Below are 111,446 nucleotides of genomic sequence, written 5' to 3'. Positions count from 1 at the left end.
TTGCCTTTTGACGGTAGCCCTCGTAGTTATATTCGGCAAGTCCAAAGGCTTCCGTTACTGCCTGCGCCAGACGGTCAGCACTCAGATGCTCTGTTGTTGGCAAATCAACAACCACTGTTTTGCCGTTGCCTTTTCCCACAACTGTTTTGGCTGCACGTCCCCATGCATTTCGGGCTGTGACGAAATCAAATTTGCCTGGTTCACCCATCCCGACGATCAACAGTTTTTTCGCAGCTACGCTGTTCATTCCGTGGACAACCGTAATTTCCTTCGCCTCACCCGTAATTTCCTTGTCCTGCTGCAAGCCACTCAGACTGCCTCCAAAAGCTTCGTCCAATTCCGGGTATACTTGAGAAATCTCCTCACCCTTCCATAGTGGGACAATCAGTTCATCACACGCGATATTCACAAGCTGTATGCGTTTTTCTACTGCTACTTTCATATACTCTTCCCTCTTTCTGTGTGGTAGGATACTATATGGGCACATTTGTTTAACATGATGTGTCGACATATAAGCGCAAGGGTGGAAACGTCATGGCTTTTGCCTCTGTATAAGAAATGACATCCTTTTCCGGCAACAATTTCTCGCATTCATCTATGTAACGAAGAACTCTTGTTACGTCCAGTCCCCAATGAACTGGCTGGTAACGGGTCAAATACTTTCGTGCATTGCCTAACATCCAGCGAGCACCTTTTATATTGCCGTACTCTTGGTGATACAGTCCGACTGACAATTGCAGCAATCCTTGCAAAAACTTGTCTGACTTATCTTCCATCCAGATGTCTTCCAACAGATCGTGGCATTCGTAGTATTCTCCATCATTGAATTTTTCAATGAACTGTAAATACTGCTCGGGATACCCCATGGATGCATGCCTCCGTTTCGAACCTTCCGTCTTCATGGTAACACAGATTGGCAGTGACTTTACATCCAAACAAAAACTTCACGGATTAAGACAACGCCCTTCTGTTACAATAATCCTAGAGATAAGCGCACAGTAGAAAGGAATGGATTTTCCGTGGCGGATTTTTTTGAAAACTTCCCCTTATGGGCAGCACTGCTAGCCATAGGGATCGCCCAATTTGTTAAAATTCCCCTCCATTTTTTTGCAACGAAAACGTGGCAATGGTCACTGCTCATGAGTACAGGCGGTATGCCCAGCTCTCACTCTTCTGCCGTGACAGCACTATCCACAGCCGTGGGACTGCGCGAGGGCTTTGGCAGCAACATGTTCGCTATTTCCGCCATTCTCGGTGTAATCGTGATGTTTGATGCCGCAGGTGTCCGCCGCCATGCCGGTATGCAAGCCGTTGTCTTAAATAAGCTGGTCGATGAATTCAACCACCTGCTAGAAGGAATGAAATCGTTAAAAGTACGCCCTAACCAGGAAAAAGCGAAAAAACTGAAAGAACTGCTCGGTCATCAACCCATCGAGGTATTGATCGGCGGTTGGTTAGGCGTGATGATTGCGTTATTGCTCCATCCGTTTTTTTAAAGGAGGGCTCCCATGCGCATTGTTTCCATCTGCCCCAGCAATACCGAAATCCTGTATTATTTAGGCTTGCATGAGCATGTCGTCGGTTTGGATGATCACTCTGACTGGCCGCTGGAGTGGCAGCATCTCCCCCGAGTTGGGCCCGATTTAACAATTGATATGGACCTGGTCGCTGCCCTCCAACCGGATCTGGTCGTAGCGTCGCTCTCTGTTCCTGGCATGGAGAAAAATATAGAAGCTCTGCGCGACAGAGACATTCCTCATATCGTCCTGAACCCTTCCCGAATCGGGGAAATTGCTCATGACATCCGACTCGTCGGTGAGGCGACAGGAACACAGAGGCAAGCCGAGCAGCTTGCGGTCCAATTTGACGAAACCATTGAAAGCATCCGACAAAAAGCAGCGAAGTACGTTCAACGCCCGAAGCTGTACTGGGAATGGTGGCCGAATCCCATCTACACACCTGGTCAGGAAAATTGGCTGACCGATGTAAGTGAGATTGCGGGTGCCACCAATATTTTTGCAGACTATCCTGTCGCGAACGTCAAGGCCACGCGGGAAATGGTCATGGAACGCAATCCGGATCATATTTTCATCGTCTGGTGCGGAATTGAACTGAAGCGAATCAAGCCTGACATGATTACAAGCCGACCAGAGTGGATGAACATGACCGCGATTCGAAACAATCAGGTCCACTTGTTGGAAGAAGGCCTCTATTGCCGCCCTTCTCCTCGCATTTTGGAAGGACTGGAGAAGCTGGTTGATTTGATTCATACAAAATGACACAAAAAACGTTCAAAGCCTGTGCCTTGAACGTTTTTTCTTTTTTTCTTTTTTTCTTTCATGCCACCGATGTGGCATCCATTCGTTTTCGTTAGTTGCTATTCAGTTTGTTGTTTGCCGCTGACGGGTTCCGCCATCGCTGCGATTCCTTTTTCGTTCAAGCTATTCAGAAAAGCTTCCGTTACTTTGCCTTCGCCTTTTTTTACGATATACACGTCCACTGATTTTTTCCCCCATTGCGAGAATACGTCCTGCTTAGTCTCGAAATACAGGTCAATCTTATGGCCGCGAATCGCTCCACCCTTGTCAGCTACGACGCCATATCCATAACCGGGAATGTACAAAATAGTCCCCAGCGGGAAAACGCGCAGATCAGCTGCAATCGTGGAATAGTCGTCTCTACGTACTTTTACCCCTGAATATGTAATGCCATAGGACGGGTGAGATGGATTTTTGCCCGTCGACTCGTATCCGGCATAGTAGCCTGTCGCTACTACACGTACTTTTGGATATTGATCGTGAAATACATCCGCTTTATCAATCACTTGAGTAAGAGAACTGGCAGATACCGTCCGTTTTTTGACGACATGTTGCCCCTCTTTCGTTTCCTTGATTCCAAAAGTGGATGAGACACCGTGGTCTCCCACAACATTATAGCTGTATCCATCGCTTGCGAAGGCCGTCAAGACCAGGATGAACAGCGCGACGATACTTACGAACTGCTTCCCATTCATTTCTTGTTAAACCTCCTCTCGTTTCTAGTCATGTCCCGACGAGGAGGAAAGTATACACAAATTTTGGTTGATTACAGAAATATTCAGTCAGTTGCACGTTTTTCCAATAAAATGCCAAAAGAAAAACAGGCCTGAAACAAAGGCCTGCTTGTACTTGTTGTTAAAACATCCGATATCCTTTTTTGCGAAGCGTTTGAATGGTCCAGCCACTCGCTACTGTACCTGCCATGCCGCAGCCCAGAATGAGCGCATCCCAAATTCCCGGAACGATTTGTTGATAGACAAGTGCACCTACAACTACACCGACGCCGATCACAACAGGAAACCATGTCGTTTTCAAAATCATGTTTAAAATAAACCCAATGCCAAACCCTAGCACGGAGAACAGAACAATGGATACCATAAATTGCATCAAGTTCATCGACGAAAAAGACCTCCTGCCACCTTGTCCACCTTTTGCCACTTCTTTATGCAAATACAGGAAAGACGGGCTATTTTCGGTATTAAGTGTAGCAAAAAGGCGAGGGATCGGTCAATAAGAGAAGCCTATTGTATGTGTATGCATGCATGCCTGACAGAAAAAACCGCCGATGCATTCGCTTCGACGGTTTTCTATGCGAGGTTCCCTAATCATTATTGATGAGAAGAAACAGCTTCCTTCTGAGCTTCCTGTGTACCTGCTCCATCACAGTTAGGGCAATTCTCCGAGCCCCCCAGGAGCAGTTGGAAATACCCTTGGCCATGGCAGTACGGGCACTGTTCTTGTTTTTGTCTCATGTTGAGCTCCCCTTTCGGCATACATGCGCGAGAATTAATTGCATGTATTTTCAGATTATTTTGATGTATCTAACTATATCAGAAACTTCCCTTGGTTCACAATGTATTTCATCGCGAAAAATCAATAAAAAAACCGCAATGTAAGCGGAGACATTGCAGTTTATCTAGCTTATTCGCAGGATTACTTAAAGATTTTATAGGAAGTGTATTGAAAAACGGGGTCGATATCAAACGATTGACCTGTCATTCCCTGCTCCCGCCTGATATAGTCCGGCAATATGATTTTCAAATATGTCGAAGACAACGGGTCATGAAGCAACTCTTGTATCGGCATAAATCTCGCCTCCGCGATCTCACCTTCCTGTGGACGCGGTTCTCCCCCTATGTAATCCATCCAAAAAACGACCATATTGTCGCTAATGGACTCTCGGATGACTCCTGAACGGATTCCCGCTACTTGTCGTACGACTGCCTCGACACCCGTTTCTTCCAGTACCTCACGCACTGCTGCTTCATCTACAGTCTCACCCTCCTGCACGAATCCCGCAGGAAACGACCATTGCCCTTTTAATCCGCTGTACGTTTTTTTGACAACCAATGCTTCTTGCCCGCGAATGACGATCCCGCAGGCGCCTAGCCAAACCTTCCCTTCGCGCATCCAGCTCGCTCCTTCCATGTCCTAGCTAAACGAAACCCCCGGCTCTTCTTCGCCGGGGGTACCTATCAATCATCCTCGTCATCCAGGAGCCCATTATCAATCATGTATCGCAGATTTTCCCGATCCCTTTCGCGGCCCTTTTCTTTGAGCCGTTCGATGGCAGGCAGGATGAGAATATCTACTTCACGCTGTACATGCCATGCCAAATCGTGTCGCCCCTGTTCCTCCAGGTAAAGGCCCACTTCCATCATAGCGTTGTACCGATCCATCTCTTCGCGGACCATGAGCCCCCGGACTTGAATGCTCGCGTGACGCATCGTTTTACAACTTTACTTTCTTCAAGGCGAGACCGACGCCGCCAATTTTGTACAAGTAGCGCAGGTCGCTCGCTTTTTTCATCATGGCTGCTGTGCTGCCGAACAGCTTTTTCGAACCAACTTGCCCGATCCCCTCGCCTTTTCCAAGAGAGGCCAGTGTTCCTTGCAGATGCGGGATGAATTTTTGAGGCAGATCGCCACGGATTAAGGCAGCCAGATTCTCCCCCAGCGTCTCGCCTTCCTGTACTGCGATTTGCGCAGTTGGCGGGTACGGACGCCCTTCTTCGTTGAAAATCAAGGCACAATCTCCTACGACAAAAACATTCTCATGACCAGGCGCGCGCAAGTATTCATCTACCTTGACCCGACCGCGCATGACTTCGAAGCCTGCTTTTTCCACGATGCTGTTGCCGCGGACACCTGCTGCCCAGATAACCGTCTTCGATTTGATTTCTTCCCCGGTAGCCAACAGCACGCCATCCGGGGTGCACTGCTTGATCGGTGTTCCAATCTTGAACTCGATGCCTTTTCTCTCCAATACATCGATTGCATATTGGATCAGTTCAGGATCAAAGCCAGGCAATGCAGTTGGTGCTGCCTCAATGCAGTAGACTTTCACCAGCTCTGGATCGACATCAAATTCTCGGCACAGCTCTGGCAGACGATCGCCGAGCTCTCCACAAAACTCAATGCCTGTAAAGCCAGCTCCACCCACAACAAATGTGAGGTAGTCCGTACGATCCGGCTCATTTTTAAATTTGGAGAACATGTACTCAATGTGCTCACGAATATTGCGGACCGCATTGATGCTGCGAATGCTAAAGGCATGCTCCTTGAGTCCCTCAATTCCGAACGTTTCTGGCTCGCTGCCCAATCCAATGACGAGATAGTCATACGACAGCACCTCGCCACTTTCGAGCGTGACGGTCTGCTCCTCTGGCTGAATGGCTTGCACCGTTCCTTTGACAAAGTTGACTTTGTCCTTGTTCAAAATGCCATCCAGACTAACGCGGGCGTGATCCGCTGGTGCTGTACCTGCAGCCGGCTCATGCAGCCAGGTCGTGATGTAGTGATAGTTGTGCTTGTTGACCAAGGTGATTTCTGCCTCATTGTAGTTGAGCTTTTTCTGAAGCTGCAACGTTGTGAGCAAACCACCGTATCCAGCGCCAAGAATCAGGATTTTGGGTGTACCCATCAGTATCCCTTCCAATCATATATGATGTCATTATTCATGGTAACGCAAGGAAGATTGTGCGATTTTTCACGTGGTCTGGTACAAATTAAGATGCCCCATTTCATGATCCGTGTAGTATCGGAATTATTGCCCTGTGATGCCATCCGAACCACTCTGTGAAAAAATGCACAAAGTCAGACAAAGAAAAATGTGACAATTTCTTTACAGTCATCCTCATCTTATCGGCTACCGATTGGATTTGCAAGGTTTTTTTGCCTATCATCTTTCGAATTTTCTCTCCTGTTTTTCCGCTTGTATGGGTTATAATGGTTGAGGAGTTCGCTTACGATTAATTCGGAGGTGCTTTGGATTGAATTTTCTGCAAAAGGACGAGCAAATCTACGACATTACGATCATTGGTGGAGGCCCTGCCGGGTTATTTACCGCTTTTTACGGCGGGATGAGGCAGGCCAGTGTAAAAATCATTGAGAGCATGCCCCAGCTAGGCGGGCAGTTATCCGCTCTTTATCCGGAGAAGTACATATATGATGTAGCCGGATTTCCAAAGGTTTTAGCACAAGATTTGATCAATAATCTGAAAGATCAGATTTCACGCTTTCAGCAAACCGTTTGCCTGGAAGAGAAAGTGGAAAATGTCGTAAAAAAAGTAGACGATGTGTTTGAAATCACAACGGACAAAGGCACTCACTACTCCAAATCCGTAATCATCACTGCTGGGGTAGGAGCGTTCGAACCTCGCAGGCTGGAACATCCAGATGCCGTCAAATATGAAAAATCCAATCTGCACTATTTTGTTACCGATCTGAACTCCTTCAAGGGACAGCGCGTAGCTGTTATTGGCGGCGGTGATTCCGCTCTGGACTGGTCCCTCATGCTAGAACCTATCGCAAAAGAAGTACACCTCATCCATCGCAGAGATAAGTTCCGCGCACATGAACACAGCGTAGAAATGCTCATGTCCTCCAAAGTAAACGTCACGACACCTTACGAAATTGCAGCTTTGCACGGCGAGGAACGCATCGAAAAACTCACGCTATCACATTGCACGACAAAAGAAGAAATCGATCTGGAAGTCGATGCAGTCATTGTCAACTTCGGCTTCATCTCCTCTCTCGGTCCGATCAAGAACTGGGGGCTGGAGCTCGAAAAAGGCTCCATCGTGGTCGATACCCGCATGGAATCAAACATTCCAGGCATTTTCGCAGCAGGCGATATCGCAACCTACCCCGGTAAGGTCAAGCTGATCGCTGTCGGATTTGGTGAGGCCCCTACCGCTGTAAACAACGCGGTTTCCTACTTTAATCCGGATGCCAAATTGCAGCCTGGTCATTCTTCCAGCATGGACAACTTCAAATCGTAAAAATGTTTCGTCCCTGTTGTTGCCTCCTATGGCTGCGACAGGGATTTTTTATTCCTTTGCATAACCGCTTTTGTTCGCGCGCAAAGTAGGAGGAGCGAGGAGGCGATACGCTTTGATTCATCTCTGTCCAGTTTGCAATGGCTTTACTGCCCTCCAACAAGCGTGTACAACGTGCGGTCAAGCTCTGCAAGACGCAGGCCGTCTATATGACTTTTATGGCGACTACAGTCCTTACCGGGAGATAGACGATTCCAAGATGGACAATGGTTACATGGATCGTACGCGCCACCAATGCATCCATACAGGCTGGTGTCCCTCCTGCCAAACCGAAGAGAGGGTCTTTCTGGATGAATGGACCCCTGCTATGCTTGTAACCGATATGGAAAAGGACGCGTACCAGTAATTCGGTCACGTCCTTTTTTTGTTCGAAGCGTTATTTTTTCTTCATAGCCAGCTTTTCCGCCATGCGAGAATTGTTTGCTTGCATTTGTTCCAGCATTTGTTGGAGTGACTCCTTAATCTTGGCAGTATCGCCAGATTCAATCGCAGAGTCAAAAGCTTCGTGTGTTTTTTTCATTTGCTCGATCCGAGCTTTTCGGACGTCACGATCTTCTTTTGGCCCCATGTTTTTGTCTTTCCATTCCTTGAGCTGCTTTTCCATCTGTTCGTTGGTTATTTGGCCCTTTTTAACTTGTTCATTCAGCTTGTTGATCAGTTGCTTTCGTTCTTCCCGCTTCGCCTGCCACTTCGGGTCGTCACTCAGCGCTTCGAACTCACTCATTAAACGATCGCGTTCTTTAAACGCTGCTTGCCATTTCTCTATGCTATCCGGTGCATATTTTTCCGCTAGCAAGAGCATGTACATTTTTTGATGAACGCCTCTGTTTGAGCTATGCCGCACCTTCACGAGCTTCTCTCCATGCTCATCATGGCTGTGAGTCGGCATGATCACCTGGGCAACTGTTGCAGATACATCTTGGGCCAACGCGACACCTGGCATGGCGAGCCCCATTACCAGCGCTGTTGTCATCATTCCTTGCTTCCACATCTTCATACTATTCACTCCTTCTGGTAGAAATCGTTTATGATTGATCCGTTAAAAAGGACGCAGCTCTTCTTTATCCAGCCCCAATAGCTTTACGAGACCCATTTGCTCCAGATCGCTTTTCGTCTTTTCGGTGCCATACTGATAAATAAGCTGGTAGATGGCTCGCAGGTTGTCATCGTATTCGTCGTTGTCCCGATCCGGCATGTCAGACCATAGCGTATGTCCATGCATCCACATCATGAAATCCCCATGGACACAGTTATTGAACAAATCTCGCATCATGCCTACTTGGACATCGGTCGCTTCGATCTCAAAATCGTACGTGGCCGAACCTTTTTCATCGCGGATTTCTGCCACTGTCGTTCCTGCTTGCAAGGTCACGTAGTAGTGTTTCTTATCCAGTGTCACTCATCTCCTTTTTGGATCGCATCACCGACTTGAAAACTTTTCCTCCTTACCATGTGCAAAAATCGCGAAAACATGTATATAACAAGCAAAAAAGCCCTCCATCATGGGAGGACTTATGCTTGGTGACTTCTCACCTGTATGTTACGATCGATCTTCTTTGAATCGAATTATTTCACGACTAATTTTGCTACCATTTTGGCATGATCTGGTCCACAAATCACGTTGCAAAAGATGGTGTACTCGCCAGCTGTATCGATTTTCATCGTTTTGCTGCCATCTTTTTGGAGGTCTACATCCAGTCCTTGGATGCCAATTCCGTGATAGCCTTCTGTCGACTTGAAGTTGATCGTGAATTCTTCGCCAGCTTTTACTTCATAGGTTTCTTGATTGAATTTCCAGTTGCTAGCTTCTATATTCACTTGTGTGCCAGTAGTCGCTGCCGGAGCCGCTGCATCCGTGCTAGCAGCTTGATCCTTGTCTCCGCCGCATGCTGTAATCAACATTGCAGACAATGCAACTGAAGAAACCAATAGACCCCACTTCTTGTTCACAATGACCCCTTCTTTCTTCTTTTTCTACACTTCCATCTTACTCGATGAAATCAATCCAAAATCTGGCATGCTGTGAACGAACAGTGACGAATTAGAGAACGATTATTGAACATGAGCGTTCATGATTGATTGATCGCATATACCGTGATCTCTGGAAAGCAATTCAACCGGATTGGCAGTCTGGAAGTACCTAGTCCGCGACTGATGCCAAATATGCCAACCGAGTGATCCTCTTTTTGCCCTACATGAAAATGCTTGTAGGCACCAACCGTCCGATTGAACAAGCGAACTTGTCCACCGTGGGTATGTCCGGTCAAGAGAAGGTCAGCTTTCAAACCCTCGTTGTGAATCAACGAGATAATGCTAGGAGAGTGAGCTAAAAAGATGGTCAAGCCCGCCTGCTGGATCTCTTGTTCCGGACGCCGTTCATTGCCGTATATCGAATTATCGAAGCCGTATATCCAAATGCGACTGGCGTCCTTTTTTATCACGGTACTCTCGTTTTCCAACACTGTCATCACCTGTTGCCAGGCCTTTTTTTGGGAACGGTAGACCGCATCGGAATAGACCTTTTTGTGAAATCTTCCTGCTTCTCTCTCGTAATTACCTGGAACGAAGAATATCCCATCCTCGCTCTTTATTTTCGCAAGCTCATTCAACACACGCGTCAACTGCCCGCTGTGCTGTGTCAAATCTCCCGTCACCATCACCAAATCCGGATCGTGAACATTCACCAGTTTGTGCAGCTCTCCATTCCAATACCGTTTTCGTCCATGAGGATCGGAAAGATGAACCAATGTAAGTGGGGGTACAGAAGGGATCGTCAGCTTCACTGTCGTTGTTTTGACATAAGTTGTATGGTAGGCGAGAAAGATTATTCCCACCAGGATACTTAAAATAATTGATGTCATCATTTTCGGAACAATCCTCCCTTTTCCCCGTCTTATGGTTTAGAGGAGTGGATCAGTGATGATTTTAAGGAACGCTCAAGGTAATCTTACATTTTTCTCGTTAGTCATTCTTTTTACCTTTCTCATCCTGCCTTTTCCTGCGTCGGCCTGTAGTTGTGCCAGACCTCCTGACCCTTTAACAGCAAAGGATCTGTCTGCTGCTGTATTTACAGGCAAGGTGCTGGGAGCTAAATGAGCTAGAAACCAACATCTGTACACGAACAGCCCTAAAAGCAGACGCAGGGGAAGACTTGCAAGCATTGGGTCTGGTACAGTGCCTGTCCGTTCAGCAAATCCCGATTGGAATGATTATTTTTCCACAGGGATTGTCATCATCATAGCAGGAGGAATCTTGTTCTATCTCTTTTTGCTCCAACCAAAACGGAGACGATAGATTACCTCGTCTCCGCCCTTACTATTTTCATGGAAAATAAGCTTTTGCCCGATACTCCGAGAGATTAAAAGACTGCCAGCTATCGTCCTCATACAAAATCTCTTTCCGCTCTTGCAGCAACTCCATATACTTATCTTCTACCTTTTTGTCCCGTATAAGCTCCATAACCACTGGTATCGCGTCATAAGACAGCTCGCTCAAATACTCGATGTCGATGTTTCCGGTCGAATGGTAGCGCTGTATATTGTTTTTGGCAATGATGACGTCCATATTGATGTAGTTCAGAAAGACGTAACTCACTAGTGTCACAATCGCATAATACTTGATCAAAGAGAAACCATCTCGCCAAATTTTCAAAAGAGCAATGATAAACAACACAAACAGGAATATCATGAAAGCGTGAGCTAACAGCCTCGTATGCGTATACCCGTAAGCATCCTCATACAGCGAGAGGCGAAAATAGGCGGACACGAGCATGAAACCCGTACAAATCGTCAGCATACTCAGCAAAACTTGAATAATCCGGTAGAGCATTGGTTTTGCCCGTGATGCAAAGTGCATCGTGCATAGGAGAATCAAGAAATTAATAACAGTGACCGTCACCAGCTCATTGAAGCCATTTCTAGCATATTCGGCGTACGTCAATTCATCTGGTAAAATCCGCTTCGTCCCGCTGAACAAATACGATATTTGAATATATGTAAATGCTGTGTACACGATGTTGATGATCGCCAAAATCGTTACAAGGATTACCCCGTCCCAGACGATCTTCTTGTCATCTTCGGGCACAGGCAATTCCGCTGCTTCTTCTCGTTTCCCGAAAAGAGAATACATGTAAGAAAACACAAGGATCGTAATGAGCCCGATTAGCATCATTCGGAAGATTGCTTCAAGGGAATCGACATCAATCACCCTTCGCGGTATTTGACCCAGAAAATGGCCAAACACACTATCCGCATTCGAGAGCAAGGAGAGTACAATCACTAGAAGAGGCACCGAGATGCCGATTCCGATGAAAACCTTCTTCATCACCCCATACTTCTCCTGGTCCAACCTGTCCTTAATCCGTTCCTTTGTCAGCCTAAATGGCAGGCGCGTATACTTCGGGGTGTAAAGGAGCAATGTCTCCATCATCTCCATGAAAAAGCCTGCTTCGTACCATTTCGCTTGATGACGCTTGGTGATCAGGATCGTTTGGATCACGAATAATAATGGAATTAGTAACAGGTTGAACAGATGAAAATGCGGGTTGGAAAATAGAAAAAAGGTAAAGGCCAATAGCAAAATCGGAAGCGTCCATATCCAGTCGAATACTTGCTTTCGAGAAAAGCGCAAATGAATGCGTTGCCTAGCCTGCCAAATAAAAAGACCGTACAAGCCGATTACGAACAACAGATAGGAGATGCCCAATCCTTTCCCGTAAAACATCAAGTCAAACAGTAAGCCGATCCCAAATGCCCCCAGTAATAGCCACTGTAAGCCTTTTTGTTCTTGCGCAACATCAGCCAATCTCTTCACTCCTTACTCATGCTTTTGCCCTAAAAAGTTAAGAGCAGACTCCAATAAGGAGCTGCTCTTGTAATTACGTACATATATGGGTAAATGTTACATTTTTGATTAGGTGTATCTACTTTAAATTTTCGGTAATCATCAGTAAATCTTTTTTCGTCAGAGCAGGATTCATGGCAACCACTTCGATGAGTCTATTCTTGTCCTCTTGATAAACCTGTACCTTTTTTTCTTCTTTTCCGTCCAATAACTTCTTGGCCACATACATTCCCTCGTATTTTTGCACTTTTACTTTTTCTACGATTCCATCCTGTCCTGCATCTTCCTCGATCCATTTCATACCTTCAAAGTTCGTGATGGCAATGTAGACGTCCCCTTCCGTCTCTGCCCCTTCACTCCCTTTGTACAACGTATATACTCTATCAAAATTTGGCTTAGGAGATACTTTTCGCACAACGATTTGCTTCTTCTCTTTCTCTGCCTCCTTGTACATTTCTTCGAATAACTCTGGTTGGCTATAATCAAATGTATAGTTTACATGCCCTTTTACAAATTTGTAGCCACCCGTGAGCTCATTTGGTACCTCATAAAAGCTCCCCACTTCTTTCTGAAGCGGTGGTGTGGATTCATGAATAACAGGATTATAGGTAAAGGAGACAAGTTTATCCGGATTGTCCGGTCCAGGCATATAGATTGCTGCGCCTTCTCCTGGCTTTAGCGAATTTCTTGCATCTTCAAAGGTTTTTATTTCCGCACTACTTTGCGGTTGTGGCATTTCAGTCTGCTGTACTTTTACAACTGCTTCCCCTTTCTCATTCTTCAATTCGTATACCTTCATGGCTGCATAAGCGGATGTTCCTCCAAACACAAGAATAGCCGCGACAAGTAATCCCAACCTTTTTTTCATCTGTTTTCCCTCCGACATATTTTTTCGTTCCCTGATTTTTTGAAGGACCTGATTCTTGACATCGAAATCATCGGCGGCTGCTAGTAACTGCTGTTTCCAATCATCGGGTTGCTGAGATCGAGTCATGTCTATCACCGCCTTCACTCACGAGCATGTAAGATTTACATTTTTTCAATGCTCGCTCATACTGTTTTCGCAGCGTAGCTGGCTTCGTATCAAACAACAAGGCCAGCTCGTCGTAGCTGCGTTCTTCCACCACACGCAAGATCAGGAGATTACGCTCCTTTACGGATAGCTTTGATATCGCTACATGAAGAGGGTTGTTCAAGTACTCGGTATCTTCAATCTTCTTTTCTCCCTCATGGCGACTGAAGGTCTGAATCCCCGCTCGCAAAAAAGTGACCACCCGATTCAGCTTCGCCCTGTTCAACAGATTCAGGCAATGATGATACGCGATCTTATACATCCATGCCGAAAAAGAAACGGTGTGACGATAGCTATCCAACTGCTCGAATGCTTTCAAGAAAACCTCCTGGACAGCATCCTCCGCTTCCTGTCGATGCCCCAGCATGTGGTAGCAGTATACGAACAACGGCTTTTGCATCGCATCGATGATCAAACCAAATTGGTCGATATCCCCCGCTCTGACCTCCTTTAGCACTTGCTCCATTTCGTTATGATCCAAGCCCTCTCACCTCCGATTCGCACGTATAACAAACAAAGGAGTCATTTTGTGACAGGTTGCCGCAAAAAAATCCATACCGAAGTATGGATTCCTTTTGTTATTTCCACTGAACCTTGTAAAGCTCATTGTTCGTTTTGGCATAGAGAATGAACTGTGCGGGTACGTTTATCTCTACAATCGTATCACTCTTCGAGTCCAGGATTTTCTCTGTTTTATCTGAAGCGAGCTGTGTCCGGTATAAAGCTTTGTCGCTGTCCAGATAGAAAATGTTGTCACCTACGACATCGACCGTTTGTATTTCTTTACCATAACAGTCCTGCCTCTCTCTTTTTATTTCACTTCCAATGATTCCTAACTATAAATGTCGGCCCATATTTTGTAAATTCCTTTCATTTCGCACAACAAAATACCCCTTCAACTCGTGGGCAATCATACACACAAGTCGAAGGGGTTCCATCATATTCGTTTTATTCGTCTTAGTCGTCACACTTCTCCGCTTTGCCTTCAGCGAGTGCCGTCTTAAAGGAAGATCCACAGCCGCAAGAAGCGACTGCATTGGGATTCTCGATGGAGAAGCCTCCGCCCATCATCGATTCCTTGAAATCGATCTCTGTACCTTTAATGTATGGATAGCTGTCCTTATCGACAACAATTTTCACACCGTTTTGCTCGAAGGTCTCGTCGCCTTCCTTCATCTCTTCGTCCCAGCCCATCCCGTAGGTAAAGCCGCTGCAACCACCTGTTCTGACACCTACCCGCAAAAACACATCGGGCTTGCCTTCTGCTGCCAGCATTTCTTTTACTTTCAGACTGGCGCGCTCTGTCAATGTAATCATGCTTCTTTCCCTCCTTCACAGGCTCATCATTCCTGCACTTGTTATAACCATTGTATTCAGTTTACTAAGAAACGCTTCTTCTCACAAGGTTCCCCTGCACTTTACGCGCTCATTCTCTCTTTCCAAATAAAAAAGAAGGGTTTCCCCTTCCTATGCAAAGTGTGCATTGTTTTCCATTAAATAAAATCTATACGCTTTCTTCCGGTTCTCTGCCTTAGACAGACTATGATCGATCTGGTTCAGTTCGTTGTGTAGTTGATCAATTTGTATACTGTATTCTAGGACATCTGGATGATCTAACCCAAACTCTAACCCCATATTTACCATACGCTGTCGAAGGAGTTCGATTTTCTCGAGCAAAACGTCCCGCATTTGAAGCTCCTCCTAGTGAATAGATCAGGCTTTCTTACTATATTTTACAAGAACAGCTAGAATTTCGCAAACAAAAATTCCTTTATTTCCGAAAATATACCAAAAATACGACGGTAATTGTTATGTTTTTACATTCATGACTTCCTACAAGAGAGTTGGTGAACTTATGATATTGTTCGTACTTACCAAGAGGTTTATAATATAGGTGCTCTTGTTGCCCGAGATTTACTCTATTCCTAAGAGCCTTTCCACTCCCATGGAACGAATATCGATTGGGTATGACTGGATTAAAGCTCTTTCATCTAAGAACCATTGACTTTGAAAGGACGTGTTTGGAATGGCGCTTGAAACGATTGCCATACAAGACAAATCTCTCGCCGGAATCGCAGAAAAAGTTATGCATGGCGAAAGACTTACCTTGGAAGACGGTGTCACCCTTTTTAATTCCAACGATCTTTTGACGATTGGACAATTGGCTAACGTTGTTAACTATCGCAAGAATCAGGATAACGTTTACTTTTTGCAAAATCTGTACATCAACCCAACGAACGTGTGTGAAGCTCATTGCAAATTCTGTGGCTTCCGCCGCGATGAAGGGGATGAGGGTGCCTACACGATGAGCATGGAAGAGTTGCTTCATTATGTAGAAACTCGCTTCCATCCGGGTATCCGTGAATTCCATATCGTTGGCGGACATAACCAGCACAAGCCATTTGAATACTACCTCGACACCCTTCGTACCTTGAGAAAAGCGTACCCGGATGTGACGATTAAATCGTACACAGGTGCAGAGATTGAGTTCTTCTCCCGCATTTCCGGTCTATCCATCCGCGAGGTTTTGCAAGAGCTGATGAAAGCTGGTCTCCAAAGCCTTACTGGTGGTGGCGCCGAGATTTTGACTGAGCGCTATCGTATGAAAATGAGCCCGGAAAAAGCAAGCACAGATATGTACCTGCAAGTACACCGCACCGCTCATGAGCTGGGCTTGAAAACACATACCACCATGCTGTACGGCTCCATCGAGACATTGGAAGAGCGCGTGATCCATATGCTCCGCCTGCGCGAGCTGCAAGATGACACAAACGGCTTCATGGTGTTCATTCCATTAGCTGTTCAACCGATCAAAGCAACAGCTGGCATCAAGCGCCGCAACTCTGCGATTGATGATTTGAAAACGATGGCGATCAGCCGTCTGATGCTCGATAACTTCCAGCATATCAAAGCATACTTCATCAACATCGGTACCCAGCTCACACAGCTTTCTCTGCAAATGGGAATTTCCGATGCTCACGGAACCTTGATCGAGGAGCGCATCAGCCACTCAGCCGGTGCACTCACCCAGCAAGCTCTGACTGTAGATGAGTTGGTTTGGTTGATCAAAGGCGCAGGAAAACGCGCACTGGAACGCGATACCTTCTACAACGTGATCAAAGAACATTAATCCATAAAAAAAGCTGATGCTCCCTATCACGTGGGCATCAGCTTTACTATTTTGGTACGTGCGCGGTTGATCATGCTCCCCAATGAACATCCTAAGAGAACAACTTACAGAGGAAAATCTGCATCCAGCAGCTCTTCTTCCTCCCGTAATTTATTCTTGATTTTCACCAGTAATTCATCGGCTGTTGGCGCTTGTACCAAAGTACCGTTTACGAGCGCGAATGGCTCCATGTAGCATTCACCGCAATACCCCAGACAGCCGTACTCGAGTACGTCCACATCCAGATCGGGATCATTTTCCAATGCATCCACGACGGATTGCGTATAAGAGGAAACATTGCTCGCGCAAAATTCTACTAGTGGTTTCATCTATTGTCACCTACCGATTATTTCGACATCATCACGTACTATATTGTACCGCGACTTTGATAAAAATCCAGCGAAGAAAACGGGAAAAAGATTCTGCTTGCATTTTTAGTGAAAGAGACTAAAAATAGAGTGGGTGCTGTAAAAAACGGACAGAAGAAAGGACTAGACCTTCTATGAAACGACTTGTGATCCTTGGAGGAGGATACGGGGGTCTTCGTATTATTGAGCGAGTCCTGTCCCCTGATTTACCAGATGACGTGTTTATAACCCTCGTAGACCGTATGCCGTTTCATGGCTTGAAAACAGAGTATTACGCTCTGGCGGCAGGTACTACACCGGAATCTCACCTGCGTGTTAATTTTCCAAACGATCCACGCCTGACCGTCAAATACGGTGAAATTGCTGGCGTGGAATTGGACGAGCAGGTCGTCAATTTTGCTAACGGGGACACCCTCTCCTACGATTGGCTTGTAATCGGATTGGGTTGTGAGGATCGTTACCATGATATCCCTGGTGCTGATCAATTTACATGTTCGATTCAAACCATGGGAGCTACTCGCAACACATACATGGCAATCAATAATGTGAACCCATACGGCACGGTTAGCGTTGTGGGCGGTGGTCTTTCCGGGGTGGAAATGGCTGCTGAGCTGCGCGAGAGCCGTCCCGACCTGAATGTACGCATCATCGACCGCGGTCAAAGCATTTTAAGCCCATTCCCGAAAAAACTTCAGGAATATGCATCTCAATGGTTCATTGAGCACGATGTACAGCTTGTTTCCATGGCAAATGTCACTGGCATCGAGCAAGGGATCGTGTACAACCACAACCAGCCTGTTGAAAGTGATGTTATCGTATGGACAGCAGGTATTCAAGCGAACAAAATCGTGCGCTCTCTGCCGATCGAAACAGACAACATCGGACGCGCCAAACTAAATCAGTATCATCAAATCCCATCCCATACGAACGTGTATGTCGTAGGTGACTGTGCAAGCACGATCATCGCGCCGAGCGCACAAACCGCTGAGATCCAAGGCGATCAAATTGCCCTGATGTTGAAAAAAGACATCAAAGGCGAGGAGTATCCAGCTTCATTGCCTGCTCTCAAGCACAAAGGCTTCCTCGGTTCCCTCGGCAAAAAGGAAGGCTTTGCCAGCATGGGAAAAATGTCTCTGGTCGGTCAGATGGCTCGTGTCATCAAGAGCGGTCAGCTATGGATGTACAAAAAGCATATGGGATAGTGCACAAGCCTGTTGACCGGATGGTCTAACAGGTTTTCTTTTTGTATAATCCAAGAATAGAAAGGGTGATTTTTCCAAATGAATGATTATATTCAAACGATGCGCCGCCTGATCGGGCAAGAACGGCTGATAACCGTAGGCTGCGGCGCGATCATCGAGGACGAGCTTGGACGTATTTTGCTACAGCGGCGTAAAGACCAGAACAACTGGTGTCTGCCTGGAGGTCTCATGGAAATCGGGGAAACCTTTATAGAAACTCTCTTTCGTGAAGTAGAAGAAGAAACCAATCTGATCATTGAAGCGCCAGAGCTGTTTGGAATATACTCCGGCCCATCGGGTTGCAGAGAATACCCGAACGGCGACAAGGTGTTCAGCGTGCAAATCATCTTTCGAGTAACCTCGTATCATGGGGATCTAAAGCAGGAAGGTCCTGAGAGCTCTGAACATGCGTTTTTTACAAGGGACAGCCTTCCACAAACTCTCAATCCCGGACAAGCGGCATTTATATTAGATTGGGCGGAAGGACTTGCGGGACCTATCGTCAAATAATTCGAAAAACATCAGGATGATAATCTCCAAGCTGAATCGGCATAATATCGTAGACCGAAAAAACCAGCTTGGAGGTTTTTTAGTGGAGACAAACACTTATGAGGATATGAAAGATACGCTAGCTGACAATTACATGCCGATGACGTCCTTTCGAAGTGGAGTCGAAGAGACAGTCAGACCAGATGTAGAGTGCTACACCGTTCAAATTGTGAACATCGCGCTGGTCGGGGATTCAAAATCATGGGTTCTGGTTGATGCAGGGATGCCACAATCGGCGGAACAAATCATCGAGATTGCCCGGGAGCGCTTTGGTGAGGAAGCCAAGCCGAGAGCCATCATGCTCACTCACGGTCATTTCGATCATGTCGGGGCAGTCGTCGAGCTCGTAAAAGCGTGGAAGGTTCCCGTCTATGCCCATGCGCTTGAAATCCCTTATTTGACCGGACAACAATACTATCCTGAACCAGATGCAACTGTTGAGGGCGGGCTGCTTGCGAAGCTGTCGCCGTTGTTTCCAAATGAACCAATCGATTTGGGCAGCCATGTTCATCCATTGCCCGAAGACGGGAGTGTTCCCGGAATGCCTGGATGGCGCTGGATACATACACCTGGACATTCGCCCGGGCACATTTCCTTCTTTCGTGATGAAGACAGGACTCTCCTCGCAGGGGACGCTTTTGTTACGGTGAAGCAGGACTCGTTGTACCAAGTCGTGACCCAGCAAAAACAATTGACCGGTCCTCCTGTTTATTTGACAACCGATTGGCAGGCAGCTCGGCAATCCGTCGAAAAGCTAGCAGCTCTCGCCCCTGCGTATGCAATCACTGGTCACGGTCCACCTATGTATGGTCAGGAGTTGGCCGATGGTTTAGTCCAATTGGCTGCGGAGTTTGATCGGGTAGCTGTCCCCAAGTATGGACGTTATGTGGAGATGGAGATGTAGACTGATAAAAAGCTGACGTCGGGATCGTATGACGTCAGTTTTTTTGGTTGGTGATGGTTATTTATCGAATTCTATGATTCACTGTCTTTTCTCAAGGTAAGACGATACCTCCCCTATTCAACCAACTCAGGCTGGAAGCGCTGGGCTAATATTCGCGTAGCTTTCACAGGATCAATCTCGTACACAAGCAGTTCCTCGCCCCCTGAAGCTGCCACACATAGCCGTTCTCCCGTAGGTGAGATCAGCGTCGTCGTCACTCGTTGATTCGGAATCGCGTAGTTCACGCTGGCGAAGTAGATGTTGTTTTCCAAGCTTCGGCAAACCATTGCCCCATTGTAAAAATCGGGATTGCTGACTTCCCCTGTAAACATCGGATGGAAAACAATGCTCGCTCCACGGCGTGCCGCCCACCGTACCGTCTCTGGATATCGCCATCCCTCATGGCAAATGACAATGCCAAACGACACACCCTCTATCGTAAACAATTGGCGCCCTTCGCCCGGGACATAGTCAAACTGATCCTCATCAGGATCGATCTGATTTTTGATTTGCAGCCCAAGATCTTCTCCCTGTTTCCCCACCACAAAGGCGACTAGATGATAGCCTCGCTCATCCTTCCATTCCATCGGTAAAATGACGGCGAGCTGGCGTTCCTTCGCCAGAGCACGGATCTCTTCCAAAGCTCTCCGTTGTACCTCATGATCGTATGCTTCTACTTCATAGCCTACACCGCGCAGCCCCGGAATCACCGATTCAGGAAAGCAAATTAGATCGCAATTGTTTTGCGCAGCGTTGATTATCTGCTGCTTGATGATTTCAAGCCCCTCCGACGCTGATTGGGGAAACCTCGTCTGAGCCAAGCCTATTTTCATGGGGAAATCCCTCTTTCTATGGAAGATTTCTTTTTAACCTCGTGAAAAATTCAAATCTATCAGCCTGTTCAGGCAGAGCAGACACCTGTGCATCCCCCAGCTCGAGGATAGTCCACGAGCTATTTTCCAGCTTGGCGATGTCCATAGTAAAAAAGCGGCTCTTGATTTTTTTCGCTACTTCTAAAAATGGCTGGAGGTCTGGCGGCGTATCGTCATATTGTCCTTCCTCCCAGTAATTCGCCATGTACATGGGGTCGCCATCCAAAAAGAAAACGCGATATTCCTGAGATAATGGCATTTTGCTCTGCGAGTGATGGGTCAAAAATTGAAGCTTCACAAATTCTCGAAAGACGATTCCCTCATTCAACTCATCCTGTTGCAGCTCCAAAAATCGACTGGTCACTTGCTGTACCTTTTCTTTATCGGAAGCATCGGGAATATAGCAAGCCTCATTCCAATCGTGCTTTCGAGATTTCACATAATCTTTGATCATGATCGGAGCCTGTCCAAATCTATTTACGATCCGATGCACGTTTTCAAATGACGCGTCTATCTCTTCTTTGTGCAGCCAGACTGACAGTGGTGTGAAATCTTTGATGACTTCATAAGATTCAGGCAGGTAATGGCAATGCACGTACTTTTCGGGTGTATTGATTAACGCTATATTTTTGGCTAGCAGGGCGTCGTACAATTTTTGGTACAGGAACGGTTTTAGCATCCATCCCCTGTAGATAGCCATTACTTTTTCAGGAGAGGGTTGGATTTGTTTCACAGCCGCCAACGGGTTGTCCTGGTATATCAGTTGTTCCAAGCTGATCAGATGAATGTCAAAACCGAGTTGTTTTGCGCACATATACTCATATTCGTAGGTTTCATCGACTTTGTTTTCTTGAAATGGCTGGCTGCAAAATAAGACTTTCATCTGCACGATCCTCCTCCAAATGCTAGAGAAAAACAAGGAGAAAACAGGAATTTTTAATATCATTCCATTATACAAAATAATTCTTCCCATGCAAAAAAACCGTCAAGACTATTCCTGACGGCTCTCTCATTTTGCTGGCTTATCGCTTTTGAACACGTAAAACAGGTACTTTTTTTGGTTCAAAGGTGTCTGCGAGTATCTTCTCTTGGATGACATTCAGCTTGAGCAAGCTCGAAATTTTCCCGGTATCCGCCTTCGACATGAGGCGCCAAAGCGAAGGATCTGGCAAGGCGTTGTAAAGGCGCTCATCGTTGTATTCTCGCCGCTCCTGATAGGAGATCAGCAGCTTGTAATCGCCTTCCTCTGCGCTGCCTGCTTCGCTGTAAGCTTCAATCAGTTTACTGCGCAGCTCGTTCAACTCTTCCTCTACCTGCTTTTGAATTTCCTTCAACTCGTAGTAGCGAGCAATCGGTTGGTCCATCCGCTCTTCCTCCTTTGGTTACCCCTGTACCCAAAATCCATATGAGAAAAAGTCGGTTGGTAGAACCATTCGCTGGCAACGAAAAACAGCCTCCTTTTTCATTTCCGTCATGAAAAGAAGGCTGTTTTATCAAGCTCTACAATTTTTTACTTTTCAATCATCGTGTTGATCGCTTCACCCGGGTGTTTTTTCAAGAAAGTAGAATACTCTACTTCCCATGGATTCCATTTGCCTTCCCCTTGGTAGCCCCATACGGAGTTGATGCGGGAAACGGTATCAGTGTTGTTCATACCTACAAGTCGTTGCTCCCCTACCAGCTCAAATGTACCGTTCGTATCCATATCGACTGGAGTCAAAGAACCGAATGGATAGGAGAATACAGAAACAGCATCTTCGGTTGGCTGTACTTTCCCTGCTTTGTCATACAGCTTGGCCGCTACGTATACATCCTGGTTGGCACTAACGTCAAGCGTCAGCGGCTTATCCAGGTGGGAGCCTTTGCCCTCTACTTTAAAGCCATCCACGAATTTCCCCTCGTAACGGATTCCTTCGTTTTCCTTTTCACCAAAAATCACGGCTGGCTTGTTGTTTTCAAAGGTAGCGATTACGTGGCTGTAAACACCACCGCTTCCGCCAGTCGCTGTTTTCACGAAGGCATCGGCAACATGATCACCTGTGAAATCTACGAGAGTCAGCTCCCCTTCATAACCGCCCAGCTCTTTGATAGCTGTTTGGCTATACGCGCCGGATTTTCCGTCTTTCACTACGATGTTCATATTGGAGGAATAGATGTCATCCGCTTTTTCTTTTTCGCCAATCAGGTATACGACGTCATCCTTCTTATCGCCATTCACATCAGCCGTTTTTTGATCGATCACATAGGTGTTTTTCGCGAGCTTCAATTCAGCTGCCGCAGAGAACAGCTTTCCTTTTTCAGAGTCTGCGTGTGCTACCTGTGTATTCATTGCAGAAAATCCAGCTACGCCTACAACTCCTGCAAGCAGCAAATATGTAACAGGCTTCATCCATTTTTTATTCATCGTTATGGCCTCCACTAGATGGTAAGTTATTGGTTACATTTACTACTATAGGACGAAGCCTGATCTATTTCGTTACAAAAGGTTTACGAATGATATACAAATAGTAAACAGCACGTTCCTTCACGTTATCCAGCACACTTTGAAGTGCTGATACATGAACGATGTGATTTCAACTGGATTTTAAAATATCAAAAAAACGACCAGACGTAAGCATCTGGTCGCTCCTTTTATTCGGCATCTGCTGTCGAAGCAATCGGCTGCACGCCCATGCTCTCCAGCTTTTCATAGATATCCTTTAATTTCGGATTTCCCTCACCGACAATTTCCCCGGAAATTACGACAAGCGGATACCATAAATCTTCCTCGATAATGCGATTCGCCCAGCTTTTGTCATCGTCTGTCTGCGGCTGTTGAAAGTCGCTATAAACGATGCGGATGCTGTCACTCCCATACTTGCGAGAGAGTGCGGCCTCCAGCCACTCGGCTGTTTCCTTTGCAGATGGCAAATTGACGCAGCTTGCGCACAATTGCTCTGTCCCAAAAACCTTGATATCGACAGTCACTATATCCGCCCTCCCCCGGGTCAGCTAGCTTAGGACAATGCTTGGTCCAGATCCTCGATCAAGTCCTGCACATCTTCAATACCAACAGAGATACGCACCAAGCCATCCGTAATGCCCAGCTCAGCACGGCGTTCTGCCGGGATAGAAGCATGTGTCATGCGTGCAGGTACGCTGATCAAGCTCTCCACTGCACCCAGCGATTCTGCCAGCGTGTAGTATTTTACCTTTGCCAACACTTCGTCAGCACGCTCTGCGCTGCCTACGTCGAAGGAAATCATACCGCCAAAGCCACGCGCTTGCTTTTGAATCAGCTCATGACCGGAATGGCTGGACAGACCAGGATAGATCACGCGCTTGATGTCGCTGCGCTCAGACAGCCATTTTGCTATCGTACGTGCATTGTGCTCATGCTCTTCCATTCGAATTCCCAGCGTCTTCATACCGCGGAGCAAGAGCCAAGAATCTTGTGGTCCAAGCACACCGCCAATTGCATTTTGCACAAAATGGAGGTCTTCGCCCACTTGGGCATCTTTTGCTACAACCAGACCTGCTACTACGTCGCTGTGTCCGCCCAAATATTTCGTTGCACTGTGGAACACGATGTCAGCCCCGAGATCCAGCGGATTTTGCCAGTATGGTGTCATGAACGTGTTGTCTACCACGAGCAGTACGCCTTTTGCTTTCGCGATGCCTGCCAACGCGCTGATGTCGCTTACTTTCAGCAGCGGGTTTGTCGGTGTTTCCATAATGATGGCTTTGGTTTCCGGGCGAATTGCCGCCTCAACTGCTGCCAGATCACTCGTATCTACATAGGTTGCTTCCAGACCCATACGGGAGAATACGCGCGTAACGACACGGTAAGTACCACCGTATACATCGTCACCTACCACGAGATGGTCGCCTTTGTTGAACAGCGAAAGGATCGTGGAGAGTGCAGCCATACCAGAACCAAATGCAAAGCCGCGTGCGCCGCCTTCGATTTCTGCGATGTATGTTTCCAATGCGTGACGGGTCGGGTTCCCGGTACGGGAGTATTCGAAGCCCTTGTGAACGCCAATTGCTTCCTGTTTATAAGTGCTTACCTGGTAAATTGGAACGGATACGGCTCCCGTATGTGGATCTCCATCGATTCCGCCGTGGATCAGACGAGTTTTGATACGCATCTTAAATTCCTCCCTGGTAAATTTTCTTGCTTAGATAACGTTCGCTGCCGTCAGCAAACAGTGTAACGATGTTTGTCCCTGGAGCTGCTTCTCTTGCTTCGCGCAGTGCCGCTGCCATGGCTGCACCTGAGGAGCTGCCTACGAGCAAGCCTTCCTTGGCAGCCAGCTGCTTGACCAGATCGAATGCTTCCACATCGAGAATCGTGTGAATGGCGTTGAAGTAGCTCGTATCCATGAACGGAGGCAAAAACTCCATGCCGATCCCTTCTGTTTTGTGCGGGCCGGATTCTCCCCCATTCAAGATGGAACCTTCTGGCTCGACAATGACCGTTTTTACGTTTGGATTTTGTTCCTTCAAGTAGCGAGCAGCACCCATGAAAGTACCGCCAGAGCCCGCGCCTGCCACAAATACGTGTACTTGGCCGTCCATTTGACTCCAAATTTCCGGACCTGTTGTTTTGTAGTGTGCGTCTGGATTCGCCGGGTTAGCAAATTGCTGTGGAACAAAAGCACCTGGAATCGATTCTGCGAGTTCTTTTGCCTTGGCGATTGCACCCTTAATCCCCAGCTCTGTCGGTGTATTGACGACTTCTGCTCCGAGGGCACGCATCAGCTCTTGCTTTTCCTCGGAAAACTTCGCTGGTACGCAGAAAATGACTTTATAACCGGTTCCTACAGCGGCCAGCGCTACACCAATGCCTGTATTTCCTGCTGTCGGTTCAATAATGGTACCACCTGGGGCCAATTGGCCGTTCTCTTCTGCGGCACGAATCAACTCCATGCCGAGTCTGTCTTTTACGCTGCCGCCTGGGTTAAAATATTCCAGTTTGGCGAACAAGCGGACACCCTCTGGGAGCTCAAATTGTGTAATTTCGACGATCGGCGTATTACCAATCAGTTCCTTCACATTGCGAAATACGTTCACGAAGATCTGACTCCTTATATTGAAGTACTTGCTTCTTTCTTTTTTATTATAACATGCAAAGATTACAAAAAGTCCATGCTACTAAACTTCGGTGTGTCAGCGGAACTTCAAAGTGTCAACAGGGCATGTAAGCCATGGATTTCTCACCATAGTATGATTATAATAAAGGAGAGGTTGGAAAGGAGTGAATGTAACATGGATATCATGGATCAAGTACAAGAAGTTCTCGATAAACTGCGTCCTTACCTGCAACGTGACGGCGGAGACGTACAACTCGTTGATGTAGAAGATGGCATCGTGAAGCTGCGCCTGATGGGTGCTTGCGGTAGCTGCCCTTCCTCTACCATCACCCTGAAAGCAGGAATCGAGCGTGCACTGGTGGAAGAAATCCCAGGCATCAAAGAAGTTCAACAAGTATTCTAATCCAGTCACATCGACATGAAAGCAGCTACAGCAACCGCGTAGCTGCTTTTTTCATTTCCCCTTTCCCCTTCCTTTTTCCAAAAAGGCAATGACACGCTTCCCGTATTCGTCAGGAACTAACGCATAGCTGCGGACGTGACCCGCTCGCGGTACGATCCAAATCTCGGAATCTTCGTCTTGGGTCAGCTCAAAGAGTCGTTCGCTGTTTACCATGGGGATCGTTGTATCGCCTGTCCCGTGTATAAAAAGAATCGGTTTGTTCGCTTGCTTGACTGCCTGATACGGATTGACGTCTCGCGGGTTGGCTCCAAGCAAAACAGGACATAAGGTAAGGATGAGCCAGTTGAATGGAAAGCGGGGCAGGCCCGTCCACTGCGGCAAGTTCTCAGCCAAGTATTCACGCAAGGAATAGAACGGTGAATCTGCCACAATCGCAGTGATGCGCTCATCCACTCCGCCAACCATCAAAGAGGTTGCCGCCCCCATGGAAAAGCCGACAAGACCAAGTCTGTGCTCTGGCTTCTTCGCTGCTGCAAAATCGATGGCCCCAAGCAGGTCTTGCTGTTCACGTAGACCAATTGTAGTCAGTGCTTCGCTGGACTCCCCTGCGTTCCGAAAGTCGAACAGCAATACATCAAAGCCAGCCTCGACAAGTCTTGCAGCCAGAGACAACGCTGGCAAATGTGGCTCTAATCTGTTTTGACTGTACCCGTGAGCAAAGATCAGCGTATTCCCATTCGAAACTCGCCCATTTTTTTCTGCCGACAAGTACCATCCAGCCAACGAGATCGTCGTTTCCCTGCTCGAAAAAACAACGGGCTCGACCTGTTCAATTCCAAAATCTCGGGGTTCCATGTGAATCGGCTTTCGTACAGGATGCGTCAAGCGCCAGGTTACGTGAAACGAAACGGCTACTGCTGCAATCAAGAGAAGCACGAAGAGGCCTGTAATGAAAACAAAGAACGTGTTCATACGGCAGTCAGTGGTCCCCTTCCACTTAGCACCTCTACGATGTTAGCAGCAGCCAGCCTCGCCATCTCCGCCCTCGTTTGCACAGTTGCACTACCGATATGCGGCAATGCTACTACATTCGGCAGTTGCAAGAGCGGGTTATCCATCGGGACAGGCTCGACCGCAAAAACATCCAGGCCTGCCGCCCAAATCTTTTTGTCTACCAACGCTTGATACAGTGCGGCCTCATCTACTGTCCCACCACGAGAAACATTGATAAACACTGCGGTTTCTTTCATGAGCGAAAATTGTTTTTCCCCCATCAACATGCGTGTGTCCGCTGTCAGCGGTGTAAGCAGAACGACGTAATCGGACTCTTGCAGTAGCTCCGCCAAATCGGCATATCGTGCTCCTGTCTCTTGCTCTGCCTGCGGTTTGCGATTCCGGTTGTGATACAAAATTCGCATGCCAAATCCTTTGGCGCGTCTCGCCACAGCCTCTCCAATCCGCCCCATGCCAATAATCCCCAGAGTCGAACCATGTACATTTTGTCCAGCCATGAGGGTCGGACTCCACGATGTCCACTCCCCCTGCAATAAAAATCGATTGGCTTCCGTCAATCGGCGGCCTGTTGCCATCAATAAAGCGAAAGCCAAATCGGCTGTAGACTCCGTCAGCACATCGGGCGTGTTGGTTACGATGACCTCGTGTCGTCTGCACGCTTCCAAATCAATATTGTCGTAACCGACCGCCATGTTCGCCACGATTCGGAGTCGTTTTGTACTCGCCAAAAATTCTTCGTCCACTCGTTCTGTCAGCATGGTCAAGACGGCATCTACATGTTCAATCTTTTCCAGCAACAATTCGCGCGGGATCGGAGCATTTTTTGTCCATTGCTCGACCACTGCTACTTTTTCAAGCATCGCGATCACTTCAGGATTGAGTTTCCTCGTAACGAAAACTTGTTGCTTGATCATCTTTTTTCCTCCACAACCAATCAATTTGTGGAATGGATACGTCATAACGCTGTGCAATGAATAGTGGGAACTTTCGAAGTCCGTCTTCCATTTTGGTTAGCTCGTCTTCCAGCTGCGTTTGCCATGCCTGGATGTTGACTTCTTGGCGCTCTTCTACCGGCAACTCCATGTAAGTCTCGACGAGCTTCAAAAACCTGCCTGGGTAGAGCATGAGTGCATAAATCACGGCATATTCAGCTGGCAGCAGAGCAGAGACGCTGTTGTAGCCGTCGAGAAAGCTGGACACAGCCTCTTCATTCCAGCCGTTTCTCTTTGTCTCGGCTTTAATCCACTGCCCCACATCGCGAGTACGCATATCAAGAACCCAGTTCCATTCACCTGCCATTAGACGTACATCCTTCTCTTTCCATAGCATATACCCTTGATCAAAATTTTGGTAGGCTACTTTCCCGAGACTCGCTGTTTCCTTCACGACTTTATCGTATCCGGCATCCAACAAATATTGAACGGACAATTCACCGAGCTGAGTAATGTACGTGAAGCAGGTCAACAAATATTCATCCATTGGCGCCAGCTCTACATTTTCCTCATCCATTTCATCCCGGTATTCATTAAAATTCCGCAGCTTTTTGCGCCACATGCTCGGCCAGTTGCCAAGAGAGCTGTAGGGGATAAACATCTTGTCAGATGAAAAATCACTCGTGGCCTGATGGAACTTTGCGAGTGACTGACCACTGGCATAATATGGATTCTCGGGCACTGCCTCTCGCACGCCTCTGTATAAATAGTAAAGCTGCTCATCATCGACGATGTGAGCCTGCCCGCTTGTTGTGTTCACCAGCTTTAACAAGCGAATGTTTTGCTGTTGACTCAAATGTTTTTTTACTTTCTCAATAAACTTGCTTTTGTATTTATATCCGGCTGGCGCCTCGAACATGTAGTAAAGGCCTCGATCCGTTTCCAGTACCTTGCTTGCCCCCGTCGTCCGATATCCCTGGAGTTCAAAACCATACTTCTCCTGAAGAAGCTCTTTTTCTTCCATACAGTTGTTCACCCTCCTTGCATACTGCTCTTCTGGCATTGTATGTCGTTAGATCGGGATAGGTGCCTATCTGTATGCAGATACTAGATGCATTCATGCCGACTTTCTGGGTGCTGAAAAGTCGACTTTTTGAACACGCACGTGAAAAAGGAGGAACCACAAGCATGAGTGAGCATCCACTAAATAGCGAGAGTTGTCTGGACTTCGTTATTGAGCTTTTGGAAAAACGAGGAGTCAGTCTGAACGACATTGCTGAAATTGTCATGTTCCTGCAGTCGAAATACATCCCGGACATCTCCTTGGACCTGTGTCTCGACAGTGTGGCGTCCGTCTTGAAAAAACGCGAGGTCCAAAATGCGTTGCTGACCGGGATTCAGCTCGACATCCTCGCAGAACAAAAGCAGCTGCTGCCCCCGCTCCAGGCGATTATTGAAACAGACGAGCCGCTATACGGCATAGACGAGGTACTCGCCCTCGCCATCGTCAACCTGTACGGGAGCATCGGATTCACCAACTTCGGTTATGTAGACAAGCTGAAGCACGGCAAACTCGCCGAACTCAACGACAAGCGTTTTGGTGTCCATACTTTTTTGGACGATCTCGTCGGAGCGGTCGCAGCCGCCGCCTCCAGCCGCATTGCCCACCGCCAGAAGCAGCAGGAAGAATGCGCAGAATCATAGTGAGATTCGTCGCTGCCATTCAGGCAAGTCTACCGCAATATGGGTAGGCGCAGCATGATGCTTGTCTGCTTCTTCGCGTGTGGAATAGCCGGTCAAAACGAGCAAGCTGTCCAAGCCGCTGTTGGCACCTGCCTCAATGTCCGTATACAAATTGTCCCCGACGATCAGCGTGTCAGCCGCTGCAGTACCAAGCTGATTCAGAGCGTAACGGACGATGATGGACTCCGGTTTGCCAATCACTATAGGTTTGGTCGCGGAGGCAACAGAGACGGCTGCCACCAGTGAACCATTGCCGGGGAACAGACCAGCATCTGTCGGCAGGGCAGCATCTGCATTTGTAGCGATAAAAGTTGCTCCTGCACGGATAGCACGTGCAGCGATCGCCAGTTTTTCATACGTAAACGCACGATCGATCCCGACAATGACATAAGCCGGATCTTCTTCTGTCATCACATAGCCTGCATCCGTCAGCTGATCATGCAAGCCTGCCTCTCCAATCACGTAGACGCGTGTACCCGCTGGTGCCTGCTCTCGTAAATAGGTAGCGGTCGCCATGCTCGTGGTATACACGTCCCGAGCTTGTGCTTCTATGCCCATTGCTACCAGCCGTTCTGCGACGTGCTGTGCAGAGGCTGAAGAATTGTTGGTCAGGAACAAATACGGAATCTGATGAGTTTTTAAGTGGGTGATGAATGCTGCTGCTCCCGGAATCGCTTCTTTTCCCCGATAAATTGTTCCATCCAGATCAAGCAAGTAGCCTTTATATTGTTTCACGTTGTTCCATCTCCCATCTGTTGTAGTAAGCCGGTTGTACAAGCTCTCCCCTCTTAGTGTAAACCTTCGTCCTACCTATCGCAAAAAAACAGGAAACGGCCTTCAGCCGCTTCCTGCTTTTTGTCTAGTCTCTTCCACTTAAAGCCACGATTTCAATGGTTTAAGACCTTGTTATTTCTTGAATTTGACCATCATTGGCGTGCCGTCTTCCAGGTTCATTTCCCCTTTATGACGGACATACACGACCTGGTTTCCTGGAAATGTCGGAGGATTTTCGGGATCAAAATCCCGCCAGTTTTTTTGCTTGCCAACTGCGTACTCCATGTATTGCGTCGCGTTGACAAGCACATTATCATCATCATCTGCCTGTACATCCGGCGCCAACTGCTCGATTTTTCCATTACGGATGCCGAGCTTCTTAATTACTTTGTCGTGTTGATAGTCATACGCTTGGATGACGACATCATCACCGTACACTTGCAAGCGCAGCCCTTGCTTGAAAGCCCCTCCATCCGGCGTGACTTTTTCGCCGCCGTCTGGACCAGCTGACATCCATCCCGTTTCAATGCCGCCCGTGTTTACGACGGTAAAACCGCGTTTGTCTCCGCCTTTGACTTTCTTTTTGCCTGCCCAGTCCGGAAGGTTCAGATCCCAATGGGTGTGACTCGTGAAGAAAACGACTTGCGGGTAGTCTTTCAAGATGTCAAGGAGCTCGTCCACATTCAGGTAATCGTTCAAGTATGGATTTTGTCTGGAGCCGGAGACACTGTCCGGAAGCACATGGTGGGAGAATACGAAAATGGGCTTATTCTTGTCCTGCTTGCTGTAATGCTTCAGATTTTCTTTCAGCCAATCCAGTTGCTCGTCGCTCATGTATACTTCATCCCACAATTTTGGATCGTGGTATTTCATGTATTTTTCTGTGCCGAGGAAGAGAAAGGGATATCCATTGATTTCTTTTTGGTGATAAACCTTGTCTTCTCCGCTGAATTGGTAGAAGTTATCGAACAACTCTTCTTCCGTTGTGCCGTTTGGCCAGGTACTTTGTGCAAGCGTTTGGGGATTCTTCCACTTCGGCACATAAAACTCATGATTACCGATGCTGTACCACACGTTGTCAGGGTGAGGATTTTTATCGAGCACATCTTGCACGGCTTGATATTCAAAATCGTAGCCGCGAGGAGTAATATCACCGTTAATGATCAGCGCTTCGGACTTTGGATTTTCCTCATTGATGTCTCGCAAAACGTGACCAAAATCTCGGAGGTCACCTTGGATGTCACTGATCACGTCAAATGTCATCGTCATCTTTTTCTCAGAAAATTTGTCATTTGCATGAGCGGAATCAACGACTGGCAGGATTCCACCCAACAAGATGGCAGAAGCGGCTATACTTGATACCATTTTTTTCATTACGGATCTCTCCTCATCTGTTTTTCGTCACGACGGCTATCCGGTTAACCAGTATTATCCTGATATCATTCCGCCTTTCTGTTGTTTTTCTGTGTTTTTTGTTGTTTTTTACACCATAAATAGTAAATGTCCAACATAAAGAAAACGTTAAAACAACATTAAGATTGCTAGAATGGAGCAAAAAGGTACTTAATGCCTGCTTGATTATAGAAAAAAAGGCACAGGGCCTTAACCGAATCCTGTACCTGCGCATCAGGAAATTCTTGTAAACAAAAGAAAAAAATCCACCCGATTCGAGTGGACTTTCGTTATGGACCGTTTATTTCGCTTCCTTGATGTGAAACACGCATTTGTCTCCGCCTTTTGCCATGCACGTGGTTTGCTCGACATTGGCTTTCAAAACCCGACGGAACAAGGACAGCTCACAGCTACACGCTTGGTTGAATTCACGAGCTACTTGCGAGATTGGGCAATTGAACTCCTGGATCCGATAGCCGTCTCCATTTTCGTCCTTTTCCCATTCCACCATATAGCCTTTATCGTTTTGCAGCTCGGCCAGCTTTGCTACACGATTTTCCAAGTCGCCTTGCATGTGGGAGCGATAAGTCTCCTCCAAGCGATTCTCGCGGCGTCTAAATAGCATCTCTATTTTGGACAAACCGTCGATTTCCTTTATGTCTTGTAAAAAATCTAATGTCAAATGAGAATAATTGCGCGGGAACAGTTCGTCTGCTTCCTGCGACAATGAATAAACATTCGTTGGGCGTCCCATCGCTTGGCGAACAAGCGTAGACTTGATCAAATTATCTCTCTCCAGGGTGTTCAAATGACGGCGTACCGCCATTTCCGTAATCCCTAGCTCGACGGCCATGTCGCTGACAGGGAGTGAACCTTTGACTTTGAGCATGTGCAGGATTTGATCACGAGTGGACGTTCCTTCGTTTGTCATACGTATCACCGTCCTTTCTCCCTATTGTAGTGGATGAAGACGTTTTAGTAAACAAACGAAAGTCTTTTGTATAAAATATCCGCTACGATTGGTGATGGATTGAAAACACTTTTTAAAACAGTTCTTTTTTCAGGAAGGCTCTCACCTGTGGCTCAAACTGACGAATGGTACCGGCAGCTTCTTCTACCAGGCTGTACATCTCATTGACCGGCACGCTTGTATAATCATTAACCAGATGCTTGCGGAAATCAGTTACACGCGTCAGGATCAAAGCCTGTTCATCCGTGATAACTTGCTCATCCCGCAAAATTTCCACGATGTCGCTGTAGCTTCCTGGATCTCGCATAATGAATCCGTCGATCAGCGCGTTTCCGACATCCACTATTCCTTCGATAGACAAGTGCAGGGCTCGCTCCATCGCTGCAACAGCTACTTCATCTGCCAAAACCGCTTTGGCTCCTCGTTCGCTGAGCTTGTCCAACAGATCAAGCATACGAGACATATGTTCCAATACTTGGTCGATTCGTTTTGTATTCACGTCGTACATATATTTCTCCTTACTTTCGCTTTTTTGCTTTGCGTTTTGAGTAGTAAACGGTAAACACAAATGTTAGCACCAGGACGAGAAGCACCAATTCCCCTTCCTGCAAATAGGAATTGCTCACCGGTTTCACCTCTTTTCATCCCTCAGTATACCAAATTTGTACGACCTGTCACGAATCACGTTCGTCTTTTGATCACGTAGTTGTACCGGGGGATTATTCGACATCGAAAGTGGCGTTCACCTTTCAAAGTCCGGTGCTCATGTAGATCCCCTACACTCCGCTCCTCCATTTCAGGTTCTCGCCACTTTCTCGGTGCTGAAAAGACGAATCGGTGATAACTTTATGTTACAATGATGGGGTGAATTTTTGCCGGCAAGCATAAGGGGAGGAACACACTGTGGAACGCGAATTGGCTCTGGAAATTGTGCGGGTAACGGAAATGGCTGCACTCGCCTCTTCTCATTGGATGGGACGCGGGAAAAAGAATGAAGCAGATGGAGCAGCGACCAGCGCCATGCGCGCCATGTTTGATACGATCAACATGAGGGGTACCGTCGTCATTGGCGAAGGTGAACTGGATGAAGCCCCCATGCTCTATATCGGTGAAAAGCTCGGTAACCCGGAAGCAGGCGGGCCTGAGGTAGATGTGGCGGTTGATCCGCTAGAAGGAACGACGATTGTCGCCAAAGGTCACAATAATGCCATGTCTGTTATCGCGATCGGCGACCGTGGAACACTCTTGCATGCACCAGACATGTACATGATGAAAATGGCCGTCGGCAAACGTGCTGCCGGACAAATCAACCTTTACGATCCCGTGGATAAAATGATAGAGGTTGTAGCAAAAGCAAACAACAAGCGCGTACAAGATGTGACTGTCATTATTCAGGAACGCGACCGCCACCAGGCGATTATTGACGCCATTCGTGAAAAGGGTGCGCGAGTGAAGCTTTTTGGAGATGGCGATGTAGGTGCTGCGATTGCTGCTTGTCTGCCGCATACAGGGATTGACCTGTTCTTGGGTATCGGTGGTGCGCCAGAGGGCGTGATCAGTGCCGCGGCGATCAAGTGCCTGGGTGGCGACATGCAAGCCCAGCTCAAGCCGCAAAACGACACCGAGCGCGAGCGCTGCATCAAAATGGGGCTCGATAATCCGGAGCAGCTCTTGACGCTGAACGATCTGGTCAAAGGGGACGACGCCATTTTTGCGGCAACAGGTGTCTCTGATGGAGAGCTGTTGCAAGGCGTGCGCTATCTCGGTGATGATATGGTGGAAACGCATTCGATCGTCATGCGTGCCAAAACCAAAACCATTCGCTTTGTCCGCGCTGTACACAATACCGAACACAAACCAAATCTTTTATGGAAGTAGAGGGATACCTATATGGCAAATGATTTGTTCTACTTGTACGACGAAGCTGAGGATACTCGAACGCGCTTTGTCAGCTTCACGGGCGAAGCTACGCGTTTTGACCTCGCGATTACGACGACCAACCGTTTTTATGGGAAGGCGATTGTCATCAACATTCAAAATGGGCGCTCCGCTATTATCGGACATGATGATCTGGAAGAAGAAGGCTATCTGGAATTCGCGTTCAACTTGAACGAGCGTGAAGCAGAAGAATTGAAAGCATTTTTGGAAGCAGCCATTTAATTCACCAAAGGAAGAGCGATTGCGGGCTCTTCCTTTTTTTATTTGTAGGCTCCGCCCATTTCCTGTTGGACAATGCTCCTTACAGGCGAATGCCTCGTATACTGCTACTGCACAGATGCACAGACAGATAACGAGAGGAGTGCCAATCGCAACATGCAACCTTATCCATATGACCAAAACCAATACGATCAAACTCAATACGATTCAAACGAATACGATCAAAGCCAATTTGTTCCTGCACAATATGACCAGTCACCTTATTACTCAGCAGAACAGGATTTCCAATACATTCCAGAAGATCAGGCTCATCCAGTTTTTTTCCGGAGAAGACGGGGTCCTGAAGTCGTTGTCGTCCCACAGCCATATCCTTGGTGGGGATGCAATACATGCTGGCCTGGTTATTGGCCCACATGGGGAGGCTGGCCTGGTTACCCTGGATGGGGCGGATCTCCAGGTGGCTGGGGTGGAACACCCGGTGGCTGGGGTGGATCTCCTGGTGGTTGGGGCGGATCCCCTGGTGGTTGGGGCGGCGGTTATTAGATCGAAAAACGAAAAGAGCCCTAACATACAGGGCTCTTTTTTATGCTTCTGTTATTCTGATTCGTTTTTAGGAATCGCGCTTCGGCGTATTTGGTCCTGTTGGGACTTTATCGCGTTCACGATTGGGTTTCAATTGATTGGGACGGCGCTCTCGTGAGTTGGAATCCTTGCCGTTTTTATCGGGGCGATCCTTTTGAAACTTTGGCTTCTCCCCGCGTTCGTTTCTCCCCGCCCCATTGCGTTCAGCACCAGCATTATTCTGGCGATCCTGCTTATTTTGACGCGGGTGATAGCGTCTGCGTTCTTTTCGTTCTACATAGGGCGAAGAGCCACCCTCTTCACGCGGAATATCCTGACGAATATCAATGATGACATCAAAGGTAGCTTCGTCTTGTCCGCTTTGGTCGTCACTGTTGCCAACGTTTGCTTTTACCTTGCGCAAAACGAAGTACGGACAACCAAAATTGCAAAACTCATGTAGGTACTCATCCAAAGCGGCGATCCGCTGCTCGAACGGTACTTTGCGATTGGCGTCAGTATAAAACCCACGAAGACGCAGCTGACCATAGCCCCAGTCCCCTACAATATAATCGTACTTGTCGAGGATATCGCTATAGCGCTCCTTGAACGCTTCAAGGTTCCAGCCGTCTCGATTTACTTCCATGACTTCATAAGTACCGGCTTGCGTGCGAATCAAACTCGCTTCCTCCTTACGCATGTATACTATGTCCATCTTATCATATTTCACGCAACATGAGCTAAATTTCCCACGATAACTGCCATGTGCCTTTGGACATTCTATCGTGTAGGGGGTGTTACCATTGAAAAAGACATGGTTGTATTCTGCAATTGCAGGTATTGTGCTCTTGGCTTCTGGTTGTAACAACAACGCTGCGCCTAATTACACACAACCAAACAGGGCAATGACAAATCAAGCCGCGCCTTACACCAGAAACGTTGATGGAATGCACGTCCGTAACTACGACGGTATGGGTTTGAACAACTTTGACTGGTTCAACGGTGACAACAACAACAACAACGGAGTACGTTCCAACAATTTTGGCGGTGGTCACGTCCGTAATGGAATGGGGCTCACCAACAACAACAATGGAACCAACAACGGCATGTTCCCAAATGGTACCTATCCACGGGCAAATGTCAACAACTACAACGCTTTCACGAGCGGTATGAGACCGTATAATGCCTTTACGGATCATAATGCAGGGATGGGTACGACAGGAATGGGTACGATGGGTATTAACAACGGGCCAGCCGGTATGAACCAGTCTATTTATCAAAATCGTGCCTGGAACCGTGGCGGTGCAGGTGTCATGCAAACCGGAATGCCACGAATGGGCTATGCACAGACTGACCGTCAGCATATGCGTACCGCTGGCGTAACCAACGTCTATGTAGATCGTAACACATTGGCACAGGCTGTTGGGAATGTTACTGCGAGCTGTCCTGGCGTTCAACGATCTACCGTCTTGGTAACGGATCGAGAAATTTTTGTGGGGCTGAACACACAAGGAGCAGATGCACGTACAGCGAAAAAACAGGCCAAAATGAATGCAGAATCGGTATCACCACGCTATTACAGAGTGTATGTAACCGATAATCCAAATGATATCCAGGAAATCGCTCGTGTCGCCAGCCGCTCCAGTAATGTGAGTACAGCGCGTACAGAAGATGCGAATAGCATTGATACGCTAGTCAAGCGTATGGGTGGAACACCCCAGCCTACGAAGACTACTCACAAAGCTCATACAGGTACAACCAGTCGCTAAAGTACTTTTCTCCCCCATGAATTGAAAAACCCCCTCTTTTCCGCTCGTATAGAGCGGCTGAGGGGGTTGCTTATTATTGTGCTTTCGGCATGGATTCTTTCGCAATCGTTTCCTTCGCTGCGCTTGCCTGTTCGTGAGCGTGATACGAGCTGCGCACTAATGGCCCTGACTCTACGTGACTAAAGCCACGCTCCATGCCTTCTTCCTTCAAGCGAGCGAATTCATCTGGATGGTAAAACTTTTCTACCTTCAAATGCTTCTTGGTCGGTTGCAAATACTGACCAATCGTCATGATGTTGACGTCGACAGAACGCAGGTCATCCATCGTTTCGATAATTTCCTCCATCGTCTCGCCTACACCAATCATCAGACTGGACTTCGTTGGAATGCTCGGCTGGAATTCCTTCGCCTTTTTCAACAGTTCCAGCGTCCGATCGTACTTGGCTCTTGCCCGTACGCGATCTGACATCCGGCGAACCGCCTCAATATTGTGGTTTAGTACGTCAGGCTTTGCGTCCATGACCACTTTTAACGCATCCCAGTTCCCCATAAAATCGGGAATCAATACTTCTACGGAGGCAAACGGCAGTCGACGACGAATCGCACGAATCGTATCGGCAAAAATTTGTGCGCCTCCATCTGCCAAATCATCACGAGCAACGGAAGTAACAACGACGTGCTTCAAACGCATTTGTTCGGCTGCTTCTGCTACACGTTCTGGTTCGGCCGTATCCAGCTCTGTTGGCAGTCCAGTTTTTACTGCACAAAACCGACAGGCTCGGGTACATATATCACCCAAAATCATGAAAGTTGCTGTACCGCTTGCCCAGCATTCATGAATGTTGGGGCATTTCGCTTCTTCACAAACGGTATGTAGCGTCTTCGTGCGCATGGTTTGCTTAAGCTCTTTAAAGCTGGCTAGTTCTGATCCTGAAACAAGGTTGATCTTGAGCCACTCCGGCTTGCGTTGCGTCATAGGGCTCACTCCTCATGTGACATCATGATACAAGACAATAACAATCTCCATTATAGAGGTTGGATTTCGGAGGGGCAACCTCTTTCCTGCCCCGGAAACAATTACCCGATCCGATGCACAGCATGGCGGTTCTCTTGACGAAGCAATGGCGCAAACATACGCAGCTCTCGCTCATGACAGGTGAAAAGAAACACTTGATGCTCTTGTGCCAGCATCGCTACATAGTCAAGCGTTCGGCGCAAACGCTCTTCATCATAATGGACAAAATGATCATCGAAAAAGAGTGGCAATGACTCCGACTGCTTGGCATGATGAACCAATGCCAAACGCTGGGCAAGGTACAGCTGATCGATGGTCCCAGTGGAACATTGATCCTGTTCGAGCACCATTTGTTTGGTCGGCGCAAGCAAACGGACGGCAAATCCGTCACGGGGATCGAGTCTGACATCTCGATACACTCCCCCTGTAATATGCTCGATGATCTCCGAAGCCTGCTGATTCACAGCGGGTGTGCTATCCCGTCGCCATTCCCCTACTGCCTCCTGCAGCATTTCCCGAGCCAACTGAAGGGCATCCCGCTTTTTTTGCAGCTGACGAAGTACTGCCTGCGCTTCCTCAAGCTCATCCGTCGCGCGAGATAATGACAGGCTCTCATGAACCGCCATCTCACCATTTCCTCTGGCCATTTGTTCCCGCAGCTCCTGCAGTCTCTCCTCAATCTCCACCATCTCGACGCGCAATTTGCCTTGCTCGGTCTCAATCGCATTTTTTTCCTGATCAAGCAGGGTCCGTAGTGCCTCACCCCAGCTTGCAGACAGATTAGCCTCCTGCTTTGTTTTCGCCATTTCCGATAGAAGCTGCTCAGATTGTTGCTTGCTTGTGCTTTTCAGTAGCTCTTCCCGTCTTTCCAAAAATGTATCCCAATTACTCGCACCCCATCTCTGAACGAGTGTGGCAAGTTCAGCATCGAGTGAAGCGATTTCTTCTTGTACTCTTTGACTTTCCTGTACCGCGTCATTTTCTGCAGTCTGTTTGGGTCCGCCTGTACCCCCTTTTAGCCGCAGCAAGAAAACTCCAAAACCGAACAGCAACAAAGCGGCAGTCGCAGAAATTCCTCCCAGAACGGGATGTCCACTCACGAAGCCGATTAACCCGAGAACAGACAATATCCCTGCACCGCCCCACATAAGTGCAGCTCCCCGCCTCCTTTTTGCCTGATTGCCTTGTCGGGTACTGCGTGATGTTGTACTTCGCGGACTTGAAGCAAGGGTTGACACAGCCAATGTCGCCAAACGAATATGCAATGTTTCTCGTTGTTTGAGCAATTGTGCCCCTTTTTCGTAATCGTGCTGTAAGGGTATGAGCTGGTCATCAACCTGTTGTACGGCAACCGTCGGCATATTTACCTGAGTGAGACCACGTCTTGCCTCTTCGTGTATCGCCAACTCGACCTCAGAACGAGCTGTTTGCTCCCACCACGCCCAGTCTTGTTGACTGATGGGAGCATGGCTTCGTTGCCAGCGTTCCTGCAATGCTTTCGCTTGTCCGGTTGAGCGATCCAGACGCTGCTGCAATCGGCTACGCCGCAGTTCTAATTGCTGACATTCTTCTGTGGCTTCCGCTATTTGCAGCGTCAGTTGGCTGATCGTTCGCCACGCTGCTTTTGCGCTTTCCTTCTCCTGCTCTTTTTGCACCACCTTCGTAGCAGCTTTTCCCAAAAGTGTATTTTCGGCTCGTTCTTTTTTGCCGATGACCGCAACCTCCCGATCCAGCTCCGCCAAAATTTGTTGGACAGCCGGATTGGCTTCTTCCGCAGTCGTAAAAGTCGGAATCAAATGCTCAGCTGCTTGAAGCGGTTCCCTCCTGATCCACGTCAAATCCATAAATAGACTGCGTGTAAGGCCCGTATGCTTTTCGATAAAATTCCGTTCCTTGCGCCTGTCTTCCAAATAAAGCTCAGTCAGCTCTGTCCATTCCGGGTCCAAAAAGAGGCGAGCCTCCTCCCGTTCCTTGGTCAACTGACGATGCAGGCGATAGGTTTTGCCCGCTAATTTGTACGTAATGATCGTTTCATACGAGCCACTCTGCCACGGACGGTACTTTTCATATTCAGGCAAGTATCGCGCCGATTTGACGTAATCGCGCTTCATTCCATACAAGGCAGCGAATATACCTTGAAGGATGGTTGATTTTCCTGACTCATTGGGGGCATAAAACAGATTCAGGCCTGGAGCAAAACGGAAGGTAGCATCCTGCCATTTTCCGAAGCCCCCAAGCACCAGCTCCTCTATTTTCATCGAATGGTCCCTCCAATCCGCGCCAAAGCCTCTTGCTTGGCTAACCTGACGATTTCTCGCTCGTCCTCAGTTTGCGCACGGGACTCCGCCTCAGCCAGCTTGGAAAGCCATCTCCCCCAGACGCCACCATCTGCGATCAGCTTTTCCTCATCCACATCAGGCCAGGTCCGGTCTGTCAGCTGCAGCACAAAAAAACGGGAAAATCGCTGTTGAAGCACGGACAATGGAGGCTGAAAATGCGCAGCACGTTCCCCTGTCAGCGTGATGTACAGCATATCGGAATCCTTTTCCTCCGCGAGTTGCTGCTCCATCTGATCAATGAGCTGCTCAGTCGTTTCGACTCCATTCCCTTCGATTGTAAGCTTTCGAATTTTGCGTGACTGGACAGGAATCGCCGTGAGCTTCAGTCTGCCATCATGATCCAGCTCTCCATACAAAACATTTCGTTCCCCCGCTTCCTTGCTCGTCAATCCTTCTGGAGAGCCTGGGTAAGCTGCAAACGGTTGTTTTTTGACGGGATGCATGAATTGCTCCGGCTTGTGAATATGTCCCAGCGCAACATAGTCCATGCCAGTTTGTACGAGCTGCTGAAAGGTGACAGGTGCATACGGATGATGCTCTTCGTCTCCTGAATTAGAAAGCACACTGGCATGCAAAACCATCAGATGATGGGCATACCCCTCTAATTTGCCTGGGAACGTATCGAGTGGCGACTCGTACACATGTGGCTGCCCGAAGCCCCAGCCGTATATTACGCATGACTTTTCGGGAAATTCATACACGCCCCACTCAGGTGTAAACCAGTAAACGTTCCCTGGCCATTCCAATGTTTGATAAAACGAATCCGCTCGCCACGGATCGTGATTGCCAGGTGCGATCACGACAGGGATTGGTGCGATGCTGGCAAAAAGATCACGTAAAAACATCGCAGTGGATCTTCTTCCCCCGTGGTATTCCAGCAAATCTCCGGCAATGAGCCAGAAGTCTGCTCCCTTGTCGCGGACGAGGTCACAGATTCTTTTCATCGTCTGACGAAAATCATCCTGACGCAGCTCGTAACGCTCCCCCAGCATTTGAAGCGGCGCATCCAGATGGACATCCGCTGTATGAATAAATGACAGCACGATCAATTTCACTCCTCACATGAAACAGACGAACATACTTTCCCTTAATGATACAGAGGAAAAGGCTGGATGAAAAGCATCTGTCAGTACGAAAAAACTTCCGCCAGCAGTGACGGAAGTTTGGAGGACTAGTTGTTTACTTGAGCAAATGGAGGAATTCACGCATGAAGCCTGGCAAGTCTGGCCATGCATGTCCGGAAACAAGATTGCGATCGACATGGAGTGTTTCCGTTTGGTAGATCGCACCGCACGCTTCTACATCCGGTCTGCAAGCCTGGTAAGCTGTGATTTCACGCCCTGCCAAGTGCTCGCGAACGATAGTCAATACTTGGGAGCCGTGGCAGATGGCTGCAACCGGCTTGTTCGTCTCGAAAAAGTGCGCCACAATTGGCTTCAGATGCTCATTGAGCCTGATATGCTCAGGTGCTCGTCCACCCGGAATAATCAAGGCATCAAACGCCTCAGGGTTAATGTCTGAAAATGCAACATGGGCGGGAAGCTGATAAGCTGGCTTTTCTGTGTACGTCGCACTGTGCGCTTCGAAATCATGGCAAACGGTGTGCAGGGTTTTCACGCTGGGTGCTGCAATGACCGTTTCATACCCTTCTTCCAGGCAGCGGTAATACGGATAGAAAACCTCCAGTGCCTCCACGGCATCCCCTGTTACAATCAACACTTTTTTGCTCATCACACAGCCTCCTCATGACGATTTTTAAGGAATACACTCCTCCTGATTTCAATTCTTTGACCATATGGTGTGCTCCTGCCTCTTTTCCCGCAAATTTACAAAACTTTCCTCGATAACAGCCAAAAGCTCTTCCAAAAGTATCTTGGATAATCCACTCCAACTGGCAGAAACTACAACAAAAGACTACAAGGCTGGAGGGAGACGGCATGCGAGTTTTCCGCCTAATCATTCAGATCAGCTTGTGTGTGGTTGCAGCTATTTCGCCACTAGAATCCGTCGCCGGAATCGCTCCGTCCGCCAAAGAGCAAGACCCAGTTCTTCAAGAGCGCTTGCAGCTTTTTTTGCGCTTGGAATCGATGCACGGCATTCCGTGGAATTATCTGGCAGCCATTGATCAATACGAGCGAACCATGAAAATACGCAGAAAGAAGCAGGAGCAAGAAAATCTCTCGCGGCTAACAGCCGTGGACATTCCAAGCGATCGTTGGGCAGGTACGTTCAATCCTGATACGGAGGATACTAATCCGGTATCCATTCAGTTTTTTGACGGGATCGGAATGGACGGGGATGGCGATGGGCTTGCGGATCGTCATAACGATCTCGATGCACTCACTACTTTCATTCGCTACCTATCCCAATACGGCTTCTCTCATGAAGATTGGCAAATTGGTCTTTGGTCGTACTACCAGCGCGATCGGTCCGTGAAGACGATTAGGCAGTTCGCACAGGTGTATGCCAAGTATCAACATTTGGACCTGGATGAGCGGCATTTTCCTATCCCCGCCCGGTACGATTACAGCTACCGCAGTACTTGGGGGGCGCCGCGCGGCTGGGGTGGACGGCGTATCCATGAGGGGACTGATATTTTTGCGAGTCACGGCACCCCTGTCCTCAGCACAGCATACGGAGTCATTGAGGTACTCGGCTGGAACAGGTATGGCGGATGGCGAATCGGGATGCGTGACATGGGCAATGTATACCATTACTTTGCACATCTGTCCTCGTTTAAAAAGGGCTTGAAGCCGGGTGACATCGTGGAGCCAGGAGAAGTGATCGGATATGTCGGCAGCTCAGGATACGGGAAGCCCGGCACCTCAGGCAAATTCCCTCCTCATCTGCACTACGGTATGTACCGGGAAACAGGTGACGCAGATTGGTCATTTGATCCTTATCCGTATTTACGACGTTGGGAGCGGCAAAAGAAGCGGCATTGAAGCCGCTTCTTTTTTATGGGCAGCTCTTTTCATTGACAACTATCATCCGTAAAAATACAATAAAAGCAGAAAAACTGGACAGTCGTCCAAAAAAGAGGTGAAAAAGTGACTACCCAGAAAAAAGCCGAAGCAAAACGTGCTTTTTTGATTGAGCAAGCGACTGCTTGTCTGGCTGAAAAAGGGTATGCATATGTTTCCTTGCGCGACATTGCCAAGGAATCTGGCGTCTCACTCGGCATTCTGCATTATTACTTTGCAAGCAAAGAAGAGCTTTTGCTCGCTGTAATCTCTAGTTACAAGGGACGTTTCATGGAGGAGTTGGAACGCGAAGTAATCGCAGCTCCATCTGGCGAATGGTCAGCGGCTCTCGCTCGTGTCTTGTGCCGGAGTCTGCAAGAGGATCGGAAGCTGCATCGGCTCTGGTATGACTTGCAGGTACAGGCCATGTACGTTCCTGCGTTTGGTGAACAGGTAAAAGACATTCGGTCCCGTCTGCATCAGCTCATCTCCCGTATGCTCGTACGATTGCAGCGCGAAGAACAAACCTCATTGACCATCGACGAAGACTCCGCCATCTCACTCATTTACTCTGCAATCGACGGATTCCTTTTTCAATTTTTGCTCGACGAGTTACAGAGACCGGAAGAAACGATTGCCCGTTTTGAACAGGCCTTTGCCCATTTAATGCATACACTCTTCTCTTCTGAATCTTTATCTCCTGAATCGAGGTGAATCATGATGGCAGTCATGTCCATGCAAAATCCCGCTACTGGAGAGCTGCTTGGCTCTTTACAGGAAGCGACTCCAGAACAAGTTGAAGACGCGATGGCACGTGCGCGTCTTGCCTTTCCAGCTTGGTCCGCTACATCGTTAGCCGAGCGCCTGGACTATTTGACGCGGTTGCGGCACTATTTAGTCGATCACGGCGCAGAAATCGCCCGAAAAATTAGTGAGGCTACCGGAAAAGTTACATTGGAAGCGTACATGACCGAAATTTTCGTCACTGTCGACACCATCCGTTTTTATGAAAAACATGCCTATCAGATGCTGGCCGATCAGCCAGTACCAACCTCCCTCGTGCTGTGGCCGAAGAAATCGTATATCCACTACAAGCCGATGGGTGTCGTCGCGGTCATCTCTCCGTGGAATTATCCGTTTCAGCTTGCCGTCATTCCCGTATTATCTGCCCTCGTAGCAGGCAATACCGTTATTTTAAAACCTTCCGAGGTGACTGCTTCTACCGGCCTGCTCATTGAAGAGGTGTTTTCCGCTGTTTCTATGCCGGATGGAGTCGTGACCGTCCTGCATGGGGGACGAGAAGCTGGACAGGCGCTGGTAGCTGCTCGCCCAGATAAAATATTTTTCACAGGCTCTGTCGCGACAGGCAAAAAAATTATGGCGGCAGCGTCGGAGCATTTGATCCCAGTAGAACTGGAGCTTGGCGGCAAAGACCCGATGATCGTGTTTGAAGACGCTCATCTGGAACGGGCAGCAAATGGCGCGGTGTGGGGGGCTTTTACGAACTCCGGACAGGTATGTATGTCTGTCGAACGGCTTTTTGTCCATGAAAAGGTATACCCTGAATTTCTCAAGCTGGTCACCGAAAAGACAAAAGCATTGCGCCAAAGCTATCCGGATCAGGCCGAGGTTGGGTCGATGACGTCTTCTCAACAAATCGAAATTGTCCGTGAGCATGTGCACGAAGCACTGACTGCGGGCGCGACCGCTGTCACCGGAGGACTTCCTTCCTCTGACAGTATGTATATCGCCCCGACCATTCTCACAAACGTGACATCAGACATGAAAATCATGCGGGAAGAAACCTTTGGTCCGGTGTTGCCCATTATGACTTTTGCCACCGAAGAGGAGGCTGTCCGCCTGGCTAACAGCTCACCGTACGGGCTGAATGCCTCGGTATGGTCAGCCGATAAAACAAAAGCGGATCGCGTAGCTCGTCAGCTCGACAGCGGAAATGTGTGCATCAATGACGTCATTATCAGCTACGCCAATCCCCATCTTCCTTTTGGCGGGGTCAAACAGAGCGGTATCGGCCGCTATCGCGGGCCTTCAGGACTACAAGCCTTTACACACAGCATCTCTGTCATCCATGATCCGGGCAAACGCAAGCGTGAGTTCAATTGGTATCCGTATACGAGGGATCAGGAGCTCACCTTCATCGGTTTGACGAACCTGTTGTACGGCAAGCTCCAAAATGTAAATCGTCGGACTTTGGGTGCGATCTGGCGCGAATTCAAGCGCCTGTTCTAATTACGCCGGAATGCTATCGCTCCTTATTTCAGTGTGCCAAAACCGACTATATCCACATGAACCTTGACGTTGAATCTAGCTTTTTTATAAAGGGCGAGACCCGTTTCCCGTGTCCATTTCCCATAGTATTTTTGGCGAATGCTCTCCTCTAGCTGCGCCGGGTCAACCCCTTGCTTTTGAAAACGTACCAGCATATCCATGCTCTCCTTTTTGATCCGTGTCTCAAGCTCTCGAACCAAGGCCCGATATTGAGGCCGCTTCTCCAAATCCTTGTTGCCTGAATAGCCTACCAGCATCCCTCTTACCCGAAGATCGATGTCGATGACAGGCTTTTTCAGGCTGCCTTTGCTTCTTACCTTTGTTTTTGCTCGCACAAAATCGAAGACGACCCTTTCCGTTTGTTTTTTACCTGTCTTCGTCACGTGTTGGAACTCGAAGCTCATACGTGGCAAACGTTCTCTTCCCAGAAACCCCTGAACCATCTTCCCCTCTCGCTGTGAATAAAATCCTATCATCCTGTCTACTCGAAAAAGGGCCGCCTTGATGATCTGAATCTCTCCATTAATGTGGATGAGATAAGGAAGATTGGGGTCCATTGTGTTGCTGGTCATCATAAAAACAAAATCGTGAATGGTCGCAAAAGACGAAAAGGCCGTCTCCACTCGCGGACGGAGCAAGTTGTTCAAATACGTGTTGATTTCCGGCCTGTGGTTATAGGTTCCTTTGATGACATCTTTCGCTTTTCCTTGTACGACAGCAATGTATACATTTTCTCCTACAATCGGATTGCGATAGAGATCGAGGATGACTTTTCCGATCCCTACTTTGCGGGCGTATTCTTCACTGAACAAAATCACACGCAATTGCGAGAGGGACATGGTTCTCTCTGCTTTTGTCGCGAGATTCAGCATGGCCTCACTGGTCATCGAGGCATGAGTCGAGTACACCTGTGTCGTTTCTTTATTCTTGGATGGTACCGGTACCGACACGGTTACATCTATCTTTTCACGATCCACATAATCAAAACCCATAACCCCAATCATAGCCATGTCTTCCAGTGCCGGCCGTTCGAGTTCGCGCCCACAACCGCAAAGGCTGAGCAAGAGGATAACTGTAGCGATGAACCAGCTCGCCCTCTTCATGATACCCGCTCTCCTCTACCGAACCTCAAGGAATGAATCAATAACAAAAAAATCGGCCACAAGATCAATCCATAGGCTATATATACCGTCACCTTGTCATAAATGTAGCGTTGTTTTTCTACAGATAATGGCCCCACAATGAATAAAAACGAAATGATTGTCGGTAAAAGCAGATGCCACAGTCGAGTCTTTTCTGCCATTTCTTCAAGACCTTTACGCGCAACCCACAAATATCCTGTACTCGTGCTGAGAATGAGGAAGACCCAGAGACCAATCCCGAGATTTTCGATCCGCTCCAAAAAAGACAGCTCTACAGCCTTAAATAAATTCAAAATGGGATAAATGAGATTGTCCATTTGCCATTCGGAAAAATAAGATACGCTCGTGATCAGGATCATGACGTACAACAAAACAACGATCCATATCCCAATCAGCACATGCTTGTGTGCCTTGTTCTTCTCCTGGATATATGGGTAGAAAAACAGGACCAATTCATACCCAAGCATACTCGCGTACGAATTGTGCACGGTTTCGGCCATACTGCGCCAATCTGTATGAAAAAGAGGAAAAATATGCGTGATTCCTCCCTTTTGAAATCCGTACTGCAAAAGAAAAACCATCCAGCCCGTAAAAAAGAAGGTCAGCAGGCAAAAGCGCGCGATCAATTTGATGCCGCCATTTGTAATGTAGACCATGACCAATGTCAATCCGAGCAATGGCAACGTGGCTGTCTGATTGCTTAGCATGGAGGTTTGAACCAGCCTGATGTATCCTTCATTGGCGGTAGATACATTCAGAATGGCGTAGACGATAATCAGGATATTGAAACATCGTCCCAGCCATTTTCCCAACAGCTTTTCGTGAATCCGAAAAAGATTATCCTCTGGATAGCGTCGGCACAAGGCCATCATCGGAATTAGCGTTAAGCTGACAATGCACCCCAGCAAAATCGGAGACCACCACAGGTTGTAGCCCATTTTGCTTGCATGATGAGCCAGTCCAAGTAAATTAACCCCCACCATCGTATTCATAATCAATCCGATTACCAGGATCGGATTCAGGCTGTGAATTCTCCCTCTATCCATCTCCCTAGTCCTCCCCAACTGGCCGGACATGCTTTTGCTTTGCCCGGGACATGCGGTTGCGATTGACGATAAACTTCAATGGTGCACGTACAAGACTATTCATCAAATCGGTCCATTGACGCGGAACCCCCGGAGCCATATACGGCGTCCCGAGTGAAGTCAAATTGAGCAAGTGCGCGAATAAAAACGCCAGTGCCAGTATCTGGCCGTACATGCCCAATACGCCTGCCATCAAGATGAAGCCATAGCGAACGAGCCGAATCGCATTACTCATCAAAAAATTGGGTGGCACAAAAGAAAGCAGTGCCGATACCGAAACAAGGACGATCAGGATATTACTGGCTAACCCCGCTTGTACAGAGGCAGTCCCGATCACGATACCGCCAACGATACCGATTGTCTGGCCAATTTTAGTCGGCATGCGTATCCCCGCTTCCCGCAGGATCTCGATGACAAGCTCAATAATGAGTACCTCGATCACGGGCGGAAAAGGCACCCGACTGCGTGATTCAGACAAAATCGTCAGCAAAGCGGGGGGAAGCATTTCCGGATGATACGTCAAGACAGAGACGTAGCTGGAGGTGAGCATAATGGTGATAAACAATCCGAAAAAGCGAATCATCCGCAGCAGGCTCGCCGTTGACCATCGGTTGTAGAAGTCTTCGGGGCTGCTAAACATCTCCAGAAAGGAAGTCGGACAGATGGCGGCATCCGGACTGCCATTCAGCATGATTACGATCCTGCCGTCCAACAAGGCCGCTGTCGCATTGTCAGGCCGACCCGTCAACCCAAACTGCGGGAACGGAGAGTACGGCTTGTCCTCCAGCATTTGCTTTAAGACTGGCATCCCGACAAATCCAGGGTAAATGACATTGTCGATCCTTTTTTTCACGCGCTCCACATTTTCCGCGTTCGCGATATTGTCCAAATAAATCACGGCTACCTTGTTCTGCGCCTCGGTGCCAATCGTGTAGCTCGATATTTTCAGATGAGGCGTAGCCAGTCTTCTCCGAATCAAGGACAAATTGATCTCCAGCATTTCAACAAAGGAGTCTTGCGGTCCAAGGACGGTCGCCTCCGTCTCGGATTTCGTAATGGAACGATGCGGGACCTGAAATGTATTCACATGCAGAATGAGATTCCTATCCAGGAAAAACAGGATGGTATGACCACGTAGCAAGTTGCTCATCAACGTCTCCATATCGTCAAGAAGACATTCCTGTGAGAAAGGGAGCGCCTGCATCGGGTCTCTGCCATCGGAACGCTGCAATGGAAGAAAGACATCCTCATAAATCTGGGACACATCTACCAGCGTATCGAGAAAAAAAACGTGTACCTCTTCGTCATTCATCTTCAATGACAAGCTACTGAGGTCATCCACGTTTTGCATGCATTGTTTGACCATCTCCGGTGTAATTTGTTCGCTGCGCCGTGCATGAACTGAACCACTGCGCCGCTTTGCTTGTATGGCCTCTACTTGCGCTTTCCACCAATCGGTCGGCTTCAGGCTAGATCCCCCCTTTTTTCAGGAAAATCTTTCTTACTTTGACCTGTCCGTGGTGATTTTATCCAAAAAAATAGAAAACGGGAGCAGAAGCCCCCGTTTAACTATCTCGTTATCTATATGAAATGATTAGGCGAACTGCCTGGACAAATTGGCCATTTCGATCGCTGCCGCTGCTGCTTCCCAGCCTTTGTTGCCTGCTTTTGTTCCCGCTCGCTCGATGGCTTGCTCAATATTGTCTGTCGTCAAAACACCAAAAATAACGGGTATCCCAGTCGATAGCGATAGGGACGCCACTCCTTTTGCCGTCTCATTGCATACGTAATCGAAGTGCGGAGTGGAGCCACGAATGACAGCTCCCAATGTAACAACCGCGTCATAGCGACCGGATTCCGCCATTTTTTTGGCAATCAACGGAATTTCAAATGCCCCCGGTACCCAAGCCACGTCGACGTGCTCATCTTCTACGCCATGGCGCTTCAGGGCATCGAGAGCCCCTCCGACCAGCTTGCTCACAATCAATTCGTTAAAGCGTCCTGCCACAATCCCTACACGCAAACCTGTTCCAACCAAATGTCCTTCGAATGTTCTCATCGCTTATTCCCTCTCCTTATCCGTGCAGATGAAGCAGGTGCCCCAGCTTCTCTTGTTTTGTTGATAGATACTGTTTGTTGTGCAGATGCTCCGGCATTTGAAGCGGCACCCGTTCTTCTACTGTTAATCCGTAACCGGTAAGCCCGCGGATTTTTCGTGGGTTGTTGGTCAACAGCCGCATGCGCTGCACTCCTAAATCTCGCAAAATTTGTGCCCCGATACCGTAATCCCGCAGATCAGCGGCGAACCCTAGCTTTTCATTGGCCTCAACCGTATCCAAGCCTTCCTCCTGCAGCTTGTAGGCACGCAGCTTATTGATCAAACCAATGCCTCTGCCCTCCTGGCGCATGTACAGTAAAATGCCGCGTCCGTTCGCTTCGATCTGTTCCAATGCAGCGTGCAGCTGTGGACCGCAGTCGCAGCGATGAGAGCCGAAAATATCGCCTGTCAAGCACTCCGAGTGCACGCGGACGAGAATGGGCTCATCCGGTCCGATCTCTCCCTTGATGAGAGCTACATGCTCTTTGCCATCCAGCTCGTTCGTGTAGGCCGCTATCCGAAAATCACCGTAGGCGGTCGGAAGCTGCACTTCGATTTCCCTTTTCACCATGGATTCCGTCCGCATCCGATACGCGATCAAGTCAGCAATCGTAATCAGCTTGAGATCAAAGCGGCGTGCGATTTCCACCAATTGCGGCAGACGCGCCATGGAGCCATCCCCGTTCATAATTTCGCAAATGACTCCTGCCGGAATCCCCCCCGCCAAGCGAGCCAAATCAACTGCCGCCTCCGTATGTCCCGCTCTGCGCAATACACCGCCAGACTTCGCGATTAACGGAAAAATGTGGCCCGGTCTGCGGAAGTCTTCTGCGGTCTTCTGATCATCGAGCATGGCCAAGACAGTCTGAGAGCGCTCATGAGCGGATATCCCTGTGTGTGTACTTCCTTCATCGATGGACACGGTAAAAGCCGTTCCTTGCTTGTCTGTATTGGCATTCACCATCGGATGAAGCTGCAAGCGCGTCGCGTGCTCTTCTGTCACCGGTACGCAAACGAGTCCTCTCCCATGAGTAACCATGAAGTTGATCATTTCAGGAGTAGCCGCTTCGGCCATGCAGACAAAATCTCCTTCGTTTTCCCGATCCTCATCATCTACCACGATGACCGCCTTGCCCTGACGCAAATCTTCCAATGCTTCTTCTATGCGATGAAACATGCTTTCTCCCTCCTACTCACGCGAAGCCGTTTTCCTGCAAAAAGGCTAGACTGAGCCCGCCAGATTTTTCTGTACCGCCATGGTTTTGATAACCTAACAAACGCTCCACATATTTACCGATGACATCTGTTTCGAGATTCACCAAGTCCCCAGATCGTCTGTCTGCAAGGCTCGTATTCGCCAGCGTATGCGGAATGATCGAAACGGTAAAACCGCTATCGTTTACGTCCACCACGGTGAGACTGATGCCATCTATACAAATCGATCCACGGGTAATAACGTACTTCAACAGCAGCGGTTTGGCCTCAATCCGAAACACGACAGCATTCGCATTTACCTCTCGTGAAACAACCGTTCCGGTCCCATCCACATGTCCGGAGACGATATGCCCGCCAAAACGATCCCCCAGCCGCATCGCTCTCTCCAAATTGACCCGTTGTCCGCTGCGTAATTGGCTCAAGCTAGTCTTGTTCATCGTCTCCGGCATCACATCGACGCTAAACTGACGATTGGTATAAGAAGTAACCGTAAGGCAAATGCCATTGACCGAAATACTGTCGCCGAGCTTCACCCCTTCGAGTACCTGCTGTGCGCGGATAACCAGTCGACTCGCCTGTTCGTTCCCTTGAATCGATTCCAACACGCCCACTTCTTCGACCAGTCCCGTGAACATGCTCTCTCCTCCTCACTTGCTACGTCTGATCCTCCCATTGTGGGTACCCGATAATCTGTACATCGTCTTTCCCGATCGATGTGATCGTGACATTCGTCAGTTGTACTGCTTCTCCCATCGTCGCAAAGCCTTGACCACCGAATGGCGAGGGCGCGCCGCTTCCCCCGATCAGCTTTAGCGCGATATGGCTCACGACCTTTTGAATCGCTCTCGCCTGCAAAAAGGAGCCGTTTATTTCCTGCCCGCCTTCCACAAGCAACGAGGTGATCCCCAGCTCTCCCAACGTATCCAGTACCTTTTCCACGCGAATTGGCCCCGCCGTTGTGATGACATTTACTCCGTTTGCCGTGAGCAGCTCCTGTTTTTCCCTTGGGGCGGCACCTGTCGTAAAGATCCATGTCTTCGCATCTGCATTCTGGACGACACGGGCATCCAGCGGCGTCCGTAAATAGCTGTCCAAAATCACGCGAATTGGCTGGCTTCCAAAACGCTGCTCTTCCTTGCGCGCCGTCAACAGTGGGTCGTCAGCGAGAATCGTTCCTACCCCAACCAGGATTGCATCGTGCTGCCTGCGCAGTTCATGCACCTCTGCCCGAGCCTCTGCTCCAGTAATCCACCGACTGTGTCCGGTGAACGAAGCGATTTTCCCGTCCAATGTACTGGCCGTCTTTACCGTCACAAATGGACGTCTGGTTTGGATGTAATGAAAAAAGACTTCATTGAGCGCCTTCGCTTCCTCTTCTCTCACGCCCACCGCCACTTCCAGCCCTGCTGCCCGCAGCATCTCGATTCCTCGTCCCGCCACTAGTGGATTCGGGTCGAGCGTCGCTACAACGACACGACGTACATCAGCTGCGATCAATGCCTCTGCACACGGCGGCGTTTTCCCGTAGTGACTGCAAGGCTCAAGCGTCACGTACGCCGTCGCGCCTTGCGCTTTTTCCCCAGCCATCCGCAGAGCATGCACCTCGGCATGCGGTTCGCCAGCGCGCAGATGCGCTCCCATCCCTACGATGGTTCCATCCTTCACAATCACAGCTCCGACCATGGGATTCGGGCTGGTTTGGCCTCGTGCCGATCGTGCCAGCTCCAGCGCCAGATCCATGTACCTGCTGTCCTGTTCCATACCGCACTCCTTTCTGTTCCATCATTCCAGCCAACCACAACGCAAAAAGCCCTGGAAACCTCAAAGCGTTTCAGGGCATAGGGAAAGAAGCCTTACCTCATCCGTTTTTTGAAAAAAACAAATGAAGAAAGCACAAAAATCTTCTTCCATCCGGACTGTACCGTCGGCTCTGGTTTTTCACCAGATCAGTCGCTGCAAGCGTGGTCAGCGAGTCGCGGGCTCAGACGTCCGTACGTCATTACCGCCGGTCAGGAATTTCACCTTGCCCTGAAGATTGTCGCTATGAAGTTTTTACGAAAAACAAAAACACCCGTGATTAGTATGCTCAGGGCGTTGAGAAAGAAGCCTGACTTCAACCGTTTTTTGAAAAAAACAGCGAAATAGGCCATTCCAAATACCTTCTCCCATCCGGACTGTACCGTCGGCCTTGGATTTGCACCAAGTCAGTCGCTATCAACTGCTTACGATAGCGAGTCGCGGGCTCAGACGTGCGTTCGTCATTACCGCCGGTCGGGAATTGCACCCTACCCTGAAGGCTGGTATTCAGTTATGCAAAGTATAGCACACTTTTATCTATTGTCTTTCTTTTTTCGACTAAAATGTGCTTAACAGTTCAAATTACTTTTCAAAAACTGTTTAGCAGATATAGATGTTCCCCTGAAGCAATTTGTTTTCCTCACTTTCTTAGCTTCTGTGTTAATCTATCACCTTACTTTCCACTATATGACACCAAGAATCATTAATATATTACAAAATAAGTTAAAATATTACAAAAACATTGATTTCCCATTAATTGTATTATATTCTCATTTTGTACCATCACTACTAATAATCGGAGGAATATCGATGAAAAAGGTAGTTGCTGGTTTTCTTTCTCTCACTCTATTAGCTAGTCTCTCAATTTCTGCTACTACTACAGAAGTAGAAGCAAAATCTTCAGAGATCAAGAAAACTGCGGGATCCATATATTACGACTATGAGCCCAACAACAGTAGAGAAGCGGCTAATCCGTATTCAATCGGTGGGCAAATTAATGGTAATATAGAAGATAGCAAATTTGATTACTATAAGTTCACTGCTGAAAAATCTGGTACCATTCGAGTACAATTTGCCTATGCACGTGGAGATATAAATTCTTCCAAGTATCAGGATTTTTGGCTTGAAATAGTGCAAAATACTGGCCCTTCCGGTGTCCGAGCAGACTACTATCATCATTCATTTGATAAGCAAGTCGTTGCAGGCGAGACATACTATTTAAGAGCAGCAAGAGCTTCTTACGACTCGTCTATGAGTAACGCTTACTCAATCTATACCTATTACGTAAATTAATTTGACTACATGCGTCCAATCAGTAGAGTGCGAGTGGCCTATGCCTGATTGTATTAACACTTTTAGAATCGTGTCCTCTCGCTACAACTGGTAGAGAAATCGTCCGATTGATGGACGGCTCAGGCTGTCGAGAACTTTCGACAGCCTTTGTACATGTAATCATTTTATAAACCATACACTTCTGTATCATATCTGTCTTTTTTTGGATCGAATGTGCACAGCGACTCAGATTACGCCTCTAATACTCTTAGCAGCTCTAGCAAATCTGTGATGTACACCACTGGTGTCACCTCATGGCGCTCCATATCCAGCTGGTTCCCTTGATACGCAATAAATGCTACTTGTCCATCGGTGGCCGCCCTTCCATCAATCCACGAATCGCCAATCATCGTCCATGCAGAGACAGGCCAATCAGGATGCAGATTTCGAATATAGTGGATGCCGGATGGAGAAGGCTTCAAGGTCGTCATTTGTTCACGGGCCACGATTTCGTCAAAATAGGACGCGATACCCGTCTCGTACAGTGCTTCTACTGCAGCAGCATAGGCATTGTTGGTCAATATATACAAATGGTAGTTCTCTTTTAACTTATCCAGTACTTCCACCGCATGCTTCTCCAGGACAGCTCCATGCATCCCTTCCTTCTCGATCGCGGTAACTGCTTCCCACATAGCTTGTTCCAGCTCACTTGTCATTCGCTCTGATTGTCTCCCAATCTCTATCAATTGAGAGGCGGTATGCTTCTCCCACTCTAGAGTTGGCTCACAGATGCCATGGTCCACCCATTGCTGAAATATGGCCTGCTTCATTGCTGGAAAGTTGATTCTGGATTGCAATAATGTATTGTCCATATCGAAAATAATGCCCTTATGCAAGCTCCTGTTCATTGGAACCCTCCTATTTGAGTAATCCGATGATGTTACCTACTTTCTGCCTCAAAAAGCTTCTCGTTCAATTGTACAGCAAGTTTCGCCCAATCCGTTAAGAAAACCTCTATCGAGGCCTATTCACGGAGGAACGACCACGTTTTAGCAGAAAATTTTCATTCGCTCCGGAAAGTTTATGCTTGTTTGCTTTCGCACTGCAAAGCAATTAAACTTTCCAATACGTTCAAAAAAACGTCACCTGCATGCAGGTGACGTTTTTTTGAACAAGTGCCGCGTTCCTATTGCTTCTTCTTGGCGCTGTCTACTTCATACGGCACGTCCTTTGGAACTCCTCCAGCTGGCCAGTCTTGTGCCTTTTTGGCAAAGTCTGGACGCGGCTTGGACAAAATATAGGCAGCTAGGTCCGCTGCTTCTTGATCCGTTAGCGACCCTTGCTTGATACCGCCCATTTCCCCTAGAGGCATGTTGCGCTGAATGTAGCCAGCAGCTTTGGAAATTCGGGCCATACCTGCACCAATATTGAAGGAGTTATCCCCCCATAGAGCTGGTCCAGAGTTTGGGCCTGTTCCTGAACCATCAGCTGCATGGCATTGTATACACGATTTTTGAAAGAGGGCTTCTCCATTTGCCACATTCGGTTGAGGTACGCTCTTCATATCATTTTTCTCTATCCACGGGCGCTCTTTAATTCCTACTGGTACATCTGTTGAGATATACGTCAGATAGGCAACCATCGCTCTCATTTCATCGCTGTTGTAAGGCAATGGCTTTCCGTTCATACTTCGTTGAAAACAACCATTGATGCGATCCTCAATGGTAAGCACTTTGCCAGACCTTGGAATGTACTGGGGATAGACTGCGGTGACACCCGTTAAAGGAGAGGTCGCATCCATTCCGGCATTGCCGTGACAGCTGGAGCAGGAGAGCTTATTCCCTGTGTACTCAGGGATCGCTGTGCTCGTTTCATTCATTAACTTATGTCCATACTTAATCGATTCTCCCAATGGCCCTTCTGGCACCTTGTCCAAACTAGGCGGGGTGTACGTATCTAGACTGATCGCTCCGGTTGCCCCACTCGCTGTTTTATCTTTGGACTCACTCGCTGTTGAGGTGGGTTGAGCGGTCGGCTGTGTAGCGCAGCCTGCAAAGACCAGCAGCGCCACTACTACCATGGACAGCTTCTTCCAGCCTGTCTTCTCTTTTTTGATCATAGGTCTCACTCCTCCATGTTGATCGTGCATTCACTTCATGAGAGTAGCAAGAGACATGCCAAACCATAGAAGCAGGAAACCGAACGACTCGGCGCTTCCGAACAGCAAGAAAAAGAAAAGACCATGCCAAAATGTCATGGTCAGTACGCGACAAAATGTCACGGTCGCAGCTCGTACTCTTCGATTTTTCGATACAGATTACGTACGCTGATCCCCAGCTTCTCAGCTGTCTTGGTCTTGTTCCATTGTAGAACGTGCAGCACATGCTTGATATGTTCTCGCTCTACATTTTTCAGTAAAAATACCTCTTCCTCCCCAGTATCTGCTGATGAAATGAGCTTCCGATCTGACCGGTTGTGAGGTACTGACTGCTCGTGAGGAAAGAGATCCTTAGCGTCAATTTCCTCTCCTTTTGCCAAAACGACAGCACGTTCGATCATATGAGCCAACTCCCGAACATTCCCTGGGAATGAGTAGGCTAAAAGAGCTGTCTGCGCGTTCTCAGAAAGCGGTTTGACTGGATACTTACGCTTGAGTCGATTCAAAAAGAACGCCGACAGTGGCAAAATGTCCTCTCTTCTCTGGCTGAGAGGCGGAATCGTTATATCCATGACATGCAGCCGGAAATAAAGATCGGATCGAAACGTTCCTTCTTCCACTTTCTTCTCCAGATCGGCATTGGTAGCAGCAATGATACGAACATCCACCTTGTGCAGAACCGGGCTCCCTATTCGGCGAAATTCGCCGGTTTCCAGAAAACGGAGCAGCTTGACCTGCAAAGGAAATGGCAAGTCCCCCACTTCATCCAAAAAGAGCGTCCCCAGGTGGGCAATCTCTACCAGTCCTTTTTTCTGAGCAGTTGCGCCTGTAAAAGCTCCCTTTTCGTGCCCAAACAGTTCACTTTCCAGCATCGTTTCAGGTATTGCTCCCAAATTGATCGGTACGAATGCCTCGGATGCTCTCTCACTACATTCATATATGAGTCTCGCGATGACATCCTTCCCTGTCCCACTTTCCCCTTTTAAGAGAACGAGAAAATCCGTACTGGCTACTCGCTTGGCAGTTGCTAGGACCTCTTTTAGCTTCGGGCTTTCCGCAACGATTTGAAACGTCGTTTTCCCGTTTATCGATAGAGCTTCTCTCAACTGTTGGTTTTCCTCGGTCAACAGCTGTTTTTCGACGGCCTTGGAAATCAAAACCTCCAATTCATTGAGGTTGTAAGGTTTTGTCAAATAGTCATAAGCGCCGCGTTTCATCGCTTCGATAGCTGTCTCAATTGTTCCGTGTCCGGTCACAACGATGATTTGAATGGCAGGAGAGCTTTCCTTGCACCATTGCAGGAAGGAGAGACCGTCCATCCCGGGCATTTTCAAATCAAGCAAAATGACGTGAATCGTTTCGCTGGTTACTAGCTGCTGTGCGCTGATTCCGTCAGATGCTTCCAGTGTGGTATATCCCTTCCTCTTTAATCGACTGGTTAATAGATGGCGGAAATCTGCTTCGTCATCAACGATGAGTATACGAGTGTCAGTGTGCATCTTTTGTTCATTCCCCCTTTGCCGACGGCAGGATGACCGTAACAGTCGTGCCTTTGTTTGGCGTACTTTCGATCTCGATTTCTCCGCCTAAATTCGTCACAATCCCGTAGCAGACCGATAACCCGAGACCAGTCCCTTTTCCAGGAGGCTTGGTTGTATAAAAGGGCTCCAAAACATGTGGCAAATCTGCTGCAGGTATACCGCATCCATCATCTCTGATCCATAGACGGATTCGATCATTCGAAGGAGAATCCGTTGCTATCTCAATATTTCCTCGCTCCTGGGTCGCGTACAGCGCATTGGTTAACAGATTAAGCAAGATTTGCTGAAGCTGTCCAGGCGTAGCGAGAAGAAACGGAGCAGAGGCCAACAGAGACTGGTTAACCGTTACCTGTTTGACACGTATTTCATGGGACAGAAGAATGAGAATGTCTGATAGGACTTGATGAATATCTACTTTTTCTACGGTAACTGGTGATTTTCCCGAAAAATGCAGCAATCGGGTCGTGATTTCCTTGCAACGGTTAATTTGTTTGTCCATCGTGTCCAAGTATTGGGTAAGCTCTCCTGTGTCCTGTAAATCTCGAATATCCTCGTCCACTAAACGGTCTCGCAAGTCTTGTCCATACAACGACAGAATGCCTAATGGATTATTGATTTCATGGGCGATGCCCGACGCCAAAAGTCCAATAGCAGCGAGCTTGTCTGCTTGTGCGATAGCGGCTTCCAGCTCTCGTTTCTCCGTGATGTCCTCGATGACCTCCAGAAAAGCAGACGACTCTTTCTCCGGATGCAGAGGGAAAACCTGATGTCGATAAAATCGGGCACGCCCATTCTGATCAACTCTGGAGGAAATAAGGTCGGTCTGCTTTTGGTTTACCATTTGTCGCGTTCGGAGCATGCAACTACTGCATGAACTGAATTGCTGACCAATCGTCTGATGGCAGTCTTTTCCCAGGAGATTAGCCGCATCCTGGAACCACGCCGACGCTGTTTGGTTAATCCAGCGAATGCGAAAAGATTCATCTACGAGAATCAACCCCATCCCCATGCCACTGACGACGAGATCAAGCCGTTTTTTTTCTTCGAGAAGCTGATTGGTCTTCATCTCCAGACTTTGAGCCATTTCATTGCAGGACGCTGCTAGCCTGCCAATTTCGTCTGAAGTCGTCACAGGAATACGTACGGATAAGTCACCACCTGCGATTTTTTGCACAGCGGATTCGATCTTTTCCATTAATCGGCTAAACGAGACAGAAAACACAATGCTAATCCCCAGAACGATGAGTGCGATGAATAAGGTCGTAAAGAGCAGAGATTGTTCCAATTTTGAAAAGGCAGCAAACGCCGTTTGACTCGACTGTTCCAGCATAATGACCCAATGTGTGACAGAAGAGCGCATGGCATAGTTGACCATGCTATCTCCATTGGAAGCCTGATACGTACGGATAACAGGCTTATCCGTTCGATTTGGTAGTGTCCAGGCGGGAGGAACCGCTTGTTCATAATAGGTCAAAGAGCCATCAGAAGGCTTGCCCAGCATAAACGGATCTGCAAACATGCCGCTTTTCCCATCTGTGACAAACAAATAGGCCTCATTTTCATATCGAGCTCGCAGTGTGACTTGTTCGAGCAACTGTTTTACATTGAGCTTTGCGTACATGCCGCCTTTTACACCTTTGGCAGATACATGAGGGATTGCGACCGTCACCAGCAGCTTCCCTTCCGCTGATCGGACAATGCTTCCGATGTATGGTTTCCCCGACTGAATGGTGGGGAGAAGTTGGTTGTCCTGCTCCCTGGGTATGTCCAGCCTTTGGTGTTTCCAGCGATTCAGCAAATACTCCGACTCTCCATCCTGATTAAAAAGCGCGACCTCCTCCATATAAGGGGAGGTTTTCAATAACGTATTCAACAAAAAATAAGCATCATCATCGCTAGGGCGCTCATTGAGAAAACGCTGCTGAACCACCTGCATGGATTGGGAAGTATGTAAAAAAAGCATATCTAATTGCGCCAACGTATTTTCCACGTAGATCTGATTAGCTCTGTCTACCTCTTCTCGAACCTTTTCTTTACTGGTATGCAAATTGATATAACCGAGAATCAGAAAAGGGATGATGGACATGCATAGCCCAAACAGGAGCATCTTTGTCTTCAGTCGATTGATGCGCGGTAGTATGCTCCTCCTCATTTATTCTTCACTCCATACCATTCTTGTGCCAGTGACCACTGTTGATCTGTTACGGTAATCGGAAGCTTGGACAGGGAAGTGGCATTGACAGCTAAACGCACGTCATCGGGCCATTCGATTGACAGAGCGGTGGGAGGAACTCCATCCAACACCCGAGCCACCATATGAGCAGCCTGCATGCCTTGTGCATGAAAGGAAACGCCGTAAGCGGCATACAAGCCAGCCTTCACCTGCTCTGGGTAAGAGCCCATGACAAACAATTGCTTATCGATCAAAAGAGGCAAGCAATCGGTAATCGCGTCTTCCAGAACATAGCTAGGTAAAGGAAGCATGGCGTCGTATTCTCCTGGAGAGAGCCTACTGAGCAATTGTTCTAGGTCTTTTGAGGAAGCAACCTGCTTCACCTGCAAGCGAACGCCAAGCAAGGAAGCAGCTGACCCTGCTTCTACGATAGCTTGCTCTGTCGTAGGAGCATGAGAATCGGCAATGATCAGAATGCGCTTGGCATCGGGCAACAAACGAGTTGTCAGCTCCAATCTTTTCCCAATGACATTCATTTGGCCATTGCTGATTCCACACGTAACCGTTCCCTCGGTCTCAACAAGAGGCAGCTCTACCGATGAGGCGACACCAATAAAAACAATGGGAACCGTCGTTGTCTCCTGTTGAATCAAAAAGGTCTCGTGCGCCCCTGTCGTTACGATTACATCAGGCTTTTTTGAAATCAAGTCCTGGACAAGGGAGCGCTCCTCTTCAAGAGTCGGAACCGTATTCAAATACACAGGCACATACTGAACACGTGCTCCTTCACCGAGACCTAGCGATTGCAATCCTGCCTTCAATCCCGCTACTTTATCTTTTCTATCCTCATTGGCAATCACAATTCCTATCGTGTACGGATCTACGTCCTGTTTCTGCTGACTACTGGACCAATCGAGCAGAGTTCCTGCCACTAACAAGCTGAGAAAGAGGATTTTCTTTTGTTTCTTCATAGGTATCACATCCAACTCTCATCATAGCGGCAAATGATTGCAGAAAATGTGAATAATTAACAAACCTTGGTCTCTAACGAAAAAACAAAAAAGCACCAGCAACAGACTGGCGCTTTTTCCTGGTTATCCTTTAGGGAGTGCTGGTCGATGTATCCCCAGGGGCACGCGGCACATCCGGCTTGCCTTCCGGGTTGTTGTACAAATACGTCGGTACATCGCCAATGATCAAGGAGTGCGTGATCGGGATTTTTGTCGTGACCGTCTGCTCCTCAGTCGCAAAAGGGATAACAATGCGCAGATCGACCTCCACAAAAATATATACCGTCGCCAGCACCATATTGATGCCTGCTTCCTTCAGCTCTGTCTCCAGCTTGGTCTTAACCGAGCCAATGGGCACGAAAGTCACTGGCAAATTCGGCCCCATTGATGCCAAAAAGGAGTTCCCCGTAGCCAAACCAAGCGGGATCGTGCGGTCTACTTTTTCTTGCTCGAACTCTTGGAGCTTGTTTTGGACTCTCGCTGTTGTTTCGCCCACGATTCTCGCATATTCCTTGAAGTTGAACTGGTACGCTTGAATCTGCCCCTCGTTGTTCTTTTCAATTTTGACAATCTGATTGAAGTCGACGCCTTGCTGCGAAATCCGCTTGGTTACGGCATCTGTTATCGCTTCTTTCGCCAATTGCTCGGCTTTTTGTGTCGCCAGGATCAAGAGAGTAGGCTCCAATCGATTTTGCAAAAACACAAGTGTCTGTATCGTCAAAACAAAAAAGATAACCAATGCGATCAAAAACGCTTTCGTACGTGAAAGCGGGTTTCTCCAACGCCGACGGGGTCGAAATACGGCCAATCCCGACACCTCCCAACTGGTACATCCTATGGTTAGAAGGTGGAAAAAAGACTACGTGTATCAAGTAGCCAGATTTCTATTTTTTTGGGGAAAAAACAAGATACAAACTAAATCCGATCAGCCCTGCGACAAACATCAATTGGGCAAAGACCAGCATCCCAAATAAAGTGAAGGCACCCGTCATGAATGGAGCGATGAGAAAACCAGCGAAGTACCCGCTTCGACTCAAGAGCCCCTGCACCCCCATCACCTTGCCGCGCAGCTCATTTTGGGCTTGTTGCAAGAGTGTGCTCTCATAAACCTGTGCTGCGCCGGAAAACAGACCCGCGAAAATCAAGAGCAATAGCACAGACACAGCATGGTTTGCCGCGAATGCCCCTGCAATCCCCACGGAAAAAACAGCATAACCGACGAGCATCCCATTCACCAGCTTCACCCGCAAGCGAGCTGCCACATAGGAGCCAATCAAGCCTCCGACGCTCATCGCCGTCCACATCAATCCGTGCAAGGTAGCATCACTGCCACGCAACTGATCCGCCAAAAAAGGCAACCCGAAATTATACGCAGACGTGCTGAGCGATACGAGAAAAGCTAACAGGCTAATCGTCAGAAGCACAGGTGTTTCCCGCAAGTAACGAAGGGTGACACGAAAGCCGCTCGCTGCTTTTCCTCTGATACCCGCATCAGATGACGTAGCCAGTGCAGTCATTCCCTTCTCCTCCCAACGAAGTCTCGTCAGAATCCATGCAGAGAAAAGAAAGCTGGCGGCATCCAGAGCGATCACAATCGTATAACCGTAGTGATCTGTCAGCCATCCTCCCAGCATGAAGCCCATGATCCCTACCAATGACTCCAGCCTGACCTTTAATCCATTGACCTGAACCAGTTGCTCACTCCCAAAAATTTGTGGCAAAGATGCCTGAAAGCTAATATGAAACAGCGTATACAGCATTCCATTGAGAAAAGCCGCTGCGATTAAAACATACGGCGTTGGATAAATAGCGATGGCCAAAATAGCAAGACCGGCCCCCAAGTCGCTTGCGATCATGGTACGCCTTCTGTCCATTCGATCAGCCAATATGCCTGCCAGGGGACTAAACAGCATCCCCCCTAGCTGTCTTGCAACGAAAAAAGCGGTCATCCAATAAGCACTATGTTCAAATGTAAAAATCAACGCGCTACACGCGATCAAATTCATCCGTGATCCCAAGGATGACAACGCATTGACATACAAATACCATTTCTTATTCATCTGCATCCAAACCTCCCCGATCATGACAGGTGGTTTGAATCAACGCCCCCCTCTAGTGGGTGCGTACACTGATTATGGCAGTTGACATGCGCATGCCTCCTCTTGAATGAAAATCAGAAAAAGCTTATGTTTCTCGAAATATTTTGATGGGGGACGTTTCCCCAAATCTTCCTGTACGGCATTTGTTGCCGTACCTCCATAATAGGTGGTGAGTGAGCTGATTGTCGATAGCACAAAAAAGACGCTTTTTCTTTAAAAGCGCCCTAAACTCAAGTAATCCTGTTGATTTACAATACAATAATAATAGTAAATAATTTCCTTTTGGACAAGCTCAGGCTATCACTACTCTTGAAATTTGATCATATGGTGTAGGAAGTATGACTTTCGTTTGGGAGGTTATTTATGAATCTGGCACGTCTGGAACAAGCATTTGGCTCCCTCGTTTCGCCTACTCCTGCCCAGCTTAGACACGCTCTCATTTCCCTGTCTCCTTGCATGGAACAACTCCGTCCATACATCCCGGAGCCGCTAAACCTACCCTATGGACGCAAAGTATTATTCTCCACGCCACATGTAGAGGTTGTCTTGATCCATCTGCCGACAGATCAGGAATCCATCCCCCATAATCACGGTGACTCTTTTGGATGGGAATTGGTAGTTTCAGGCACGCTAACGAATATGATTTATGTCCAAACGAATAATGAAAATGAAGTACAACGAGCACAAACAACACATGTCAGCACGGGTGAATACTATTTTGTAGAGCCTGGGGAAATTCACGCCATTCGCAACAATGGGCAAAGTCCTGTTATTTCCGTAAACGTTTACAGTCCTCCATTGCGTAATTGCCGCCAATATTGTCCCTTTGAACCGACAACTTAATACTGATTTTTGTTTTTTACAGGTTTTCTGTTATTTCCGATAGCTCATCCGCAGAGCTGGCTACCTGTGCCACCGCTTGGTTCATATCCTCCATGACTTTGAAGAAGTTTTCCAGCTCACGCTGAATTCGTGAGCTCTGTTCTTTACTGTCAGAGACAGCGCTCATGATTCCTTCAAAAAAGGCATTCGTCTCGTTTACTACCGCCGTGCTTGATTGGACCAGCGCCTGAATTTCTACAACGACAGACGAGAGGACCACTGTCTGTTGGTTCGTCTTCTCGATCAGCTCACGCACACCGAAAACTGACTTTTTGGTCTGTTCTGCCAGCTTGCGTACCTCATCGGCTACGACAGCAAATCCGCGTCCCTGTTCGCCAGCACGTGCTGCTTCAATCGCAGCATTTAACGCCAAGAGATTTGTCTGCTCAGCAATTGCCGTCACGACCTCTACAATGCCTTGGATCTTTTCTGCGTTTTCCTCCATCGCGTTCATTTCTTCCGAGATTTGCTTGACGCTGCTCTGAATCAAACACATTTGTTCCTGTTGTTTTTCCAGCTTTTCTTTGCCTTCACGGGACAGGTCTTGTGCTTTCGTGGAAAAGCCCGTGCCATTTTCAGCAAAACGAAGCACTTCTCTCGACTGTTCTGTCAATTGCACAACAGACGCGCTGTTTTCTTCTGAGACCGCTGCCAGCTCATGCGCAGAATTGGTCAGGAGGATTCGCAGCTCGTCCTTTTTGTCTTGTTCCGCTCGCCGCGCCTTTTCATGCTCGTTTTCGTATTCCTCCAGCACAATTTGCTGTTCGATGTTGAGAATCTTCGTGACAACCGTGAGGGCTTGTACGAATTCGTCCTTGTCCGCGATGTTTTTATGCAAGAGATCTATCAAGGAAACCTGTATGTTTTGGAACGCACTCAAGTACCATTTTGGTTCCAAGCCAATTCTCATATGAATAACCGCAATTCTACTGCGCTGTTCTATGTAAGCACTGTCGATGCGTCCGCAAAACATTTCGGAGATATGGCGGTTCAGCGTTAATTTCAACCGTTCAATCGTGCTGTTTTGGTTGACAATCTTCATTAAAAGCGGTTCTTTCTCAATACTGGCATAAAAATAGTCGACAATAGCGTCAATATTTTGAATGATAAGTGGCTGAAGTGCTTTCACAATGGTCAGGTCTTCTTCGGTCAGGTTGATCATTGCTAGTTGCTTCGTGAGGGTGTTTTTCCCTACAATTTGCACTTCCCCCTTTTCCTTCACCCCCTGAAAAAAAGATTCACTTTTTCCTTTCCCTTTCAAACCAAAAAAGGTGGAAAACGGACATGTGCTCATAGCCTGAACTCCTTTTATCCGAGTACATATATATCTGGAATATCCTTTCAATTATATACCCCTTTACAAACGGGTGTAAACCGCCCACCTTGACCATGGGCGGTCGTATGAGCCTAGCTACGCCTACATTTCCGCTTTCCTCACGACTGCCCGTTGCAGCTTCCAGCTTGTCTTGTCCCACTTCCAGTACGACTCCACATACGCGATCGTATCGGCGTTGGCAACACCGCTGACCCTCTGTGCCCCTTTTAATTCACAGATGCCATCGCGGTTCTCATCGATGGGCTTGAGCACGCTGAACGTGTTAGGCATGACCTCTACGGGAGAAACCAGCTTCCCGTTCTTGTAGACACCATTTTCTTCATAGATTTTTTTGCGATCAGACAAATCGAGAACAACAGTCTCCCCCGTCTCCTTGATCGTCATTGGCACTTTGTAATGATCCTGATAGGAGCCCGAAATCGTCAAGGGCTGCGGAACAGGCAGAATCGCCGGCTTGTTGTCCTTGTCTGCGAACAAATAAAACTCAGACGTCCCTGCACTGCCCCCAGTCGGCGCCTGAAGCAAAATTTGTTGCACACCCCCTCCGGTAAAATCACAAAAGAACATCTCCGGCTGATAAGCGCCATACGGTGTGGTAAAAAAGGTTGTTTTTTTCGCAACGGGGTCTTGAACCATGATTTTTACACGTTCGAAGTAAGGACTGTCTGCCGCAAATCTCTTTCCTAGCAACGTAACGAGATCCGGCCGGCCATCGCCTGTCACATCCTGCCGTTTGATCTGAATTTCCTCGAACACAGTCGGAGGAGGCTGTACGTCTCTTGCCTCCAAGGCAAAAGCTGTTTGTCCCCACCCGGCACCTGTCAACATCCATACGATGCAGCCAATCATACCTGCCCTCTTGTTTGTCCACATGTCGATACATCCACCTTTTCATCTGTTCAGCTTATCTGTAGTATGCAAAAAATGGCTTTGGTCAAACCGTCCGAAACGGTAAAATAAGAGGGAGGGATCGTAGAAAGTGAGGAACACTATGGCAATGAACGTGCGGTATTATTTGGAGCGACTGGACTCGTCGGGCGTGCATTGCTGCAGCTCCTCTTGAAAGATGACGTATATGGAAAAGTCATCGCTGTCATCCGCAGCGGGAAAAAGGACGAGTTAACGTTCATACGTATAGGGTGAAGACTTTCATCGAGGAGGCGAACTTGCATGACGACTCCCAAGCAACAGCGTGCATCACAGGCTCCGCCCAGCCGCCGAGCGCTTCGCTCTGCTTATGAACTGATCCTCACACAGATCTGGCCCCGTCTACCCGCCGCAACCGAAACCACTTGCAGGAGAAACGATCATGAAGATCAGACTGGTACAAAACGGAATCATCACTGAGATAGAAGACATCGAAGAGGCTGCTACTCCACCTGTGAACGGGTTTTACTGGATTCATGCCGCGCCATTCGATTTGGATATTTTACAGCCGCTGTTCGGACTGCATCATCTGGCTATCGAGGACTGTATCGACGAGGAAGAACAGCGGCCCAAGCTGCAAAATTACGATGATCATTACTTTATGGTCATCAATGGCATTACCTTCCACAATCATGATATCTTCTTGCGCGAAATCAATATTTTTTTGGGCAGCAGCACCATCATCACTGTAACAAAGCAGGAGGCCCCCGAATTCGCTACCATGCTGTCGATCATCCGGGAAAAAGAGGTCAATCGCCCCGACGCGTTTCTGTACTACTTGGTAGATCAAATTGTTGATCGTTATTTTGATGTGACCGAAAAAATTGAAGACCTGCTCGAAGATCTGGAAGAACAAATTTTGATGCACACGAAAAAATCCCATCTGGATCAAATTATCGGGCTGCGCAGTGAAATCTTGTACGCCCGTAAAATGCTTGTTCCCCAGCGGGATTTGATTGACGCCCTACATAAAAAAGAACTCCCGCTCATTCAGCCTTATCTGCGGAAGTACTTTGGCGATATTGTAGAGGATGCCAGCAAAATTGTAGAGAGCTTTGAAGCGTTTCGCGACCTCATCGGAAACTTGCGCGAAGCGTATCAAGCGGCGCTTGCCGGCAGAGCCAACGATATTATGCGTGTCTTTACCGCCTTGACGACGATTTTTATGCCGTTGACGATTGTGACCGGCATTTACGGGATGAACTTTGATGTGATGCCTGAGCTGCGTTCACCCTACGGCTACTACATCGTGCTGGGATGTATGGCGGCTATCGGCACGACGATGTTTTTCATTTTCAAAAAGAAGGACTGGCTCTGATTATACCAAATCACCACAGGCGATGATCATAAGCGTCAGCATTTTGGACAAGTCACACTCATAAGGATGCTCGATATCCCTACCTTCTTCATCCACCAGAACTCTGACGATCGGGCGGCTCGGCATTCCTTTGTTCGAGTCGACCACGACACCAGACAGCCCATTGTTCAGAGTGACGGTCAGACCAACAGGGTAGAGTGCAATCGTATTTCGCAAAGCCTCTACATACACATGGTCAAACAGTTTGCCTGAACCGGAGTAGAGCACCTCCATCGCTTCGTGAGGAAGCATTCCGCGACGGTATACCCGATGCGATGTCAGGGCATCGAATACATCAGCCACTGCCATCAAGCGACCAAACGGATGAATCTCTTCTTTTTTCAGGTGCCGAGGATATCCGGAGCCATCCCAGCGCTCGTGATGCTGGAAAGCGCAATGGGCTGCAAGCAACGGGATGTCGTCTTGTCGACGAAGCATTTCAAAACCGATCTCCGTATGTCTTTTCATGATTTCAAATTCTTCTTGCGTAAGACGGCCTGGCTTTTTCAAAATGTTGTCTGGGATATGCACTTTTCCGATGTCGTGGAGCATACCGCCAATACTAATCTCCAACACATCTTTTTCCGAACAGCCGGTATTTATGGCGAGAGCTGTGCTATACAAGGCAACGTTAAATGAGTGCGTGAATATGTAATTGTCGAAGGCACAAGCATCTGCCAATAAATTCATGGCTGAATCACTGTTGTTCAGTTCATCCGCAACGATCTGCATGACATCTCGCAGCTTACGTCCCAAACCCTTGTCCGAAAAAAGCTGCTGCCATTTGTCCGGGACTTGATGAACGGTTCGGAATGTATCATGAATCATGGACATTGCTTGTCTGCGAGTATTTTCGGAAATGACTGTCTCCACGATGATATCATCGGTACGCTTGTCTTGGATGTAGAGACTGTTCACGTTTTTGATTTTGAGTCGATCTATCATTCGTTGGGTTAGTTCTACTCCGGCCCCAACGAGAATCGTTCCATTCTCTGTATAGATGGAACGAGCCAGTTTATCACCCGGCTGGCATTTTTGAATGGATTTCAGTCGCATTTCCTTTCCTTCGCCTTTCCTCAGGGTATCCCTATTATAGCGTGATTCGACTTGATTCTACATGAAATTTTTTCTAGATTTTCTTTTCATGTCTACCGAGGAAAGACACTGGTGACGAGTTTGTCTGGAAGAATCCTTGTTTGCAAGGGAGATGGTCGTATGCCGCTTATCGAAAAAGAATTAACGCAGCCTCTTTCATTATGTGACCAAGATGGCCGCTTGCTTCCAGAATCAATTGGCTGGTCCCGCTACCCACTGCATGACTGCCAATTTAGCGGACATTGGCTTCGCCGGAAAAAATGGAATTTTTGGTTTATCACCGCGCCTGAATGTGCGATGTCGATTGCGATGGTCAATCTGGATTACGCTGGCATTGTCTTTGTCCATTTTATTGATCTGACGACAGGGGAGACCGCGGACAGTGCCGTTACGGTTCCTTTTGGTGCAGGGATTCGGCTTGGTGCCACCGTAGATGAACCTTGCCATTTTGCGAGTCGCAAGCTCTCGGTCTCCTTTCAGCCAGAAGCCAGTGGAACAAGTGTAGAAGCGACTGCCATTTGTCCCGGCGATAAGCCTCTCTCGCTCGAAATCGTGATTGATCCGCCATTCGAGTCCTTAAATGTCGTGATTCCGTGGAGTGCGCAGCGATTTCAGTTCACCTCGAAGCAAACGGCCCGACCTGTGCACGGCACCATTGCCTATAACGGGAAAACCTATTTGCTCGATCGGCAGAATGCCTTTGCCAGTCTGGATTTTGGTCGTGGCGTTTGGCCGTATCACACGCGCTGGAACTGGACGACCTGCTCTTTCCGTCACGCGGATGGGGTCGCAGGCTTTAACTTTGGCAGAGGCTGGACGGACGGAACGGGTATGACGGAAAATGGCTTCATGATCGATGGTGTCCTCTACAAGCTGAGTGAACAAATTCGTTTTTCCTACGATCCTGACAACCGGATGCTCCCGTGGACGCTTGCGAGTGAAGAATCGTCTGCCGTACGTCTTACCTTTACACCGCTCTTTGCTCGAACCGAGCACAAAAATTTTGCGTTGGTGCGGACCACTCTCCATCAAGTAATCGGCCGATATGACGGGACACTCTCAACACCTGATGGAAAAACGATTGCGGTGCAAAGCAAGATCGGAATCTGTGAAGAACAAAATGCCCGCTGGTAAACAAGGCCCGAGAAAACTAAAAAACCTTTGTCATGGAACAAAGGTTTTTTTCTATAGGCAACCATTTGTTGTTTAGAGCATTTTCACGACCGCATCCCGACCAATCATGCCAGCCGTAATCCCCTTCTTCTCCGCCGTTGTCGTCACGGACTCCAGCGGCGCATCCAGCAATTCCTGTATGGTCTTGACCCCTACCGCACGACCAGCAAGAATTTCCCTCGCTGCTAACCGTTCGTTCAAGAGCCCCACATCCAGCGCTCCACACATGATGTAGCCATGATCGGTCGTTACAGCCAATAGCGTCGTCTTAGGCAAACGAACGGTGACAGCAATAGCCGTCCCCTCTGGAAAGTGGATTGGCACTACCTCTACCATCAAGATCCCTCCTTTTCTCCCCTGTCTGTTGGCGTTACCATCCTATGACATTCAGAAGAGAAATGTGAGGTTAATGCATCATGGTTGTGGGGGATTGTTCATCATCCATTGCAACCTTTCGTTTCATGACTTCAATCATATATGTCGCGAGCATGTGAAACAGCTCTTCCTCGTCCATTTCCTTGACCAAGTCCAGCAAATCATCCCGAGACTGTTCCGCGAGAATGCCGACGACAATCGCTGTAATGTCCTCCTCATCGCCATTAAAATGTCCTTTGTACAGCTTGTATACCTCATCAATGAAGCGCATCGCTCGTCTCCTCCCGTTTTCGATAGCATTCCCGAAAACCCGGTCTCTACGATTGGTTTTTTGACGTGGACGATATCTTTTCCCAACGTGGACGAAACGCATTTTGCAGCATGTGCTGGTCCTTTATCGTAGTGGCGAGTACTTCACGCAGCATCTCGGGCAAGAAAAACGTAACCTCACTGCCGAGCAGCAAATCGGGAAACATCCGATTGTACATGAACATGTCGATCGTCCCGACTCGATACAGACGCTCCCGATCCAGCGGTTGCCCGTTGACTTCAATCTGGATAATTTGCGGTTGGTCATCCTCACTGTAGCGGATGTGCAATCCGTCCACACACATCCAGCCTTCTATTTTGCCGCGAAAACCGTACCCACGCAGCTCCCGATAAACCATTTCCGGTTGAATAGCTTGCTCCAGAACAGTGGTGAGCTGTGCACCTGTAATCGTGACCGCGCAGGCATTGATCGGGTGAGGCATACTGTGGAGCAAGTCGGCAAAAGACAAGCTGCCCCGCGGCAAATCTGCAAGCAACAGCCCTCCATTTGCCATGCCGATCTCAGCCCCCGTCCATTTGCGAATACTTGCTGCGATGAAGGAACCATAGGGGGTCTCCTCCGTCCATCCGATGTGCATGTCTTGTTCCAATTGAACAATCGGCTGAAACAAACGATTCTCTGCCCATACTTTCTCACTCTCAATGAACTGGCTCAATGCTTCGTCTACCTGATACTGTTCTGTCTGGAAAAGCTCTGCTTGCACATCTGTAATCGCTTTACGCTTCTGGTCCCAGACGAGCTTTACATGGCCGACATACTCGCCAAATCGCCCCGCTTGTGTGATCAAGGTGCCTCCCAAACGTTCTCCATGAGGCAGCGTCCGGTGAGAGTGTCCGCCCAAAATGATATCCAGCCCATCGATTTCATTTGCCAGCACACAATCTGTCTGATAGCCGAGGTGCGAAAGCAAAATGACAACATCCACAGACGAGCGCAGCGCCGCAATCTGCTCACGCAGAATCGGGATCGGTTCCTTGATCTCCCATCCCATACTTTGATAGGAGGGGCCAAAGGGAATCGTCATTCCCAAGATGGCCAAACGCAGCTCGCCTACGGTATGAATGGCGTATGGTACTGCCCAAGACGGGGCAGAATTTGTTGTCGGTTCAAACAGATTGCCCGTAATGATCGTGAATCGAGCATCTGTGTACAGTTCATTCAGCTTGTCTTTTGGGAGTGTGATGCCTTCATTGTTTCCGATCGTCGCGTATTGAATCCCGCTTCTGTTCATGATCTCGACGTTTGTTTTCCCAAAGCTCGCCTCCGATCGGATATCCATTCGATCCATATGGTCTCCAATGTCGACCGTCAGCACATGCTCGCTCCTGCCCTCCCACTCTTCTCGGTGCATGCTCAGGCAGGTTGCAATTCGCGGCATCGTATCAAAATGGCTGTGCAAGTCATTCGTATGCAAAATGTGTAAGGTACAGGTGTCAGCCACGACTTTCCCCTCCCTCTCGTCTCATTATCCAAAAATCGCTTCTCCGATCATTTGTATGGCAATTCCCAATATCAGAACACGCAAAAACAGCACGATGGTGCGACCCTTCATTTTACTGGCGGCAATCGCTCCGAGCTTTCCGCCCACCCATGCTCCTGGCGCGAGCATCACTGCATACAACCAGTGTACGTTGTCGTGGAAGATATTCGTGATTGATCCAACCACCGCTGATAAAAAGATGACCACCATGGACGTAGCCGTGGCGATGTGTGGCGGGAAGCGAAACAAAATCATCATGGCTGGAACCATCAGGATGCCGCCACCGACGCCAAATAGCGACGAGGTAATCCCGACAAAGAAGGCAATCGTAATCACGGACCATTTGCTATACCCGTACACATATTCATTTCCTTCGTTGTCGACGAAGTGGCGCTGGACTTCCCACTCGATGCTGCGTGGTTTGATTTTGTCTTTGACCATCAATACGATGAACATGCAGAGCTGAAACAAGCCAAACAGCAGCGAAAAGCCCTCCACTGCTAGTAATGTATTAAGATATACGCCCACAATAGCACCTGGTGCACTCCCGATAAAAAAGAGCAGGGCACTCTCTTTGTCTACTTTTTTTTGCTTGAGATAAGAAAGGGAGGAAGATAGGGCGGTTACCGCGATTACGATCAGCGAAGTCGCCGCTGCTACTTGCGGGTTCATCGATCCAGGCATGTACCAGTTCGCAAAATACAGCAGAGCAGGCACGAAAAAAATCCCACCACCCAGACCCGCGATACTGCCAATGACGCCAGCCACGACTCCGATGATGACAAACAAGATGGCAATTGCTACAAGCATGAACTCCCCTTCTTTCTTGCTACGTAGAGAACAGGTCCATCTGACGAGGATTCAGACCAGTAGGCGCAAGGCCAAGCATCTCCGAAAACTGCTTCGCATTCGCTGCTGCATCTCCTCCAGAGTTATTGTTGAACAAAATGCAGACTTCATCCGCTTCCCGTTCGAGCAGTCTGATGTGTTCAACCCACTCTGCAAGCTCTGTCTCACTGTATCGATATAAATAACGGACATCCCGCCAATTTTGTCCCTCTCCGGGATCACGCCAGCCCGCTTTGTTGCGCCCATGAAAGCGGACCAACGCCAAAGATGACTTCGTCACGGCAGGAACAATCGGGACTGAGCCTTTTCCCACTTGGGGTTCATCACATACGACATGTGTCGCTTCGATCTTGCGCAAGAAATCCAGCGTTCGCTCCGAATATCGCGATTCAAACCAGCTTTGATGGCGAAACTCCACCGCAAACGGATACGCCTGCATGGCTTGGCGGCAAGCAGTCACATACTGGACATGCTCTCGGGTACAATCAAACCACGGCGGATACTGAAACAGCAATGCTTTGAGCTTGCCAGCCTCCACGACCGGCTGAATGCTCTCTTCGAACTGACGAAACAATTCCCGTCTGCTTCCCGAAGCGTCCCCCCGTTGATGTCCCGTCATCCCTTGATGAGGCTTGACGATAAAGCCAAATCGTTCAGGTGTATCCTTCACCCACGATTCGTAATTTCGCTGTGGTAAAATAGCGTAAAAAGAACTATCCACCTCTACAATTGGAAAGTGGCTGGCATATACGGACAGCTTGTCTCGATTGCGTACACCTTGTACGTACAATTCATGCTGATCGCCCCAGCCGCAAACTCCCACTTGTATCGTAGTCATCGATTGCTAACCTCCAAATCATGGCCGAATAGAGAAGAAGGACGGAAGCCGAATGAAAATTCCCGCTTGGTTGGGCGAACCCTTTGCGATTAAGAATAACAAAATATTCCTGACGAAAAAAGTAGCGAAACGCCTCCTGGCCGAAGCACAAGAGGCGTTTCCTTATGAGTATTCTGCTTTGCTCGCAGGTCGTGGAGCAACGATTACGGCCTGTGTACCGATGCCCATCTCACCCGACAAGCACGTGTTCGCTTGGGATGGGGCAACATTTCTTCAAGCCTTGCAGCACATCCGCAAGCACAATCTTCAATGGTTGGGGGTCTTGCATACACACCCCCACACGCCTCCAATCCCTTCTGCACGAGACATAGCTGGCTGGCATTATCCCACACTCAGCTATTGGATTGTGGGACTCGCAACCGCACAGCCAGAATGGCGTGTCTATCAATGGGTACAGGATGGAAATAGCGGCTCATTTGAAGCACGCCACTACACACTGACAGAAGCGGCTTGTGAGGATGAGGAAGCCATTGGTTCTTCTGCTCCAAAAAACTCTTGATACAAAGCAATCACAGCACGATCTGCCTCTTCGGCTTTTACCCCGAACATCATGCTTACTTCCGATGACCCCTGATTGATCATTTCCAGATTGATTTTCGCAGCAGCCAACGCAGTAGTGGCTCTCGCAGTTGTCCCCACAGATTGACGCATGCCCTCCCCGACAATCATGACGAGTGCAAGACTGTGCTGAACAGCGACATCATCAGCGAACAGCTCACGGCGGATGCGCTCTACAATCCGCTGCTCCTTTTCTTCCGTGAGATCGCGCTCTCGCAAAATAACGGAAATGTTATCAATTCCAGATGGAGTATGCTCGTACGAAAGCTCTTCTTCCTCCAGAATTTGCAGCAGCTTGCGACCAAAGCCAATTTCGCGGTTCATCAAATACTTGCTGACGTAAATGCTGCAAAAGCCGCCGTCACTTGCAATACCCGACACTCTGTTTGTAGCAGAGCCTCTCTCGGCCACAATCATCGTACCAGGCGCAGACGGATTGTTCGTATTCTTGATACATACGGGTATATCTGCTTGATACGCGGGAATCAACGCTTCCTCGTGGAACACACTAAAACCGGAATAGGACAGCTCCCTCATCTCTCGATACGTAATCTCTGTCACCTTTTTCGGATCGGCAATCAGGTTCGGATTGACCACATACACAGAATCGACATCGGTAAAATTCTCGTAGACCTCTGCCTGAACCGCCGCAGCCAGAATCGATCCCGTAATATCCGAGCCACCTCGTGAAAAAGTAACCAGATCACCGGCACGCGAATAGCCGAAGAAGCCAGGGAAAATGACGATTCCCTCTCGCTCTCGCAATGTCGCCAATTTGGCATACGCTTCGGGGAGGATATGGGCATTGCTTGCTTCATCCGTAACCAGCATTCCTGCATCCTTTGGATTGATGTAGGTCGCTACCTCGCCCAAGCTCTGCAGATAATGAGCGACAACTTTGGCGCACGTATCCTCTCCCGCAGCTTTGACCGCATCCATGAATCTTTCCGCGGACAAGCCCGGCTTGTTTGCGAGAACCTCCCCGAGCTCCCTTTCGATCGCTTGACCAATCTCAGCAGAAAGCCCGAGACCTGCCACGATCTCCCGATAGCGCAAGAAAATGGCTTGTTTCGCTTCTTCTGTAGGCTCCCCAGCCAAGAATCGCTCAGCATATGCGATTAACAAATCAGTAACCTTCGTGTCTTCCTTGTGCCGTTTTCCAGGTGCTGATACAACAATGAATCGTCTGTCCCGATCTGCCATAACAATTTGGCATACTTTTTTTATTTGCTCGGCATTCGCCAGTGATGTTCCCCCAAATTTTGCTACCTTCATGATCGATTCCTCCATCTAACTCTCACGTCTTATGCTGTTACTAGCTTAATTTATCCACACAAAAAGAACAAGTGTCTTTTCCACAAGGACGAAAAAGGATATTCATCAAGATTTGTCGCATAGTAACGGTGAGTACATCATCATGAACAGCTACCTAGCACGAAAGTCTCTGGCAACGAGGTGAACGAATAAAAAAGCATATCCTCTTTTTCCCCCTTTTGCTAGCTGTCATTCTTGCTCCTTCCTTCAACGAAACAGCCAGTGCCATTCGGGGAAAAAATCGCGAGTATTACGAAACAAGAGGAGAAATCGTTTGGGAAGTGCCGACTGAGAGCAAGGTAATTGCCCTTACCTTTGACGATGGTCCTGATCAGGTATACACACCTCAAATCGCAGCACTGCTGAAGCAGTATCAAGCGACTTCTACCTTTTTTGTCGTTGGCAATCGTGTGAGCCAGTACCCGGAAATCGTCAAATCTCTCGGGGATATTATGACGAGACCGTTGTCGATACAGCCAAGCAAGCCGGTTTTCTTATGATCATGTGGTCCTGGCATCAAGACACGCGTGATTGGACCGATCCCGGTGTTTCAAAGATCGTCAACAAGGTTTTGAACAACGCTCGGAATGGAGACATCGTGCTATTTCACGATTACGGAGGCAATCGAAAACAGACTTTACAAGCTCTCGAGCAAATATTGCCTGAGCTGAAAAATAGAGGATATCAATTCGTAACGGTCAGCGAATTGTTGAGAGGATATAGACGTGCGAAGCAGGTAGACTATCCTTGATTTTCTTCCCACGAAAAAGTGCCCCTCGCTTAAAAGGGGCACTTCTCCTCTGATCGATTTCGTTATTGCTTTTCGTCCTCCAAAATAGCATCCGTCTCTACCTGAACTTTTACGGGTACAGGCTGTTGCTGTGTGGGCGCGGTACCACCCTTTTGCATAAAGTCTGAGATCATTTTGTTCATATCCAAACCGGATACGTCTTTCAGCATCTCTGGCAGCTGGGCCATCAGCTTCGTAACATTCCCGCTGAGACGATTGACGCCATCTCCCTGACCGCCTCCTGCATCCACGATCGTTACCTTGTCGATCGCCTTCATTGGCTCTGCAATTTTCTCAGCCAGCTCAGGGAGCATTTTCGCAATAATATCGAGTACAGCCGCATGACCGAATTTTTCAAATGCTTCAGCCAGCTTCTCTTTCCCTTCTGCTTCGGCTTCGAGCTTGAGGCGCGTGACTTCTGCCTCAGCGCTACCGCGTGCTTTTTCAGCCTCGGCAATCGCCAAGCCTTCCAGACGCTTCTGCTCAGCATTTGCTTTTGCTTCCGCTTCAATACGGTACTTGATCGCGTCTGCTTCTCTCAGCTTCTTCGCTTTTTCCGCTTCTGCGGCCTGTTCCACAGAGTAACGGTCGGCGTCGGCCTTTTTCTTCACTTCCGCATCATATTGCTTTTCGCGGCGAAGAATTTCTTTTTCCTCCAGCTCAATTTCCTTCTGCTTGCGGACGAGATCGATCTTCATCTCTTCTTCCGTAACCTGCTGCTTGGCGACAGCTTCTTGCAGCTTGTAGGCTTGGTCCGCGCTCGCCTTTGCTTTGTCCTGCTCTTGCTTGAACGCCGCTACCTTCAGCTCTTTTTCCTTTTCTGCTTCGGCAATATTCGTTTCCTTCAGCAGCTCTGCCTTGCGTGCCTCTTCCTCTGCCTGAGCCTGCTTGATCCGTGCTTCTTTGTCCGCATCAGCCTGCGAGATGGTCGCATCGCGCTTCACTGCAGCGATTTGCGGAATTCCAAGGGCAGCTAAATAGCCGTTTTTGTCCCGGACATCCTTGATCGTGAAGCTGACAACGGACAGCCCCATTTTCTTCAAATCCTTTGTCGCTACAGCTTGCACCTCTTGTGCGAATCGCTCACGGTTCTTGTAAATTTCCTCTACCGTCATACTGCCGAGGATTGCCCGCAAATAGCCTTCGAGTACTTCCTGGGCTTCTCCGCGCAGTGCCTCGTCACTCTTGCCCATAAATTGCTCGGATGCGGTCGCGATATCTTCAATCGAGCCGCCTACCTTGATGATCGCTACGCCATCTGCCATGACAGGAACGCCCTGTTCGGTATACACCTCAGGAGTCGATACATCGAGCTTATGAGACAGAAGACTCAGAAAGTTTGCTTGTTGAAAAATAGGGAGGATAAATGCGCCGCCTCCGCGGACGATCTTCATCTTGCGTCCAGATTCGTCACTGAGTACGTTTTTCGAGCCGAGATAACTACCCGTCACGATCATGGCTTCATCTGCACCCACTGTTTTGTAACGGGCCCAAAAGGCAATACCCAAAACGAGAAAGACTGTGACGACAACACCTACTATCGTCAAAATGCCTGGATCTAACATCATTTCTCATCTCCTCCGCCAGATTCAGTGTAAAAGGGGATTACATACAAGACATGGTCACGCACCTCGACTACGACGACACGGGTTCCTTGCGGGATAATCTCGCCATCAAGACTCGCCGCCATATGGTAAGTGGTTCCACTAATCATCGGCAGCAGCACTTCTCCCAGCCCTTCCGCAGGGATCGTCGTCCCGACTTCCCCCAGCTTTCCTCCTAGTTGACTCATGGAATAGCTCGTGGAATTTTCCGCATGGCTCATCGGCTTTACCCACAGGAAGTACGAGACAAGAGCCAAAGCGCTGCCAATGACAGCAGCCAGCATCAATACGACAAGCGCACCGAGAGAAGTGTAACGAGATAACAAATACCCCGCTCCCCCAAAGGCAGTCATACCGCTGACCAACAAAATGGGCTGTGCAAAAGGCAGATGCAGATGTCCCAGCCAATCTGAGAGCGTATCGCCAAACAACAGCGAGATGACCGTGTAGATTAGACCAAGTACAAGGCAGACCATGTAGACGGTTTCAAGAACGCCCACGACTGTCCCCCCTTTCTAAAATTGCCTCTATAGTGCATACGAGTCAGATGGAAATTAGTTTCATAAATAAGGAAATAATCCCTTTTCTTATCGCTTTTTCTGCTGAAGGACTCTTTGGATGCGTCGAATCCCTTCTTCGATATTCGCGGGGCACTCCCACGAATAGGTCAGTCGCAGCCAGCCCGCTTCGGCTCCATAGACGCTGCCAGGTGTAAAGACGACGCCCTCTCTGATCGCATCATCCAGCAATTCCTTTTCCTCCCTAGGAGCAAGCAACCGACACCAAATATGATAGCTGCCACTCGGCTCATTCCATACGGCGTAATCAGAGAGATTATTGTGCATAGCGCGTACCATCGTTTGTTGCTGCTCCAACAAGTAACGAGACATTCGCTCCTGCTGATTGTTCCAGCTCTCTCGCTCAACAAATTGCCGGGCGAATTGCTGGGAGACGCTACTCGTACCAAAGTCCATTTGCTGCTTGGCATCGGCTAATCGTTCTACGACAGATCTAGGTCCCACCAGCCAGCCAATCCGCAAGCCTGGCGCAATCGTTTTCGAAAGACTCCCGACATACAGAACAGCTCCTGTCTTGTCGATGGCTTTGATCGGCTTGGGCGGTCTAGGCCTTCCAGCCAGTGTAAGTGCGCCGTAAGCGTCGTCCTCCACAAGTGGCAGGCGCAGCTCCTGACAAATATCGAGCAGCTGAGATCGACGTGCCTCGCTTAAAATCGTCCCGGTTGGATTATGATAGGTCGGGTTCGCGAAAACCATGCGAATGCGATGCTCGCGCTGCAAATCGTAGACAGCCCCGGGTACAATACCGTCCTCATCCATCGGCAAGCGAAATAAACGCAGGCCAGCTGAACTGAATAAGGGCAAGGAATACGAATAAGAGGGTCCCTCCATTGCGATTGCATCTCCAGGATTCAACAGACATAGTGTAATGAGATGCAATGCCTGCTGTGCTCCTGACGTCACCAAAATTTCGTCTGGAGAAGCGTGAATGCCGTAGTTTTCTTGCAGATGCACAGCCAGTGCCTCACGCAGAAACGGCTCCCCCTTTGGATGCGCGTAGCCCAGCTCCAGCTTGAATTCTTTTTCTTCCTCCTGCGTCGTTGGCATCAATGACGGGATCATCGTCGTTGCCAATTCGGCCTTTGCCAGATTGATGATCGAGGAATCGAAGCATGCATCCTGAATTCGTTTCGCAAGTGGATAGGCTGGCAAGAAGGCCCCGCCATTCGTGTAGGTATACCAGTTTGGCATTTGTTTGACGCCCCACAGATCACGACTGACCCAAGTACCGCTCCCTTGCCACGATTGTAAAATACCTTTTGCCCGCAATTCTTCATACGCTGCCGATACAGTCCCACGATTGACGCCATAGCGCCGTGCCAACACTCTTTCCGGCGGCAGAGATGTACCAGGGGACAACACGCCCAGCACAATCTGGCGTTCCAGCTCTTTGGCGATTTGCATATAGATCGGAACTCCCGCTTCTTTGTCCGGCTTCCATTCCATCCGTATCCGTCCTCCACACTTGCTGTTTTCCTCCCTTTCGACAAATTGGCTTACTGCTCCTGCTGCCAATTGGCTCTACCTTTCATAATCGTTCGCCTCTAAGATGGAACAACAGAAACTTTTATTCGATAAAGGATGGGATTCGGATGAGCGCACAGCTTCCTATCGAGAAGCAACACGTAAAAAAAGAGCAGCCAACTACTCCTGACCGGCTGCATGCAGAGAAAATGGGCTTGCTGTATGGCTTCATCGGGGTGCTTAGCTTCAGCTTGACCTTGCCCGCAACGAAGGTAGTTGTTACCGTGCTCTCTCCCCTCTCAGCAGGGCTGGGACGAGCGTTGATCGCGGCTGTACTGGCTGCTTTGGTGCTCCTAATCAAACGAGTACCGTTTCCTACCTGGCAAGAGACCAAGAAACTGTTGCTCGTATCCGCTGGCGTAGTAGCGGGCTTCCCGTTTTTCTCGTCGTGGGCAATGGAGAGAGTGCCTGCTACCCACGGCGCAGTCATCATCGCACTATTGCCATTGGCTACAGCAGGTGCAGCGATATTTTTTTCAGGAGAACGCCCTACCCGCAAGTATTGGATTTCTAGCGCGATCGCCTGCGTGACGATTATCGCCTACGCGATCAGTTCTGGCTTCGGTGCCCTTCAATGGGCGGATCTCGCCTTGCTCGGGGCGGTCATCAGTGCTGCGATCGGATACGCAGTCGGCGGTGAGCTCTCCAAGACGATGGGCGGCTGGCAGGTCATTAGTTGGTCGTTGATCTTTGCCTTTCCTTTTCTCGTCGTTCCGCTCGCAGGTCCACTATTCGCTGAATTAAAACAAGCCACTTGGCCTGTCTGGATCGGTTTTGGCTATATTAGCGTGGTCAGTATGTTTCTCGGATTTTTCGCCTGGTATCACGGACTGGCACTCGGCGGCGTCTCCAAAGTCAGTCAAATTCAATACCTTCAGCCCTTTTTATCAATCATCGCAGCCTCGTTCCTCCTGTCCGAGCCATTGACACTCGGTGCTGTTCTCTCGGCTGTCATTGTCGTGTTGGCTGTCGCAAAAGGAAGAAAAGCTTCCATTCAGCAAAAAGCGTAATCAAAAAACACCGCTCCTCTTCACTAGGAAAAGGGCGGTGTCTCTTGTTTTTATTCTGCTTGGCTCAGCATATTTCCCAAGTACATCGGCTGATAAGTGGGATCTGACAGGACTTGCTTGACTTGATCCGGGCGTGTTTTGTGGTCGTTCGGCAGTTGCTTCCACTCTTCTAGCGTGACCCAGCCAGCCCATTCGATTTCTTCATCGACGATACCACCTGGCGTAGGGTTTGTCTCTTCACCGACGAGCTTCGCCAGAACTCCCACTCCGACAGTATGCTTGCCATTTCCTTCCTGATCGATCCGATCGTCTATCCAGATCAATCGCTCCATTTCCACGAGAAGTCCGGTCTCTTCCATCACTTCTCTTTTCGCCGCGTCTGGAATCGCTTCCAAATATTCTACGATTCCCCCTGGCAGGTTGTAAAAGATGCCTCGTTGTGTCTGCTCACGGATGAGCAGGACTTTCCCTTCGTGCTCCACTACTACGGTGACTCTCAAGCGAATCGCTGACATTTCGCTCGCTCCCTTCTCAGATGGCAGGCGTACGCGTAACATTCAGGGAATCGACACCGGAGTGCGCTAACCATTCCTGTAATGCCATAAGTCCATATTGTTCCAAAAACTTTGCTTCAGAATCCGCGATTGCATGAAGCATCATGAACCTGATTACGTCCTTGCCGTTTGTATAATATTCAAGTCCAGCCTCTTCATAATAGGCAGGGGTCAGTACCAAATGATTCAAAACCGATTTTTCCACGATTGTATCTCCTAGCGAAAAGATGCTCCCAGACTCCATACGGGTGGATTGACTCTCCCACTGATGAATCACCTGGGCCGCTACCCTTGCCAAATGCGTGATCATTCTCTGCTCAAACTGATAGGAATAGACGAGGAGCTCCGTTGCTCCCATCTTGTGCAGCTCAAGCGTGGCATACGTCCACCATCCTCGCTTGCGCGTAGCCGGATAGACGGCAATCAGGATATCCGCATCTTCGGATTGATAAAGCTCTCCTCGACTCCCAAAAAAGCGGTGGCAATGATCCATTAATTGCTTTACCACTATCATATGTGCAACCCCGCTCCAAAAAGTATGAAAACCTCTACGGCTGCCTGCTTATAGAAGGGCAACTGCGCATTTGTGAAAAGGTTTGTGCTCGCCCGAAAAAAGCATGCCTGAATACGTAGGCATACTTCGTTGATGTGGGGCAGCGTCATCTTGTATACACGAACATTTTATCATTGTGTGGAGTGAATGTACATGTTTCAACACGCACAAAAAAGTCCCCGGTTTCCTAGTAACCATTTTATGTAATTTTTCGTAATGCTTGTTAGATAATCATTTCTATTCTCCAAACCAATGGCTAGGGAGAGATTCTGAAATGAAGAAAATGCTGCGTCACCTAAACCAGTAGTTGAAGAAAGTGTGAATGCACATGTAACCGTAGCAAAGTTTGATATAAAAGCAGATATTCCAAGAGTTTTTTATCCTGGTAATACTGCTCCAGTTTTGGTAACCGCTCATTTTTCAGATGGAACATCTAAATTCGTTTCAAATGACGCTAAAGTAATACAACACTCAGCAGGCTTTTACATCAGTCGACCTGAATATAAATACGGTATTCTTGATGCTGCGAGACCAGGTGAACGCTGGATTACTTTTGAATACGGTGGAGTTCAAAAGTCATTGTATTTTACCGTCGCCAATAAATAATGAATGTTGACGAGTCCTCCCTAATTGGGGAGGGCTCTAATTTAAATCGTTTTGTAAAATCGACCGGGTAACCAATTTTCTCCATTTACGTAATAAAACGTGAAGGAGTGAATTCCGCATGATCGACTTCGTATCAATCATTTTGATAACACTCACTCTACTTAGTTGGGGTTGTATCGTAAATTCCCAGTCGCTTCGTAAAAGATGGATATATGTGTTGATCACCTTCATCATTTTTTGGGGGATTGTCGAATTCGTATATTACTTTGACCCTCCATCCCCTCACTATGAGTAACTACTTAACTACATGCAATTTTTCCACAATTACCGTTCATTTCGTGTCTCACTTATCAACTTGAATACAGGGAGATCATTTATCCATGAAATTATTTTTAAAGCTCACAGTGGGCACATTAGCAACTGGCTGGTTCTTTCTTCTTTGGTGCATGCAAATGATTCTTGCAAGTGACATTCCGGTAACAATTTCATTCGATGAAATGCAAGGATTCCTTCAGACTTTTGCCATTACTACTATCCTTGCTCTTGTCTATATCAGGTTTGTAGATGATACGAAATTGCATTATTTTCTTTTATTCCCCATTCTATTATGGGGTATGAACACCATTCAGGATTTGGAGTACAATTACCATCCATACGATACATTAATAAGCTGTGTAAGTCTTATTGGGTGTCTGCTCATCTTTCTATACTCACTATTAAAACAGCGCCGTAAGTTAAACTGACTGGATCATTCCGACTTTGACATAGTACGATTTAGGAAACGCTTTTGGAGGTGTTCTCGTGCTTAAAAAGTTCCAGGAATACACTTACATCGTAGTTATGTCCATTGCGTTTGTCATCGATTGGTTAGCTTCATAGAAGAATTTCTTTTGCCCGATCCAATGGTCGGGTTTTCATTTTCCCGCTCCACTCTTCTCGCTCTCCATGTATTCTAGTTACAATCGATAGCGATTAACAATGCCCCTTTTAAGTGCTGTATTTACCTTTTCCCTCCACTCTCTTCATACACATTTTGATAATTTGCTCTTTAATAAAGTCCAAATACTTGAGATTTCAAAGCACAAAATGGTAATATTTTCACTAATCAACATTTAGGGGTGTCTCAAATGAAGTTATACCCTCAGACATCCCTATCAAGGAGAACATGTAATGAAAAATGAACCTGACAAATTATTGTTATTAATCTGTTATGGAATCCTATTTTTTATTGGATTTCTTATTATCGTCGGCATCATAAACTTTATAATTTCTGCATGAGGCGCTTCACTCTTTATTGCTTTTCAGATTGTGACGTTTGACATTTTCTTTGCTTTACTGATGTTGCATGTCTCATTTGGCAGAATGGCAACTTTTGAATCTCTCCATCAACGATAATGTAGTAATCTGGAGGGAATTTACCGACTTCGTAGCTAAACGCCTCATCAACTTTCACATCCAACTCACGTCCTGCTTTCATCCCGTTCCCCTCTTGATCAATGTTAATCCACCTGAAAGCTTGTTCAACATAGGAAATTCATTTCGCTTTTTCATCACCACTTGCAGCTTTCCTTGAATTTCGAGAACCATCAGAATAGCATTCAACCAATTCCAATTATCCCGTTATTCGAGTCTTCTCTTTCACCGTACTCTTTATGGGAAATTAATTTATATCCACTCTACACACCGGGAAATGCAGGTTCAATCGGATGCTGCACCCCTCCCCCTGGGTACACACGTCATGTTTTGTTTATTGAATAGCACATAAAATCATTTTTTTGGAAACGAGGAGATATAATGTGGACACCATATGAAGAACGATTAAATCATCCAGCCGATTTCCGGGTAAAATATACTTTTTTTCCTGAAGATGCTGGTGGAAGAAAGCCACCGTTCCAAGGATACCGTAGTGATTTTTCTTATGAAGGCGATGACATAAAAGTAACCGGAAAATATGCAATCCATCCAGAATTTGAAGATGAGTATGGGAACGTCGTTTTGGACAATACAAAATCTGTTTCCAGAGTAGGAACAGCTAGAATGTGGATTGTTTTCCCGCATATGCGAGAACTAGTTCATTCAAACAGGATTAAGATAGGTGTTACTGGTTATTTCATGGAAGGTTCTAGAAAGGTAGCCTCTGCCGAGGTCATCGAAGTAATAGGTCTACATTCTAATCCAACATCCCTAACATTGGAGTAACACATTCGTGTGTTGTGTGCAGCACTATACCATTTGTTGTACGATATTTAATGGTGATAAAAATGATCTTTCAATCAGATGTATGTTCTAGGTGCAATTAAAATTGAATTACCGTTGTGTTAAGCCAAGCCTTAAATGCCTTCTCTCCCTGAGCAAAAAGTAAAATCAGACGCAATTGAGCTTTTGATAACTTAAAAATTACCTAGTGTGTTAGATAACAACTTTGTTGGGGAAGATATTTATCGTTACTCTTGAAAACTCTTCAAGGAGGGAACGAATTGGGGAAATATCGCTGTTATTACTGTGAACGTGAAACCGACAGCGTCCGCCAAATCACGTTTTTCCAAGGTAAGCAGGATCGCGATGAACTATTGTGCGATACCTGTCATGCTGATTGGATTGAATCCCTAAAGAGTGAGCCATAGGTAGGGTAACGAACCACACTCCCACCCTTAGTGAAATTGCTACAGGGTGGGTTCTTTTTTTGCCCCATCCTATCCGAAAGAAATAAGGATAGAAAACCATGTACAGCACTTCACGAAAGAACAGCTTACCCTAATTCTCAATTCCCTCAAAAGAACGCAAAATATCAGCATTCGAAGCAGTTAAAAACGGGCGCAAAAATAAAATACGTGTCTGAGCGACAAGGACACACGAGTGTCAAAGTCGCAGCAGACACGTATTTACACGTTACATAGGAAGTTTGAGGACGACGCTTTATCCCTCTACTCCAAATACCTTTGAGAAAAATCTGGGCAAGCCCTATTTGGAAGACCGAAAACCCTTGTGGCGCAAGGATTAACCGATACTTCCCTCCATTTCGAACTTGATTGTTTTTACGTCAAATGCCCGTAAATGCACATTAAAAACCCTTGATAAATCAAGCTTTTCTCTTCCTAAGCATCAATTACCGTTAATATCTCGTAGTAAGAATGTGGGCAAAAAATGGGCAAGCTATGGGCACATACACGGACGTAAAAATGCCTGGCTTCTGTTGCGCTTCATGGTGATTCGATAGATACGTCGCCAATACCTTCTATTAGCTCCGGCATTTATGTGTCGGGGCTTTTTACATTGTCCAGAAGTCATTCTCTTTTACATTCGGATCAAGCAGCCGAAGTGCCCTCAATACCTTCCTTCCGACTGAGGGAGGAGGATAATAGTCCTCGTCTCTACAAAGTTTAGTTCCTGTATCTTTATTGATTGGTGCAGCAGCACATAGCCATTGCTGATTCTTCCCGTGCCGTTTCAAAAACTGTTTCACTCTTGTTTCTGGTTTCCCTAATCCAAACATTCTGATCACCTCATCCACATCTTGGACAAGATCGAACAAATTTAGTCTTTTTTTTTCCGGTGCAAATCGGAATATTGGACAAACTGTTGTGCATCACTTAGTAGCACAGCAGCACACAACGCTGCATAACACAACGGGAGGGATTAGGCATGGCAACCGAACGAAAGCCAGTCTGCTTTAACCTTAACGATCCGCTCGAAAAAGAAATGTGGGAGCTCACAAAAAAGATGAATTTCAGCGGCTGGGCCAAAGAACATTTGAAGCCTTTGGCTTTAGCTCGAATTGCAGAGCGCGACACCTCCACGAAAAAGATGGGCATTCCTGTTCCAGTGCGAAGGGTGGTCGGTTCTAATGTCTCGAAAGCGTAGATATTACCGTGAGGATCGGAGACGGCCTGAGTACCTGGAGGAAGAAGACTGGGAAGATGACGCGGATGATCATGCAGACGTCGAGAGATCGGTCAGGAAAACGTCCTGGGGGCTGCTGGCCGTATTAAGTTTTGGCGTACTCCTCTCGATTGCTCAAGCCCTCTACGTTCCCTCTGGACCATTGCCAGCAGGTGACGCCTATCGAGTCGTTTCAGTCAGCCGTGGACGTTTGCAGGCCGAAGAGATAGGCACAGGGCGGGTGGTAAGCTTAGACGATCAGAAACTTGTCAGAGCAGCTCTTGATGGATCGATCAAGCGCGGCGACGTCATCCATCGGTAATGGCGTTATGCAACGCTACATATCCTCCGTTGCTTGCATGGGGGGCTCTCAGTGTGCAGTGTGCTGAATGATGTTTAATTTTCGGGCGATTTTGAATTAAGAACTGGAGGGAAATGCGTGGATATCGGGGAAACGCATGTGGAGCTGCCGCGAGTGTCATCGACTCATTCACGAGTGATGTATGGAAACCTGATTCAGATTGCTGACAACCTGGACTTCCGGAATCCCATATTCAATGGTCGGGCGAAACGGAATCGGTCGTTGGGGAGTGCCCAGGCGTTTGTGGTTGAGCTGGCACTCGCAGACCAGTTGTTTCGGGAGAAACTGAAACGATATATGATCGCACAAGGTAAACATTTCATTTACACCTCTGATTACTTGGACAGGTATTAATTTCTGAAAATTACCAAACCATTTGTTGCTCTGCGTATAAGTAGGTTACAATATACACAATTAGTAAATTAAGGGAGATAGAATGATGTTTAAAAAATTGGAGGAAATGACAAGGGACTTAGAAAAAGAGAATCGCTACCTCCGAAAAATTTTCGATCAGGTTGATGAACGTGAAAACACTTACCGGAGGACTGTTGCCATCATAAGCTATGACAAACTTATCATGTGCCAGAGCCACTATGTAAAGGACGATCATATAGAGACTTTCGACAAGGTTCATTTAGATATCGCGGAATTTAAAAGTATTATTGCGAAGTTGATAAACTAGTGAGTAATAAAAACAACCCTCCCTAGATTGCTGTCCGGCGTAGTGCCAACCATTTACAATACCCCTACCTCTTTGAATGCAAAAAGCTCCTCGAATCTGAGGAGCTTTTTTGTATTTGTTTTTATACTTTGTAACGGAGACCTATATCAATGGGTTTGCGTGCGTAATATTCCCACTCTGAACTACCCGTGTATGAAACCTCAAAACCTGCTGCAGTTAGTGCTGATACGCTGAAAGCCCCCGATGCACTTGCGGAACTAGTGCTCTTATACGTAATTGTTGCACTTCCGCTGATTTCAACTTCTTGAGTTGGAAATTTATCAGAAGTTGAAATTGCCACTATATCTTTATCTTCTAACGTAGCAGAGTTGGAATTAGTGATTTTCATAGTTTTACTTTCAATAGAATTAATTTGTCTAAAAGAACTATTACTGTAGATTTTCAACTTCGCGGCCAGTTCTGTAGTTACTGGGCCATCTTTTTTATTATTTTTTACAGTCACTGTAGTGTAATTTCCACTGGCAGCATTAATACCTTTCCCTTGCACAGATTTAACAGATTCGATTGTCTCCGAATATGTCTCCGTTGTTTCACCAGTTTTTCTGTCAATTAATTTAACTGTTGCGGTATCTCCGGTTTCAGTACGAACCATTTCGAGATTAGGCTTCAGTTGAATCTCAACAGAAGTTAACTTCAATTGTACTTCTTGTACACTTTTTGCTGCATGAGCAGTACTAGATAGTCCAGAAGCAGATAAAACTAACGCTCCGCAAAGCAAACTTGCGAAAAGCGACTTAAAATTAAAACGTTTCATAAGTAATACACTCCCATTCTTTTACATTTTTTATTTTAATGGTATAATATGGAAGTAGATTACGTCAATACGCAGTATTTAAAATTTACTTTAAAAGTAAAAAAAGGATGATGATTCCATTATGCAAAAGCTTGATTTTACAGAACTACACCAATATTTCAATGATTTTTCGGCAAGTATTCGAGAGGCAGGCAACAAAACAAGTAGTTCTTTACTTGAAGTTAAAGGAGAAATAGCTTCTCTTAATGCAAATCTAACTACAACAAATTACCTGCTCATGGGATTATTGATTTTAAATGTTGTTTTACTTTTTGTTGTCTTCTTTAAAAAAAGTAAACAATAGAATTGATGGATAACACCCCAAAGGGGTCCCGCCAGCAAATTAACGTTAAATTGTTGGTGGGACCCCTATCCGAAGGAGGGCTTTGGTTATTACATGGTCATTATTTCGGGATACCTACCGCGTCACGCAAAGCGTTCGCAGCGTAATGAGCTGCTTCTCTCACTCCTGGATCGTTATCGCTCGCCATCCAGACCGAGCCGAGAATCGCGATTACTTCCTCTGCCGATTCTTTGTCCAACTTGCTCACAGGTTTTTCCACAGCAGGTGAATTAGTATTCCACCAACCTTCGCCACCAAGCGCGTCATTGTAGTCCACGGTGTGCCCTGCAAGCTCCTGTCCATTTTTGTACTGATAGATGTTGGCTGCTTTGGCGAGCTTCCCCCGACTCCAGGCGTATGTCTGCCAGAAGTGTTTGCAAGCTCCTCGCTTCGCCATCTCCTCAATAACAGCAAATGAGCCATACACGCCTACCGAATAGCCAGACAACTCCTTGGCAGCTGATCTCAGGTATGCCTCAATCGCTGCATAGTCCTTTGGCTGTGCATCAAAATCCACGGCAAAGTAAATCGCCGTACCTACAGGCTGACCGATCAATTTGGCTTCCTGGAGGGCCGCTTTGCCATCCCTTGTGCCGTTGACTGCGCCACCAGCAGCGTCATTAGTTCCGCGTTGGAAGACGGATACTACCTGCATCCCTGCCGCTGTGATCGCTTCGGCTTCTGCCCTCGTCAATCGTTTCCACTCCATACTGGCAGGAACAAGATAGCGGCAGACAAATTTCATGCCCGCCGCCGCCATTGCTCTCGCTTTTTCTGCTGTCAAAGGTACTGCACAATCGATCCCTTTGATTGTCATTCTGCATCTTCCTTTCTTTTATCGAAGGTCTGTTTCCACAGCTGGTGCCCCAGCGTCGCGATCCCAGCTGCCAGGATGCCCTGAATGGTTGCTTGCACGCTAATAGTTCCCATCACTCCCCAGGCTAGTCCAACGCCACTCACGGTTAAAAGCCAAGGAATGCTCCAGTCTACAATCCAGGGGGTATTCTTTAAAATCACCCCGATAATCAAGAGCGCGACTACAACAATCAGTGCCTCGTCCAATAGGTACTGGTTAGCCAATACCAACAGGTCCGTTTCTTTCATACAGCTCCTCCACCTTTCGCAATTGATTCAATGAGTTTCCAAATCAGAGCTCCAGCTCCCAGTACTGTTCCGACAATCCAACGTTTATCATCTCGGCCTTGTCGCTTATCGTTATCGATTCGTTGCTCGATTTCTTTCTTGATGTCCTCGGCCTTCTTCGTCAGATCAGTGATTTCCGAGCTCAATTCATCGAGTCGTTTATGAGCTGCTTTTGTACTTTGCATAGCCTCGATGGCCAGCTTTTCAGTTGAATCGAGTTTGTTTGCCATGATGCCGAGTTGCTTAATTTCTGTTTCGATTTTCCCGATTGCAACTAGAATTTCTGTAATTCCCTTTTGAAGATCCTTGATCTCGTCTGCCACTAGCGCATGACCTCCTCACCCCCTTTCGGGGCAAAAGTAAAAGGAGCCACATCAGCAGCTCCTCAAACCGTCGTATTTGTCGAGTCAACCCATCCGGTTCCATTCCACCAAACGGGTTTCCCTAACGTTGTATCAAAATACATAAAGCCAACATGTGCGATTTTCGGTCTTCGATCTGTTGATCCCTTTGAATACCCAACAAGATTTCCATTGATGAGTACATGCCTAGTACCTTTCGATAGGTTTTTATCGTCAGTTGGATCAGGGTCCCAAACTAAGGTGAGTTTGATGTTACCTAATGTGTTTTCGTACTTGGTGTTGCTGGAGCTTGATGGTGTGTTTCTGCTCGCCGTAGGAGTGCCCAAACGGTCGCCAGCATCGTACGGGATGTCAGGCAGGGGGTAGTGGTGGTAATCGCTAATAGATGCCCCCCAGCTGCGAATGGATGCTCCGTATCCATGGTAACCAAGCACGACCGATCCAATATATCCGGTATTAAAATATTCCTGGTCTCGGTCAATGATCTCGTCCAGTGCAATGAATTGAGTCCTGAATTTTTCAAAATAGGTAAGTCCACCATATTCGTCACGCTTCACTGTGAAACATTCCATATTCTCCAACAACCGGCTCCTGGACGAACCGCGCATTGTCTGCTGACTGCTTGAGTAAACGTAGAATGCGTTTTCGATCATGTAGTAGTCTTGTGGACCGACGACTGGTTCGATGTTCTTTGGATTACCATTAAAATCAATCCAGTCCAGATACATATTTTCTTTTTTAAATACGTAGTCGGGTTTGTATGAGTTTACAAAAACGTTAAACCCTTGGGAGTGGCAAAACTGTACGACTTCGTTTTGTCGCTCTCGCGTGACGTAATAATCGTAGCCAAAGGTATCTAAAAAGATGCCAGTAGACCCCATCGTTTTCCATTGCATAACCCGTTCCTTAATTTCTTCGATGGTGAAGTTGTCAGCAGCAGCCGGCGCTAAACCGATTGAGATATAGCCAAAAATTTCAACTCCCGGCTTTGCTTGCTTGAGCTTTGCGATAATGTTTAACGTGTCTGCGTAAGCTCCATGGGCTGGGTTCTGATACTCTCCAAATACGATTAGATCATAGTCCTTGTAGATGGACACCGCTGTGTCTACATTCCATGCGCCGTTGATCGAGATAGGATACCCATAGTAAACCAACAACTTTTTAAGCAGTGGTTTCTTTCTCTGTGCTTGACTGATCCATCCCATGTTCACCGTGTCCTTTCTTGCTTTTTGGCTCCAAGATAGAGTGCAGATGTAGTTCCTTATGAAAAAGCGCCCTCAAACTAGAAGGCGCTTTGATCGTTACGTGATTGCTTACATGCCGCAGCTGTCCAGCCATTCACTGAACGTCACGGTATCGATGTCAGCTCTCCGGGAATAGGCATAATCCACAACCTCTTGGAAGTTGCTTACGTTGTACTCGATACTTGACGAGGCTTCACCGCTAACGATCTTGTGGAACATGAACAAACACACGCCCCCTACCTTTGCCGCATTATCAATGTGCCCTTTTAATGTGGACGGTGCAATTGTATGATCGACATTTCGAATCTTGATCGTCCGTTTATCAGGTGGTGGCGTTGTCACCGTATCTTCTTGGACAGTGCGGCCCGCTCTGCGAGATTGCATAACTTGCAGCACCCTTGCGTCATACGCCCCGTATGGGTACGCCAAGATATTTGACGCTCTCGTAAAGCCATTTGTATTCAACCAGGCTTCGGCGTCTCCAATTTCTTTCTCGATAGCTGCTGCATCTTTCAGGTCTTTCAAAGTCGCGTGGTTCATGGTGTGGTTGGCCATGTCCCATCCGTAGACGTACATTTCCTTTAGCTGTTGCAGTGTGCAATAGCCAGACCACCCTACGTGCGACGGAATGACGGCAATGACACCTGGAAGGTTAAATTTCCCCATGTACTTGAACGCTTCGGTGTACTGTGTCAACCAACCATCGTCAAACATGAAAATCACCTTACCGCGCTGTGTTTCATCACGAATGATCGAATCAAATATGATCGACGCCGTAGTGTTCTCGTTGGACTTAACCCGGATTTGCATAGAGACGATATCCCGTGCCAGGCTTGCAGCTCCAATGGGCTCCAGCTTGCTGACATCGATGATATGTTCATTCCACCCCAGCGCCATTCGCCATCCTCGCACGGTGTAGCCCAAAAATTCAGCATACCCAGTATCATGGGCCAGATAGAGCTGAAACTCATAAAAGTCGGTCAAATTGTCTACATAGTATTTCACTTTCAGGGTTTTGGCGCCCGCTAAGTTTAAGAGAACGTTTCGGCGTGCGGCAATCGATGTGCCTGTCGAAGTGACTTGCAGCTTGCCATTGTTAATTGACACCGAGCCGCCGCCGTATGCTTTTAGCCAGGAATTTGTATCACTAAATGGCTCCACAAGTCTGCCTTTCTTGAAGTCCCGGACTCGAGCTAATATCAAGTCTTTGTTTTTCTTGTCTGTTGTAGGACTAGACCACGCCATTTTCACCGCCACCCTTTTGCGCTTTTTTCAATTTTGCATTCTCTTTTCGTAAAGCCTCAATCTCTTTTAGTCGAGCCTCTTCCTGCTTTCGCTCTTCTTCCCCCGCTGGAGTGTAAACCCACTCGCCTAATGAGCCATCTGGATTCCTTTTCCGGTATCTCATGCTTTGATCGCCCCCGATAAACTCGTAGCAGACGCTGTTGAGTTTGCATCATTGCTGCTCAGTGTCAATTTCAAATGTAGTTGAGCATTACCTGTCGCATAGGTTCCAATAAACTCCGTTTCTAAGATACCCGTTATCACAGGAGCAGAGGTTTTTGTCATGGATTGATAAGATTCTGCCGCTCCAGCTGCCACGATGGAAAGAGCTCCGTCCACCTTCAAATCACCGGTTTCATGTTGGAGCCATGCAAGCACTTCTTTAGCTGTCGTTGATTGAGGAGATAGCTTATATCGGGCATGTGCTGTCTTGAGACGAGTTTTCGTCACCGAACGGGTCAGAGAAAACGTGACTACCGTTGTTGCCCCTAATGAATCTGTAGCCGTTATAACAAGATTGTTTGATCCTGAAACCATCTGCTTTGGCGTGACGGTTATTGTCCACGCTCCTCCACTTACCGATACGGGTACATCTGCACCACCGTTCAAACGATATTTCATCGTCACGCTATTTCCATCTGGATCAGAGACAGTACCATTGATTGTAATGGGTGAATCGTCCGACAGATTATCGTTATTCGCGACGAATGAGTGTGTAAGGGTTGGAGGGCGATTCAACACCACCGTAAATGTACGCTCTGCAATGATGGATGTACCGCCTTTGTTATCCTCAGACCATACTTCCAATAAATGCGTGGCTCCCTCATCTAACAGCCCAGAAACGGCAGTCGTGCCATCCTTAATAGCCCCGCCTGTAAATGTAAACGCCTTACTAAAGGATAGTGGATTGACTCCATCAGCTGATGCCTGCATGATTCGATAGTTTGTGCCTTTGTTTACACGTATATAGACAGATACGATATCACCAGGATCAGTGTCCAAAGTGGTGCCCGTGACCGTATAAGTGTTGCCTACAGACAATTTAATTCCGTTTGCTGGAGCAGAGAGTGTCAGCGTCTGTCCGTAGTTGTCCTCGTAAGTAACGGTTACGGTATAAGCGTAGTAGTAGGTGTAATATGTGCTAGATGGCCCATACACCGTGCCAGAGTATGACTGAGAGTAATTGTAAACCCGCGTGTCGGGCTTGGTAACTGTCCCGGAATAGGTTCCCGTGGCAGTAGCATCGTAAGTATACCTGCCTGATCCACGATACCAACGTTGACAAGAGCCAACAGACGACCCGGTACGAGACAAAACACCTGTGTAACCTTCACCATCTGAATAGGACACGGTGGATGGTAGCTGCGACAATGCTTGACTTTGCGATTCGCTACACTCATATCCCAATGTATATGTAGCTGTTTTAGAGTCAGTTGCTGTTTTTTGGCCGGCAGGACTACCGCTTACGAGATAAGAGTTTGAACCTCCAGACTTGTACAGTGTTCCGCTATATGTACCGTCGTTGTAGCTGATGGTGGACGGAAAACTGTCTGTGCTGTCTGTGCGTGTGTCTGACACCGTTTTTGATGCGGTGCTGCTGTGTGGGGTATAACGGGTGTACGAGCCTTCGCTGACATTGATCGTCACTTCGTTGCCATTGACGGAGTGCGTAACTTTACCCGTGTTGACCGTTACAGAAACTACGCGCTTCAAATTGGGAATGGTTATCTTTTGTGACCTGCTTTGTGAGGTTGATTCCGGAAAATTGACGACGGTAGACTTGCTTGCCATCCAACCGCCTCCTTTCTTACGTTACGGCTATTTTCACGCTATACGTATCAATCGATCCTCGACGCATTCGTTTGGCTGCCGTATCGATCTCTACTGTTGACCGTGCCAGTATAGCGTTTTCGGTATAGGTAGATGTAGGAGCTGCATTTAGCGTAATCACCCGAGTAGACTCGTTGATTGCCGTGATTGTTCGCTCTTCTTGATTAGAGACAGACGCTAGGGTAACCTCTTGTCCAACTGCAAAGCCTGAAACAGATGCAACGGTAACATTCGTGCCCGATATAGCCTGGATCGTCGTTCTCGTCTTATCCAAGGCAATAACTGCATCTTGAATCCCGTCGAAGGTATCGACGAAAATCCCATTGTTTCCGGCAGTTCTGTCTCCAGTCGTGATCTTAGCGTGCAGGTGGAGGATGCGATTTTCCATCCTGATGACAATATCATCGATGTCCTTTATGCCTTCCTCTATGTGGTTCATACGCCGCGCTGTGAAACGGGTGCCATCTTGGATCGTTTCACCTGTTTCTGTATTCACAAGCCTATCTACCCAAAATTGACGTTGATAGGGCATCTCACACACTCCTCACTTCAAAAGGAATCTCGAACAGTAGCAAAGCACCTGTTTCGTGCGAGGAGATACTTGCATCAGAGGTGATCATTGCCGCTCCACTTGCATCGACCAGTTTTGCCTCTGTAATGGTGCCGGCTGCGTCTGTTGCATCCAAATAGACGTATAGTTGTACAACCGTCCTTTGCGCATTCGTAATATGCTTGGTTTGTGTGATCGGATGAAGGTTAGACTTCCCATCAACGGTGATGATTGCATTGTTGAGTTTCGCACTAACCGAATTCCGAATGAATTCGAGGAAAGCTGGTTCCACTTTTATTGCCATCCAATCACCCCTTCCCGTACGCCCGAAACGGAGAAGTTGTTTTTATGATCACTTGTGTAAATGGCTCAAAATATTCCTCAAACACTTCGCCTTCTTTGACCGTAAATGTGTAGTTGTTAATCGTGAATGTCAAATCGTTCGTTCCGTCGTTCTTAATAACAAAGCCGTACATGGGCTCTGTGAAAATTTGCGTAGTATCTGTGGCACCGCTAAAAGGCTCTTTTGCAGATAAGCCGCGAAGTTGCACGAACATAGCACCTTTATTACCCTGAATTTCCTGAAATTCATCCTTCGTCACATTGAAATATTGCGGAACCGGAAGTAGACCGCCGTCACGTAATATATGTCTTGTGCCAATTGGCATCTGATTCCCTCCTATATCATTCCGTTGCTGTAAACATAGGCATGCCAGGCGCAACAAAGACGGGCAAGCTTGGAGCATTGACAACAATTTCGTCAGGGTAGAAGGTATTGCACACAAAGTAATCAACAATAAATCTTTTAGCAGAAATATCTACTCTGATCGTGCTGGCTATGATCTTGAACACAATGTCATCAAGCCAGGAGCTTTTGCGCTTCACACCTTCCACCAGGCGGCGGAACTTTGCCAGATCCCCCGGCTCAAAAATCAACTGTTCTGTCTCAATTCGAAAATGATGCGGTTCTCCTCCATATTCGAACCATTCACGGACCGATGAATTTTTGAACACAATAGATGCGACCTGCTCGATTGCCCAGGGCGTGCCCTTATATCGATGAGCTCCAATTGCCGTTTTGACGAGCTCTCTCCGACTTTCAAGAGATAACGTTGAATCATAGAAATCAACGTGCAATTGGTGGGCTAAAATGTCCACAACTTCTGAATCTAGTTCATCGATCCGAGAGAACATCAGCACCAGTTTCATATCAGAGGATATGTCCTGCATTTCCTTTGTAATGGCTGCAGCCAACGCTCGAATCTGCTTGTCTTCTTTAATGGATAGGGGAAGGATGTCCGACAGTTTAGCGTTGTAGATATCAACCACTTTCCAACCCTCCATACACCACATTGACCGTATGTTCTTTAGCTACTTGCGATTCAGTCAGCGTGGTAAAGACTGGACTTGTCACAGATACTCGTTTGGCTCCCGCCTTCTTCATTTGAAAAACAAGCTCGGATGGATCGATGTCACGGCCAAGTTTGCCTTTTTGCCAAAGTTGATAGGCAGCAACGGCTTTATTCACATTTGCTTGTATCGTAGTAACTGCACTCTCTTTGTCCGTATCGATCCAGTATGTGGCCTCAATGTCGTATGTTTTTTGTGTTGGAGCCAAAACAAATACCTGGTCGGTGAGTGGCCGAATCTTTCTATCATTGCAAACAGCCGCGACTTGATCCAGGATTGTCTGATCCGGTATCACTCCCGTTTTGAGTAGAGGTCGAATCTCTACCACTCCAGCCCTTGGACTTGATACATTAACATCCCCTAGAAGGGTACTGGCTGACTTTGCCCAAAACTCATAGGCTCCAGAAGGACCAGCTACGGAAAAACTCTCTGGTGCCTGACGGATTCGTTCTGCAAATGAATCGTCGTCCTCTTCATCTGCCCCGCCACTCGATTCAGTGACATTAGATACCGATTGGACAAACGGCAGAGGGTCAACCAATTGGTTCAGTTTCCCTACTGGATACTCATTGCCCATCTCTCCCACGGAAACGCATTCCGCTTTAATCTCTACATGTGTTGCTCCCCCGGTGACAGTGACGTCCTCTGCTGTTGCAAAAAATACGTTGTCCCCTGCTGTGACCCGCGTCCCTTTAGGGATGGGCTGGGATACTGGTGTCGATAAGGTAAAACGAATCGTGGTCTTAGCCTTTGTAGCCGGTATTCTTATTACATTTAGCAAGATGCCAATTAGGTCCAAGTACTTTCCTCGCGCGTATTTAAGCAAGTTCTGTTTTGCAGAGTCGTCGATAATGATTCTTTGCTGCACAAAAAAAGGCACGAGGCTCTTGATAAAGAGTCGTACCGGATCGGCTGGTGCAAGTGGTCTTTTGTATTCTTTTTCGTAGTTTGCGATTAGATCCGCTTCGATCTGTTGAGGCGATTTATTGGCGAATGATACATCTGGTAAAAAGTCAAACCTAGACACCCTTTATCGCCACCTTTACCAAAGGTTTTAACATCCCGTTTTCATCACCTTCATACGTAACTTCCTGTACCTCTGCGCGGGGCTCATACTGTTGGATTTTTTCAATGAGTCGTGCCGAAGTGATTGCCATATAGGCATTCACAGGAGCATCTATGTTTGGGTCCCATCCGAATGAACGATACATCGGAGACGTATGAATCATACTCTTCATGATCGTCCTCACATTTTGGATAACTTCTGTTTCTCCCGTCGCGCCGAAAATAACCTCTTTAAAATCACTGGTAATCGTTACGATTTGAGCCATTAACTTCCCGCCTTTTTCGGATACTCCTTGAGACGCAGCTCAACGTTAACAGATAGTAAACGACCACGGCCGTCATAGTTTTTGTGTTGTTCGCTGACCGACTCGGTAATCCATTGGCTGGTTGAAACAGGTTTGTTTCCAATCACCAATAAGTCCCTTTGGCCTGTATCCCTTTTGATCCGCAATGTTTTCAGTTCCGATTCTGGATCTACCCCGAGCGAGGTTTTCAGCTGAATGGAAAGACTGATTTCTTCAAGCCCCGGACCAACGAATTCCGGAATCGGTTTGTTTCGATGGATGTCATGGGCTACCCACCGGCTCGAGCCGTTTCTTGTCATATCATCAAAAGTACGAACACGCTGGGAAGATACTTCAAAAATCACTTCTCCAAGACTTCCGATGACCGCCATTCTGGTTCACCTCGCTGCGTCGTTTGGTTGTATGTGATATTGGCGTTATTGACGACAATTTTCCCAGGGTGGAGGAAATCAATGGTTATGGTATGCGTTTCTCGATCGTAGTCGATGAATGTCCCATCACCAAACCGGATGTGTCGTTTATTTTTGTTTTTGATTGGCACCAGGTCCTCTTGGTTGTACGTTGATCCAAGGATGATCCCATCTGCATTCCCTGTCGGCAAGAATAGGCACCATACCTGTTCATTCACATCTGGGAGCCAATAATCTTTCTGCAAAAAAGAACCGCGAGAAAGGATGTCCATGTTGTAGGACACGACATCCTCGCGATCACCAAAAACGACCCTTGCTGTCGCATCCCTCTCGTCCACGCTCGATACAATGCCGACACGTAATATGTTTTTCATATCCATTACCAGCCCAATACCTTTCTGCATTCAAGCGAAGTTTCGTAGCCATTACCGCTATAGGCATGAACAGCTTGCGTAATGATGTATTTCCCGCTCACAGCCCCAAAATTGTTCAGCATAAACGTCATACCGGCTACTAGGTTAACGTCTCCCATCAAGGTAATGCTTGCCGTGTGCTGCTCCTTATTCGCTTGGCGCAGCGCACTTTTGGCTTTTCGTTCTGCCTGGCGTCCATCCTTTACGCGCTCATTGATATACAGCGTACGTCCCGTTTTTGGAGCGTTGGGAGGTATAAAGGTATGATGGATCTTCTTTTTCCCCTTCGGACTGTGATAGTCCACAATCGCGCGGTTATAGATGCCTGTCGTGGTCACATGTGCTGAAAAGCTTTTGATCTTGGACGTTGCGTAATTGAGCGAAAAAGCAGGAGGTTTCTCCTCGTATTTGGCTTCATCAAATAAACTGATCTGTTTGCCTGTCAGCTTAACAGCAATGCCAGCATCATCGCACAGTCGCATGAGGAAACCAAGGTCGGTTTCCTCTGTTTGTTCAATCCGATCATAGTCCTCGTCTTCTGCGTCAAAAAGAAGTTCGAGGCCATTCTTGCCTGCAATATCTTTTGCGATCACAGACAAACGCGTTTTCTCCCATGCACGGTATTTTCGTTGAGCCCGGATCGTCGATGCATCTGGCACAGACACGCCTTGGATGCTTACGGCATTGGGTGGACTTGTTAGGCTGATCTCGTTGATCTCGAAATACCCGCAATTTAAAGCATCCGCTTTCCCATCATCGATCCAATTTTCACGAATGATTTTTGCCTTTATGCTTGCATACAATTCTGGCATCCACGCTGCCCACCACAGGCGTTCCCGATCTGCTAGGTTGATAGATAGGGTATCCGCCGTGCCAGAGAGGTTGTCGGTGTACTCAAACGAGATGAGGTACGGCTGCAGGTCATTCGATATATTCTTGTTGTCATAGAATAGTTCAAATTTGACTCGTCTTGGCTGTGCCACCCGTCGTCACTCCCTCTTCCAAGGAGGCAGATTTGATGTATCCTGCGTCGTGACATTGCCAATGTCGGGAACAACGAGGACGATTCCGGATGAAAAGACTACCGTCTCTCGATGCTTTAAATTGGCTTCAATTAACTGTGGCATGAAGTACTCGCTGCCCATCGTTTTATAAGCGATCCAGTCCCACATGTCTCCTGCATTCGTTGTATATGTTCCGGCCATCAGGAAAACCTCACCGCCCTCTCATTCCTCATGAACCGCTGCATATTCGCCTTAAATTCATGATAGGAGGCTCGGAGCATCAACTCGTTTTCCGCTCGATTTCCGCCTGAAAGGTTTGGTGCGAACTGAAAAACAAACGTTTGATTCCCGGTGCGTGACGACAACGCCTGATTCGCTCTCGACCATAGATTGGAGTCGAGATTACGATTCTGTTGGGCAGTCAATACACGTTCCCCTTTGTGAAGCTCTGCACGGTATCCATCGAACGGGACATAAGGTAGTCCGTTTGCATGGGAACCATTTACCCAACTCCACGCTTTTTCGTACCATGCAGGTTCTGGTCCTGCTGTCATGGTTGCATTTGGACCGCCGTAAACGGGTGTAGTGGTAGGATCTAGGCCAGCAGCTCTCATGCTCTCTATTCGGGCTTCCAGTTTGCTAAAGGGAGTTTCCAGCTTGTTTTCTCCCCACATTCCATCCCAAATACCCTGAATGATAGATTTCCCGACATCATATCCTACGTCTTGGGCGATTGGAATGAGAGGTACAGCTGCCGCTTTGATCAACTCACCGAGCTTCGATGCAATTTCATAAGTGACACGTTGCGTGGCTTCACTCCCTCCGGAGCTCCACCACGTGTTGAACGTATCGTATACATCCGCTACGATAAACTCGATTTTCCCCCAAACATCCAACTTCTTATATTCAGGATTATTGAAAATCGTCTGTAGCTTATTAGATGCAAACTGGACTGACTTCGTAACAGTTCGTCCCATTTCCGCAAAAGCATCTGACCCCAGCTTCGCCAAATCCTGAAACGCTTCTGTTTTGGTCAAATTGTCGATTTCTTTTAACGTTGGTTTCAAAGCGTCTAACGCTTCTACCCCCATTTTGGTCCATGTCAGTTGAAGCTTTTCTACGAGCTGTTCATACATAACAAGACCAGTTGTATCCACATCACTCAACAGCTTGGCATCGATGTTCTGTTTATCTAGCAACTCATTCATGCCCTTGATAATGCCGTCAATTCCCGATTTGGCAAACTTCTTAATGTCTGACCTTGGCATGTTAAAACGCTCAACGATAGACTGAGTATCGCCAATCAATAACTCGTTGAGAGCGATAGCCGCTCCCTGCATCCCCTGTTGTTTATTGATCGTACCCAGCTTCTCGGATATATCAATCAGTCTTTGGACTTGTCGCAGGTCTTTCGTTTTAAACAAAAATGCCTGACCGGATTCAAAGAAGTCCGTCATCCCGAAACGGGATTCAATGGCACGCTTCTCCATCCAGTTGAACAACTGATCTGCTTTCTTTTGGTCCCGGAGCAATGATTGGATGACTTCGATGTTGTATTCTCGATCGGCCGCTTTGCTGACGCTATCCATCATCAAGTCAAAAGCAGATTTCGCAGTCTTTGCTCCGACAGCAATCCCAGCCAGACCAACCCCAACCGTACCAAGATACCCCCCAACAGGTATCAATGCAGCCCCTGCCAACGCAATTTCCCCTATGGAGACTCCCGCAGCAAGTGCGTTTGCCTCCATGGTTTGAAGTTGGCGAGAATAAGCGTTCAGATTGTTTGATTCACTTCTCATTTCTCGATTTAATGCGGCTATGTTCTGTTTAAACTTATCGACCTGTGAGGCTGCTCTCTTTTGTACGTTGGTAAACCGTTGAAGGTCGTTTTGCAGCTTCTGGCTTTCCCGTCTGTACACCTCTTCGCTGATTGCGCCACTTCGGTATTTCCGCTCCAAAGAGGCAAGGCCGCGCTTGGTTTTCTCTATCGCTGCCGACATTTTCGAGTGCAAGGTGGACATGGATTGCAGTTTGCCATTTGCCTTCTCAATAGATGCCTGATACTCGCTGATTTTTTTTCGCATATCCTGCATACGGCGGGAAGCGTTATCGAACGCGCTGGTGAACGATCTGTTCATTTTCCCAGACATCTTGATTGTGAATTCATACAGTTTCCTACCCATCCGTTTCGCCTCCCTCCGTAATTTCCATGGCTGCTGTTACCCATTCATTTAAATCGTTCAAAGTCATGCCAAGGAAAAACTCCATGCTGGTATGCGTGTTCCTCGCCATATTGAGTACAAGTTTCCGTAACTCTCTTATTCCTCCGTCTTCTCTATCTCCTCCATCTCCTTCAAATCCATACCGAGCAAAAAAGCATGCGCCGCCGTTACTGCTCGGTAAAAATCCCGTGCTCCAAGTCTTAATAGATCATGGTAGAGGACTCCGCAAGCTTTTGCGGCAAGCACCGCCCGGAAAGCCGATGATTGCATGTCATTCGGGGAAAATCCACTAATCTGGCGGGCCTCATCAGTAGCATTAATAATATCCGCGCCTGTCAGTTTATCGAAATCAAATGTCAGGGAGGTTATCTCCTTATCGTCTACTTTCAATGGTTTTTCCAATGGCAGTGGTAATTTCATTTTGCAAAACTCCCTTCTATAGTCCAAGCGCTCGGCGCGTATCAGCCAACTGGTCCTTGCCGTTCACTCGATAGATGTAATTTAATTTGTCGAGCTCCAAGATGTTTTTTCCGTCCAATTCTATTTTGATATACGTGATTTCCAACTCTGTACTGCTGTCTGTTGTTGCGTTCTTTTCTAGCTTTCCTAGTTCTCCACTGGTGGTGTGCCCTTGAACGACGATCCGTAGCGCACGGGTTATCGGACGACCAGAACTACGGTCATGTTCTTGCAGAGCTCCACGGCAATCTAGTCGATGGGCACCCAGCTCCAGAAAGTCAAACAATCTATCTGTGATCGAATGCCAATTCAGGATGATTTTTTGAGAGCCGAAGGACCCGACAGAAGATTCAAAGCTGCCGAATACCCCAGCTCCTTTGACTTCCTCTGTGGCAAAAGAAAAGGATGGCAATTGGATATCTGCCACCCCCACAAGGTCTGTTGTATTTTTGTACACCATGAAATCCTTTAACCGATCAGGAATTGCTTTGTTAGCCATTGTTTATCCACCTGCCTTGTATGATTAGGCTGCAAAGAGATTTTGAAGATACGCCACATCAAATTCAAGTTTGAACTCAATGTTTTCAGCCGGTACGGGAGCCGCTAGGAACAACCGATAAGAAACTTTTCCGTCCAGCAACGATGTGACCGGATTATCCGCTGCTCTGAATTCTACACGCCCGCCGAGTATGGAACCTTGCGCTGTCAGTCCATTCAGCCAGATGTTTGTTGAGTCCACAACTGTGTCAATCAACCTTCTGTTTGTTGGATCGTCCACCACTTGCCAATGGGTTAAGATAAGCGTGTTTCCGATCCAATTGAACATCTGACGTACGGGAATGAATCTGTCTTTCACGTCCGTATTGGCTGGATAGACAGATGTGTTGTTTCCCCACAACTTCCATCCACCGACGAAATTGATTGCCGTGACAATCCCCTCACCATTAAGATAGGCTGCTTGATCTACGCCGAGGTTGATTTCGGTATCAGCTTCATTTACGACAGCGTTCGCTTGAATGTTTTTGTTGGAAGGCGATACATATGGAACGTTGCCGTTTTCAGCAATGACTTTGCTATTCAACGCTGCAAATTGCGTAGACAAGTGATAAATCTCGTCGCCCAATTTCGCTTTAAGATAGCAGGCCACTAGGTGTGGGTCGCTGAAATTGTTGTTGTTTTTCCATGCTGGTGCTTCTGTGTAAACGCCAGCTCCTGTTGAAGAAGAATCAATATCGGCAATGGCCATCGCTTTAAACAAACTATTAATGCCAGTAGACTTTGCTTTCATGACAGCTGCAACGGCTGGCTTTTTTGAATGCTTCGGTACTACTATTTGCCCTGGGACTAGTCGATACAACGGGAATATCTTGTTGATCAACTCTAGTCCTGTCACCTTGCCTGTTCCTGAATCGATTCCACCAATGATTTGTGCATCTGTTACGGTGGAAGGCATGAGTTTATCGTAGGATACAGTCAATGAGGTTTGGTTCGCCGGAATATCCCCACCATCCACGCGAGAAATGACAGGATGCCCTGATCCATTGAATACAACTGTATAGTCCTTATTTCGCACCAAAGCATTACCTGCACCAGTGAGTTTTACGACCAGGGTCGAAAGCAGCACGCCGTCAACAGCAATTGTGTATTTACCTGATGAGAGAGTAATTGCGCTGTCCGCCACGTTCTCCTTATGGATGGAAGGATCCAGCACGTTGACAAATACAGCAGGAGCAACGTTAAAAAGCTGAAATTGAGCTTTGATAGCCTCGCATAGTGTATAGTCGTTCCAGTCCGAATGGTATCCAAGAGCCTTTACCGCTTCCTCATAGCTGTAGGCCAGTACCGGCTTATTCACATATGCGGATGGATTGTCTGTCAAATGGATAGGAGCCGTACCGAAATAGACGGGCAATCCGGCTGCAGCTTCAACAGGCGAAAGGACACTCGTACCACTTTCTGAGATAGATACCTGGTGTTTATAGGCCACTATTCTTCAACTCTCTTTCCTGCGGCGTAATCAGCGGTCTGCTGGAAAAAGACGCTCTCCGGTGTTCCATGATCTCTGATCGCCGCTTCTGCTTGGGACAGCTTTTCAACGGGCACGAACATTTTCTTGATGGCTGGACACGCTTCGATGTGCTTGCTCAGATGTTGTGGAATTCCGTCCGTAAATAGCGCGTATCGATGCAGAGTGCCATCACGTAAACTACTCCCGCAGTAAATGACGTGCATTGGTTCTTTTGCAGTCACCTTTGATTCTGCTTTGCTCATTTATAAAATACCTCCCAATCAAATTCGGACTGTACTTGTGGAATCAGTACGTCGAACGTGATGTATGTCGCCCATTCTGGGAATGGTTGCTCGTCTGGTTGCTCTGTTTCGAAAGATTCGTCATCGATCTGAAAGCGATCGTCAATGATCGGATCTCTTTTTAACCCAATCTTTATCCGATTCGCTACATTCAGGCTATCAATCCAGCCGTTTTGTTCGTCTTCGCTGTATGTGATGACGATTACACGAATTTTAACGATGTTTGCCTGCCTCCCGTCGTTCTCTCTCCGAAAACGAACGACAACGGCGGGCAGCTCCGCTTTGATTTCTTGCGGATCAGCTACAGGTGATTGTTTGCTCTCACTCAGAAACCCGCTAACTACCTGTGGTGCTTTGTGATCGTGGCCATCTAGGTTGGTGGGTAGCACAAAATCTTTCACAAGCGTTTCAATACGCTCTTTCAGCTTGTTAACTAGGACAACATTAACCATCTAGCACCCGTCCTATTTCATGCTCGAGACGCTTGTCCAATGTCTCCAGCATTTTATTCTGTATTGATTTTCGTACCTTCTCGTTGTCTAGCATTTGCGGTACAGCAGGCGCATAGAGTCCTTTGATTGGGAACCTCTTCGGTGTCGTTCGTCTGTATACGGAGGCCACATTTCTGACTTTGGCAACAAACGCACCAGGAATCGGAGATTTCCCGCCAGCTCGTAATACTTGGGCCAAGATCGGTTTTTTTCTACCAGGCTGCGGCGATTTCGGCGTGACACGAAAACGAATCAGTGGCATCACATGGCCCTTTGATTCCAGACTGCCGTCCAGATTATTCGCGGATGCTTTTTTGAGCTTCATCGTCTCGCTGACGTCTCTTTTTCGGACAAGGTACGTATCCCTTACCCTGGCAGCCGCTTCCGTTTTCCCGCTGGACAGGGCACGGTTCATTGCCCGTGCCTGTACCTTTGGAATTTGCTTCGGAATATGTGCCAAAAGATTTGCCGCTTCATTCAGTCTCTGTTTGATGGAGTTGTCGAAATCAATCATGGGTTTGAATTCCCTCCAAGACGGATTTCCAAAATGCCCTCAAGATCAGAAGGTGGGGCTACAATTACATACGCTTTTTTGTTTATTTTTAACGTGTGCCCAACTGGTGGAATGAATGTAAAATCGGCTCGGCTCACATAGAGCATTATTTCTTCCGTGTATTCGCGGTCATGGGTCGGGTAGGAGTACGATCGATTCCCCCCACCAATCGCGACAGGCTCAATCAATCCCGTAATCTTCTTCCCATCGATGTCAATTTCATCTGCAAATTCGCATGTATTGAGAAAGACAGTGGCATCCGCCTTTAGTTGGTCCTTGAATGTGCTCATTTGGGCGCGTCTACAATCAATTTGTCCGTATCAAGATTTAAATTAAGCTCTTGATTATCGTCAGAATGCTCGTCCTGTTCCGTATCCTCGCTCGTTATTCCACCAGAGCCTACATCACTATCAGTTTTTATGTCAGGTTCAGTCTCTTCAAACTGCACTACCGCCCCTTCACCGATCAGATGCGCTACATCCTTTTTGTGAGCATTAAAAATGGCGCCCTTCTCATGAAAGACACCATTATGCTTCACTGTTCCAATTTGCACTTGAAATCGCATGATAGTTTCCTCCTACGCGCGCGTTTTGATAACAGACCATGCAGATACGTCAAACGGCTTCGGCAATGGACGGCTCTTCACAATAAGAGATTTCACATCGGTCTCATGGTTGACTGTTACCTTTGTCGCACGAGGCCCTGCTACAGTAACATAGTTGATACTACCTTCTGGGATGAAGGTATTTGCACCGTACAAAAGTTCCCCAATATTTCGTGGCGCGACAATGACCTTTTCGGGGTCGATGTATGGTTTAAGAGACTGCGTTGTGTCATCATAGTACCACGCATCATATCGGTACACATCGAGTCCAAGTTCGGTTAAACGGCCAATGTAAGTATAACCATTTCCATTCTCAATGCTGAGCTGGGGATTGATCGTTCCGAATTGCGCGTATCGCAGGTCCATAAACTTCGTCATGAAATTATCGTCTGCTCGAAGATTAGCCCACGCCTCATCACCAAGGAGGGCGACAGTTGGATTGTATCCAGCCTTTCGAGATTTTCTGACCGCTTCCTCCAAGTCTTCATACTTTTTGGACGTAGTCTGGTTCCATTGGCTTCCGGATGTAAGGTTGATCATGTTGTCAAACCCAAAGTCGATGGTATCAGTACGAACAACCGTTGCGGCATCATCAATGTAACCGGATACTGTTACTTTACCCGTCTGCAGAAGTTCTGCACCCATCAACTCTTCGCGGCGCGTGACCATGTCGGAGAGCTCCAAAAAGTCGCGGTTCATCTGTTGTACAGCCCGCTCATCTGGCGACATACCGCCAAATACCGCTTCCCCAGGCATGCGAGTTTGTAGCATGCTGATGTCAATTGGGGAAGATAGGTTGATAAAAGGTGGCGTATAAATTTTCGTTTCAAATCCATCTCGCTTGATATTAATTGGCATACTGCCTTCTGCAACAAGTGGTGCAACACGTTGGCGGTTTTTGTAGAAATCCACTAGAACATGCTTTGTATCGAAAGTCTCCTCTCCAGGGAAGAACATGTCCCGAAGGAACGTTGTAACTGGCATTCTTCGTTGAAACGAAGGAAGCATGGTTTGTGGTTCGTAGATGCTAATGCCACCACCTGTAACAGTTGCGGCATTTTGCGGACTCATAAAACGTCCTGCGATGGCAGATTGTTTAATTTTCACGGTTGTTTACCCCCGATCAGTTTTGTAATGGATATTGACGGTGCGAAGCTCATCTTTGTGGTTGTCCACTGAATCGCCGGCCGCCACTTTCAGGGCGTCATATCGAAAAACACCCGTTTTATACGCTACTGCGTTTACATCAGCTCCGGTTGTGTCCACGTCCTCAGATAAAACCAATGACGCGATCTGACTTCCGTCTGTTGCTGCTTTGTTTACCAACGCATACTTCCCGTTGGCGGTGATCTTTCCGAGTACGGATCCGCGTTTGAGCTTCCCTTGACCAGCAAGTAATGTCACAGCTGTTGTCATTGCGGACACTTCCGTCCCCGCGAAAAAGGACTGATTATCCACCGTGCCAAATGTAGTAGAAATGTTTGGTGCCATGGTTATTCCTCCTTATCTTTGTAGGCGCTGCATTGAATGTGCATGCGCGAGTTGCTGGAAGACTGCATTCACGTCTTTCAAGTTGTTCAAGTCATACTCTTTTTCCGTGTTTTGTTGTTGTGATTGAGCTGTCACATCAAGAGCTCCAGACGCTTGATTAGCTGCTACTGCCGCATTGAATAGGCCGTTATTGATCATCTTGCCCTCTTGCATAGCCTTGAGAGCAAGATCAGCGGCTGTCATTGGGTTTTCCCCATACTTCGCCTCGTTGACCAAAGCAGGATCGATATTTGCTGCAATAGCGTCAATGGCGCGAAGGCGCTCCCTCTCTTGTGCAGTTGCATCTTGAGTATTTTGTGCCTGATTCGGTACGGGTGGTTGTGGTGCTGCATTTGATGCTGTCGGTGGTTGTGGATCGATTACTTGTGTTTGATTGGTTACTTGCATAAAGCTCGCTCCTTCCGTTTGGAACTTCATAATTTCATTTCGGACACGGTCTATCACCTGTTGGGGAATCATTTCGATGCCTGCATGTGCGACAGCACTAAGCTGATTCGAATCGTCGAACATAATTTCATCGATAAACCCTTTTGCCAATGCTTCTTGTGCCGTCATCCACGTTTCTCGGTTCATGAGGGTACTCAATTCGTTCTGAGACAACCCTGTTTTTAGCCGGTATGCATTCGCAATGGACTTATCGACCGCTTGGAGAAAATCCGCTGTGTGCCGATGCTCCCACTTATCTCCCTGAGTCCGAGTCTTTGCGTTGTGAATCATGAATTGCGCCGTTGGTGACATTCTGACCTTCTTTCCACCCATGGACGCGACAGAAGCAGCACTAGCTGCCACGCCAACGATTTGGACGTCAACACCAGCTGGATGGCTTTTCAACATGGTATAGATTTCACTGCCCGAATAAACATCACCACCACCTGAGTTGATAATGACCTCAAGATCATCGCCGTTTGCTTCCGCAATAGCTTTCGATATTTTCCCAGGGCTTGTTGCATCCATTTCAAACAAGTCGTAAATCCATTGATGGTCATTCGGTATGATTACGCCTCTAACTTCAATCCGTTTTGGCATTTTGTTTGTCACCTCCTTTCATGCCCGGAATATGTGCTTGCGGCAGATCACGACGTGCCTCCCACTCGCGCGTCAGCACGTCAATATTGCTATCCCAATCCATCCCTGTGAGCTCCGCCGTTTCCCGTTCGTGCGTGCTAAATCCGTTGTTGATTCGCTTCACGGCAGCATCTACTTCTTTCTCAGGGTCGATTTGACCAGGACTCGGTCCAATCCAAATAGCTTGGCTCCATAGCTTTCGCATAACCGGATCGCTAAAGAATCCAGGTGCCTTAATACGTCCAGTTGCCACGGCTTCAAACAACCACGTCTCGTAGGTCGGCTGACAGAAATCATGAGAGAACCAATCACGGCGGTCCCGGAAGGATCTCCACGCTTGCAAGAGTGCAGCTCGACTCGCTGAATAGCTACTGTTGAATACCGAAAGCAACACTTCATACGGCATGTCCAACGCCGCGCCTGCTAACTGCGCCATGGTCTTTGTAAACGAATCAAAGCCAGCATTCGGATGCGTAGGATCGCCAAAGGTCACTTCCTCGCCTTCTGCCAACATGTTGATGGTTCCCGGCCCCAACTCGTAACTGGAGAGCCGTTCCTCTGGCGACAGTTTCAATTGCTCACTTTCAGGAATGGGATTGGTAAATGGTATCTCGTTTTTTGCTCCCTCTTTTCTTGTAATAAAGGCAGCGAAAAAACTATTGATGATCGCCGCTGCAATCTCTGCCTCGGCATAACGGTCCATTTGTTTGACTTGCTCGATGACAGGTGCAAGATACGGTACACCGCGATATTGCTCTGCCCTCTCCGCATCCATCACAAAAAGCACGTTAGGTAATCCGGAAACCGGATTCTGTGCCTCAACGCGCGCCCATTGTGTTATATGCCCTTGTGGAATCGTACTGTTTGGGTGTTTATTGCTTATCCAGTAAGCGATCACTTTACCATTCGGGTCTGTCTCGATTCCATTTCGGATAGTACGGCCATCTGATAGCTCCACATATTCTGACGGTGAGAACCCCTCGGTAGTAAGGATTGGCGAGTATCCTTGCGTATGATTCGGATTGTTGAGCCTGTCCCCTTCAATGAGGTGGAGCCGCATACGATACGGATTTAGCCGCTCTGCGGCATCCGCATATTTCATAACAGCAAGGGAATCACCGTTCAGCAGCCATCCGGTCAACATGATCCGTTGTGCATCGTAGAAGTCATTCAGCCCGGTGTTATCGATCTTGGATGATGCCCAAAGGTTAAATTCGAATTTTGTACGATCTTCCCACTCTTTTGCCTGTTCTGCCGTAATGCCAAGCATCCGGTAATTGAGTTGACATTTGAGTGTGAGTCCCGAACCGACGATGTTTGACTGATTCTTCTTTATGGCCCCTGTAGCAAGTCCGCCACCCATGTAAAGGTCACGGCTACGTTCACGTAGCACAGCAAGGTTTTGCCCGATGTCCTCTTGCGGACTTTTGCTATCGCTGTGCCAGCCTTTCATTGAGTTTTTTCTCCGACTGGCCCCGTTATTCGAATAACCACTATTCGTAGCCTTCCGAAATGCCGATAGCTTTGCGCGATTCACTTCTCGCTTTAACGCCATAGTTGGTGATATCCATTCAATTGTTTTGTCTATGAACTTCACAAATTACTCACCCCCCTTACAAGTCTCGATAGATGACTCGAAATGCCTTACGCTTTGATGGACTCTCACCCGTTGTTAGTGCATTTTCCAGTTCGTTTTTCCGATCTTGTAGCTTCTCGATCTCATCCTTAATGAGTTTCAAGTCGCCGCGACGCAAATTCCTGGACCCGATCCGGTACTCCTGTGCGCCTGTCAAAATGGCTGTCTCTGCCTCGTAGTATTTACTCAGGCGGTCCTTAACAA

At 47.7% G+C, this 111,446-nt stretch carries 130 protein-coding genes, 1 pseudogene and 2 riboswitches (2 of these 133 cut by a window edge); of the genes and pseudogenes, 31 read left to right on the top strand and 100 right to left on the bottom strand.

Features of this window, described 5'->3' with window-relative positions; genetic code table 11:
- Positions 1-442: the 5' portion of a leucyl aminopeptidase gene (locus EL268_RS05630; RefSeq protein WP_106653612.1), read on the bottom strand. The gene continues 1,055 nt to the left of window position 1, outside the view; 442 of the gene's 1,497 nt are visible here — the first part of the coding sequence; its start codon is at positions 440-442; the stop codon falls past the left edge of the window.
- Positions 443-491: 49 nt separating this feature from the next.
- Entirely contained in the window at positions 492-866 is a 375-nt protein-coding gene (locus EL268_RS05625) for a DUF309 domain-containing protein (protein ID WP_017251328.1), read from the bottom strand.
- 153 nt (positions 867-1,019) lie between these two features.
- On the opposite strand from EL268_RS05625, the gene EL268_RS05620 reads away from it, so the two are divergent.
- Positions 1,020-1,496 (top strand): divergent PAP2 family protein, encoded by a 477-nt coding sequence (locus EL268_RS05620; protein WP_106653611.1) that lies wholly within the window; start codon positions 1,020-1,022, stop codon positions 1,494-1,496.
- A gap of 12 nt (positions 1,497-1,508) precedes the next feature.
- The gene (locus EL268_RS05615) at positions 1,509-2,279 is read left to right on the top strand and encodes a cobalamin-binding protein (RefSeq protein WP_106653610.1); all 771 of its coding nucleotides are present in this window, start codon (positions 1,509-1,511) and stop codon (positions 2,277-2,279) included.
- 98 nt (positions 2,280-2,377) lie between these two features.
- Here EL268_RS05615 and EL268_RS05610 read toward each other — a convergent pair whose 3' ends face one another.
- The 6 genes from EL268_RS05610 to EL268_RS05590 form a co-directional block, all read right to left on the bottom strand.
- Positions 2,378-3,013 (bottom strand): 3D domain-containing protein, encoded by a 636-nt coding sequence (locus tag EL268_RS05610; protein ID WP_106653609.1) that lies wholly within the window; start codon positions 3,011-3,013, stop codon positions 2,378-2,380.
- Positions 3,014-3,173: 160 nt separating this feature from the next.
- Positions 3,174-3,434 (bottom strand): YuiB family protein, encoded by a 261-nt coding sequence (locus EL268_RS05605; RefSeq protein ID WP_106653608.1) that lies wholly within the window; start codon positions 3,432-3,434, stop codon positions 3,174-3,176.
- A gap of 212 nt (positions 3,435-3,646) precedes the next feature.
- Positions 3,647-3,790, bottom strand: a complete 144-nt coding sequence (locus EL268_RS32660) for a YuiA family protein (RefSeq protein WP_173616474.1) — start codon at positions 3,788-3,790, stop codon at positions 3,647-3,649.
- A 181-nt stretch (positions 3,791-3,971) separates the two neighbouring features.
- Positions 3,972-4,448, bottom strand: coding sequence for an NUDIX domain-containing protein (locus EL268_RS05600; protein WP_106653607.1), 477 nt, complete (start codon positions 4,446-4,448; stop codon positions 3,972-3,974).
- A 65-nt stretch (positions 4,449-4,513) separates the two neighbouring features.
- Positions 4,514-4,765: a hypothetical protein gene (locus EL268_RS05595; RefSeq protein WP_007716742.1), complete on the bottom strand. Its 252-nt coding sequence runs from the start codon at positions 4,763-4,765 to the stop codon at positions 4,514-4,516.
- Positions 4,766-4,769: 4 nt separating this feature from the next.
- Positions 4,770-5,960 (bottom strand): NAD(P)/FAD-dependent oxidoreductase, encoded by a 1,191-nt coding sequence (locus EL268_RS05590; RefSeq protein ID WP_106653606.1) that lies wholly within the window; start codon positions 5,958-5,960, stop codon positions 4,770-4,772.
- 349 nt (positions 5,961-6,309) lie between these two features.
- Between EL268_RS05590 and EL268_RS05585 the strand changes: the two genes are divergently transcribed.
- Together EL268_RS05585 and EL268_RS05580 are read left to right on the top strand one after the other, a co-directional pair.
- Entirely contained in the window at positions 6,310-7,320 is a 1,011-nt protein-coding gene (locus tag EL268_RS05585) for an NAD(P)/FAD-dependent oxidoreductase (protein WP_106653605.1), read from the top strand.
- Between the two features lie 112 nt (positions 7,321-7,432).
- The gene (locus tag EL268_RS05580) at positions 7,433-7,723 is read left to right on the top strand and encodes a hypothetical protein (protein WP_106653604.1); all 291 of its coding nucleotides are present in this window, start codon (positions 7,433-7,435) and stop codon (positions 7,721-7,723) included.
- A 30-nt stretch (positions 7,724-7,753) separates the two neighbouring features.
- On the opposite strand, the gene EL268_RS05575 is transcribed toward EL268_RS05580, so the two are convergent.
- The 10 genes from EL268_RS05575 to EL268_RS05525 form a co-directional block, all read right to left on the bottom strand.
- The gene (locus EL268_RS05575; protein ID WP_106653603.1) at positions 7,754-8,374 is read right to left on the bottom strand and encodes a hypothetical protein; all 621 of its coding nucleotides are present in this window, start codon (positions 8,372-8,374) and stop codon (positions 7,754-7,756) included.
- A gap of 42 nt (positions 8,375-8,416) precedes the next feature.
- On the bottom strand, positions 8,417-8,776 hold the full coding sequence (locus EL268_RS05570; RefSeq protein ID WP_088909219.1) for a hypothetical protein: 360 nt from the start codon (positions 8,774-8,776) through the stop codon (positions 8,417-8,419).
- Positions 8,777-8,943: 167 nt separating this feature from the next.
- On the bottom strand, positions 8,944-9,327 hold the full coding sequence (locus EL268_RS05565; RefSeq protein ID WP_106653602.1) for a cupredoxin domain-containing protein: 384 nt from the start codon (positions 9,325-9,327) through the stop codon (positions 8,944-8,946).
- A 119-nt stretch (positions 9,328-9,446) separates the two neighbouring features.
- Positions 9,447-10,241, bottom strand: a complete 795-nt coding sequence (locus tag EL268_RS05560; RefSeq protein WP_106653601.1) for a metallophosphoesterase — start codon at positions 10,239-10,241, stop codon at positions 9,447-9,449.
- A gap of 457 nt (positions 10,242-10,698) precedes the next feature.
- The gene (locus EL268_RS05550) at positions 10,699-12,189 is read right to left on the bottom strand and encodes a DUF4153 domain-containing protein (protein WP_232030274.1); all 1,491 of its coding nucleotides are present in this window, start codon (positions 12,187-12,189) and stop codon (positions 10,699-10,701) included.
- 109 nt (positions 12,190-12,298) lie between these two features.
- A complete protein-coding gene (locus EL268_RS05545; protein ID WP_232030272.1) occupies positions 12,299-13,087 on the bottom strand; it encodes a hypothetical protein in 789 nt (262 codons plus the stop codon).
- 100 nt (positions 13,088-13,187) lie between these two features.
- Positions 13,188-13,772, bottom strand: coding sequence for an RNA polymerase sigma factor (locus EL268_RS05540; RefSeq protein ID WP_106653598.1), 585 nt, complete (start codon positions 13,770-13,772; stop codon positions 13,188-13,190).
- Positions 13,773-13,869: 97 nt separating this feature from the next.
- A complete protein-coding gene (locus tag EL268_RS33905; RefSeq protein WP_407921049.1) occupies positions 13,870-14,106 on the bottom strand; it encodes a DUF5050 domain-containing protein in 237 nt (78 codons plus the stop codon).
- 142 nt (positions 14,107-14,248) lie between these two features.
- Positions 14,249-14,608 carry an iron-sulfur cluster insertion protein ErpA gene (gene erpA / locus EL268_RS05530; RefSeq protein WP_007716763.1) on the bottom strand — a complete coding sequence of 120 codons (360 nt, stop codon included), beginning with the start codon at positions 14,606-14,608 and terminating at the stop codon, positions 14,249-14,251.
- 150 nt (positions 14,609-14,758) lie between these two features.
- Complete coding sequence (locus EL268_RS05525) at positions 14,759-14,980, bottom strand: aspartyl-phosphate phosphatase Spo0E family protein (RefSeq protein ID WP_056491752.1); 222 nt, start codon at positions 14,978-14,980, stop codon at positions 14,759-14,761.
- A gap of 337 nt (positions 14,981-15,317) precedes the next feature.
- Between EL268_RS05525 and mqnE the strand changes: the two genes are divergently transcribed.
- Entirely contained in the window at positions 15,318-16,421 is a 1,104-nt protein-coding gene (gene mqnE / locus EL268_RS05520; RefSeq protein ID WP_047072973.1) for an aminofutalosine synthase MqnE, read from the top strand.
- A gap of 104 nt (positions 16,422-16,525) precedes the next feature.
- Here mqnE and EL268_RS05515 read toward each other — a convergent pair whose 3' ends face one another.
- Positions 16,526-16,789 (bottom strand): DUF1450 domain-containing protein, encoded by a 264-nt coding sequence (locus tag EL268_RS05515; RefSeq protein ID WP_047072975.1) that lies wholly within the window; start codon positions 16,787-16,789, stop codon positions 16,526-16,528.
- 173 nt (positions 16,790-16,962) lie between these two features.
- Between EL268_RS05515 and EL268_RS05510 the strand changes: the two genes are divergently transcribed.
- The 3 genes from EL268_RS05510 (at position 16,963) to EL268_RS05500 (ending at position 19,522) form a co-directional block, all read left to right on the top strand.
- Positions 16,963-18,030 carry an NAD(P)/FAD-dependent oxidoreductase gene (locus tag EL268_RS05510; RefSeq protein ID WP_106653597.1) on the top strand — a complete coding sequence of 356 codons (1,068 nt, stop codon included), beginning with the start codon at positions 16,963-16,965 and terminating at the stop codon, positions 18,028-18,030.
- Positions 18,031-18,108: 78 nt separating this feature from the next.
- On the top strand, positions 18,109-18,579 hold the full coding sequence (locus EL268_RS05505; protein ID WP_106653596.1) for an NUDIX hydrolase: 471 nt from the start codon (positions 18,109-18,111) through the stop codon (positions 18,577-18,579).
- An 82-nt stretch (positions 18,580-18,661) separates the two neighbouring features.
- Positions 18,662-19,522, top strand: coding sequence for an MBL fold metallo-hydrolase (locus tag EL268_RS05500; protein ID WP_106653595.1), 861 nt, complete (start codon positions 18,662-18,664; stop codon positions 19,520-19,522).
- Between the two features lie 113 nt (positions 19,523-19,635).
- Here EL268_RS05500 and EL268_RS05495 read toward each other — a convergent pair whose 3' ends face one another.
- The 7 genes from EL268_RS05495 to EL268_RS05465 form a co-directional block, all read right to left on the bottom strand.
- Positions 19,636-20,394, bottom strand: a complete 759-nt coding sequence (locus EL268_RS05495) for a carbon-nitrogen hydrolase family protein (RefSeq protein WP_106653594.1) — start codon at positions 20,392-20,394, stop codon at positions 19,636-19,638.
- 16 nt (positions 20,395-20,410) lie between these two features.
- The gene (locus EL268_RS05490) at positions 20,411-21,316 is read right to left on the bottom strand and encodes an ATP-grasp domain-containing protein (protein ID WP_106653593.1); all 906 of its coding nucleotides are present in this window, start codon (positions 21,314-21,316) and stop codon (positions 20,411-20,413) included.
- Between the two features lie 139 nt (positions 21,317-21,455).
- Positions 21,456-21,797, bottom strand: a complete 342-nt coding sequence (locus EL268_RS05485; protein WP_106653592.1) for a hypothetical protein — start codon at positions 21,795-21,797, stop codon at positions 21,456-21,458.
- A gap of 146 nt (positions 21,798-21,943) precedes the next feature.
- The gene (locus EL268_RS05480) at positions 21,944-22,837 is read right to left on the bottom strand and encodes a hypothetical protein (RefSeq protein WP_106653591.1); all 894 of its coding nucleotides are present in this window, start codon (positions 22,835-22,837) and stop codon (positions 21,944-21,946) included.
- Between the two features lie 227 nt (positions 22,838-23,064).
- The gene (locus EL268_RS05475) at positions 23,065-23,400 is read right to left on the bottom strand and encodes a YuzD family protein (protein ID WP_047072988.1); all 336 of its coding nucleotides are present in this window, start codon (positions 23,398-23,400) and stop codon (positions 23,065-23,067) included.
- Between the two features lie 29 nt (positions 23,401-23,429).
- A complete protein-coding gene (locus EL268_RS05470) occupies positions 23,430-24,563 on the bottom strand; it encodes a bifunctional cystathionine gamma-lyase/homocysteine desulfhydrase (RefSeq protein ID WP_106653590.1) in 1,134 nt (377 codons plus the stop codon).
- 1 nt (position 24,564) lies between these two features.
- Positions 24,565-25,488, bottom strand: coding sequence for a PLP-dependent cysteine synthase family protein (locus tag EL268_RS05465; RefSeq protein ID WP_047072992.1), 924 nt, complete (start codon positions 25,486-25,488; stop codon positions 24,565-24,567).
- A gap of 195 nt (positions 25,489-25,683) precedes the next feature.
- On the opposite strand from EL268_RS05465, the gene EL268_RS05460 reads away from it, so the two are divergent.
- The gene (locus EL268_RS05460) at positions 25,684-25,911 is read left to right on the top strand and encodes a NifU family protein (protein WP_007715787.1); all 228 of its coding nucleotides are present in this window, start codon (positions 25,684-25,686) and stop codon (positions 25,909-25,911) included.
- A 51-nt stretch (positions 25,912-25,962) separates the two neighbouring features.
- Here EL268_RS05460 and EL268_RS05455 read toward each other — a convergent pair whose 3' ends face one another.
- From EL268_RS05455 to EL268_RS05445, 3 genes are read right to left on the bottom strand one after another with little or no spacing between them, the layout of a single operon-like run.
- Positions 25,963-26,883, bottom strand: a complete 921-nt coding sequence (locus tag EL268_RS05455) for an alpha/beta hydrolase (protein ID WP_106653589.1) — start codon at positions 26,881-26,883, stop codon at positions 25,963-25,965.
- Positions 26,880-27,839 (bottom strand): 2-hydroxyacid dehydrogenase, encoded by a 960-nt coding sequence (locus EL268_RS05450; protein WP_106653588.1) that lies wholly within the window; start codon positions 27,837-27,839, stop codon positions 26,880-26,882. The genes EL268_RS05455 and EL268_RS05450 overlap by 4 nt, the downstream gene beginning before the upstream one ends.
- On the bottom strand, positions 27,796-28,881 hold the full coding sequence (locus tag EL268_RS05445) for a protein kinase family protein (protein WP_106653587.1): 1,086 nt from the start codon (positions 28,879-28,881) through the stop codon (positions 27,796-27,798). The genes EL268_RS05450 and EL268_RS05445 overlap by 44 nt, the downstream gene beginning before the upstream one ends.
- Before the next feature lie 164 nt (positions 28,882-29,045).
- Between EL268_RS05445 and EL268_RS05440 the strand changes: the two genes are divergently transcribed.
- The gene (locus tag EL268_RS05440) at positions 29,046-29,561 is read left to right on the top strand and encodes a phosphatidylglycerophosphatase A family protein (protein WP_106653586.1); all 516 of its coding nucleotides are present in this window, start codon (positions 29,046-29,048) and stop codon (positions 29,559-29,561) included.
- On the opposite strand, the gene EL268_RS05435 is transcribed toward EL268_RS05440, so the two are convergent.
- From EL268_RS05435 to EL268_RS05415, 5 genes are all read right to left on the bottom strand, one after another.
- Positions 29,556-30,335 carry a TIGR01457 family HAD-type hydrolase gene (locus EL268_RS05435; RefSeq protein ID WP_106653585.1) on the bottom strand — a complete coding sequence of 260 codons (780 nt, stop codon included), beginning with the start codon at positions 30,333-30,335 and terminating at the stop codon, positions 29,556-29,558. The two genes, EL268_RS05440 and EL268_RS05435, sit on opposite strands and share 6 nt — an antisense overlap.
- 171 nt (positions 30,336-30,506) lie before the next feature.
- The gene (locus EL268_RS05430) at positions 30,507-31,748 is read right to left on the bottom strand and encodes a DUF4073 domain-containing protein (RefSeq protein WP_106653584.1); all 1,242 of its coding nucleotides are present in this window, start codon (positions 31,746-31,748) and stop codon (positions 30,507-30,509) included.
- Between the two features lie 319 nt (positions 31,749-32,067).
- Positions 32,068-32,697 (bottom strand): helix-turn-helix transcriptional regulator, encoded by a 630-nt coding sequence (locus EL268_RS05425; RefSeq protein ID WP_047073393.1) that lies wholly within the window; start codon positions 32,695-32,697, stop codon positions 32,068-32,070.
- A gap of 112 nt (positions 32,698-32,809) precedes the next feature.
- Positions 32,810-33,244 (bottom strand): DUF86 domain-containing protein, encoded by a 435-nt coding sequence (locus tag EL268_RS05420; protein WP_048034536.1) that lies wholly within the window; start codon positions 33,242-33,244, stop codon positions 32,810-32,812.
- Between the two features lie 10 nt (positions 33,245-33,254).
- A complete protein-coding gene (locus tag EL268_RS05415) occupies positions 33,255-33,362 on the bottom strand; it encodes an amino acid ABC transporter permease (RefSeq protein WP_106653583.1) in 108 nt (35 codons plus the stop codon).
- A 277-nt stretch (positions 33,363-33,639) separates the two neighbouring features.
- Here EL268_RS05415 and glpX point away from each other — a divergent pair, with 277 nt between their 5' ends.
- The 3 genes from glpX to EL268_RS33105 all read left to right on the top strand — a co-directional run bounded on the left by glpX (position 33,640) and on the right by EL268_RS33105 (position 35,436).
- Positions 33,640-34,614 carry a class II fructose-bisphosphatase gene (gene glpX / locus EL268_RS05410; RefSeq protein ID WP_106653582.1) on the top strand — a complete coding sequence of 325 codons (975 nt, stop codon included), beginning with the start codon at positions 33,640-33,642 and terminating at the stop codon, positions 34,612-34,614.
- A gap of 12 nt (positions 34,615-34,626) precedes the next feature.
- A complete protein-coding gene (locus tag EL268_RS05405; protein WP_048034538.1) occupies positions 34,627-34,896 on the top strand; it encodes a DUF3055 domain-containing protein in 270 nt (89 codons plus the stop codon).
- A 153-nt stretch (positions 34,897-35,049) separates the two neighbouring features.
- Complete coding sequence (locus tag EL268_RS33105) at positions 35,050-35,436, top strand: hypothetical protein (protein ID WP_106653581.1); 387 nt, start codon at positions 35,050-35,052, stop codon at positions 35,434-35,436.
- Between the two features lie 67 nt (positions 35,437-35,503).
- On the opposite strand, the gene EL268_RS05395 is transcribed toward EL268_RS33105, so the two are convergent.
- Positions 35,504-36,169 carry a YutD family protein gene (locus EL268_RS05395; protein WP_106653580.1) on the bottom strand — a complete coding sequence of 222 codons (666 nt, stop codon included), beginning with the start codon at positions 36,167-36,169 and terminating at the stop codon, positions 35,504-35,506.
- 79 nt (positions 36,170-36,248) lie between these two features.
- On the opposite strand from EL268_RS05395, the gene EL268_RS05390 reads away from it, so the two are divergent.
- On the top strand, positions 36,249-37,223 hold the full coding sequence (locus EL268_RS05390; RefSeq protein ID WP_232030266.1) for a YhcN/YlaJ family sporulation lipoprotein: 975 nt from the start codon (positions 36,249-36,251) through the stop codon (positions 37,221-37,223).
- Between the two features lie 73 nt (positions 37,224-37,296).
- Here EL268_RS05390 and lipA read toward each other — a convergent pair whose 3' ends face one another.
- From lipA to EL268_RS05370, 4 genes are all read right to left on the bottom strand, one after another.
- On the bottom strand, positions 37,297-38,199 hold the full coding sequence (gene lipA / locus EL268_RS05385) for a lipoyl synthase (protein ID WP_106653578.1): 903 nt from the start codon (positions 38,197-38,199) through the stop codon (positions 37,297-37,299).
- 101 nt (positions 38,200-38,300) lie between these two features.
- Complete coding sequence (locus EL268_RS05380; protein WP_106653577.1) at positions 38,301-40,496, bottom strand: ATP-binding protein; 2,196 nt, start codon at positions 40,494-40,496, stop codon at positions 38,301-38,303.
- A complete protein-coding gene (locus tag EL268_RS05375) occupies positions 40,493-41,620 on the bottom strand; it encodes a metallophosphoesterase family protein (protein ID WP_106653576.1) in 1,128 nt (375 codons plus the stop codon). The genes EL268_RS05380 and EL268_RS05375 overlap by 4 nt, the downstream gene beginning before the upstream one ends.
- A 136-nt stretch (positions 41,621-41,756) precedes the next feature.
- Entirely contained in the window at positions 41,757-42,308 is a 552-nt protein-coding gene (locus tag EL268_RS05370; protein WP_106653575.1) for a DJ-1/PfpI family protein, read from the bottom strand.
- A gap of 206 nt (positions 42,309-42,514) precedes the next feature.
- Between EL268_RS05370 and EL268_RS05365 the strand changes: the two genes are divergently transcribed.
- The 3 genes from EL268_RS05365 (at position 42,515) to EL268_RS05355 (ending at position 45,790) form a co-directional block, all read left to right on the top strand.
- A complete protein-coding gene (locus tag EL268_RS05365; RefSeq protein ID WP_106653574.1) occupies positions 42,515-43,522 on the top strand; it encodes a M23 family metallopeptidase in 1,008 nt (335 codons plus the stop codon).
- Positions 43,523-43,627: 105 nt separating this feature from the next.
- Positions 43,628-44,254, top strand: coding sequence for a TetR/AcrR family transcriptional regulator (locus EL268_RS05360; RefSeq protein ID WP_106653573.1), 627 nt, complete (start codon positions 43,628-43,630; stop codon positions 44,252-44,254).
- A 3-nt stretch (positions 44,255-44,257) separates the two neighbouring features.
- On the top strand, positions 44,258-45,790 hold the full coding sequence (locus EL268_RS05355; protein WP_106653572.1) for an aldehyde dehydrogenase family protein: 1,533 nt from the start codon (positions 44,258-44,260) through the stop codon (positions 45,788-45,790).
- A 23-nt stretch (positions 45,791-45,813) separates the two neighbouring features.
- Here EL268_RS05355 and EL268_RS05350 read toward each other — a convergent pair whose 3' ends face one another.
- The 7 genes from EL268_RS05350 to ribD form a co-directional block, all read right to left on the bottom strand.
- The gene (locus tag EL268_RS05350) at positions 45,814-46,932 is read right to left on the bottom strand and encodes a Ger(x)C family spore germination protein (protein ID WP_106653571.1); all 1,119 of its coding nucleotides are present in this window, start codon (positions 46,930-46,932) and stop codon (positions 45,814-45,816) included.
- Positions 46,929-48,017 (bottom strand): GerAB/ArcD/ProY family transporter, encoded by a 1,089-nt coding sequence (locus tag EL268_RS05345; protein WP_106653570.1) that lies wholly within the window; start codon positions 48,015-48,017, stop codon positions 46,929-46,931. Before EL268_RS05345 ends, EL268_RS05350 begins: the two co-directional genes overlap by 4 nt.
- Positions 48,018-48,021: 4 nt before the next feature.
- Complete coding sequence (locus EL268_RS05340) at positions 48,022-49,524, bottom strand: spore germination protein (RefSeq protein ID WP_106653569.1); 1,503 nt, start codon at positions 49,522-49,524, stop codon at positions 48,022-48,024.
- Between the two features lie 126 nt (positions 49,525-49,650).
- Positions 49,651-50,115 (bottom strand): 6,7-dimethyl-8-ribityllumazine synthase, encoded by a 465-nt coding sequence (gene ribH, locus EL268_RS05335; protein WP_106653568.1) that lies wholly within the window; start codon positions 50,113-50,115, stop codon positions 49,651-49,653.
- Between the two features lie 16 nt (positions 50,116-50,131).
- The gene (locus EL268_RS05330) at positions 50,132-51,331 is read right to left on the bottom strand and encodes a bifunctional 3,4-dihydroxy-2-butanone-4-phosphate synthase/GTP cyclohydrolase II (RefSeq protein WP_106653567.1); all 1,200 of its coding nucleotides are present in this window, start codon (positions 51,329-51,331) and stop codon (positions 50,132-50,134) included.
- Between the two features lie 16 nt (positions 51,332-51,347).
- A complete protein-coding gene (locus tag EL268_RS05325; RefSeq protein ID WP_106653566.1) occupies positions 51,348-52,004 on the bottom strand; it encodes a riboflavin synthase in 657 nt (218 codons plus the stop codon).
- A gap of 19 nt (positions 52,005-52,023) precedes the next feature.
- Complete coding sequence (gene ribD, locus EL268_RS05320) at positions 52,024-53,130, bottom strand: bifunctional diaminohydroxyphosphoribosylaminopyrimidine deaminase/5-amino-6-(5-phosphoribosylamino)uracil reductase RibD (protein WP_106653565.1); 1,107 nt, start codon at positions 53,128-53,130, stop codon at positions 52,024-52,026.
- Positions 53,131-53,264: 134 nt separating this feature from the next.
- A riboswitch (FMN riboswitch) is annotated at positions 53,265-53,409 on the bottom strand.
- A gap of 113 nt (positions 53,410-53,522) precedes the next feature.
- Positions 53,523-53,671: riboswitch (FMN riboswitch) on the bottom strand.
- Positions 53,672-53,976: 305 nt separating this feature from the next.
- On the opposite strand from ribD, the gene EL268_RS05315 reads away from it, so the two are divergent.
- On the top strand, positions 53,977-54,459 hold the full coding sequence (locus EL268_RS05315; RefSeq protein WP_106653564.1) for a hypothetical protein: 483 nt from the start codon (positions 53,977-53,979) through the stop codon (positions 54,457-54,459).
- 230 nt (positions 54,460-54,689) lie between these two features.
- Here EL268_RS05315 and EL268_RS05310 read toward each other — a convergent pair whose 3' ends face one another.
- From EL268_RS05310 to EL268_RS05280, 7 genes are all read right to left on the bottom strand, one after another.
- Positions 54,690-55,346 (bottom strand): HAD family hydrolase, encoded by a 657-nt coding sequence (locus tag EL268_RS05310; RefSeq protein WP_106653563.1) that lies wholly within the window; start codon positions 55,344-55,346, stop codon positions 54,690-54,692.
- Positions 55,347-55,624: 278 nt separating this feature from the next.
- The gene (locus tag EL268_RS05305; protein WP_106657606.1) at positions 55,625-56,557 is read right to left on the bottom strand and encodes a c-type cytochrome; all 933 of its coding nucleotides are present in this window, start codon (positions 56,555-56,557) and stop codon (positions 55,625-55,627) included.
- A 158-nt stretch (positions 56,558-56,715) separates the two neighbouring features.
- Positions 56,716-58,095 (bottom strand): sigma-54-dependent transcriptional regulator, encoded by a 1,380-nt coding sequence (locus EL268_RS05300; RefSeq protein WP_106657605.1) that lies wholly within the window; start codon positions 58,093-58,095, stop codon positions 56,716-56,718.
- A 7-nt stretch (positions 58,096-58,102) separates the two neighbouring features.
- The gene (locus tag EL268_RS05295; RefSeq protein ID WP_106657604.1) at positions 58,103-60,289 is read right to left on the bottom strand and encodes an ATP-binding protein; all 2,187 of its coding nucleotides are present in this window, start codon (positions 60,287-60,289) and stop codon (positions 58,103-58,105) included.
- Positions 60,286-61,281 (bottom strand): ABC transporter substrate-binding protein, encoded by a 996-nt coding sequence (locus EL268_RS05290; protein ID WP_106657603.1) that lies wholly within the window; start codon positions 61,279-61,281, stop codon positions 60,286-60,288. The genes EL268_RS05295 and EL268_RS05290 overlap by 4 nt, the downstream gene beginning before the upstream one ends.
- A gap of 130 nt (positions 61,282-61,411) precedes the next feature.
- Entirely contained in the window at positions 61,412-62,137 is a 726-nt protein-coding gene (gene yunB / locus EL268_RS05285) for a sporulation protein YunB (RefSeq protein ID WP_106657602.1), read from the bottom strand.
- 67 nt (positions 62,138-62,204) lie between these two features.
- Entirely contained in the window at positions 62,205-63,380 is a 1,176-nt protein-coding gene (locus EL268_RS05280; RefSeq protein ID WP_106657607.1) for an MFS transporter, read from the bottom strand.
- Between the two features lie 402 nt (positions 63,381-63,782).
- Here EL268_RS05280 and EL268_RS05275 point away from each other — a divergent pair, with 402 nt between their 5' ends.
- Positions 63,783-64,262: a cysteine dioxygenase gene (locus tag EL268_RS05275; protein ID WP_106657601.1), complete on the top strand. Its 480-nt coding sequence runs from the start codon at positions 63,783-63,785 to the stop codon at positions 64,260-64,262.
- A 16-nt stretch (positions 64,263-64,278) separates the two neighbouring features.
- On the opposite strand, the gene EL268_RS05270 is transcribed toward EL268_RS05275, so the two are convergent.
- Positions 64,279-65,595 carry a globin-coupled sensor protein gene (locus EL268_RS05270; RefSeq protein WP_106657600.1) on the bottom strand — a complete coding sequence of 439 codons (1,317 nt, stop codon included), beginning with the start codon at positions 65,593-65,595 and terminating at the stop codon, positions 64,279-64,281.
- A gap of 123 nt (positions 65,596-65,718) precedes the next feature.
- On the bottom strand, positions 65,719-66,510 hold the full coding sequence (locus EL268_RS05265) for a hypothetical protein (protein WP_106657599.1): 792 nt from the start codon (positions 66,508-66,510) through the stop codon (positions 65,719-65,721).
- A 436-nt stretch (positions 66,511-66,946) separates the two neighbouring features.
- On the opposite strand from EL268_RS05265, the gene corA reads away from it, so the two are divergent.
- The gene (gene corA, locus EL268_RS05260; protein ID WP_106657598.1) at positions 66,947-67,882 is read left to right on the top strand and encodes a magnesium/cobalt transporter CorA; all 936 of its coding nucleotides are present in this window, start codon (positions 66,947-66,949) and stop codon (positions 67,880-67,882) included.
- On the opposite strand, the gene EL268_RS05255 is transcribed toward corA, so the two are convergent.
- Positions 67,883-68,977, bottom strand: a complete 1,095-nt coding sequence (locus tag EL268_RS05255) for an HD-GYP domain-containing protein (RefSeq protein WP_106657597.1) — start codon at positions 68,975-68,977, stop codon at positions 67,883-67,885.
- Between the two features lie 159 nt (positions 68,978-69,136).
- Here EL268_RS05255 and EL268_RS05250 point away from each other — a divergent pair, with 159 nt between their 5' ends.
- Positions 69,137-70,150, top strand: coding sequence for a DUF2804 domain-containing protein (locus EL268_RS05250; protein ID WP_106657596.1), 1,014 nt, complete (start codon positions 69,137-69,139; stop codon positions 70,148-70,150).
- 72 nt (positions 70,151-70,222) lie between these two features.
- On the opposite strand, the gene EL268_RS05245 is transcribed toward EL268_RS05250, so the two are convergent.
- The 5 genes from EL268_RS05245 to EL268_RS05225 form a co-directional block, all read right to left on the bottom strand.
- Positions 70,223-70,525, bottom strand: coding sequence for a YunC family protein (locus EL268_RS05245; protein WP_047073052.1), 303 nt, complete (start codon positions 70,523-70,525; stop codon positions 70,223-70,225).
- A gap of 70 nt (positions 70,526-70,595) precedes the next feature.
- Positions 70,596-70,835 (bottom strand): DUF6154 family protein, encoded by a 240-nt coding sequence (locus EL268_RS05240; protein WP_106657595.1) that lies wholly within the window; start codon positions 70,833-70,835, stop codon positions 70,596-70,598.
- Between the two features lie 46 nt (positions 70,836-70,881).
- Positions 70,882-72,336, bottom strand: coding sequence for a bifunctional metallophosphatase/5'-nucleotidase (locus tag EL268_RS05235; protein WP_106657594.1), 1,455 nt, complete (start codon positions 72,334-72,336; stop codon positions 70,882-70,884).
- Positions 72,337-72,360: 24 nt separating this feature from the next.
- Positions 72,361-73,185 carry a sulfite exporter TauE/SafE family protein gene (locus EL268_RS05230; protein WP_106657593.1) on the bottom strand — a complete coding sequence of 275 codons (825 nt, stop codon included), beginning with the start codon at positions 73,183-73,185 and terminating at the stop codon, positions 72,361-72,363.
- Positions 73,186-73,204: 19 nt separating this feature from the next.
- Complete coding sequence (locus EL268_RS05225; RefSeq protein WP_106657592.1) at positions 73,205-74,062, bottom strand: DUF72 domain-containing protein; 858 nt, start codon at positions 74,060-74,062, stop codon at positions 73,205-73,207.
- A gap of 52 nt (positions 74,063-74,114) precedes the next feature.
- Between EL268_RS05225 and EL268_RS05220 the strand changes: the two genes are divergently transcribed.
- Complete coding sequence (locus EL268_RS05220) at positions 74,115-74,621, top strand: M67 family metallopeptidase (protein ID WP_106657591.1); 507 nt, start codon at positions 74,115-74,117, stop codon at positions 74,619-74,621.
- Here the strand turns inward: EL268_RS05220 and EL268_RS05215 are convergent.
- Positions 74,552-75,955, bottom strand: a complete 1,404-nt coding sequence (locus tag EL268_RS05215; protein WP_106657590.1) for an aspartate kinase — start codon at positions 75,953-75,955, stop codon at positions 74,552-74,554. The two genes, EL268_RS05220 and EL268_RS05215, sit on opposite strands and share 70 nt — an antisense overlap.
- A 188-nt stretch (positions 75,956-76,143) precedes the next feature.
- Here EL268_RS05215 and EL268_RS05210 point away from each other — a divergent pair.
- Positions 76,144-76,745, top strand: a pseudogene (locus EL268_RS05210) (polysaccharide deacetylase family protein).
- A gap of 62 nt (positions 76,746-76,807) precedes the next feature.
- Here EL268_RS05210 and EL268_RS05205 read toward each other — a convergent pair.
- The 3 genes from EL268_RS05205 to EL268_RS05195 form a co-directional block, all read right to left on the bottom strand.
- Positions 76,808-78,349 (bottom strand): flotillin lipid rafts scaffold protein FloT, encoded by a 1,542-nt coding sequence (locus EL268_RS05205; protein ID WP_106657589.1) that lies wholly within the window; start codon positions 78,347-78,349, stop codon positions 76,808-76,810.
- Positions 78,349-78,888, bottom strand: coding sequence for an NfeD family membrane protein (locus EL268_RS05200; protein WP_106657588.1), 540 nt, complete (start codon positions 78,886-78,888; stop codon positions 78,349-78,351). Before EL268_RS05200 ends, EL268_RS05205 begins: the two co-directional genes overlap by 1 nt.
- A gap of 87 nt (positions 78,889-78,975) precedes the next feature.
- Positions 78,976-80,412, bottom strand: coding sequence for an aminotransferase-like domain-containing protein (locus tag EL268_RS05195; RefSeq protein WP_106657587.1), 1,437 nt, complete (start codon positions 80,410-80,412; stop codon positions 78,976-78,978).
- Positions 80,413-80,558: 146 nt separating this feature from the next.
- Here EL268_RS05195 and EL268_RS05190 point away from each other — a divergent pair, with 146 nt between their 5' ends.
- Positions 80,559-81,500, top strand: a complete 942-nt coding sequence (locus tag EL268_RS05190) for a DMT family transporter (RefSeq protein WP_106657586.1) — start codon at positions 80,559-80,561, stop codon at positions 81,498-81,500.
- A gap of 50 nt (positions 81,501-81,550) precedes the next feature.
- On the opposite strand, the gene EL268_RS05185 is transcribed toward EL268_RS05190, so the two are convergent.
- Positions 81,551-82,015 carry an NUDIX domain-containing protein gene (locus tag EL268_RS05185; RefSeq protein WP_007715608.1) on the bottom strand — a complete coding sequence of 155 codons (465 nt, stop codon included), beginning with the start codon at positions 82,013-82,015 and terminating at the stop codon, positions 81,551-81,553.
- Between the two features lie 16 nt (positions 82,016-82,031).
- Positions 82,032-82,568 carry a suppressor of fused domain protein gene (locus EL268_RS05180; RefSeq protein WP_106657584.1) on the bottom strand — a complete coding sequence of 179 codons (537 nt, stop codon included), beginning with the start codon at positions 82,566-82,568 and terminating at the stop codon, positions 82,032-82,034.
- Between the two features lie 357 nt (positions 82,569-82,925).
- On the opposite strand from EL268_RS05180, the gene EL268_RS05175 reads away from it, so the two are divergent.
- Positions 82,926-83,213, top strand: a complete 288-nt coding sequence (locus tag EL268_RS05175; protein ID WP_126435367.1) for a hypothetical protein — start codon at positions 82,926-82,928, stop codon at positions 83,211-83,213.
- Between the two features lie 380 nt (positions 83,214-83,593).
- On the top strand, positions 83,594-83,956 hold the full coding sequence (locus EL268_RS05170) for a hypothetical protein (protein WP_106657583.1): 363 nt from the start codon (positions 83,594-83,596) through the stop codon (positions 83,954-83,956).
- A 548-nt stretch (positions 83,957-84,504) separates the two neighbouring features.
- On the opposite strand, the gene EL268_RS05165 is transcribed toward EL268_RS05170, so the two are convergent.
- On the bottom strand, positions 84,505-84,690 hold the full coding sequence (locus EL268_RS05165; RefSeq protein ID WP_106657582.1) for a hypothetical protein: 186 nt from the start codon (positions 84,688-84,690) through the stop codon (positions 84,505-84,507).
- A gap of 317 nt (positions 84,691-85,007) precedes the next feature.
- Between EL268_RS05165 and EL268_RS05160 the strand changes: the two genes are divergently transcribed.
- From EL268_RS05160 to EL268_RS05140, 4 genes are all read left to right on the top strand, one after another.
- Complete coding sequence (locus EL268_RS05160; RefSeq protein ID WP_106657581.1) at positions 85,008-85,412, top strand: hypothetical protein; 405 nt, start codon at positions 85,008-85,010, stop codon at positions 85,410-85,412.
- Positions 85,413-86,855: 1,443 nt separating this feature from the next.
- Positions 86,856-87,074 (top strand): hypothetical protein, encoded by a 219-nt coding sequence (locus EL268_RS05150; protein WP_106657075.1) that lies wholly within the window; start codon positions 86,856-86,858, stop codon positions 87,072-87,074.
- Positions 87,058-87,414, top strand: a complete 357-nt coding sequence (locus EL268_RS05145; protein WP_106657074.1) for a hypothetical protein — start codon at positions 87,058-87,060, stop codon at positions 87,412-87,414. Before EL268_RS05150 ends, EL268_RS05145 begins: the two co-directional genes overlap by 17 nt.
- A gap of 117 nt (positions 87,415-87,531) precedes the next feature.
- Positions 87,532-87,807, top strand: coding sequence for a hypothetical protein (locus EL268_RS05140; RefSeq protein WP_106657073.1), 276 nt, complete (start codon positions 87,532-87,534; stop codon positions 87,805-87,807).
- A gap of 449 nt (positions 87,808-88,256) precedes the next feature.
- Here the strand turns inward: EL268_RS05140 and EL268_RS05135 are convergent, their stop codons facing one another.
- Complete coding sequence (locus tag EL268_RS05135; protein WP_106657071.1) at positions 88,257-88,949, bottom strand: hypothetical protein; 693 nt, start codon at positions 88,947-88,949, stop codon at positions 88,257-88,259.
- 121 nt (positions 88,950-89,070) lie between these two features.
- Between EL268_RS05135 and EL268_RS05130 the strand changes: the two genes are divergently transcribed.
- Entirely contained in the window at positions 89,071-89,292 is a 222-nt protein-coding gene (locus EL268_RS05130) for a hypothetical protein (protein ID WP_106657070.1), read from the top strand.
- Positions 89,293-89,392: 100 nt separating this feature from the next.
- On the opposite strand, the gene EL268_RS05125 is transcribed toward EL268_RS05130, so the two are convergent.
- The 31 genes from EL268_RS05125 to EL268_RS04980 form a co-directional block, all read right to left on the bottom strand.
- Complete coding sequence (locus EL268_RS05125; RefSeq protein WP_106657069.1) at positions 89,393-90,148, bottom strand: DUF1906 domain-containing protein; 756 nt, start codon at positions 90,146-90,148, stop codon at positions 89,393-89,395.
- Positions 90,145-90,435: a phage holin family protein gene (locus tag EL268_RS05120; protein ID WP_106657068.1), complete on the bottom strand. Its 291-nt coding sequence runs from the start codon at positions 90,433-90,435 to the stop codon at positions 90,145-90,147. Before EL268_RS05120 ends, EL268_RS05125 begins: the two co-directional genes overlap by 4 nt.
- Positions 90,432-90,797, bottom strand: a complete 366-nt coding sequence (locus EL268_RS05115) for a hypothetical protein (protein WP_106657067.1) — start codon at positions 90,795-90,797, stop codon at positions 90,432-90,434. Before EL268_RS05115 ends, EL268_RS05120 begins: the two co-directional genes overlap by 4 nt.
- A gap of 62 nt (positions 90,798-90,859) precedes the next feature.
- A complete protein-coding gene (locus tag EL268_RS05110) occupies positions 90,860-92,041 on the bottom strand; it encodes a hypothetical protein (protein ID WP_106657066.1) in 1,182 nt (393 codons plus the stop codon).
- A gap of 108 nt (positions 92,042-92,149) precedes the next feature.
- The gene (locus EL268_RS05105) at positions 92,150-93,325 is read right to left on the bottom strand and encodes a polysaccharide deacetylase family protein (protein ID WP_126435365.1); all 1,176 of its coding nucleotides are present in this window, start codon (positions 93,323-93,325) and stop codon (positions 92,150-92,152) included.
- On the bottom strand, positions 93,312-93,488 hold the full coding sequence (locus tag EL268_RS32650; protein ID WP_164724435.1) for a hypothetical protein: 177 nt from the start codon (positions 93,486-93,488) through the stop codon (positions 93,312-93,314). Before EL268_RS32650 ends, EL268_RS05105 begins: the two co-directional genes overlap by 14 nt.
- Complete coding sequence (locus tag EL268_RS05100; protein ID WP_126435363.1) at positions 93,485-95,155, bottom strand: Ig-like domain-containing protein; 1,671 nt, start codon at positions 95,153-95,155, stop codon at positions 93,485-93,487. The genes EL268_RS32650 and EL268_RS05100 overlap by 4 nt, the downstream gene beginning before the upstream one ends.
- A 16-nt stretch (positions 95,156-95,171) precedes the next feature.
- Positions 95,172-95,726 (bottom strand): hypothetical protein, encoded by a 555-nt coding sequence (locus EL268_RS05095; RefSeq protein WP_115984609.1) that lies wholly within the window; start codon positions 95,724-95,726, stop codon positions 95,172-95,174.
- Between the two features lies 1 nt (position 95,727).
- Positions 95,728-96,048: a hypothetical protein gene (locus tag EL268_RS05090; RefSeq protein WP_115984568.1), complete on the bottom strand. Its 321-nt coding sequence runs from the start codon at positions 96,046-96,048 to the stop codon at positions 95,728-95,730.
- A gap of 4 nt (positions 96,049-96,052) precedes the next feature.
- Positions 96,053-96,412 carry a hypothetical protein gene (locus EL268_RS05085; protein WP_106657704.1) on the bottom strand — a complete coding sequence of 120 codons (360 nt, stop codon included), beginning with the start codon at positions 96,410-96,412 and terminating at the stop codon, positions 96,053-96,055.
- Positions 96,413-96,428: 16 nt separating this feature from the next.
- On the bottom strand, positions 96,429-97,073 hold the full coding sequence (locus EL268_RS05080; protein ID WP_164724434.1) for a phage tail protein I: 645 nt from the start codon (positions 97,071-97,073) through the stop codon (positions 96,429-96,431).
- Positions 97,066-98,181 carry a baseplate assembly protein gene (locus EL268_RS05075; protein ID WP_106657706.1) on the bottom strand — a complete coding sequence of 372 codons (1,116 nt, stop codon included), beginning with the start codon at positions 98,179-98,181 and terminating at the stop codon, positions 97,066-97,068. Before EL268_RS05075 ends, EL268_RS05080 begins: the two co-directional genes overlap by 8 nt.
- Positions 98,174-98,485, bottom strand: a complete 312-nt coding sequence (locus EL268_RS05070) for a hypothetical protein (RefSeq protein WP_106657707.1) — start codon at positions 98,483-98,485, stop codon at positions 98,174-98,176. The genes EL268_RS05075 and EL268_RS05070 overlap by 8 nt, the downstream gene beginning before the upstream one ends.
- On the bottom strand, positions 98,485-98,895 hold the full coding sequence (locus EL268_RS05065) for a phage tail protein (RefSeq protein ID WP_106657708.1): 411 nt from the start codon (positions 98,893-98,895) through the stop codon (positions 98,485-98,487). The genes EL268_RS05070 and EL268_RS05065 overlap by 1 nt, the downstream gene beginning before the upstream one ends.
- Entirely contained in the window at positions 98,865-99,308 is a 444-nt protein-coding gene (locus EL268_RS05060; protein ID WP_197724040.1) for a phage baseplate assembly protein V, read from the bottom strand. Before EL268_RS05060 ends, EL268_RS05065 begins: the two co-directional genes overlap by 31 nt.
- Positions 99,309-99,313: 5 nt before the next feature.
- Complete coding sequence (locus tag EL268_RS05055; protein ID WP_106657710.1) at positions 99,314-100,330, bottom strand: phage late control D family protein; 1,017 nt, start codon at positions 100,328-100,330, stop codon at positions 99,314-99,316.
- A gap of 6 nt (positions 100,331-100,336) precedes the next feature.
- Positions 100,337-100,552 (bottom strand): tail protein X, encoded by a 216-nt coding sequence (locus EL268_RS05050; RefSeq protein ID WP_106657711.1) that lies wholly within the window; start codon positions 100,550-100,552, stop codon positions 100,337-100,339.
- Entirely contained in the window at positions 100,552-102,534 is a 1,983-nt protein-coding gene (locus EL268_RS05045; RefSeq protein WP_126435361.1) for a hypothetical protein, read from the bottom strand. Before EL268_RS05045 ends, EL268_RS05050 begins: the two co-directional genes overlap by 1 nt.
- 135 nt (positions 102,535-102,669) lie before the next feature.
- The gene (locus tag EL268_RS05040) at positions 102,670-102,993 is read right to left on the bottom strand and encodes a phage tail assembly protein (RefSeq protein ID WP_126435359.1); all 324 of its coding nucleotides are present in this window, start codon (positions 102,991-102,993) and stop codon (positions 102,670-102,672) included.
- Positions 102,994-103,009: 16 nt separating this feature from the next.
- Positions 103,010-103,531 carry a phage major tail tube protein gene (locus tag EL268_RS05035; protein WP_115984625.1) on the bottom strand — a complete coding sequence of 174 codons (522 nt, stop codon included), beginning with the start codon at positions 103,529-103,531 and terminating at the stop codon, positions 103,010-103,012.
- Positions 103,532-103,555: 24 nt separating this feature from the next.
- On the bottom strand, positions 103,556-105,019 hold the full coding sequence (locus EL268_RS05030; protein ID WP_126435357.1) for a phage tail sheath family protein: 1,464 nt from the start codon (positions 105,017-105,019) through the stop codon (positions 103,556-103,558).
- Entirely contained in the window at positions 105,019-105,303 is a 285-nt protein-coding gene (locus EL268_RS05025; protein WP_106657767.1) for a hypothetical protein, read from the bottom strand. The genes EL268_RS05030 and EL268_RS05025 overlap by 1 nt, the downstream gene beginning before the upstream one ends.
- Entirely contained in the window at positions 105,300-105,794 is a 495-nt protein-coding gene (locus EL268_RS05020) for a hypothetical protein (RefSeq protein ID WP_106657781.1), read from the bottom strand. Before EL268_RS05020 ends, EL268_RS05025 begins: the two co-directional genes overlap by 4 nt.
- Positions 105,787-106,347 carry a phage tail protein gene (locus EL268_RS05015; RefSeq protein WP_106657780.1) on the bottom strand — a complete coding sequence of 187 codons (561 nt, stop codon included), beginning with the start codon at positions 106,345-106,347 and terminating at the stop codon, positions 105,787-105,789. The genes EL268_RS05020 and EL268_RS05015 overlap by 8 nt, the downstream gene beginning before the upstream one ends.
- A complete protein-coding gene (locus tag EL268_RS05010; protein ID WP_106657779.1) occupies positions 106,344-106,676 on the bottom strand; it encodes a sugar transporter in 333 nt (110 codons plus the stop codon). Before EL268_RS05010 ends, EL268_RS05015 begins: the two co-directional genes overlap by 4 nt.
- On the bottom strand, positions 106,673-106,951 hold the full coding sequence (locus EL268_RS05005; protein ID WP_126435355.1) for a hypothetical protein: 279 nt from the start codon (positions 106,949-106,951) through the stop codon (positions 106,673-106,675). The genes EL268_RS05010 and EL268_RS05005 overlap by 4 nt, the downstream gene beginning before the upstream one ends.
- Positions 106,952-106,963: 12 nt before the next feature.
- On the bottom strand, positions 106,964-108,097 hold the full coding sequence (locus EL268_RS05000) for a major capsid protein (protein ID WP_126435353.1): 1,134 nt from the start codon (positions 108,095-108,097) through the stop codon (positions 106,964-106,966).
- A 6-nt stretch (positions 108,098-108,103) separates the two neighbouring features.
- Positions 108,104-108,481: a head decoration protein gene (locus EL268_RS04995; protein WP_106657803.1), complete on the bottom strand. Its 378-nt coding sequence runs from the start codon at positions 108,479-108,481 to the stop codon at positions 108,104-108,106.
- Positions 108,482-108,493: 12 nt separating this feature from the next.
- Entirely contained in the window at positions 108,494-109,567 is a 1,074-nt protein-coding gene (locus EL268_RS04990; protein WP_126435351.1) for a head maturation protease, ClpP-related, read from the bottom strand.
- Positions 109,551-111,203, bottom strand: coding sequence for a phage portal protein (locus EL268_RS04985; RefSeq protein ID WP_126435349.1), 1,653 nt, complete (start codon positions 111,201-111,203; stop codon positions 109,551-109,553). Before EL268_RS04985 ends, EL268_RS04990 begins: the two co-directional genes overlap by 17 nt.
- 16 nt (positions 111,204-111,219) lie before the next feature.
- Positions 111,220-111,446, bottom strand: the 3' portion of a protein-coding gene (locus tag EL268_RS04980) for a DUF6148 family protein (RefSeq protein ID WP_106657787.1). Its footprint extends 49 nt past the window's final position; only the last 227 of its 276 coding nucleotides appear in the window; its start codon lies beyond the right edge, outside the window — the gene reads right to left on this strand; it ends in the stop codon at positions 111,220-111,222.

Origin of the sequence: Brevibacillus brevis, from assembly GCF_900637055.1 — a bacterium.
GTDB lineage: Bacteria > Bacillota > Bacilli > Brevibacillales > Brevibacillaceae > Brevibacillus > Brevibacillus brevis.
Note: the sequence above shows the minus strand (reverse complement) of the source record. Positions and strands in the feature narration are given on the sequence as shown.

Excerpts from the sequence above, each read along its gene's own strand:
- EL268_RS05590 (WP_106653606.1), bottom strand. The coding sequence starts at position 5,960 with ATGGGTACACCCAAAATCCTGATTCTTGGCGCTGGATACGGTGGTTTG.
- EL268_RS05190 (WP_106657586.1), top strand. The coding sequence starts at position 80,559 with ATGAGCGCACAGCTTCCTATCGAGAAGCAACACGTAAAAAAAGAGCAG.
- EL268_RS05220 (WP_106657591.1), top strand. The coding sequence starts at position 74,115 with ATGAAAATTCCCGCTTGGTTGGGCGAACCCTTTGCGATTAAGAATAAC.
- EL268_RS05505 (WP_106653596.1), top strand. The coding sequence starts at position 18,109 with ATGAATGATTATATTCAAACGATGCGCCGCCTGATCGGGCAAGAACGG.
- EL268_RS33105 (WP_106653581.1), top strand. The coding sequence starts at position 35,050 with ATGCAACCTTATCCATATGACCAAAACCAATACGATCAAACTCAATAC.
- erpA (WP_007716763.1), bottom strand. The coding sequence starts at position 14,608 with ATGATTACATTGACAGAGCGCGCCAGTCTGAAAGTAAAAGAAATGCTG.
- EL268_RS05595 (WP_007716742.1), bottom strand. The coding sequence starts at position 4,765 with ATGCGTCACGCGAGCATTCAAGTCCGGGGGCTCATGGTCCGCGAAGAG.
- EL268_RS05445 (WP_106653587.1), bottom strand. The coding sequence starts at position 28,881 with ATGGAAGAAAAAGAGCTTCTTCAGGAGAAGTATGGTTTTGAACTCCAG.
- EL268_RS05135 (WP_106657071.1), bottom strand. The coding sequence starts at position 88,949 with ATGAAACGTTTTAATTTTAAGTCGCTTTTCGCAAGTTTGCTTTGCGGA.
- EL268_RS05040 (WP_126435359.1), bottom strand. The coding sequence starts at position 102,993 with ATGAAATTACCACTGCCATTGGAAAAACCATTGAAAGTAGACGATAAG.
- EL268_RS05130 (WP_106657070.1), top strand. The coding sequence starts at position 89,071 with ATGCAAAAGCTTGATTTTACAGAACTACACCAATATTTCAATGATTTT.
- EL268_RS32650 (WP_164724435.1), bottom strand. The coding sequence starts at position 93,488 with ATGAGATACCGGAAAAGGAATCCAGATGGCTCATTAGGCGAGTGGGTT.
- EL268_RS05490 (WP_106653593.1), bottom strand. The coding sequence starts at position 21,316 with ATGAAAGTCTTATTTTGCAGCCAGCCATTTCAAGAAAACAAAGTCGAT.
- EL268_RS05405 (WP_048034538.1), top strand. The coding sequence starts at position 34,627 with ATGGCAAATGATTTGTTCTACTTGTACGACGAAGCTGAGGATACTCGA.
- EL268_RS05180 (WP_106657584.1), bottom strand. The coding sequence starts at position 82,568 with ATGATAGTGGTAAAGCAATTAATGGATCATTGCCACCGCTTTTTTGGG.
- EL268_RS05600 (WP_106653607.1), bottom strand. The coding sequence starts at position 4,448 with ATGCGCGAAGGGAAGGTTTGGCTAGGCGCCTGCGGGATCGTCATTCGC.
- EL268_RS05095 (WP_115984609.1), bottom strand. The coding sequence starts at position 95,726 with ATGCCCTATCAACGTCAATTTTGGGTAGATAGGCTTGTGAATACAGAA.
- EL268_RS05045 (WP_126435361.1), bottom strand. The coding sequence starts at position 102,534 with ATGGGTAGGAAACTGTATGAATTCACAATCAAGATGTCTGGGAAAATG.
- EL268_RS05330 (WP_106653567.1), bottom strand. The coding sequence starts at position 51,331 with ATGTTTCATCGCATAGAAGAAGCATTGGAAGATTTGCGTCAGGGCAAG.
- EL268_RS05305 (WP_106657606.1), bottom strand. The coding sequence starts at position 56,557 with ATGATCAAAAAAGAGAAGACAGGCTGGAAGAAGCTGTCCATGGTAGTA.
- EL268_RS05150 (WP_106657075.1), top strand. The coding sequence starts at position 86,856 with ATGGCAACCGAACGAAAGCCAGTCTGCTTTAACCTTAACGATCCGCTC.
- EL268_RS05160 (WP_106657581.1), top strand. The coding sequence starts at position 85,008 with ATGTGGACACCATATGAAGAACGATTAAATCATCCAGCCGATTTCCGG.
- EL268_RS05110 (WP_106657066.1), bottom strand. The coding sequence starts at position 92,041 with ATGGGATGGATCAGTCAAGCACAGAGAAAGAAACCACTGCTTAAAAAG.
- EL268_RS05545 (WP_232030272.1), bottom strand. The coding sequence starts at position 13,087 with ATGAAAAAAAGGTTGGGATTACTTGTCGCGGCTATTCTTGTGTTTGGA.
- EL268_RS05350 (WP_106653571.1), bottom strand. The coding sequence starts at position 46,932 with ATGAAGAGGGCGAGCTGGTTCATCGCTACAGTTATCCTCTTGCTCAGC.
- EL268_RS05395 (WP_106653580.1), bottom strand. The coding sequence starts at position 36,169 with ATGGACATAGTATACATGCGTAAGGAGGAAGCGAGTTTGATTCGCACG.
- EL268_RS05615 (WP_106653610.1), top strand. The coding sequence starts at position 1,509 with ATGCGCATTGTTTCCATCTGCCCCAGCAATACCGAAATCCTGTATTAT.
- EL268_RS05460 (WP_007715787.1), top strand. The coding sequence starts at position 25,684 with ATGGATATCATGGATCAAGTACAAGAAGTTCTCGATAAACTGCGTCCT.
- EL268_RS05440 (WP_106653586.1), top strand. The coding sequence starts at position 29,046 with ATGAGTGAGCATCCACTAAATAGCGAGAGTTGTCTGGACTTCGTTATT.
- EL268_RS05310 (WP_106653563.1), bottom strand. The coding sequence starts at position 55,346 with ATGAACAGGAGCTTGCATAAGGGCATTATTTTCGATATGGACAATACA.
- EL268_RS05605 (WP_106653608.1), bottom strand. The coding sequence starts at position 3,434 with ATGAACTTGATGCAATTTATGGTATCCATTGTTCTGTTCTCCGTGCTA.
- EL268_RS05425 (WP_047073393.1), bottom strand. The coding sequence starts at position 32,697 with ATGACAAACGAAGGAACGTCCACTCGTGATCAAATCCTGCACATGCTC.
- ribD (WP_106653565.1), bottom strand. The coding sequence starts at position 53,130 with ATGGAACAGGACAGCAGGTACATGGATCTGGCGCTGGAGCTGGCACGA.
- EL268_RS05205 (WP_106657589.1), bottom strand. The coding sequence starts at position 78,349 with ATGTTAGATCCAGGCATTTTGACGATAGTAGGTGTTGTCGTCACAGTC.
- EL268_RS05195 (WP_106657587.1), bottom strand. The coding sequence starts at position 80,412 with ATGGAATGGAAGCCGGACAAAGAAGCGGGAGTTCCGATCTATATGCAA.
- EL268_RS05165 (WP_106657582.1), bottom strand. The coding sequence starts at position 84,690 with ATGAAAGCAGGACGTGAGTTGGATGTGAAAGTTGATGAGGCGTTTAGC.
- EL268_RS05315 (WP_106653564.1), top strand. The coding sequence starts at position 53,977 with ATGAAAAAGGTAGTTGCTGGTTTTCTTTCTCTCACTCTATTAGCTAGT.
- corA (WP_106657598.1), top strand. The coding sequence starts at position 66,947 with ATGAAGATCAGACTGGTACAAAACGGAATCATCACTGAGATAGAAGAC.
- mqnE (WP_047072973.1), top strand. The coding sequence starts at position 15,318 with ATGGCGCTTGAAACGATTGCCATACAAGACAAATCTCTCGCCGGAATC.
- EL268_RS05430 (WP_106653584.1), bottom strand. The coding sequence starts at position 31,748 with ATGAAAAAAATGGTATCAAGTATAGCCGCTTCTGCCATCTTGTTGGGT.
- EL268_RS05185 (WP_007715608.1), bottom strand. The coding sequence starts at position 82,015 with ATGTCAGCGATTCGCTTGAGAGTCACCGTAGTAGTGGAGCACGAAGGG.
- EL268_RS05215 (WP_106657590.1), bottom strand. The coding sequence starts at position 75,955 with ATGAAGGTAGCAAAATTTGGGGGAACATCACTGGCGAATGCCGAGCAA.
- EL268_RS05240 (WP_106657595.1), bottom strand. The coding sequence starts at position 70,835 with ATGCGCTTCATTGATGAGGTATACAAGCTGTACAAAGGACATTTTAAT.
- EL268_RS05325 (WP_106653566.1), bottom strand. The coding sequence starts at position 52,004 with ATGTTCACGGGACTGGTCGAAGAAGTGGGCGTGTTGGAATCGATTCAA.
- EL268_RS05005 (WP_126435355.1), bottom strand. The coding sequence starts at position 106,951 with ATGCGATTTCAAGTGCAAATTGGAACAGTGAAGCATAATGGTGTCTTT.
- EL268_RS05510 (WP_106653597.1), top strand. The coding sequence starts at position 16,963 with ATGAAACGACTTGTGATCCTTGGAGGAGGATACGGGGGTCTTCGTATT.
- EL268_RS05495 (WP_106653594.1), bottom strand. The coding sequence starts at position 20,394 with ATGAAAATAGGCTTGGCTCAGACGAGGTTTCCCCAATCAGCGTCGGAG.
- EL268_RS05020 (WP_106657781.1), bottom strand. The coding sequence starts at position 105,794 with ATGGTTAATGTTGTCCTAGTTAACAAGCTGAAAGAGCGTATTGAAACG.
- EL268_RS05265 (WP_106657599.1), bottom strand. The coding sequence starts at position 66,510 with ATGTGGACAAACAAGAGGGCAGGTATGATTGGCTGCATCGTATGGATG.
- EL268_RS05065 (WP_106657708.1), bottom strand. The coding sequence starts at position 98,895 with ATGGCGGTCATCGGAAGTCTTGGAGAAGTGATTTTTGAAGTATCTTCC.
- EL268_RS05280 (WP_106657607.1), bottom strand. The coding sequence starts at position 63,380 with ATGAATAAGAAATGGTATTTGTATGTCAATGCGTTGTCATCCTTGGGA.
- EL268_RS05525 (WP_056491752.1), bottom strand. The coding sequence starts at position 14,980 with ATGCGGGACGTTTTGCTCGAGAAAATCGAACTCCTTCGACAGCGTATG.
- EL268_RS05560 (WP_106653601.1), bottom strand. The coding sequence starts at position 10,241 with ATGATGACATCAATTATTTTAAGTATCCTGGTGGGAATAATCTTTCTC.
- EL268_RS05035 (WP_115984625.1), bottom strand. The coding sequence starts at position 103,531 with ATGGCTAACAAAGCAATTCCTGATCGGTTAAAGGATTTCATGGTGTAC.
- EL268_RS05230 (WP_106657593.1), bottom strand. The coding sequence starts at position 73,185 with ATGCTTGTAGCAATTGCCATCTTGTTTGTCATCATCGGAGTCGTGGCT.
- EL268_RS32660 (WP_173616474.1), bottom strand. The coding sequence starts at position 3,790 with ATGAGACAAAAACAAGAACAGTGCCCGTACTGCCATGGCCAAGGGTAT.
- EL268_RS05370 (WP_106653575.1), bottom strand. The coding sequence starts at position 42,308 with ATGAGCAAAAAAGTGTTGATTGTAACAGGGGATGCCGTGGAGGCACTG.
- EL268_RS05420 (WP_048034536.1), bottom strand. The coding sequence starts at position 33,244 with ATGTACGACGTGAATACAAAACGAATCGACCAAGTATTGGAACATATG.
- EL268_RS05015 (WP_106657780.1), bottom strand. The coding sequence starts at position 106,347 with ATGATTGATTTCGACAACTCCATCAAACAGAGACTGAATGAAGCGGCA.
- EL268_RS05480 (WP_106653591.1), bottom strand. The coding sequence starts at position 22,837 with ATGAATAAAAAATGGATGAAGCCTGTTACATATTTGCTGCTTGCAGGA.
- EL268_RS05295 (WP_106657604.1), bottom strand. The coding sequence starts at position 60,289 with ATGAGGAGGAGCATACTACCGCGCATCAATCGACTGAAGACAAAGATG.
- EL268_RS05300 (WP_106657605.1), bottom strand. The coding sequence starts at position 58,095 with ATGCACACTGACACTCGTATACTCATCGTTGATGACGAAGCAGATTTC.
- EL268_RS05050 (WP_106657711.1), bottom strand. The coding sequence starts at position 100,552 with ATGGCCGGAACATATACAACGAATGCAGGAGACATGTGGGACTGGATC.
- EL268_RS05105 (WP_126435365.1), bottom strand. The coding sequence starts at position 93,325 with ATGGCGTGGTCTAGTCCTACAACAGACAAGAAAAACAAAGACTTGATA.
- EL268_RS05125 (WP_106657069.1), bottom strand. The coding sequence starts at position 90,148 with ATGACAATCAAAGGGATCGATTGTGCAGTACCTTTGACAGCAGAAAAA.
- EL268_RS05380 (WP_106653577.1), bottom strand. The coding sequence starts at position 40,496 with ATGAAAATAGAGGAGCTGGTGCTTGGGGGCTTCGGAAAATGGCAGGAT.
- ribH (WP_106653568.1), bottom strand. The coding sequence starts at position 50,115 with ATGAGAACATTCGAAGGACATTTGGTTGGAACAGGTTTGCGTGTAGGG.
- EL268_RS05090 (WP_115984568.1), bottom strand. The coding sequence starts at position 96,048 with ATGGCAATAAAAGTGGAACCAGCTTTCCTCGAATTCATTCGGAATTCG.
- EL268_RS05450 (WP_106653588.1), bottom strand. The coding sequence starts at position 27,839 with ATGATCAAGCAACAAGTTTTCGTTACGAGGAAACTCAATCCTGAAGTG.
- EL268_RS05345 (WP_106653570.1), bottom strand. The coding sequence starts at position 48,017 with ATGGATAGAGGGAGAATTCACAGCCTGAATCCGATCCTGGTAATCGGA.
- EL268_RS04990 (WP_126435351.1), bottom strand. The coding sequence starts at position 109,567 with ATGCCAAAACGGATTGAAGTTAGAGGCGTAATCATACCGAATGACCAT.
- EL268_RS05355 (WP_106653572.1), top strand. The coding sequence starts at position 44,258 with ATGATGGCAGTCATGTCCATGCAAAATCCCGCTACTGGAGAGCTGCTT.
- EL268_RS05275 (WP_106657601.1), top strand. The coding sequence starts at position 63,783 with ATGAATCTGGCACGTCTGGAACAAGCATTTGGCTCCCTCGTTTCGCCT.
- EL268_RS05085 (WP_106657704.1), bottom strand. The coding sequence starts at position 96,412 with ATGCCAATTGGCACAAGACATATATTACGTGACGGCGGTCTACTTCCG.
- lipA (WP_106653578.1), bottom strand. The coding sequence starts at position 38,199 with ATGACGCAACGCAAGCCGGAGTGGCTCAAGATCAACCTTGTTTCAGGA.
- EL268_RS05145 (WP_106657074.1), top strand. The coding sequence starts at position 87,058 with ATGTCTCGAAAGCGTAGATATTACCGTGAGGATCGGAGACGGCCTGAG.
- EL268_RS05250 (WP_106657596.1), top strand. The coding sequence starts at position 69,137 with ATGCCGCTTATCGAAAAAGAATTAACGCAGCCTCTTTCATTATGTGAC.
- EL268_RS05255 (WP_106657597.1), bottom strand. The coding sequence starts at position 68,977 with ATGCGACTGAAATCCATTCAAAAATGCCAGCCGGGTGATAAACTGGCT.
- EL268_RS05060 (WP_197724040.1), bottom strand. The coding sequence starts at position 99,308 with ATGAAAAACATATTACGTGTCGGCATTGTATCGAGCGTGGACGAGAGG.
- EL268_RS05470 (WP_106653590.1), bottom strand. The coding sequence starts at position 24,563 with ATGCGTATCAAAACTCGTCTGATCCACGGCGGAATCGATGGAGATCCA.
- EL268_RS05245 (WP_047073052.1), bottom strand. The coding sequence starts at position 70,525 with ATGGTAGAGGTAGTGCCAATCCACTTTCCAGAGGGGACGGCTATTGCT.
- EL268_RS05010 (WP_106657779.1), bottom strand. The coding sequence starts at position 106,676 with ATGAGCACATTCAAGGACCAACTAAAGGCGGATGCCACTGTCTTTCTC.
- EL268_RS05290 (WP_106657603.1), bottom strand. The coding sequence starts at position 61,281 with ATGAAGAAACAAAAGAAAATCCTCTTTCTCAGCTTGTTAGTGGCAGGA.
- EL268_RS05120 (WP_106657068.1), bottom strand. The coding sequence starts at position 90,435 with ATGAAAGAAACGGACCTGTTGGTATTGGCTAACCAGTACCTATTGGAC.
- EL268_RS05515 (WP_047072975.1), bottom strand. The coding sequence starts at position 16,789 with ATGAAACCACTAGTAGAATTTTGCGCGAGCAATGTTTCCTCTTATACG.
- EL268_RS05100 (WP_126435363.1), bottom strand. The coding sequence starts at position 95,155 with ATGGCAAGCAAGTCTACCGTCGTCAATTTTCCGGAATCAACCTCACAA.
- EL268_RS05485 (WP_106653592.1), bottom strand. The coding sequence starts at position 21,797 with ATGGACCAACCGATTGCTCGCTACTACGAGTTGAAGGAAATTCAAAAG.
- EL268_RS05455 (WP_106653589.1), bottom strand. The coding sequence starts at position 26,883 with ATGAACACGTTCTTTGTTTTCATTACAGGCCTCTTCGTGCTTCTCTTG.
- EL268_RS04995 (WP_106657803.1), bottom strand. The coding sequence starts at position 108,481 with ATGGCACCAAACATTTCTACTACATTTGGCACGGTGGATAATCAGTCC.
- EL268_RS05270 (WP_106657600.1), bottom strand. The coding sequence starts at position 65,595 with ATGAGCACATGTCCGTTTTCCACCTTTTTTGGTTTGAAAGGGAAAGGA.
- EL268_RS05575 (WP_106653603.1), bottom strand. The coding sequence starts at position 8,374 with ATGAAGATGTGGAAGCAAGGAATGATGACAACAGCGCTGGTAATGGGG.
- EL268_RS05625 (WP_017251328.1), bottom strand. The coding sequence starts at position 866 with ATGGGGTATCCCGAGCAGTATTTACAGTTCATTGAAAAATTCAATGAT.
- EL268_RS05610 (WP_106653609.1), bottom strand. The coding sequence starts at position 3,013 with ATGAATGGGAAGCAGTTCGTAAGTATCGTCGCGCTGTTCATCCTGGTC.
- EL268_RS05225 (WP_106657592.1), bottom strand. The coding sequence starts at position 74,062 with ATGACTACGATACAAGTGGGAGTTTGCGGCTGGGGCGATCAGCATGAA.
- EL268_RS05170 (WP_106657583.1), top strand. The coding sequence starts at position 83,594 with ATGAAATTATTTTTAAAGCTCACAGTGGGCACATTAGCAACTGGCTGG.
- EL268_RS05025 (WP_106657767.1), bottom strand. The coding sequence starts at position 105,303 with ATGAGCAAAGCAGAATCAAAGGTGACTGCAAAAGAACCAATGCACGTC.
- EL268_RS05365 (WP_106653574.1), top strand. The coding sequence starts at position 42,515 with ATGCGAGTTTTCCGCCTAATCATTCAGATCAGCTTGTGTGTGGTTGCA.
- EL268_RS05070 (WP_106657707.1), bottom strand. The coding sequence starts at position 98,485 with ATGGCTCAAATCGTAACGATTACCAGTGATTTTAAAGAGGTTATTTTC.